The following is a 115,343-nucleotide window of genomic DNA, read 5'->3' on the forward strand; positions in this document are numbered from 1 at the left end:
TGAGATATGAGCACGACCGACGATACCCATAACACGTTATCCACTGGAAAATGTCCTTTCCATCAGGGGGGGCATGACCGAAGCGCTGGTGCAGGGACAGCCAGCCGCGACTGGTGGCCGAATCAACTTCGCGTGGATCTTTTGAACCAGCATTCCAACCGTTCTAACCCGTTGGGTGAAGACTTTGACTACCGCAAAGAGTTTAGCAAGTTAGACTATTCCGCCCTGAAAGGGGACCTCAAGGCGCTGCTGACTGATTCACAACAGTGGTGGCCTGCCGACTGGGGCAGCTATGTCGGTCTGTTTATTCGTATGGCCTGGCACGGGGCTGGAACTTACCGCTCTATTGATGGTCGTGGCGGCGCGGGCCGTGGCCAACAGCGTTTTGCGCCGCTCAACTCCTGGCCGGATAACGTCAGCCTGGATAAGGCGCGTCGTTTGCTGTGGCCGATTAAGCAGAAATATGGCCAGAAAATCTCCTGGGCTGACCTGTTTATTCTGGCAGGGAACGTGGCGCTGGAAAACTCCGGCTTCCGTACTTTCGGTTTTGGCGCCGGGCGTGAAGATGTCTGGGAACCGGATCTGGATGTAAACTGGGGTGATGAAAAAGCCTGGCTGACTCACCGCCATCCTGAGGCGCTGGCGAAAGCGCCATTGGGCGCGACCGAGATGGGGCTCATCTACGTTAACCCGGAGGGGCCGGATCACAGCGGCGAACCACTTTCTGCCGCCGCCGCGATTCGCGCTACCTTTGGCAATATGGGAATGAACGACGAAGAAACCGTGGCGTTGATCGCTGGCGGGCATACCCTCGGTAAAACCCACGGTGCGGCAGCGGCGTCCCACGTAGGTGCCGATCCGGAGGCCGCGCCGATTGAAGCGCAGGGTTTAGGCTGGGCCAGCAGCTACGGTAGCGGCGTTGGCGCGGATGCCATTACCTCCGGGCTGGAAGTGGTCTGGACGCAGACGCCGACCCAGTGGAGCAACTATTTCTTCGAGAACCTGTTCAAATATGAGTGGGTGCAGACCCGTAGCCCCGCTGGTGCTATTCAGTTTGAAGCGGTAGACGCGCCAGAAAGTATTCCGGATCCGTTCGATCCGTCGAAAAAACGTAAGCCCACTATGCTGGTCACTGACCTGACGCTGCGTTTTGATCCGGAGTTCGAGAAAATTTCCCGCCGTTTCCTTAATGATCCGCAGGCCTTTAATGAAGCCTTTGCCCGCGCCTGGTTTAAACTGACGCACAGAGATATGGGGCCGAAAGCGCGTTATATTGGACCGGAAGTGCCGAAAGAAGATCTGATCTGGCAGGACCCGTTGCCGCAACCGCTCTACCAGCCAACGCAGGAAGACATTATTAACCTGAAAGCGGCGATCGCTGCATCCGGGCTTTCTATTAGCGAGATGGTTTCGGTTGCCTGGGCATCCGCGTCTACTTTCCGCGGCGGCGATAAGCGTGGCGGCGCTAACGGCGCGCGTCTGGCATTAGCGCCTCAGCGCGACTGGGATGTCAACGCCGTTGCGGCTCGCGTTCTGCCGGTATTAGAAGAGCTCCAGAAAACGACGAATAAAGCCTCGCTGGCCGATATTATAGTGCTGGCGGGCGTGGTCGGTATCGAGCAGGCGGCCGCTGCTGCGGGTGTCAGCATCAGCGTACCTTTTGCGCCGGGCCGGGTGGATGCGCGTCAGGACCAGACCGACATCGAGATGTTCTCGCTGCTTGAACCGATTGCCGATGGATTCCGTAACTATCGTGCGCGTCTGGATGTGTCGACGACCGAGTCGCTGCTGATTGATAAAGCGCAGCAGTTAACGTTGACTGCGCCGGAAATGACGGTACTGGTTGGCGGGATGCGTGTGCTGGGAACCAACTTTGACGGCAGCCAGAACGGTGTCTTTACCGACAGACCGGGCGTGCTCAGTACTGACTTCTTCGCTAATCTGCTGGATATGCGTTACGAGTGGAAACCGACCGACGAATCTAATGAGCTGTTCGAAGGCCGCGATCGACTGACCGGTGAGGTGAAATACACGGCGACCCGCGCTGATCTGGTGTTTGGTTCCAACTCCGTACTACGCGCGCTGGCGGAAGTGTATGCGTGTAGCGATGCGCATGAGAAGTTTGTGAAGGACTTCGTTGCGGCATGGGTGAAAGTGATGAACCTGGACCGTTTCGATCTGTTGTAATCTTATGCCGGATGACGTCAACGTGTATCCGGCTTACCGCTCCAGATGCCCTTTGGGCAAAAAAATCCCCGCAATTGCGGGGATTTTTCATTGCAAACCGATCTTATTCCCATTCCTGCAAGAAGCGTTGACCGTACTGGTCGGCGACCAGCAGCGCGGCGTACACTTCATCCGGCGTGGCGCCGCCTGGCATGTTATGAATCGTTTCACCTTCTGCGCAGGAGGCTTCTGCGACGGTGCGCATTTTTGCCGGGATATCCTGTTTAATATCCAGTTGCGCCAGCGTAATCGGCAGGCCAACGGAATGGCACAGCGCAGCAACGGTTTCGATCTCTTCGACCGGCGCGTTTTCCAGCACCAGTTGCGTCAGCGTACCGAAAGCGACCTTCTCACCGTGATAATAGTGGTGCGCATCCGGAATCGCCGTTAAACCGTTATGAATGGCGTGCGCTGCGGCCAGACCGCCGCTTTCAAAACCAACCCCGCTAAGATAAGTATTAGCTTCGATGACACGTTCCAGAGCCGGCGTGACGACATGCTGTTCGGCAGCCAACATGGCTTTTTCGCCCTCTTCAATAAGCGTGTTATAGCATAGCTCCGCCAGCGCCAGTGCGGCTTGTGTACACTTGCCGCCCGCCATTGTGGTTGCGCCGCTACGTGAGCAGGCTCGCGCTTCAAACCAGGTTGCCAGCGCATCGCCGATACCGGCTGCCAGCAGACGTGCCGGTGCGCCCGCGACAATTTTGGTATCGACAATGACCATATTCGGGTTATACGGCAGCATCAGATAACGATCAAACTCACCGGTATCGGTATAAATCACCGAGAGTGCGCTGCACGGCGCGTCGGTAGAGGCGATGGTCGGCGCGATAGCGACCGGGACGTTCATAAAGTGCGCCAGCGCTTTGGCGGTATCCAGCGTTTTACCGCCGCCGATACCCAGTACGGCGCCACACTGGATTTTCTCGGCGACGGCGCGCAGCCTGTCGATCTCATTTTGCGAACATTCGCCGCCAAACGGCGCGATTTCCACTGACAAACCGGCATCCGTCAGGCTTTTGCGTAGCGTTTCTTCGGCAAATCCCAGCACGAATTTATCGCCCACAACCAGCCAGCTTTTCGCCATCGGTTTTAAATAATCGCCAAGACGCGCGATGACGTTTGCACCCTGAATATACTTACCTGGTGACTGAATAATGCGATCCATACATTTCTCCCCTACAGGTTCAGATGACCAAATGCGTTTTCCCAGTCTTGCTCAAACTTCGCTATTGCTGACTCTACCGCAGGCGTATTGAGCATTTGTTGCGCTACATCTAAAGGAAGGGTAATCGCCTGGCAACCTGCCAGTAAGCAATCCAGCGCCTGCCGCGGCGTTTTAAAGCTGGCCGCCAGTACCATGCTGTCAGGCACGTGACGTTCCAGTAGCGTTTGCAGCTCCTGAACCATACGAATGCCGTCGCCGCCTTGCGCATCAACGCGGTTGACGTAGGGAGCGACATATTTTGCGCCCGCCAGCGCCGCCAGCAGGCCCTGTGAGGCGCTGTAAACGGCGGTGCCCAGCGTCACGATGCCTTCTTTTTTCAGCAACTTAATCGCCGCGAGACCTTCGGCGGTCACCGGAATTTTAACCACAATGCCGGGGATGGCGTTATTCAGTCGTTTGGCTTCTTCCACCATCCCTTTCGCGTCGCGGCTCATGGTTTGCGCGAATAAAGTGCCTTCTTCGCCGATGGCGTTTTGCAGCCTGGGCAGCACATCCCAGACGGATTCTTTGCTGGCAGCCACAATGCTTGGGTTAGTGGTGACGCCGGCAATCGGGAAAATACGTGCCAGACGTTCGACTTCCGCCACATTGGCGGTATCCAGATAGAGTTCCATCGTCTTTCCTTTAGTGAGCTGGTTGTTGTCAACAGAATAAAGGAGCGCCGCCGGGATGCGCTATGTGACAAATCTGCCAAAAACTGGATAAATGTGATGCACTCAGAAAAGTGTGATGAACTTCACGTGTTGTGCGGTGTCTGGCATATGACGCAGCAATGTACGCCAGGTAAAGGGGCGGGTTTCTGACATTGATATTACAATAATCCAGTAAAAAGGTGTTTTATCTACCGTGTTTGCTTTACTCCGGTGTGGATTTTTTCTTCGTTAGCTGGCTGTGATACTGGCGACGGTATTCCGACGGCGAGCGTTCCGTGTTTTTGCGAAACAGGCGGCAGAAATAGTTACTGTCGACAAAGCCGCAGCGGTGCGCCACCTCTTTGACTTTCAGATCGTAACCCTTGAGTAGCGCTTTGGCATGTTCCAGCCGCGTGTGATTCAGATATTCGTTAAAGCCGATGGCCCCCGTTTTCTGGAACAGGTGCGAGAGGTAGTTTGGCGAGATGTAGAACGCCTGCGCCACCGACTCGCGCGTCAACGGCGCGGCGTAGCGTTCATCAATATACTCCCGGATCGCGTCGAAAAGCGCCTGACTACGCGATGCTGTCTGAATTTGGCTGCCGAGCAGATCGCGGCAATGGCTTAGCAGGCTGGCGACAATCAATCTGGCCGTTTGCTGCTCTTGCGGCTGCATCTGCATTTCATTAAGCGTTTGTAACAGGAAAGAGCCGATACGCGGGCCGCGGCGCGCAACGTGCTGTTTTGTGAGGTTTTGATGCTGCTGACCGTCCCAGTGGACCACGCTGAAACCTAACTGCTGTTTACCAAACAGAATGCTCAGGGTGGTGACGGGCGTTTGCCATCGCGGGATGTTCCAGCCGCCAGCCGGAACGTAGAGGACATCGCAAGGAATGAGCGGGGCGGTAATGCTCATGTCAGTAAGCTCGCCCTCCAGCACAATCTCCAGCCGCGGAAAATCCACCTGGTACGCCAGTTCCGGGGCTGGGCCGCTGGCGCTGGCAAAATAAATCTGGCGCAGCGGCAGCGGGCCGTTGATAAGGCGGGAGAGGAGGTGGCTGACGTCGTGATACATGATAATCCCTTGTCGATCGCAAACAGAGGAAACAGTAACGTTGAAAACCGATGCTCTCAAGAGATTATTGCCGGATGGCGGCGTTTTACGCCTTATCCGGCCTGTGGGAGAGAACAACGCTGGTTATTGATTGCCGACCTGATCGCCATACGGCAACGTATCGTAATCAATCAGCGCGTTTTTCTTATACGGATTGCCAATCCAGCGCGTGGTCTCTTTGAACTGCGGGCTGGTGATGGAACGCGTCGGATCGTAGCCATCATAGGTCAGACCCGCTAAGTCAGACCAGGTGTGGATAAGCTCGGAGCTGCTGTACTTACGATCGACATCCTGCGAGAAGTTTCGTGGATGCGCCGCCTGCCATTTCTCTGACGTCCACAATAAGAACGGCACCGTATACATATGGCGGGTTGGCGAATCTTCGTTTCGTCCCTGCGTCTTATGCGGCGGCGTGTCGTATACCTCTTCACCATGATCGGAGAAGTAGAGCAGGAAACCGTTCGGATCGGTGGCTTTGTAATCCTTAATCAGGCTGGCGACAACGTAATCATTATACAGATTCGCGTTGTCGTAATCGTTATACGATTCCAGTTCGTTACTGCTTAATCCCACCGGAACGTGGTCGGTTTTACCATCAAACTTGCCCTGGTTTTCTGGATAGCGGAACTTGTATTTAATGTGCGTTCCCAGTAGATGCACGATGATAAATTTTTTCGGCGCCGGATCGGCTAAAACGGCTTTAAACGGCGCCAGCACGTTACTGTCATATTCACGAGCGCTTTGGGTACGCTGCTGGTTCATATAGAACTGCTTATCAGTCTGCTTTGAGAACACGGTCAGCATGGTATTCCGCGCCGTCATCGTCTGCTGATTGGTGATCCAGAAGGTTTTATACCCGGCCTGTTTCATCATGTTCATCAGCGATGGCTTCGTCAGGTACCAGTCCGGGTTCTTTTCATCGGCAAACGTCAGCGCCTGTTGCAGGATCTCAATAGTGTAAGGACGCGAGGTCACGACATTATTAAACACCGTCAGATTAGGATCGGTTTTGTGCAATGCGTCCAGTTCCGGCGTGGTTTCGCGTGGATAACCGTACAGACTCATGCGTCCACGCTGAGTCGATTCGCCAATCACCAGTACCAGCGTGCGCGGCGCGTCGCCGGAACTGTCTTTGAAATTAGCCAGTGGCGGTAGGGCATCATTTGCATTGAGTAGTTTATTCAGCGAAGCGAGCTGTAAACGGTACTGATAGTAGCCGGTAATAAATTGCCACGGCGCGGCAGGCTCCATTCGTGACGCCAGGCTATCCAGCGTTTTCTCCATCGATTTATGCTTGATAAAAGTATTCATCGCGATGGGATGCAGTATCAGGCCGTACAGTAGGGCAAACGACACCAGATAACGCCAGGGCGACGGAATATAGACCGGACGCAGACGTGTCCACAGCAAAATCGCTGCTGCCGTATAAGCCAGAGCAACAAGGACAATTTTCAGACTGAAATATTGACTCAAATACTCGCTGGCTTCATTGGCGTTGGTTTCAAACATCACAAACAGCACGCTTTGTGAGAATTCCTGCCCGTAGATCACGTAATAGCTCAGCGCCGCCAGCGAGGCCGCCCAAAGCACGACGCCAATGACAGCAGCGATGATCCGGATGCGGTTTGGAAACAGAAAGACGGGAATCAGCCACAGCGAACTGTACAACAGCGAATCTCGCAGACCGTTTGTCCCGCTGTATCCGGTGAGATAAATAATGGCCTGTAGGAGGGTAGAAAAGAACCAAAAGTAGAGGAGTGCCCAGCCGAGGGCTTTCCAGCTAAACGCAGGCTTAGACTGGAGTAATGTGGATTGCATAATGAGAGCCTGTCTTTAATCGTAGCGCCAAACGTAGCGCCTGAACCTTAAAAAAATCTGAAGCAAACATGGTTTATGCCGCACGTTTTGCTAAGAAAGTTTTACAAATGCATAAAATGCAGACAGGAATATATTGAAAAAACGACGATGATGACAGCAGTATTTCATGCCGCCCTCCGCTTAATCGCAGGAGAGCGGCTTTTTTTTCGTCTTAACCCGTGTTGCGCATACCAGCCGCGACGCCCGCAATCGTGACCATCAGCGCCTGTTCGACGCGAGGATCGGGTGATTTTCCTTGCGCTTCCGTCAGGCGGGAACGATGCAGCAGCTCCGCCTGCAATACGTTTAATGGATCGGTATAAACGTTTCTTAACTGAATAGACTCTGCAATCCACGGTAAGTCGGCCATCAGGTGCGAGTCGTTGGCAATTGCCAGCACCACTTTGATGTCTTCTTCCAGCAGGTCGCGTAGTTCTTTACCCAGCGGCCAGAGTTCTTTTGCTACCAGACGCTGATCGTAATACTCGGCCAGCCACAGGTCGGCTTTTGAAAACACCATTTCCAGCATCCCAAGACGCGTAGAGAAGAATGGCCAGTCGCGACACATCGCTTCCAGTTCGCTTTGCTTGCCATCTTCTACCACTTTTTGCAGGGCGGTGCCCGCGCCCAGCCAGGCCGGTAGCATCAGACGGTTCTGCGTCCAGGCGAAGATCCACGGAATGGCGCGTAGCGATTCGACGCCGCCGGTTGGACGACGTTTCGCCGGACGTGAGCCGAGCGGCAATTTACCCAGTTCCTGCTCCGGCGTTGCCGAGCGAAAGTAGGGCACAAAGTCTTTATTTTCACGCACGTAGCCGCGGTAGGTTTGGCAGGAGATGACGGAAAGCTCATCCATAATATGACGCCAGCCGTCTTTTGGCTCCGGCGGTGGCAGCAGGTTTGCTTCCAGGATCGCGCTGGTGTAGAGCGACAGGCTGCTGACGGTGACTTCAGGCAGACCATATTTGAAGCGGATCATCTCGCCCTGCTCGGTCACGCGTAAACCGCCTTTCAGGCTACCCGGCGGTTGGGAGAGCAACGCCGCGTGGGCTGGCGCGCCGCCACGGCCAATAGAACCGCCGCGACCGTGGAAGAGGGTGAGCTCAATACCGGCTTTTTCGCAGGTTTTGATCAGTGCGTCCTGCGCCTGATACTGCGCCCATGACGCGGCCATTACCCCGGCATCTTTTGCCGAGTCGGAGTAGCCGATCATCACCATCTGTTTTCCCTGAATCAGTCCGCGATACCAGTCGATATTCAGCAACTGGGTCATCACGTCGTCGGCGTTGTTCAGGTCATCCAGCGTTTCAAACAACGGCGCGACTGGCATCGCAAACCCGATGCCCGCTTCTTTTAATAGCAAATGCACTGCCAGCACGTCGGAGGGCGTTTTCGCCATTGAGATCACGTAGGCGGCGATCGAGCCTTTCGGCGCTTCGGCAATCACTTTACAGGTTTCCAGCACTTCGCGGGTATCGTTGCTCGGCTCCCAGTTGCGCGGCAACAATGGCCGTTTGGAATTCAGCTCGCGGATCAGGAAAGCCTGCTTGTCGGCTTCCGACCAGCTTTCGTAGTCACCAATACCAAGGTAGCGGGTGATTTCGCCCAGCGCTTCGGTGTGGCGGGTGCTCTCCTGGCGGATATCAATACGCACCAGCGGTACGCCGAAACACTTCACGCGGCGTAATGTGTCGAGCAACTCGCCGTTGGCGATAATGCCCATACCACAGGCCTGTAGCGACTGGTAGCAGGCGTACAGCGGTTCCCAGAGCTGCTCATTTTGCGTCAACAAACCAGCCGGTTTAGGCAGTTTCTCGCCTTTCAGACGTGCCTCCAGCCAGGACTGGGTCGCCATCAGGCGGGCGCGCAAATTTTTCATCAGATAGCGATACGGTTCAGATGCGCCTTCTTCGCCTACCCGCGCCAGCAGTTCTGGCGTGGCATCGACCATCGACAGTTCTGATACCAGAACCTGAATATCTTTCAGGAACAGATCGGTGGCCTTCCAGCGGCTTAATAAGAGTACGTGGCGGGTGATATCCGCCGTCACGTTTGGGTTGCCGTCACGGTCGCCGCCCATCCAGGAGGTAAAACGTACTGGCACAAAATCTACTGGCAGTTTGTAGCCGAGATTCTCTTCCAGCTGTTCGTTCAGTTCACGCAGATAGTTCGGTACGCCCTGCCACAGGCTGTTTTCTACCACAGCGAAGCCCCATTTGGCTTCATCTACCGGACTTGGACGCTGCTTGCGGATTTCATCTGTATGCCAGGATTGGGCAATCAACTGGCGCAGGCGGCGCATCACCTGGTGGCGCTCATAGTCGGCGATATCAGTATTATCAAGCTGTTTCAGACAGTTGTTGATTTCACCCATCTTGTGAATAAGCGTACGGCGAGTAATTTCCGTCGGGTGTGCGGTCAGCACCAGCTCCAGAGACAGCGACTCTACCGCTTTTTTGATGGTTGCGTCGTTGAGGTCCGGTTGGTTTTTCAGTTTACGCAGGGTGCGGGCAATTACTTCCGGGTTGCTGGCGGCTTCACCTTTTGGCGAAATGCTGTGGTATTGCTCGGCGGTGTTAGCCAGGTTCAGGAACTGACTAAACGCGCGCGCAACCGGCAGTAACTCGTCGTTTGACAAATTTTGCAGCGTGGTGAGCAGTTCCTGGCGATTGGCTTCATTGCCAGCGCGTGAAGACTTGGACAGCTTACGGATTGTTTCTACGCGATCAAGAATGTGCTCTCCCAGCGCATCTTTGATGGTTTCTCCCAGCACCTTGCCGAGCATACTGACATTACTACGCAACGCGGAATATTGTTCGTTCATATTAACCCAGACACCCCATCTTTAATTTATGCGTCCTGTATCTTTCGCACCACAGCGGCGTTGGCTGCGCTCGCCCACCCAGGTCACTTACCTATGTAAGCTCCCTGGGATAGGCTCGCTTGCCGTCTTGCTGTGACACGAAATCTCTCGGACTTAATTTTTCGCCGTCTTTTATAAAGCCACGTAAAACTCGTAACGTCAATTGCTGCGAAATCGCTTCAGCAAACCAATAAATCGCGGCAATTTAGTAAAGTTAATTCGCATCGTGCCAAATAAGAAATGCTTATGAACATGTGGCGTAGAGATGCCGGATGGCGCTGCGCTTATCCTGCCTACAAGACGGGGTAGGTCCGGTAAACATCCCGTCACCGGGCAATATGCATTAATGCCAACAAAAATGATGTACAACCTGGGTGATTAACTCCCGGGTTGGCTTAATAAAACGTGTTTCGAGATATTCATCTGGTTGATGGGCCTGGTTAATTGAGCCGGGTCCGAGCACCAGCGTTGGGCATAACGTCTGAATAAATGGCGCTTCAGTACAGTAATTCACTACGTCGGTTTTCGTACCCAACAGTTTTTCCACGACTTCAACCAGTTGATGGTCCGGCGGGCATTCGTAGCCCGGAATGGGCGGATGCAGCTCCGCGACCGTGAGACGGCCCGGCCAACGTTCGCTTACAGGGGCCAGCGCCTCGTTAAGCAATCCATTAAGGTCATTTAACGTCATGCCCGGCAGTGGACGAATATCCATATGCAGTTCGCAGCAGGCGCAAATCCGGTTTGAGGCATCGCCGCCGTGAATATGGCCCAGATTCAGCGTTGGATACGGAACGGTAAACGCCTCGTAGTGATACCGTTCTTTCAGCGAGTCACGCAGTTGCATGATACGGCCAACCGCATCGTGCATCAGCTCGATGGCGTTAACCCCACGCGCTGGATCGCTGGAGTGGCCAGATTGTCCCAGTACGCGAACGACATTGGAGATATGTCCTTTGTGCGCGCGTACCGGTTGCAGTGACGTCGGTTCACCAATGATTGCGCAGTCCGGACGTAATGCGGTGGTTTCGGAAAAATAACGCGCCCCGGCCATGCTGGTCTCTTCATCGGCAGTCGCCAGAATGTAGAGCGGCTTTTTCAACTGTGTGACGTCAACGTCACGTAGCGCATCCAGAATAAAGGCGAAGAAGCCTTTCATATCAGCGGTGCCCAGACCATAGAGCTTGTTATCGTGCTCAGTTAGCGTAAAGGGATCGCGCGTCCAGCGTCCGTCATCAAAGGGAACCGTGTCAGTGTGACCGGCCAGCAGCAAACCGCCCGCCCCATGTCCGGTGCTGGCCAGCATATTAAATTTGTTTCGTGTTCCTGGAACCGGTTGGACCTCTACGTTGAAACCAAGATCGGTGAACCAACCTGCCAGTAAAGTGATTAAAGACGCATTGCTTTGATCCTGGGATTCTTCGGTTGCGCTTATCGACGGTGTGGCAATCAGAGCGCGGTAAATCTCGATAAATGGCGGTAAAACGTTTTTCATTGTTGACACACCTCAGGTCATGATAGTATCAATATTCATGCATTTATTGTGAATAAAAATACATTAACGTTGAGCATAAAGGAACCCGATGTTGAATACGCTGATTGTGGGCGCTAGCGGTTATGCGGGCGCAGAGCTTGTAAGCTACGTAAATCGCCACCCTCATATGACCATAACCGCTTTGACCGTCTCAGCGCAAAGCAATGATGCAGGAAAGTTGATTTCCGATTTACATCCGCAGTTAAAAGGAATTGTCGACCTGCCATTGCAGCCTATGTCGGATATCCGTGAATTTAGCGCTGGCGTTGATGTGGTGTTTCTGGCGACAGCGCATGAAGTGAGCCATGATTTAGCGCCACAGTTTTTAGAGGCCGGATGCGTCGTATTTGATCTTTCTGGCGCATTTCGGGTGAATGATCGCGCCTTCTATGAAAAATATTACGGCTTTACTCATCAGTATCCTGAACTTCTGGAGCTGGCGGTATACGGTCTGGCGGAGTGGAATACCGATAAACTGAAAGCGGCGAATCTGATTGCGGTTCCGGGTTGTTATCCAACTGCGGCGCAGTTATCGCTAAAACCGCTGATTGACGGTGGGCTTTTGGATCTGACGCAGTGGCCAGTAATTAATGCCACCAGCGGAGTGAGCGGCGCGGGGCGCAAGGCGGCAATGTCGAACAGTTTCTGTGAGGTGAGCTTGCAACCGTATGGCGTGTTTACTCATCGTCATCAGCCGGAAATCGCGATTCATTTGGGCACGGAAGTGATTTTCACCCCACATCTGGGCAATTTTCCGCGTGGGATTCTGGAAACTATCACTTGTCGTCTGAACGTGGGCGTAACACATGCGCAGGTAGCCGACGTGTTGCAAAAAGCCTATGGCGATAAACCTCTGGTGCGCCTGTATGACAAAGGCGTTCCGGCGTTAAAGAACGTCGTCGGGCTGCCGTTCTGCGACATTGGTTTTGCCGTCAAGGGCGAACATCTGATTGTGGTGGCAACCGAAGATAACCTGTTAAAAGGTGCAGCGGCGCAGGCGGTGCAGTGCGCGAATATTCGTTTCAACTTTGCTGAAACGCAGTCTCTTATTTAAGGGTGAAATGATGAATCCATTAATTATCAAGCTGGGTGGCGTATTACTGGATAGCGAAGAGGCTCTGGCGCGTCTTTTTACCGCACTGGTCAACTATCGTGAATCCCATCAGCGTCCGCTGGTGATTGTTCACGGCGGCGGTTGTGTCGTGGATGAGTTGATGAAAGGGCTGAATCTGCCGGTGAAAAAGAAAAACGGTCTGCGCGTGACGCCTGCCGATCAGATTGGCATTATTACCGGCGCGCTGGCGGGAACAGCGAATAAAACCCTGCTGGCGTGGGCGAAGAAACACCATATTACCGCTGTTGGCCTGTTTCTGGGCGATGGTGATAGCGTAAAAGTGACCCAGCTTGATGCGGAATTAGGCCATGTCGGACAGGCGCAGCCGGGGTCGTCAAAGCTGATTAATACGCTGCTGGAAAACGGCTTTTTGCCGGTGGTCAGTTCAATTGGCGTAACCGAAGATGGTCAGTTGATGAACGTCAATGCCGATCAGGCGGCAACGGCGCTGGCGGCGACGCTGGGGGCCGATCTGATCCTGCTTTCTGATGTGAGCGGTATTCTGGACGGTAAAGGCCAGCGTATCGCTGAAATGACTGCCGCGAAAGCGGAACAGCTGATCGACCAGGGCATTATTACCGATGGGATGGTTGTGAAAGTGAATGCGGCTCTGGACGCCGCGCGAGCGTTGGGCCGCCCGGTGGATATCGCTTCCTGGCGTCATGCGGAGCAACTGCCTGCACTGTTTAACGGCACGCCGATTGGCACGCGTATTCTGGCTTAACTATTTGTTCGCCCGATGGCGGCTGCGCCTTATCGGGCCTACGTGAACAGAAATTGTAGGCCGGATAAGCGTAGCGCCATCCGGCAGTGAAATTGGAAGAATTTAAGGAAGCATATTATGGCACTTTGGGGTGGGCGTTTTACGCAGGCGGCTGACCAGCGGTTTAAACAATTCAATGATTCGTTACGTTTCGATTACCGCCTGGCGGAGCAGGATATTGTCGGTTCTGTGGCCTGGTCCAAAGCGTTAGTGACCGTCGGCGTGTTAACCGTTGATGAACAGCACCAACTGGAAGCCGCACTGAATGTATTGCTCGAAGAGGTGCGTGCGAATCCGCAGCAGATTCTGCAAAGCGATGCCGAAGATATCCATAGCTGGGTGGAAAGCAAGCTCATTGATAAGGTCGGACAATTAGGTAAAAAACTGCACACCGGGCGTAGTCGTAACGACCAGGTGGCGACCGATCTGAAGCTGTGGTGTAAAGATACCGTTACCGGGCTACTGGTGGCGAACCGCCAGTTGCAAAGCATGTTGGTGGAAACCGCGCAAGCGAATCAGGATGCGGTAATGCCGGGCTATACCCATCTGCAACGCGCACAGCCGGTCACGTTCGCGCACTGGTGCCTCGCGTATGTCGAAATGCTGGCCCGGGATGAAAGCCGCCTGCAGGACGCGCTAAAACGTCTGGACGTGAGCCCGCTGGGCTGCGGCGCGCTGGCGGGAACGGCCTATGAAATCGACCGTGAACAATTGGCAGGCTGGTTGGGCTTCGCTTCTGCAACCCGCAACAGTCTGGACAGTGTGTCCGATCGTGACCATGTGCTGGAGCTTCTTTCTGATGCGGCTATCGGCATGGTGCATCTGTCACGTTTTGCTGAAGATTTAATTTTCTTTAATTCTGGTGAAGCAGGCTTTGTGGAACTTTCTGATCGTGTTACTTCTGGTTCATCGTTAATGCCGCAGAAAAAAAATCCGGATGCGCTGGAGCTGATTCGCGGTAAATGTGGTCGCGTACAGGGGGCGCTTACCGGCATGATGATGACCTTAAAAGGTCTGCCGCTGGCTTATAACAAGGATATGCAGGAAGACAAAGAAGGGCTGTTCGACGCGCTTGATACCTGGCTTGATTGCCTGCAGATGGCGGTGTTGGTGCTGGACGGTATTCAGGTGAAACGCCCACGCTGTCAGGATGCGGCGCAACAGGGTTACGCCAATGCGACGGAGCTCGCGGATTATCTGGTTGCGAAAGGCGTGCCGTTCCGCGAAGCGCACCATATTGTCGGCGAAGCGGTGGTTGAAGCCATTCGCCAGGGTAAGCCGCTGGAGGCCTTGCCGTTGGTCGATTTACAAAAATTCAGCCGCGTGATTGGCGACGACGTGTATCCGATATTGTCGTTGCAATCGTGCCTGGATAAACGGGCGGCAAAAGGTGGTGTATCACCACAGCAGGTGGCGCAGGCTATCGCCGATGCGAAGGCTCGCCTCACGTTGCAGGCCTGAATAAGCGTAGCGCCATCAGATAATACAGCCTGGCCGAGTGTAAGCAACGCCAGGCTTTTTTATGCAAAAAAAAGCGGACCAGAGGTCCGCAAAAGTTCACGTTGGCTTTAGTTATTTCGGGTTCGAGAGATACCCTCTGAACGGGCGGTAACTTCAAGGGTTAAACGAGAAACCGCGCCGTTTCTGTGATGTATTATTAATCAGAAAGGTTGATAGGGATAATCGTTCGTTGCTATGCTACCTATCGCCATGAACTATCGTGGCGACGGAGGATGAATAATGAATATTCGTGATCTTGAATATCTGGTGGCGTTAGCCGAACATCGCCATTTCCGGCGAGCGGCGGACTCCTGTCACGTTAGCCAGCCAACCCTTAGCGGGCAAATTCGTAAGCTGGAAGATGAGCTGGGCGTTATGCTGCTGGAGCGTACAAGCCGTAAGGTGCTGTTTACCCAGGCGGGTTTACTGCTGGTGGATCAGGCGCGTACCGTGCTGCGTGAGGTCAAAGTGCTCAAGGAGATGGCAAGCCAGCAAGGCGAGACGATGTCTGGTCCATTGCACATTGGTTTAATCCCCACAGTCGGTCCCTATTTGTTGCCGCTTATTATTCCGATGCTGCACCAGTCTTTCCCTAAACTGGAAATGTATCTGCATGAAGCGCAAACTCATCAACTGTTAGCACAACTTGATAGCGGCAAGCTTGACTGCGCTATTCTGGCGCTGGTGAAAGAGAGCGAGGCATTCATCGAAGTGCCGTTGTTTGATGAGCCGATGATGCTGGCCATCTATGAGGATCATCCGTGGGCGAATCGCGATCGGGTGCCGATGTCCGACCTGGCAGGCGAAAAATTGCTGATGCTGGAAGACGGACACTGTCTGCGCGATCAGGCGATGGGGTTCTGTTTCGAAGCGGGTGCGGATGAAGATACCCATTTCCGGGCGACCAGTCTGGAAACGCTGCGTAATATGGTCGCAGCGGGCAGCGGCATTACATTACTCCCCGCGCTGGCCGTGCCGCAAGAGCGTAAGCGTGATGGCGTTGTCTATCTGCCGTGTATTAAGCCGGAACCGCGTCGTACCGTGGGGCTGGTTTATCGTCCGGGCTCGCCGCTGCGTAGCCGCTATGAGCAACTGGCAGAGGCCATCCGGGGCGCAATGGATGGCCATTTCGACAAGGCGTTAAAACAAGCGGTTTAAGCCGTTTAACGCTGCAACCCGATAAGCTTCCGCCATAGTTGGGTAGTTAAAGGTGGTGTTAACAAAGTACTCGATGGTGTTACCACCGCCTTTCTGCTCCATGATCGCCTGGCCGATATGAATAATCTCGGCGGCGCGTTCGCCAAAACAATGAATCCCCAGAATTTCTTTGGTTTCCCGATGAAACAGGATCTTCAGAGTGCCGACGTTCATGCCGACGATTTGCGCTCGTGCCAGATGCTTAAACTGAGCGCGGCCTACTTCGTAAGGCACTTTCATTGCCGTTAACTGCTGCTCGGTTTTGCCGACAGAACTGATTTCCGGAATGGTATAAATCCCGGTGGGGATATCTTCGATAAGATGCGCTGTCGCCTCGCCTTTCACCAGAGCCTGCGCTGCAATACGTCCCTGGTCGTAGGCTGCGGAAGCCAGACTGGGATAGCCAATCACGTCGCCAACCGCATAGACATGCGGCAGGGCTGTCTGATACATGCTATTGACCTTGAGCTGTCCACGGCTGTCTGTTTCCAGACCAATATTCTCCAGCGCCAACGAATCGGTATTACCGGTACGGCCATTAGCATAGAGCAGGCAGTCAGCCTTCAGTTTTTTGCCGGATTTCAGGTGCATGATGACGCCATCATCACAGCCTTCGATTTTCTCATACTCTTCATTGTGGCGAATGACCACGCCGCTATTCCAGAAATGGTAAGAGAGGGAATCGGACATCTCCTGATCAAGAAAGGCCAGCAGGCGATCTCGGGTATTGATCAAATCGACTTTCACATCCATACCGCGGAAGATGGATGCATATTCGCAGCCGATAACGCCGGCGCCATAAATAATGACATGGCGCGGTTCATGATGGAGACTAAGGATCGAGTCGCTGTCATAAATGCGCGGATGCGAGAAATCCACATCATTGGGATGGTAGGGACGTGAACCGCAGGCAATGACAAATTTTTCTGCCGTCAGGGTTTCAACCGTGCCGTCATGACACTCCAGCGCCAGGGTATGTTCGTCGATAAAATGGGCATTGCCCTGCAAGATTTCACAGTGATTACGTTCATAAAACCCTTGCCGCATACGTGTTTGCTGATTAATCACGTTATCGGCATGGTTGAGTATATCGGCGAATGAAGAACGAAGAAGACGGGAGTGGTCGCTATAGAGCGGGTTTTGATTAAATTCGATAATGCGGCTGACGGCGTGGCGAAGGGCTTTGGATGGGATGGTGCCCCAGTGGGTACATCCGCCGCCGACGTTGTGATAACGTTCAATTACCGCGACGCGTGCTCCTTGCTTAACCAGACCCATTGCAGCGCCTTCACCGCCGGGGCCTGACCCTATGACGACTGCATCATAATCCCAGGAATGTGGCATGGTATTACTCACCTGTTTTTATACATAAAATAAACACGATGATAACATTTGCCCAGCTTTAACCCAATTATCGTTGTGCTTTTTTGCGAAGCCAGCGCACAAACTGTCTGTAAACAATCATTCACAATCCAGTGTGAACCCGTTACTTTTATTCTCTGGTATAGTGCCGGATAAGGCATATGGAAGGATTCAGACATTGTGATGGGTGTTAGAGCGCAACAAAAAGAAAAAACCCGGCGTTCGCTGGTGGAAGCCGCGTTCAGTCAACTGAGCGCTGAGCGAAGTTTCGCCAGCCTGAGTTTGCGTGAAGTGGCGCGTGAAGCAGGCATTGCGCCAACGTCGTTTTACCGTCATTTTCGCGATGTCGATGAACTCGGTCTGACGATGGTGGATGAAAGCGGTCTGATGCTGCGTCAGTTGATGCGTCAGGCGCGACAACGTATTGCAAAAGGCGGCAGCGTCATTCGCACGTCGGTCTCCACCTTTATGGAGTTCATTGGTAACAATCCCAACGCCTTCCGTCTGTTGCTGCGTGAGCGCTCTGGTACTTCAGCAGCGTTTCGTGCCGCCGTCGCACGGGAAATTCAGCACTTTATTGCGGAACTTGCCGACTATCTGGAACTCGAAAACCATATGCCGCGCGCGTTTACTGAAGCCCAGGCTGAAGCGATGGTCACCATTGTCTTTAGCGCGGGCGCAGAAGCATTGGATGTTGGCGCTGAACAGCGTCGGCAATTAGAAGAGCGGCTGGTATTGCAACTGCGCATGATTGCGAAAGGGGCGTATTACTGGTATCGCCGTGAGCAAGAGAAAATCGCACATCATTCCGAATAACGTGAAGGACGAGCAATGAAACAGTCAGGTCAAGATAAAGGTACGCTGTTGCTGGCGCTCATCGCTGGCTTATCGATTAATGGCACATTTGCGGCGCTGTTCAGCACTATTGTGCCGTTTTCCGTATTTCCAATTATCTCGCTGGTGCTGACAGTATATTGTCTGCATCAGCGCTACCAAAATCGTACTATGCCGGTAGGTTTGCCGGGGTTGGCCGCCGCCTGTTTTATTCTTGGCGTTTTACTGTATAGCACCGTCGTGCGTGCAGAATACCCGGACATCGGTTCCAACTTCTTCCCGGCGGTGTTGTCGGTGATTCTGGTCTTCTGGATTGGCTTTAAGATGCGTAATCGGAAACAGGAAAGCGTGGAATAATGGTTACAGGCCGGATAAGCGTAGCGCTATTCGGCGATAATGTTGTGGCGTGACTGCCGGATGGCGGCGTAACCGCCGTATCCGGCCTGCATTTTACTTTGCGGTTAACAACACACCGCACTCCATATGATGTGTATACGGAAACTGATCGAACAGCGCCAGGCGAGATACCGTGTGCGTCTGGCTTAACGTTTCCAGGTTTTTGCACAACGTTTCCGGATTGCAGGAAATGTACAGGATACGGGGATAGGCCTGTACCATTTTTTCTGTTTCGCTGTCCAGGCCGCTGCGCGGCGGATCGACAAAAATGGTTTCGCACTGATAGCTTTTCAGATCGATCCCCTGCAGACGGTTAAACTCACGCACACCGTTCATCGCCTGAGTAAACTCTTCCGCCGCCATGCGAATGATCTGCACATTATCAATATGATTAGCAGCAATATTGTACTGTGCAGCCGCGACGGACGGTTTGGCGATTTCGGTTGCCAGTACGCGGTCGAAATTACGCGCCAGCGCTAAAGAAAAATTGCCGTTGCCACAATAAAGCTCCAGCAGATCGCCTGTCGACCCTTTTGTGACATCCAGCGCCCACTCCAGCATCTGAATGTTCATTGCGGCATTGGGCTGGGTAAAGCTATTTTCCACCTGGCGGTAGATCATCTCTCTGCCTGCCACTGGCAGACGCTCGTCGATGTAGTCCTGATCCAGTTCGATTTTTGTTTTGGTGGCCCGGCCAATCAAATGTACGTTCAGCCCTTGCGCGCGCAAAGCGTCGCGCAACGCTGAAGCGGCTTCACGCCACGTTTCGTCCAGCTTTTTATGGTACAGCAATGATACCACCGCCTGGTTGCTGAGGGTGGTAAGGTAATCGATCTGGAACAGCTTATGCCGCAGTACGTGATTATCGCGCACGCCGACAATCATCGCCTTCATTAAAGTATTAATCAGTTGGCTGGCCGCCGGGAAGCTGTCAACACGAATCCGGTTTTTAGTCTGCTGATCAAACATAATGTGGTACAGATCATCGCCATCATGCCACAGGCGAAACTCTGCGCGCATACGATAATGACTGACCGGCGAGCGAAAGACTTCCGGAACCAGGCCAGAAAACGGCGCCATCATACTCTGCAGGCGCGCCACTTTTTCAGCCAGCTGCGCGTCATACTGTTCTGTCGGAAGATGTTCGGGGGTCATATCGCATCCTGAATAATAAAAGTACGCGGGGATTGTAGGGATTGCCCGGTGGATGTCCAGCTATTGATGATTTCAGATTTATGACGCGTGGTCTGGACAGGGGGTTGTTACAGACGGTAGCATCCGAGGGCCGGTTTTATGAGTTACCAGGGAATCCAGTGTAAATCTGGAGCTGACGCGCAGCGGTAAGGAAAGGCGAGATGAGTGCGTAAGCAGACACTGCCGACAGGTGGGAAGTCATCATCTTTTGTTGTTCGACGCAAGAGCAACCCTTCTAAGCCCGAAGACCTGCCGGCTGACGTCGCATCTGGTTTTCATCATCGCGTACTATCGATGAAGCCTGCGGCATCCTTCTTATATTGTGGATGCTTTACAATGATTAAAAACGTTACGCTGCTGACGGCGTTCTCCGTCACGGCTTTTTCCGCTTGGGCGCAGGATACCAGCCCGGATACCCTTGTTGTTACCGCTAACCGTTTTCAGCAGCCGCGTAGTGCGGTTCTGGCTCCCGTAACCATCGTGACGCGCCAGGACATTGAGCGCTGGCAATCAACCTCCGTGAATGACGTTCTGCGCCGTCTGCCCGGCGTCGATATTGCACAGAGCGGCGGCGTTGGACAAAACTCCTCCATTTTTATTCGCGGCACTAACTCCAGCCATGTACTGGTATTGATTGACGGCGTGCGTCTGAATCTAGCGGGCGTAAGCGGGTCCGCTGATCTCAGTCAGTTCCCGGTGTCGCTGGTACAGCGTATTGAATATATCCGCGGTCCACGCTCCGCTATTTATGGTTCCGATGCTATTGGCGGTGTTGTGAATATTATTACGACACGCGATAACCCAGGCACAGCATTAACCGCAGGATGGGGAAGTAATGGCTACCAGAATTACGACATCTCGACGCAACAACAGCTTGGTGAAAACACGCGGGCAACGTTAATCGGAGATTACGAATACACCAAAGGGTTTGACGTCGTAGCGAAAGGCAGCACCGGAATGCAGGCCCAGCCCGATCGGGATGGCTTTTTGAGTAAAACGCTTTACGGCGCGTTAGAGCATAGCTTTTCTGATAGCTGGAGCGGATTTGTGCGGGGGTATGGTTACGACAATCGTACCAACTATGACGCCTATTACTCGCCAGGCTCGCCGTTGATTGATACACGTAAGCTTTATAGCCAAAGCTGGGACGCTGGGTTGCGTTTTAATGGCGAACGCATTCAGTCTCAGCTGGTTTCAAGCTATAGCCACAGTAAAGATTACAACTATGATCCGCATTATGGCCGGTATGATACTTCCGCCACGCTGGATGAGATGAAGCAGTACAATGTTCAGTGGACCAACAGCGTCGTCGTTGGACATGGTAATGTCGGGACGGGCGTGGACTGGCAGAAACAGACTACCACGCCAGGAACTGGCTATGTGCCGGAAGGGTATGACCAACGCAATACCGGCGTTTACCTGACTGGGTTACAGCAGTTGGGCGATTTTACCCTGGAAGCGGCGGCGCGCAGCGATGACAACTCCCAGTTTGGTCGTCATGGTACCTGGCAATCCAGTGCGGGGTGGGAGTTCATCGAAGGCTACCGCTTTATTGCCTCCTATGGAACCTCTTACAAAGCGCCCAATCTGGGTCAACTTTACGGCTATTATGGTAATCCCAACCTGAATCCTGAAAAAAGCAAACAGTGGGAAGGCGCATTTGAAGGGCTCACCGCTGGCGTTAGTTGGCGTATTTCAGGTTACCGTAACGATATTAATGACATGATCGATTATGACGATCATCTGCAAAAATATTACAACGAAGGTAAGGCACGCATTAAAGGCATTGAGGCGACGGCGAATTTCGATACCGGGCCATTAACGCATACGGTGAGTTATGATTACGTTGATGCGCGTAATGCGATTACCGATACGCCATTACCTCGCCGTTCTAAACAGATGGTGAAATATCAACTCGACTGGGAAGTTTACGATTTTGACTGGGGGGTGACGTATCAATACCTGGGCTCCCGATATGATACGGACTTCTCCGCTTACCCATACCGGACGGTGAAAATGGGTGGCGTCAGTTTGTGGGATCTTACCGTTTCATATCCGCTCACCTCACATCTGACAGTTCGTGGTAAAATAGCTAACCTGTTCGACAAAGATTACGAGACAGTTTATGGCTACCAAACTGCAGGACGAGAATATACCTTGTCTGGCAGCTACACCTTCTGAACCACGTCCCACCGTGCTGGTATTTGATTCCGGCGTCGGTGGATTGTCGGTCTATGATGAGATTCGGCGGCTCCTGCCGGATCTCCACTATATATATGCTTTCGATAACGTGGCATTCCCCTATGGGGAAAAGAGCGAAGAGTTTATCGTTGCGCGTGTTGTTGAGATTGTCACGGCGGTACAGCAGCGCTATCCCCTTTCATTAGCAGTGATTGCCTGTAATACCGCCAGCACGGTTTCTCTTCCGGCATTACGTGAGAAGTTTGCCTTCCCAGTGGTGGGGGTCGTACCTGCGATTAAACCTGCTGCACGGCTCACCGTAAACGGCATTGTAGGGCTACTGGCGACGAGAGCGACGGTCAAACGTCCTTATACTCACGAGCTGATTGCGCGCTTCGCTAATGAATGCCAGATAGCCATGTTGGGCTCGGCTGAGCTGGTGGAACAGGCTGAAGCGAAATTACATGGTCATCCAGTCTCGTTGGATGCTCTGCGCCGTATATTGCGTCCGTGGCTGCGAATGCCGGAGCCGCCTGACACGGTCGTTTTGGGCTGTACGCATTTTCCTCTATTACGGGACGAGCTTTTGCAAGTCCTGCCCGAAGGGACGCGTTTAGTGGATTCCGGCGCGGCGATAGCGCGTCGTACGGCCTGGCTGTTGGAACATGAGGCGCCGGATGCGAAATCAACCGATGCCAATATAGCGTATTGCATGGCAATAACGCCGGAGACTGAACAGTTATTACCCGTTTTAGCGCGTTATGGCTTTAGAATGCTCGAAAAACTGGCGGTTTAAGGGGGTTTTGGGTAAATAGTAGACACTCAGAAAATTATTTTAAAATTCCTCTTGTCAGGCGGAAATAACTCCCTATAATGCGCCACCACTGACACGGAACAACGGCACACAGGCCGCCGGGTCAGCGGGGTTCAGACCAGAACCTCACGGAGAAAAGCGAAAACAAACGCTTGACTCTGAAGCGGGAAAGCGTAATATGCACACCCCGCGCCGCTGAGAAAAGCGCAGCGGCACTGCTCTTTAACAATTTATCAGACAATCTGTGTGGGCACTCGAAGATACGGATTCTTAACGTCCTCGGACGAAAAATGAATACCAAGTCTCTGAGTGAACACGTAATTCATTACGAAGTTTAATTCACGAGCATCAAACTTTTAAATTGAAGAGTTTGATCATGGCTCAGATTGAACGCTGGCGGCAGGCCTAACACATGCAAGTCGAACGGTAACAGGAAGCAGCTTGCTGCTTTGCTGACGAGTGGCGGACGGGTGAGTAATGTCTGGGAAACTGCCTGGTGGAGGGGGATAACTACTGGAAACGGTGGCTAATACCGCATAACGTCGCAAGACCAAAGAGGGGGACCTTCGGGCCTCTTGCCATCAGATGTGCCCAGATGGGATTAGCTTGTTGGTGGGGTAACGGCCCACCAAGGCGACGATCCCTAGCTGGTCTGAGAGGATGACCAGCCACACTGGAACTGAGACACGGTCCAGACTCCTACGGGAGGCAGCAGTGGGGAATATTGCACAATGGGCGCAAGCCTGATGCAGCCATGCCGCGTGTATGAAGAAGGCCTTCGGGTTGTAAAGTACTTTCAGCGGGGAGGAAGGCGACAAGGTTAATAACCTTGTTGATTGACGTTACCCGCAGAAGAAGCACCGGCTAACTCCGTGCCAGCAGCCGCGGTAATACGGAGGGTGCAAGCGTTAATCGGAATTACTGGGCGTAAAGCGCACGCAGGCGGTCTGTCAAGTCGGATGTGAAATCCCCGGGCTCAACCTGGGAACTGCATCCGAAACTGGCAGGCTTGAGTCTCGTAGAGGGGGGTAGAATTCCAGGTGTAGCGGTGAAATGCGTAGAGATCTGGAGGAATACCGGTGGCGAAGGCGGCCCCCTGGACGAAGACTGACGCTCAGGTGCGAAAGCGTGGGGAGCAAACAGGATTAGATACCCTGGTAGTCCACGCCGTAAACGATGTCGACTTGGAGGTTGTGCCCTTGAGGCGTGGCTTCCGGAGCTAACGCGTTAAGTCGACCGCCTGGGGAGTACGGCCGCAAGGTTAAAACTCAAATGAATTGACGGGGGCCCGCACAAGCGGTGGAGCATGTGGTTTAATTCGATGCAACGCGAAGAACCTTACCTGGTCTTGACATCCACAGAACCTTGTAGAGATACGAGGGTGCCTTCGGGAACTGTGAGACAGGTGCTGCATGGCTGTCGTCAGCTCGTGTTGTGAAATGTTGGGTTAAGTCCCGCAACGAGCGCAACCCTTATCCTTTGTTGCCAGCGATTAGGTCGGGAACTCAAAGGAGACTGCCAGTGATAAACTGGAGGAAGGTGGGGATGACGTCAAGTCATCATGGCCCTTACGACCAGGGCTACACACGTGCTACAATGGCGCATACAAAGAGAAGCGACCTCGCGAGAGCAAGCGGACCTCATAAAGTGCGTCGTAGTCCGGATTGGAGTCTGCAACTCGACTCCATGAAGTCGGAATCGCTAGTAATCGTGGATCAGAATGCCACGGTGAATACGTTCCCGGGCCTTGTACACACCGCCCGTCACACCATGGGAGTGGGTTGCAAAAGAAGTAGGTAGCTTAACCTTCGGGAGGGCGCTTACCACTTTGTGATTCATGACTGGGGTGAAGTCGTAACAAGGTAACCGTAGGGGAACCTGCGGTTGGATCACCTCCTTACCTGAAAGAAACGGTCTTTGCAGTGCTCACACAGATTGTCTGATGAAAAACGAGCAGTAAAACCTCTACAGGCTTGTAGCTCAGGTGGTTAGAGCGCACCCCTGATAAGGGTGAGGTCGGTGGTTCAAGTCCACTCAGGCCTACCAGATTCGCTCCCGTGCTTTGTTGTGGCAAAGCTCGCATACTTCAGTATGCTTCGCTTCACCACGCCGCGCCCGGAAACGAATCAACGGTAAAGAGGTTCTGACTACACGATGGGGCTATAGCTCAGCTGGGAGAGCGCCTGCTTTGCACGCAGGAGGTCTGCGGTTCGATCCCGCATAGCTCCACCATCTTGTGAGTGTTTACGAAAGAATACTTCAGAGTGTACCTGAAAGGGTTCACTGCGAAGTTTTGCTCTTTAAAAATCTGGATCAAGCTGAAAATTGAAACACAGAACAATTTCGATTGTTCGTGAGTCTCTCAATTATCGCAATCAGAAGAAACCTGTAAAAGGCGATGTGAGCGAAGTGAAGACAAGGCGTACCGCACGCAGCGAGCGCAGTGGACTTAATGTCCATGAGCATCGCGAGTACGGAACAACGCAGTATTCACGACGCGCAACAAGCCGGACAGAAAAGACATCTTCGGGTTGTGAGGTTAAGCGACCAAGCGTACACGGTGGATGCCCTGGCAGTCAGAGGCGATGAAGGACGTGCTAATCTGCGAAAAGCGCCGGCGAGGTGATATGAACCCTTGACCCGGCGATGTCCGAATGGGGAAACCCAGTGTGACTCGTCACACTATCATTAACTGAATCCATAGGTTAATGAGGCGAACCGGGGGAACTGAAACATCTAAGTACCCCGAGGAAAAGAAATCAACCGAGATTCCCCCAGTAGCGGCGAGCGAACGGGGAGGAGCCCAGAGCCTGAATCAGCAGGTGTGTTAGTGGAAGTGTCTGGAAAGGCACGCGATACAGGGTGAGAGCCCCGTACACGAAAATGCACCTGCTGTGAGCTCGATGAGTAGGGCGGGACACGTGGTATCCTGTCTGAATATGGGGGGACCATCCTCCAAGGCTAAATACTCCTGACTGACCGATAGTGAACCAGTACCGTGAGGGAAAGGCGAAAAGAACCCCGGCGAGGGGAGTGAAAAAGAACCTGAAACCGTGTACGTACAAGCAGTGGGAGCCCCACCACTAAGCCAGTGGTGAGTTCCATGACGCATCCTTTGCTGAGGAGAGGGTTAACGGAGCGTAAGCGACGTTCAACCGCAAAAGAAGCAGAGGGGGCTTAGTGGTGGGGTGACTGCGTACCTTTTGTATAATGGGTCAGCGACTTATATTCTGTAGCAAGGTTAACCGAATAGGGGAGCCGGAGGGAAACCGAGTCTTAATTGGGCGTTAAGTTGCAGGGTATAGACCCGAAACCCGGTGATCTAGCCATGGGCAGGTTGAAGGTTGGGTAACACTAACTGGAGGACCGAACCGACTAATGTTGAAAAATTAGCGGATGACCTGTGGCTGGGGGTGAAAGGCCAATCAAACCGGGAGATAGCTGGTTCTCCCCGAAAGCTATTTAGGTAGCGCCTCGTGAACTCATCTCCGGGGGTAGAGCACTGTTTCGGCTAGGGGGCCATCCCGGCTTACCAACCCGATGCAAACTGCGAATACCGGAGAATGTTATCACGGGAGACACACGGCGGGTGCTAACGTCCGTCGTGAAGAGGGAAACAACCCAGACCGCCAGCTAAGGTCCCAAAGTCATGGTTAAGTGGGAAACGATGTGGGAAGGCCCAGACAGCCAGGATGTTGGCTTAGAAGCAGCCATCATTTAAAGAAAGCGTAATAGCTCACTGGTCGAGTCGGCCTGCGCGGAAGATGTAACGGGGCTAAACCATGCACCGAAGCTGCGGCAGCGGCACGCAAGTGTTGTTGGGTAGGGGAGCGTTCTGTAAGCCGTTGAAGGTGTGCTGTGAGGCATGCTGGAGGTATCAGAAGTGCGAATGCTGACATAAGTAACGATAAAGCGGGTGAAAAGCCCGCTCGCCGGAAGACCAAGGGTTCCTGTCCAACGTTAATCGGGGCAGGGTGAGTCGACCCCTAAGGCGAGGCCGAAAGGCGTAGTCGATGGGAAACGGGTTAATATTCCCGTACTTGGTGTTACTGCGAAGGGGGGACGGAGAAGGCTATGTTGGCCGGGCGACGGTTGTCCCGGTTTAAGCGTGTAGGCTGGTTTTCCAGGCAAATCCGGAAAATCAAGGCTGAGGCGTGACGACGAAGCACCACGGTGCTGAAGCAACAAATGCCCTGCTTCCAGGAAAAGCCTCTAAGCGTCAGGTAACATCAAATCGTACCCCAAACCGACACAGGTGGTCAGGTAGAGAATACCAAGGCGCTTGAGAGAACTCGGGTGAAGGAACTAGGCAAAATGGTGCCGTAACTTCGGGAGAAGGCACGCTGACACGTAGGTGAAGCGGTTTACCCGTGGAGCTGAAGTCAGTCGAAGATACCAGCTGGCTGCAACTGTTTATTAAAAACACAGCACTGTGCAAACACGAAAGTGGACGTATACGGTGTGACGCCTGCCCGGTGCCGGAAGGTTAATTGATGGGGTCAGCGGTAACGCGAAGCTCCTGATCGAAGCCCCGGTAAACGGCGGCCGTAACTATAACGGTCCTAAGGTAGCGAAATTCCTTGTCGGGTAAGTTCCGACCTGCACGAATGGCGTAATGATGGCCAGGCTGTCTCCACCCGAGACTCAGTGAAATTGAACTCGCTGTGAAGATGCAGTGTACCCGCGGCAAGACGGAAAGACCCCGTGAACCTTTACTATAGCTTGACACTGAACACTGGTCCTTGATGTGCAGGATAGGTGGGAGGCTTTGAAGCGTGGACGCCAGTCTGCGTGGAGCCGTCCTTGAAATACCACCCTTTAATGGCTGGTGTTCTAACGTGGGCCCCTGACCGGGGTTGCGGACAGTGTCTGGTGGGTAGTTTGACTGGGGCGGTCTCCTCCCAAAGAGTAACGGAGGAGCACGAAGGTTGGCTAATCCTGGTCGGACATCAGGAGGTTAGTGCAATGGCATAAGCCAGCTTGACTGCGAGCGTGACGGCGCGAGCAGGTGCGAAAGCAGGTCATAGTGATCCGGTGGTTCTGAATGGAAGGGCCATCGCTCAACGGATAAAAGGTACTCCGGGGATAACAGGCTGATACCGCCCAAGAGTTCATATCGACGGCGGTGTTTGGCACCTCGATGTCGGCTCATCACATCCTGGGGCTGAAGTAGGTCCCAAGGGTATGGCTGTTCGCCATTTAAAGTGGTACGCGAGCTGGGTTTAGAACGTCGTGAGACAGTTCGGTCCCTATCTGCCGTGGGCGCTGGAAGATTGAGGGGGGCTGCTCCTAGTACGAGAGGACCGGAGTGGACGCATCACTGGTGTTCGGGTTGTCATGCCAATGGCACTGCCCGGTAGCTAAATGCGGAAGAGATAAGTGCTGAAAGCATCTAAGCACGAAACTTGCCCCGAGATGAATCTTCCCTGAGACTTTAAGTCTCCTGAAGGAACGTTGAAGACGACGACGTTGATAGGCCGGGTGTGTAAGCGCAGCGATGCGTTGAGCTAACCGGTACTAATGAACCGTGAGGCTTAACCTTACAACGCCGAAGATGTTTTGGCGGATTGAGATAATTTTCAGCTCAGATTCCGGATTGTAGTACGCAATAATTTGCGCAGCAGCAAGGCGGCAAGCGAAGGAAAGGAAGGAGCATACTGAAGTATGTGACTGACTTTACGAGTGCAGCCAACGCCGCTGATGCGATAAAGTATTGCGTACCGAGCACAAGAATTTGCCTGGCGGCACTAGCGCGGTGGTCCCACCTGACCCCATGCCGAACTCAGAAGTGAAACGCCGTAGCGCCGATGGTAGTGTGGGGTCTCCCCATGCGAGAGTAGGGAACTGCCAGGCATCAGACAAGAAGAAGCCCATCCTGACGGATGGGCTTTTTTGCGTCTGTGGCCTGACAGGACAGCGCCGCAGGCCGGATAAGGCGAGGCCGCCACCCGGCCTGCTGTTCCGTCTACATAACCGCAAGCCTTCCCTACATAGATGCGGTAAACTAAGCCTGATTTTGCATCAGGAAAGCATCTATGAATTTCTCCCTAAAACCCTGGAATACCTTCGGTATCGATCAACGTGCTAACGAGATTGTATGCGCCGAAAACCAACAACAACTTTTGCATGCCTGGCAATCGGCCGCTGCATTACATCACCCGGTATTAATTCTGGGTGAAGGGAGCAATGTTCTCTTCCTGGAGCCTTTTCAGGGGACGGTGATCGTTAACCGTATAAAAGGAATTGAAATTACAGAATCGCCTGAAGCATGGCATTTGCATGTTGGTGCCGGTGAGAACTGGCATCATCTGGTACAGCAAACTCTTGAACAAGGAATGCCTGGTCTGGAAAATCTGGCGCTAATTCCAGGCTGCGTGGGCTCTTCCCCTATTCAGAATATCGGCGCGTATGGTGTAGAGCTCAAACGTGTCTGTGACTATGTCGACGGCGTAGAATTGATGACGGGGAAACCTTTGCGCCTTACCGCAACGGAGTGCCGTTTCGGGTACCGTGACAGTATTTTCAAACATGAATATCAGGATCGGGTAGCTATTGTCGCCGTAGGATTACGCTTACCCAAACAATGGCAACCGGTACTGACCTATGGAGATCTTACACGCTTTGATCCCGCTACCGTCACGCCGCAGCAGATCTATGACGCCGTCTGTCATATGCGCACGACAAAACTGCCCGATCCGAAAGTGAACGGCAACGCCGGCAGTTTTTTTAAAAATCCCGTCGTCGCGACGGAGGTTGCACAAGCATTGCTGGCACAATTCCCGAATGCGCCTCACTATCCCCAGCCCGATGGTTCGGTAAAACTGGCTGCAGGCTGGCTGATTGATCAGTGCCAGCTGAAAGGTACTCAGATCGGCGGAGCGGCCGTGCATCGACATCAGGCGCTGGTCTTGATCAATGCCAGTGAGGCGAAAAGTGAGGATGTTATCAGGCTGGCACACCATGTACGACAGAAAGTCGGCAAGAAATTCAACGTCTGGCTGGAGCCGGAAGTCAGGTTTATTGGGCGGATGGGCGAGGTAAATGCCGTGGAGGTCATTGCATGAAAGATAATACCGTTCCTCTGACGTTGATCTCACTCCTTGCTGACGGAGAGTTTCACTCAGGCGAGCAGTTAGGTGAACAGCTGGGAATGAGCCGTGCGGCAATTAATAAACATATCCAGACACTACGTGACTGGGGCGTAGATGTGTTTACCGTTCCCGGAAAGGGGTATAGCTTACCGGAGCCCATCCAGTTGCTGGATGCCGAACGTATACACAGCCAGTTGGAGGGCGGTAAGGTTGTGGTATTACCTGTTATCGATTCAACGAATCAGTATTTACTTGATCGAATTGGCTCTCTGCACTCCGGCGATGCCTGTGTGGCAGAATACCAGCAGGCAGGGCGTGGTCGTCGTGGGCGTAAATGGTTCTCACCGTTTGGTGCGAACCTGTATCTCTCTATGTACTGGCGTCTGGAGCAGGGACCTGCAGCCGCGATAGGCTTAAGTCTGGTGATTGGGATCGTGATGGCAGAAGTGCTCCGTGAACTGGGCGCTGATAAGGTCCGCGTGAAGTGGCCTAACGATCTCTACCTGCAGGATCGCAAATTGGCCGGGATTCTGGTCGAGTTAACCGGTAAAACGGGTGATGCTGCACAGATAGTGATTGGTGCCGGAATTAACATGGCGATGCGTCGTGTCGAAGAGGGTGTAGTAAACCAGGGATGGATCAACCTACAGGAGGCCGGAATTATGCTCGATCGTAATACGCTGGCCGCGAAGCTGATTCATGAGCTACGAACCGCGCTTGAACTTTTTGAACAGGAAGGGCTTTCTCCATATCTCTCACGCTGGGAAAAGCTGGATAATTTTATTCATCGTCCGGTAAAACTGATTATCGGCGACAAAGAAATATTCGGTATTTCTCGTGGTATTGATGCTCAGGGGGCCTTACTACTTGAACAGGATGGCGTAATTAAACCCTGGATGGGTGGGGAAATATCGTTGCGAAGCGCTGAATAATAAAAAGGGGAGTGGTTGCTCCCCTTTCTTCTGTTATTTTCTTAACCTAACCTGTTCAACCGCATGGTTTGCGCTCTTAGTCATAATCAGGCTAGCGCGCTCTCTTGTGGGTAAAATATTTTGCTTTAGATTCAGCCAGTTAATTTCTTTCCAAAGCGAAGCAGCAGTATTAATTGCCTCTTCTTTAGACAGTTTTGCATAATTGTGAAAATAAGAATCAGGATCGGTAAACGCCCCTTCACGGAATTTCAGGAAGCGATTGATATACCATGTCTGAAGAAGTTCTTCCGGCGCGTCAACGTAAATAGAGAAATCGACAAAATCAGAGACAAATACATGGTGTGGATCATGAGGATAATCCATGCCGCTTTGTAAAACATTTAAACCTTCAAGAATTAATATATCAGGTTGGGCGACGGTTTTATCCCCATCGGGAATAACGTCGTAGATCAAATGTGAATAGACAGGCGCTGTCACGTTCGGTACGCCTGACTTGAGGTCAGAAACAAACTTCACCAGTCGGTGCATATCATACGATTCGGGAAAGCCCTTTTTCTTCATTAACCCACGGTCTTTTAACACCTGATTTGGGTGAAGAAAGCCGTCTGTAGTAATCAATTCAACGCGGCGGTGTTCCGGCCAGCGGCTAAGCAATGCTTGCAGAACGCGTGCAGTCGTGCTTTTACCAACCGCAACGCTGCCCGCGATGCTGATGATATAAGGAATTCGTTGGCCGTTGGTGCCTAAAAATTGTTCCAGAACGGCCTGGCGGCGCAGGTTTGAACTGATGTAAAAATTTAGCAAACGGGAAAGCGGTAAATATATTTCTGCAACTTCTTCCAGCGATAAATCTTCATTAATGCCTTTTAACTGCGCGATCTCATCTTCAGCCAGGGTCATTGGCACAGAATCACGAAGCGCAGCCCACTGACTGCGATCAAACTGTAGGTAAGGCGTCATTAACGATTGCTCTTTTATACTCATAAGCATATTTCTGGCTGCTATTGCTACATCAGTTCAGCGATGAACGGGGCCATCCCTGACATGCAACAGCACGTCACATTAAAGTTAATTTGGACAATGGGCAGGAGGGTAACACCAGATGGGGAGGAATAATAAGAAAAAATCTCGCTGCGAAAGCTATCCCTGAGAAGCAATGTGACGAATATACCAGATACAGAAGATCGCTTTTTATCGACGTAGTGTTAAAACGCTACGCCGTATCCGGACTGGGCAGCCAGCAAAGTGCCGAAAATTTATGCTCTCTTGTTTGAAATTAGCACATTTTTGTCTCTTATAGCGCAAAATGTGAGCGATAGAACATTTTATGCAATTTTTTAGTTGCATGAGCACGCAGGTCTCCATAGAATGCGCGCTACTTGATGCCGACTTAGCTCAGTAGGTAGAGCAACTGACTTGTAATCAGTAGGTCACCAGTTCGATTCCGGTAGTCGGCACCATCAAGTCCGGTGGGGTTCCCGAGCGGCCAAAGGGAGCAGACTGTAAATCTGCCGTCACAGACTTCGAAGGTTCGAATCCTTCCCCCACCACCATTTTCGGCCGCGCGATAGCGCAGCCCGAGACGATAAGTTCGCTTACCGGCTCGAATAAAGAGAGTTTCTCTCGATATTCAGTGCAGAATGAAAATCAGGTAGCCGAGTTCCAGGATGCGGGCATCGTATAATGGCTATTACCTCAGCCTTCCAAGCTGATGATGCGGGTTCGATTCCCGCTGCCCGCTCCAAGATGTGCTGATATAGCTCAGTTGGTAGAGCGCACCCTTGGTAAGGGTGAGGTCGGCAGTTCGAATCTGCCTATCAGCACCACTTCTTTTCTCCTTCCTGTTTTTCTCTTCTGTTTATTAGCATTCAACAAGTCGGGCGTGTTGCCTGGTTGATGTGGTGATATCACCGATTTATCCGTGTCTTAGAGGGACAATCGATGTCTAAAGAAAAGTTTGAACGTACAAAACCGCACGTTAACGTCGGTACTATCGGCCACGTTGACCATGGTAAAACAACGCTGACCGCTGCCATCACTACCGTACTGGCTAAAACCTACGGCGGTGCTGCCCGCGCATTCGACCAGATCGATAACGCGCCGGAAGAAAAAGCGCGTGGTATCACCATCAACACTTCTCACGTTGAATATGACACCCCGACTCGCCACTACGCACACGTAGACTGCCCGGGGCACGCCGACTATGTTAAAAACATGATCACCGGTGCTGCGCAGATGGACGGCGCGATCCTGGTTGTTGCTGCGACTGACGGCCCGATGCCGCAGACCCGTGAGCACATCCTGCTGGGTCGTCAGGTAGGCGTTCCGTACATCATCGTGTTCCTGAACAAATGCGACATGGTTGATGACGAAGAGCTGCTGGAACTGGTAGAAATGGAAGTTCGTGAACTTCTGTCTCAGTACGACTTCCCGGGCGACGACACGCCGATCGTTCGTGGTTCTGCTCTGAAAGCGCTGGAAGGCGACGCAGAGTGGGAAGCGAAAATCATCGAACTGGCTGGCTTCCTGGATTCTTACATTCCGGAACCAGAGCGTGCGATTGACAAGCCGTTCCTGCTGCCGATCGAAGATGTATTCTCCATCTCCGGTCGTGGTACCGTTGTTACCGGTCGTGTAGAACGCGGTATCATCAAAGTGGGCGAAGAAGTTGAAATCGTTGGTATCAAAGAGACGCAGAAGTCTACCTGTACTGGCGTTGAAATGTTCCGCAAACTGCTGGACGAAGGCCGTGCTGGTGAGAACGTTGGTGTTCTGCTGCGTGGTATCAAACGTGAAGAAATCGAACGTGGCCAGGTACTGGCTAAGCCGGGCACCATCAAGCCGCACACCAAGTTCGAATCTGAAGTGTACATTCTGTCCAAAGATGAAGGCGGCCGTCACACTCCGTTCTTCAAAGGCTACCGTCCGCAGTTCTACTTCCGTACGACTGACGTGACTGGCACCATCGAACTGCCGGAAGGCGTAGAGATGGTAATGCCGGGCGACAACATCAAAATGGTTGTTACCCTGATCCACCCGATCGCGATGGACGACGGTCTGCGTTTTGCAATCCGTGAAGGCGGCCGTACCGTTGGCGCAGGCGTTGTAGCTAAAGTTCTCGGCTAATTGCTGATAATATTTGACGCAATGCGCAATAAAAGGGCATCATTTGATGCCCTTTTTGCACGCTTTCACACCAGAACCTGGCTCATCAGTGATTTTATTTGTCATAATCATTGCTGAGACAGGCTCTGTAGAGGGCGTATAATCCGAAAGGCGAATAAGCGTTTCGATTTGGATTGCCTCGCGATTGCGGGGTGAAAATGTTTGTAGAATACTTCTGACAGGTTGGTTTATGAGTGCGAATACCGAAGCTCAAGGGAGCGGGCGCGGCCTGGAAGCGATGAAGTGGATAGTTGTTGCCGTATTGCTGATCGTCGCAATCGTCGGCAACTACCTCTATCGCGACATGATGCTGCCGCTGCGTGCGCTGGCCGTAGTAATTCTGATTGCTGCAGCGGGTGGTGTCGCGCTGTTGACGACAAAAGGTAAAGCAACCGTTGCTTTTGCCCGTGAAGCGAGAACCGAAGTCCGTAAGGTCATTTGGCCAACTCGCCAGGAAACGCTACACACCACGTTGATCGTTGCTGCGGTTACCGCAGTTATGTCACTGATCCTGTGGGGACTGGATGGTATTCTGGTTCGCCTGGTATCCTTTATCACTGGCCTGAGGTTCTGAGATGTCTGAAGCACCTAAAAAGCGCTGGTACGTCGTTCAGGCGTTTTCCGGTTTTGAGGGCCGCGTAGCCACATCGCTACGTGAGCATATCAAATTACACAATATGGAAGAGTTATTTGGCGATGTCATGGTCCCGACCGAAGAAGTGGTCGAAATCCGTGGCGGCCAGCGTCGCAAAAGCGAGCGTAAATTCTTCCCAGGCTACGTGCTGGTTCAGATGGTCATGAACGACGCAAGCTGGCACCTGGTGCGCAGCGTGCCGCGCGTGATGGGCTTTATCGGCGGTACGTCTGACCGTCCGGCGCCGATCAGCGATAAAGAAGTCGATGCAATCATGAACCGCCTGCAGCAGGTTGGCGATAAACCACGGCCGAAAACGTTGTTCGAACCGGGCGAAATGGTTCGTGTTAACGATGGTCCGTTTGCCGACTTTAATGGCGTTGTCGAAGAAGTCGATTACGAGAAGTCTCGCCTGAAAGTGTCTGTTTCTATCTTTGGTCGTGCGACCCCGGTAGAACTGGATTTCAGTCAGGTTGAGAAAGCGTAATACTACGATCAAAAAAGCAGCGATCTAATCGTTGCATGAGGCGCGAAATTGACATACAATTTCGCGCCTTTTGTTTTTATGGGCCATGTGTCCGTAAAGCGATATTTATTACGGGGAGCTTCTCTGAAGCGATATTACCCAATTTGAGGAACTTAGAATGGCTAAGAAAGTACAAGCCTACGTCAAGCTGCAGGTTGCAGCTGGTATGGCGAACCCGAGTCCGCCGGTTGGTCCAGCACTGGGTCAGCAGGGTGTGAACATCATGGAATTCTGTAAGGCGTTCAACGCGAAGACAGATTCTATCGAAAAAGGTCTGCCGATTCCGGTTGTTATCACCGTTTACGCTGACCGTTCTTTCACCTTCGTTACCAAAACGCCTCCGGCAGCTGTTCTGCTGAAGAAAGCGGCTGGTATCAAGTCTGGTTCTGGCAAGCCGAACAAAGACAAAGTAGGTAAAATTTCCCGCGCTCAGCTGCAGGAAATCGCGCAGACCAAAGCTGCCGACATGACTGGTGCCGACATTGAAGCGATGACTCGCTCCATCGAAGGTACTGCACGTTCCATGGGCCTGGTAGTGGAGGACTAAGAAATGGCTAAACTGACCAAGCGTATGCGCGTGATCCGTGAGAAAGTTGATTCAACCAAACAGTATGACATCAACGAAGCTATCTCTCTGCTGAAAGAACTGGCTACCGCTAAGTTTGTAGAAAGCGTCGACGTTGCCGTTAACCTCGGCATTGATGCGCGTAAATCCGATCAGAACGTACGTGGTGCGACTGTACTGCCGCACGGTACTGGCCGTTCCGTTCGCGTAGCCGTATTTACCCAGGGTGCAAACGCTGAAGCTGCTAAAGCTGCTGGCGCTGAACTGGTAGGTATGGAAGATCTGGCTGAACAGATCAAAAAAGGCGAAATGAACTTTGACGTTGTTATTGCTTCTCCGGATGCAATGCGCGTTGTTGGCCAACTGGGTCAGGTTCTGGGTCCGCGTGGCCTGATGCCAAACCCGAAAGTGGGTACTGTAACCCCGAACGTTGCTGAAGCCGTTAAAAATGCTAAAGCCGGTCAGGTTCGTTACCGTAACGACAAAAACGGCATCATCCACACCACCATCGGTAAAGTGGACTTTGACGCTGACAAACTGAAAGAAAACCTGGAAGCTCTGCTGGTTGCGCTGAAAAAAGCAAAACCGAGCCAGGCGAAAGGCGTGTACATCAAGAAAGTTAGCATCTCCACCACCATGGGTGCTGGCGTTGCCGTTGATCAGGCTGGTCTGAGCGCTTCTGCGAACTAAGATTAGTCTTTACGTGGGCGGTGAATTTGTCTACAATTTACCCCCCACGTATTCTGCTGAAATAAGCAGAACACTATGCGAGTCATTCGGATTGCAGCAAAGTAGCAAGTAAGCGAATCGCCAGGAGTGTCGTTCACTACGTGACTGGTGTGAGCGAGAACAGCTAACATAGTGCGGTTCGAAGGGCGAAGACATAGAAAGAATTTGTTCGTTGGAGCCTGGCCTATCCAGGCCTCCGTCGAAGACCGCAGGTGTTTCGTAAGAGACTTAATCCCCTGCGTAGACGGTGACAGAACGCTAAGATTATTTTTAAAGTACTCTTTGGCTTGTTTCTGCTCACCGTATTAAGACGCTCTTCTCGTTGAGATGAGTGAAGTGAGTTCCGGAACTTGAGTTCCGGCAAACATCCAGGAGCAAAGCTAATGGCTTTAAATCTTCAAGACAAACAAGCGATTGTTGCTGAAGTCAGCGAAGTAGCCAAAGGCGCGCTGTCTGCAGTAGTTGCGGATTCCCGTGGCGTCACTGTAGATAAAATGACTGAACTGCGTAAAGCAGGTCGTGAAGCTGGCGTTTACATGCGTGTTGTTCGTAACACCCTGCTGCGCCGCGTCGTTGAAGGTACTCAGTTCGAGTGCCTGAAAGACACGTTTGTTGGTCCGACCCTGATTGCATACTCTATGGAACACCCGGGCGCTGCTGCTCGTCTGTTCAAAGAGTTCGCGAAAGCGAATGCAAAATTTGAGGTCAAAGCCGCTGCCTTTGAAGGTGAGCTGATCCCGGCGTCTCAGATCGACCGCCTGGCAACTCTGCCGACCTACGAAGAAGCAATTGCACGCCTGATGGCAACCATGAAAGAAGCTTCGGCTGGCAAACTGGTTCGCACACTGGCTGCTGTACGCGATGCGAAAGAAGCTGCGTAATCGCAGTTATCTTTATCAAGCATTTGCTTACGTATAAACTTATTCTGATATTCAGGAACAATTTAAATGTCTATCACTAAAGATCAAATCATTGAAGCAGTTGCCGCTATGTCCGTCATGGACGTTGTAGAACTGATCACTGCAATGGAAGAAAAATTCGGTGTTTCCGCTGCTGCTGCTGTCGCTGTAGCTGGCGCAGGCGCTGCTGCTGAAGCTGCTGAAGAAAAAACTGAATTCGACGTAATTCTGAAAGCTGCTGGCGCTAACAAAGTTGCTGTTATCAAAGCAGTACGTGGCGCAACTGGTCTGGGCCTGAAAGAAGCTAAAGACCTGGTAGAATCTGCTCCGGCCGCTCTGAAAGAAGGCGTGAGCAAAGATGACGCTGAAGCACTGAAAAAATCTCTGGAAGAAGCTGGCGCTGAAGTTGAAGTTAAATAAGCCAACCCTTCCGGTTGCAGCCTGAGAAATCAGGCTGATGGCTGGTGACTTTTTAGTCACCAGCCTTTTTGCGCTGTAAGGCGCCAGTAGCGTTTCACACTGTTTGACTACTGCTGTGCCTTTCAATGCTTGTTTCTATCGACGACTTAATATACTGCGACAGAGCGTTCGCTCTGTGTAAATCGCAATGAAATGGTTTAAGCGTGATAGCAACAGGCATTGCGGAAAGTATCCATTTTCCGGTCAACAAAATAGTGTTGCACAAACTGTCCGCTCAATGGACAGATGGGTCGACTTGTCAGCGAGCTGAGGAACCCTATGGTTTACTCCTATACCGAGAAAAAACGTATTCGTAAGGATTTTGGTAAACGTCCACAAGTTCTGGATGTGCCTTATCTCCTTTCTATCCAGCTTGACTCGTTTCAGAAGTTTATCGAGCAAGATCCTGAAGGGCAGTATGGTCTGGAAGCCGCCTTCCGTTCCGTATTCCCGATTCAGAGCTACAGCGGTAATTCCGAGCTGCAATACGTCAGCTACCGTCTTGGCGAACCGGTGTTTGACGTTCAGGAATGTCAGATCCGTGGCGTGACCTACTCCGCACCGCTGCGCGTCAAGCTGCGTCTGGTGATCTACGAGCGCGAAGCGCCGGAAGGCACCGTTAAAGACATTAAAGAACAAGAAGTCTACATGGGCGAAATTCCGCTCATGACTGACAACGGTACCTTTGTTATCAACGGTACTGAGCGTGTTATCGTTTCTCAGCTGCACCGTAGTCCTGGCGTCTTCTTTGACTCCGACAAAGGTAAAACCCACTCTTCGGGTAAAGTGCTGTATAACGCGCGTATCATCCCTTACCGTGGTTCCTGGCTGGACTTCGAATTCGATCCGAAGGATAACCTGTTCGTACGTATCGACCGTCGCCGTAAACTGCCTGCGACCATTATTCTGCGTGCGCTGAACTACACCACTGAACAGATCCTTGACCTGTTCTTTGAAAAAGTCGTTTTCGAAATCCGCGACAACAAGTTGCAGATGGAGCTGATTCCAGAACGTCTGCGTGGCGAAACCGCATCGTTCGATATCGAAGCCAACGGCAAAGTGTACGTTGAAAAAGGCCGTCGTATTACCGCGCGCCATATTCGCCAACTGGAAAAAGATGATATCAAACATATCGAAGTTCCGGTTGAGTACATCGCGGGTAAAGTCGCGTCTAAAGACTACGTTGACGAGTCTACTGGCGAGCTGATCTGTGCAGCGAACATGGAGCTGAGTCTGGATCTGCTGGCTAAGCTGAGCCAGGCCGGTCACAAGCGTATCGAAACGCTGTTCACCAACGATCTGGACCACGGCCCGTATATTTCTGAAACGATTCGTGTCGACCCCACTAACGATCGCCTGAGCGCGCTGGTAGAAATCTACCGCATGATGCGTCCGGGTGAGCCGCCGACTCGTGAAGCGGCTGAAAGCCTGTTTGAGAATCTGTTCTTCTCTGAAGACCGCTACGATCTGTCTGCGGTTGGTCGTATGAAGTTCAACCGTTCTCTGCTGCGTGACGAAATCGAGGGTTCCGGCATACTGAGCAAAGACGACATCATTGATGTCATGAAAAAGCTCATCGATATCCGTAACGGTAAAGGCGAAGTGGACGATATCGACCACCTCGGCAACCGTCGTATTCGTTCCGTTGGCGAAATGGCGGAAAACCAGTTCCGCGTTGGCCTGGTCCGTGTAGAGCGTGCGGTGAAAGAGCGTCTGTCTCTGGGCGATCTGGATACCCTGATGCCTCAGGATATGATCAACGCCAAGCCGATTTCCGCCGCAGTGAAAGAGTTCTTCGGCTCCAGCCAGCTGTCTCAGTTTATGGACCAGAACAACCCGCTGTCTGAGATTACGCACAAACGTCGTATCTCCGCACTCGGTCCAGGCGGTCTGACCCGTGAACGCGCAGGCTTTGAAGTTCGAGACGTACACCCGACGCACTACGGTCGCGTATGTCCTATCGAAACGCCTGAAGGTCCGAACATCGGTCTGATTAACTCCCTGTCAGTGTATGCACAGACCAACGAATATGGCTTCCTTGAGACGCCGTACCGTCGTGTTGTTGATGGCGTGGTCACTGATGAAATTCATTACCTGTCTGCTATCGAAGAAGGCAACTACGTCATCGCTCAGGCGAACTCCAACCTGGATGACGAAGGCCACTTTGTAGAAGATCTGGTAACCTGCCGTAGCAAAGGCGAGTCCAGCTTGTTCAGCCGCGATCAGGTTGACTACATGGACGTTTCCACCCAGCAGGTGGTATCCGTCGGTGCGTCCCTGATCCCGTTCCTGGAACACGATGACGCCAACCGTGCATTGATGGGTGCGAACATGCAACGTCAGGCGGTTCCGACTCTGCGCGCTGATAAGCCGCTGGTTGGTACCGGTATGGAACGTGCTGTTGCTGTTGACTCCGGTGTAACTGCGGTAGCTAAACGTGGCGGTACTGTTCAGTATGTGGATGCATCCCGTATCGTTATCAAAGTTAACGAAGACGAGATGTACCCGGGCGAAGCAGGTATCGACATCTACAACCTGACCAAATACACCCGTTCTAACCAGAACACCTGTATCAACCAGATGCCATGCGTATCTCTGGGTGAGCCAGTTGAGCGCGGCGACGTGCTGGCAGACGGTCCGTCTACTGATCTTGGTGAACTGGCGCTGGGTCAGAACATGCGCGTAGCGTTCATGCCGTGGAACGGTTACAACTTCGAAGACTCCATCCTCGTGTCCGAGCGTGTTGTCCAGGAAGACCGTTTCACTACTATCCACATTCAGGAACTGGCGTGTGTGTCCCGTGATACTAAGCTGGGGCCGGAAGAGATCACCGCTGACATCCCGAACGTGGGTGAAGCTGCGCTCTCCAAACTGGATGAATCCGGTATCGTATACATCGGTGCGGAAGTGACCGGTGGCGATATTCTGGTCGGTAAGGTTACGCCGAAAGGTGAAACCCAACTGACACCGGAAGAGAAGCTGCTGCGTGCGATCTTCGGTGAGAAAGCCTCTGACGTTAAAGACTCTTCTCTGCGCGTACCAAACGGTGTTTCCGGTACGGTTATCGACGTTCAGGTCTTTACCCGCGATGGCGTAGAAAAAGACAAGCGTGCGCTGGAAATCGAAGAAATGCAGCTCAAGCAGGCGAAGAAAGACCTGTCTGAAGAGTTGCAGATCCTTGAGGCGGGCCTGTTTAGCCGTATTCGTGCGGTGCTGGTTTCCGGTGGCGTTGAAGCTGAGAAGCTTGACAAACTGCCACGCGATCGCTGGCTGGAACTCGGTCTGACCGACGAAGAGAAACAAAATCAGCTGGAACAACTGGCTGAGCAGTATGACGAACTGAAACACGAGTTCGAGAAAAAACTCGAAGCGAAACGCCGTAAAATCACTCAGGGCGACGATCTGGCACCGGGCGTGCTGAAGATTGTTAAGGTATATCTGGCGGTTAAACGCCGTATCCAGCCTGGTGACAAGATGGCGGGCCGTCATGGTAACAAGGGTGTAATTTCTAAGATCAACCCGATCGAAGATATGCCTTACGATGAAAACGGTACGCCCGTAGACATCGTACTGAACCCGCTGGGCGTACCGTCTCGTATGAACATCGGTCAGATTCTGGAAACCCACCTGGGTATGGCTGCGAAAGGTATTGGCGACAAGATTAATGCCATGCTGAAACAGCAGCAAGAAGTCGCAAAACTGCGCGAATTCATCCAGCGTGCTTACGATCTGGGCGCCGACGTTCGTCAGAAAGTCGACCTGAGCACCTTCAGTGATGAAGAAGTGCTGCGTCTGGCAGAAAACCTGCGCAAAGGTATGCCAATCGCAACGCCAGTGTTCGACGGTGCGAAAGAGGCGGAAATTAAAGAGCTGCTGAAACTGGGCGACCTGCCGACCTCCGGTCAGATCACCCTGTTCGATGGCCGTACCGGTGAACAGTTCGAGCGTCCGGTAACCGTAGGTTACATGTATATGCTGAAACTGAACCACCTGGTCGACGATAAGATGCACGCTCGTTCCACCGGTTCTTACAGCCTGGTTACTCAGCAGCCGCTGGGTGGTAAGGCGCAGTTCGGTGGTCAGCGCTTCGGGGAGATGGAAGTGTGGGCGCTGGAAGCTTACGGCGCCGCCTACACCCTGCAAGAAATGCTCACCGTTAAGTCTGATGACGTCAACGGTCGTACCAAGATGTATAAGAACATCGTGGACGGCAACCATCAGATGGAACCGGGTATGCCGGAATCCTTCAACGTACTGTTGAAAGAGATCCGCTCGCTGGGCATCAACATCGAACTGGAAGACGAGTAATTCTCGCTCAAACAGGTCACTGCTGCCGGGGTAAAACCCGGCAGCGGAATGTGCTAACTCCGACGGGAGCAAATCCGTGAAAGACTTATTAAAGTTTCTGAAAGCGCAAACTAAAACCGAAGAGTTTGATGCGATCAAAATTGCTCTGGCTTCGCCAGACATGATCCGTTCATGGTCTTTCGGTGAAGTTAAAAAGCCGGAAACCATCAACTACCGTACGTTCAAACCTGAGCGTGACGGCCTTTTCTGCGCCCGTATCTTTGGGCCGGTAAAAGACTACGAGTGCCTGTGCGGTAAGTACAAGCGCCTGAAACATCGTGGTGTGATCTGCGAGAAGTGCGGCGTTGAAGTGACCCAGACTAAAGTACGCCGTGAGCGTATGGGCCACATCGAGCTGGCGTCCCCGACCGCTCACATTTGGTTCCTGAAATCGCTGCCGTCCCGTATCGGTCTGCTGCTCGATATGCCGCTGCGCGATATCGAACGCGTGCTGTACTTCGAATCCTATGTGGTTATTGAAGGCGGTATGACTAACCTGGAACGCCAACAGATCCTGACGGAAGAGCAGTATCTGGATGCGCTGGAAGAGTTCGGTGACGAATTCGACGCGAAGATGGGTGCGGAAGCTATTCAGGCCCTGCTGAAGAGCATGGATCTGGAGCAAGAGTGTGAAACTCTGCGCGAAGAGCTGAACGAAACCAACTCCGAAACCAAGCGTAAGAAGCTGACCAAGCGTATCAAACTGCTGGAAGCATTCGTCCAGTCTGGCAACAAGCCGGAGTGGATGATCCTGACCGTTCTGCCGGTTCTGCCGCCAGATCTGCGTCCGCTGGTGCCGCTGGATGGTGGTCGTTTCGCAACGTCTGATCTGAACGATCTGTATCGTCGCGTCATCAACCGTAACAACCGTCTGAAACGTCTGCTGGATCTGGCTGCGCCGGACATCATCGTACGCAACGAAAAACGTATGCTGCAGGAAGCGGTTGACGCTCTGCTGGATAACGGTCGTCGTGGACGTGCGATCACCGGTTCTAACAAGCGTCCGCTGAAATCTTTGGCCGATATGATCAAAGGTAAACAGGGTCGTTTCCGTCAGAACCTGCTCGGTAAGCGTGTTGACTATTCTGGCCGTTCTGTTATCACCGTAGGTCCATACCTTAGGTTGCATCAGTGCGGTCTGCCGAAGAAAATGGCGCTGGAGCTGTTCAAACCGTTCATCTACGGCAAGCTGGAGCTGCGTGGTCTTGCTACCACCATCAAAGCCGCGAAGAAAATGGTTGAGCGCGAAGAAGCTGTCGTTTGGGATATCCTCGACGAAGTTATCCGCGAACACCCGGTACTGCTGAACCGTGCACCAACCCTGCACCGTCTGGGTATCCAGGCCTTTGAACCGGTACTGATCGAAGGTAAAGCTATCCAGCTGCACCCGCTGGTTTGTGCGGCCTATAACGCCGACTTCGATGGTGACCAGATGGCTGTTCACGTACCGCTGACGCTGGAAGCCCAGCTGGAAGCGCGTGCGCTGATGATGTCTACTAACAACATCCTGTCTCCGGCGAACGGCGAACCTATCATCGTTCCGTCTCAGGACGTGGTACTGGGTCTGTACTACATGACCCGTGACTGTGTTAACGCCAAAGGCGAAGGCATGGTGCTGACTGGCCCGAAAGAAGCTGAGCGTATTTATCGCGCAGGTCTGGCCTCTCTGCATGCGCGCGTTAAAGTGCGTATCACCGAATATGAAAAAGATGAAAACGGCGAATTCGTAGCGAAAACCAGCCTGAAAGACACGACCGTTGGCCGTGCCATTCTGTGGATGATCGTACCGAAAGGTCTGCCTTTCTCCATCGTCAACCAGGCGCTGGGTAAGAAGGCTATCTCCAAAATGCTGAACACTTGCTACCGTATTCTGGGTCTGAAACCGACCGTTATTTTTGCGGACCAGACGATGTACACCGGCTTTGCTTATGCAGCGCGTTCAGGTGCATCCGTTGGTATTGATGACATGGTCATCCCGGAGAAAAAACACGAGATCATCTCTGAGGCAGAAGCCGAAGTTGCTGAGATCCAGGAACAGTTCCAGTCCGGTCTGGTAACAGCGGGCGAACGCTATAACAAAGTTATCGATATCTGGGCTGCGGCGAACGATCGTGTATCCAAAGCGATGATGGATAACCTGCAAACTGAAACCGTGATTAACCGTGACGGCCAGGAAGAGCAGCAGGTTTCCTTCAACAGCATCTACATGATGGCCGACTCCGGTGCGCGTGGTTCTGCAGCACAGATTCGTCAGCTGGCCGGTATGCGTGGTCTGATGGCGAAGCCAGATGGCTCCATCATCGAAACGCCAATCACCGCGAACTTCCGTGAAGGTCTGAACGTACTCCAGTACTTCATCTCCACGCACGGTGCGCGTAAAGGTCTGGCGGATACCGCACTGAAAACCGCGAACTCCGGTTACCTGACTCGTCGTCTGGTTGACGTGGCACAGGATCTGGTCGTTACTGAAGACGACTGCGGTACGCACGAAGGTATCCTGATGACGCCGGTTATCGAGGGTGGCGACGTGAAAGAGCCGCTGCGCGACCGCGTACTGGGTCGTGTGACGGCGGAAGATGTGCTGAAGCCGGGTACGGCGGACATTCTGGTTCCACGCAACACGTTGCTGCACGAGCAGTGGTGTGACCTGCTGGAAGCGAACTCCGTTGACGCCGTGAAAGTGCGTTCCGTTGTATCCTGTGACACCGACTTTGGTGTGTGTGCGCACTGCTATGGTCGTGACCTGGCGCGTGGCCACATCATCAATAAAGGTGAGGCTATCGGGGTTATCGCGGCGCAGTCCATCGGTGAACCCGGTACACAGCTGACGATGCGTACGTTCCACATCGGTGGTGCGGCATCGCGTGCGGCTGCTGAATCCAGCATCCAGGTGAAAAACAAAGGTAGCATCAAGCTCAGCAACGTGAAGTCGGTTGTGAACTCCAGCGGTAAACTGGTTATCACTTCCCGTAACACTGAACTGAAACTGATCGACGAATTTGGCCGTACCAAAGAAAGTTATAAAGTGCCTTACGGTGCCGTTATGGCAAAAGGTGATGGCGAACAGGTTGCCGGCGGTGAAACCGTTGCAAACTGGGATCCGCACACCATGCCGGTTATTACTGAAGTCAGTGGCTTCATCCGCTTTACCGACATGATCGACGGCCAGACCATTACTCGTCAGACCGACGAACTGACCGGTCTGTCTTCTCTGGTAGTTCTGGATTCTGCTGAACGTACTACCGGTGGTAAAGACCTGCGTCCGGCGCTGAAAGTCGTTGATGCTCAGGGTAACGATGTTCTGATCCCGGGCACCGATATGCCTGCGCAGTACTTCCTGCCGGGTAAAGCGATTGTTCAGCTGGAAGATGGCGTACAGATCAGTTCAGGTGACACCCTGGCGCGTATTCCGCAGGAATCCGGCGGTACCAAGGATATCACCGGTGGTCTGCCGCGCGTTGCGGATCTGTTCGAAGCGCGTCGTCCGAAAGAACCAGCAATCCTGGCGGAAATCGCAGGTATCGTTTCCTTCGGTAAAGAGACCAAAGGGAAGCGTCGTCTGGTGATCACCCCGGTAGACGGTAGCGATCCGTACGAAGAGATGATTCCGAAATGGCGTCAGCTCAACGTGTTCGAAGGTGAACGTGTAGAACGTGGTGATGTGATTTCCGACGGCCCGGAAGCGCCGCACGACATCCTGCGTCTGCGTGGCGTACATGCTGTAACGCGTTACATCGTTAACGAAGTCCAGGACGTATACCGTCTGCAGGGCGTTAAGATTAACGATAAACACATTGAAGTTATCGTTCGTCAGATGCTGCGTAAAGCCACCATCGAAAGTGCAGGTAGCTCCGACTTCCTGGAAGGCGAGCAGGTGGAATACTCCCGCGTCAAGATCGCTAACCGCGAACTGGAAGCGAACGGCAAAGTGGGGGCAACCTTCTCCCGCGATCTGCTGGGTATTACTAAAGCGTCTTTGGCAACCGAATCGTTCATCTCTGCCGCATCGTTCCAGGAGACCACTCGTGTCCTGACCGAAGCAGCGGTAGCAGGGAAACGCGACGAACTGCGCGGCCTGAAAGAGAACGTTATCGTAGGTCGTCTGATCCCGGCGGGTACGGGTTATGCGTACCATCAGGATCGTATGCGCCGCCGTGCCGCGGGCGAGCAGCCAGCAGCACCACAGGTCACTGCAGAAGATGCATCTGCAAGCCTGGCCGAACTGCTGAACGCAGGTCTGGGTGGTTCAGACAACGATTAATCGTTGCAGACGTAACTAAAAACCCGCTTCGGCGGGTTTTTTTATGCCTTATCACATCCGGCAGCCGTAAGCCTGGCCTGAATATTGATGAGGGCAGGGCGAAAATGAGGAAGAAACCTTTCGCCCTGGTCAGCTTCCGTTGCTGACCGCTACACCATAAAAAAACGGGAGACTGGTAACAATCTCCCGTTTTGGTTTTTACGTCGCGTCACGAAAAAAAACGACGCAATTACAGAATCCTACACGCCGCCTGCGAGTCGCGCCCCAAAAAACTATCCCAGTCTTTCCACACAGGTTGTAAACCCTGCGCGGCCAGCGCTTCGGCTACCGCCTCCGGTCGCCGATCATCGTGAGGGGAAAACTGTTCCAGTTCAGGATGATTATCCGCATAGCCGCCCGGCTGGGTTTTCGAGAAAGCGCTAACGTTGTTAATGGCCAGCGGGATCACATGGTCACGGAACCAGGGAGATTCTCGAGTAGAGAGCGATAGCTCAATTTCTGGCGCCAGCAAACGAAACGCGCAAATGGTTTGTACCAGTTGGCGCTCGTCCATGATCGATGCAGGCTCAATGCCGCCAGTGCACGGTCGTAGGCGGGGAAAGGAAACAGAGTAACGGCTTTGCCAGTAGTGTTTTTGCAGCCATAGCAAATGTTCCGCCACCATATAACAATCCACCCGCCAGCTGTCCGATAAACCAATCAGCGCGCCAAGACCAATCTTGTCGATACCGGCACGACCCAGTCTGTCGGGGGTTTCCAGTCGCCAGAAAAAGTCCTGTTTCTTGCCTTTCAGATGGTGTCGGGCATAAATGGCCTGCTGATAGGTTTCCTGATAGACCATGACGCCGTCCAGACCGAGCGCTCTCAGTTCAGCATAGTCCTCCTGTGAAAGTGGCTGTACTTCCATCTGTAGTGAAGCGAACTGGCGGCGAATCGCCGGAAGATGGCGGCGAAAATAGTCCATCCCTACTTTGTGTTGATGCTCTCCGGTCACCAGCAAAAGATGCTCAAATCCCAGCGCGCGAATGGCTTTACACTCACGTGAGATCGCATTTTCATCCAGCGTCTTGCGCTTGATACGGTTACTCATCGAGAACCCACAGTAGGTACAGTCGTTAGCACATAAATTGGAAAGATAAAGCGGGACGTAAAAGCTGACCGTATTGCCAAAGCGCTGACGCGTAAGATGCTGTGCTCGCTGTGCCAGTGGTTCCAGATACTCAGCGGCGGCAGGCGAAAGAAGCGCCATCATATCATCACGATCCAACTGGGCGGCATTGAGCGCCCGTTCAACGTCGTCGGGCGTTTTGCTGTTAATACGCAGACGGAGCTCCTCCCAGTCTAACTGCTGCCAGCGGTCGGTAAACGTTTTCATGCTAACGCCTCCAGAAAGCCGGTAAGCGGGCTGGTGGCGCAGGCGTTCGTACTACGATTTCCCGGTACGGCTTTGCGCGCCATGAGACCGGCTTCGACCGCCAGACGAAATGCGTGTGCCATCTTCACCGGATCGTTAGCAACGGCAATGGCCGTGTTGACCAGCACGGCGTCGGCACCCATCTCCAGCGCCTGCGCCGCATGGCTAGGCACGCCAATACCGGCATCGACCACCACCGGTACGGTGGCCTGCTGGATGATAATCTCCAGCATGGCTTTGGTTTTCAGCCCCTGATTAGAGCCGATAGGCGCGCCGAGCGGCATCACTGCCGCACAACCAACTTCTTCCAGCCGTTTGCACAGCACCGGGTCCGCGCCGCAGTAAGGCAGCACCACAAAGCCTTGCTTCACCAGCGCTTCGGCGGCTTTCAGCGTTTCAATCGGGTCCGGCAGCAGCCAGCGGGCATCGGGGTGAATTTCGAGCTTCAGCCAGTTTGTCCCCAGCGCCTCACGCGCCAGTTGGGCGGCAAAGATTGCTTCCTCGGCGGTTTTTGCCCCCGAGGTGTTGGGTAGCAGCGTGACGCCAGCTTCCACCAGCGGTGTCAGGATTGCATCGTTTGGTTTACGTAAATCTACACGCTTCATCGCCAGTGTCACCAGTTGGCTGCCGGAAGCACGAATGGCATCAACCATCAGTTGTGAAGAGGCGAATTTTCCGGTGCCGGTGAACAGGTGAGACTCAAACGTTTTGTCCGCAATACGTAACATATCAACCTCCCGCAATAACCTGAAAAAGCAGGATCTGGTCGTCTTCCTGCACGATAAGCCGTCCCCATTGTTCACGAGGTACAATCTGCTGATTTAACGCCAACGCGACGCCGGGTTTCTGCTGATTAAGTTGCGTAAGCAGGTCGGTGAGAGTCAGCCCTTCGGTACACTGCATGGGCTCATCATTAAAAAGTATGTGCATGCTGGCCTCCACAGACCGGGCAGTTTTCGGCGCGGCGTAATGCCAGACTGCGCCACTGGCTGGTTTTGCCGTCGAACAGACGTAGCTCGCCTCCGGGTACCGGCATATCGCTTAGCAGTTTGATGGCTTCTAAGGCCTGCAACGTTCCCATGACGCCAACCACCGGGCCAACGATGCCAGCGGTACGGCAATTCCGCTCCGGCTCTGCTTCCTCCGGCCACAGACAGCGATAGCAGCCTTGCTTCCACGGCGGGGTAAGAACCATCAGCTGGCCACCAAAGCCAACGGCGCTGGCGGTGATAAGGGGGGTATTGTGCGTCACGCAGGCAGCGTTGATTTCCTGACGCGTCGCCATGTTGTCGGTACAATCCAGTACTACATCAGCCTGGGCAACGGCATGGTGCAGCGCCTCGCCGGTCAACCTTTGTTGTAAGGCGATAATATCGATATCGGGATTCAGACGTGATAAACGACGCTGCGTGACCTGAGATTTAGGCCGTGCAATATCATCCGTGGTGAACAGGATCTGTCTTTGCAGGTTGCTCAGATGTACCTCATCATCATCGGCGAGCACCAGCGTACCGATACCGGCACCCGCCAGATATAGCGCGGCAGGTGAGCCTAACCCCCCTAGTCCGACAAGCAGTACCCGACGGGATAACAGTTTTTGCTGTCCCTCAATGGCGATATCGCTAAGCAGGATCTGTCGGCTATAGCGCATGAAATCGCGGTCATTCATCGCCAACCCCCACAATTTTCAGGAGTCGCTGCGTTGCAGTCCGCCAGTCTTCGGCCCCGGTGATAGCGCTGACCACCGCGATACTACCGACGCCGGTTTCCAGCACCGCAGGCGCGCGTTGCAGGCTGATGCCGCCAATGGCAACAGTTGGGTAATCCGCCAGCCGCTCGATGTGACGAGCAAGCTGTTCCAGCCCCTGCGGAGCGGAAGGCATCTGCTTGGTTTGCGTTGGGAAGACGTGCCCCAGTGCGATATAGGAAGGGCGGGTGGCGAGCGCGACGTCTATCTCCATATCATCGTGCGTCGATACGCCAAGGCGTAGGCCCGCCGCTCGTATCGCCTGTAAATCGGTGGTTTCGAGATCTTCCTGACCCAGATGCACGCCGTAAGCGTTGTGTTTTATCGCCAGTCGCCAGTAATCGTTGATAAACAGACGGGCGCTGTAATGACGTCCCAGCGCAATGGCTGCGACCACATCCGCTTCTACCTCTTCATCACGCTTATCTTTGATGCGCAGCTGAAGGGTGCGCACGCCAGCCGCCAGCAGGCGTTCAATCCACACCAGGCTGTCGACCACCGGATACAGGCCTAAGTGGAAAGGAACCGGAGGAAAGTCAGGCTGATACATCACGCGTCCTCCCGCTTCAGATAGATTTCACCGCCTTTGGCGCGAAAGTTTTCCGACATATCGGCCATCCCGATCTCAATGGTTTGCGCAGCGGCGTAGTCGCGTACTTCCTGGCTGATTTTCATGGAGCAGAATTTCGGCCCGCACATGGAGCAGAAATGGGCGACCTTACCGGACTCCTGCGGCAGGGTTTCGTCGTGATACGCGCGGGCGGTGAATGGGTCGAGCGCCAGGTTAAACTGATCTTCCCAACGGAACTCAAAGCGGGCCTTCGACATGGCGTTATCGCGAATTTGCGCGCCCGGATGCCCTTTCGCCAGATCCGCCGCATGAGCGGCAATCTTGTAAGTGACTAGCCCTTGTTTGACATCCTCTTTATTCGGCAGGCCAAGATGCTCTTTCGGCGTGACGTAGCACAGCATCGCACAGCCAAACCAGCCGATCATTGCGGCACCAATACCGGAGGTAAAGTGGTCATACCCCGGAGCGATATCGGTAGTTAGCGGCCCTAAGGTGTAGAATGGCGCTTCATGACAGTGCTCGAGTTCTTCGGTCATGTTGCGGCGAATCATCTGCATTGGCACGTGACCCGGGCCTTCAATCATCACCTGTACATCGTATTCCCAGGCAATTCTGGTTAGCTCGCCCAGCGTATGCAGTTCAGCAAACTGCGCCTCGTCGTTGGCGTCCTGAATCGAGCCCGGTCTTAGCCCGTCACCCAGCGAGAGCGAAACGTCATAGGCGGCGCAGATTTCGCAGATCTCGCGGAAATGTTGGTAGAGGAAGTTTTCCTGATGATGGGAGAGGCACCATTTCGCCATGATTGAACCGCCGCGCGAAACAATACCGGTCAGGCGTTTGGCGGTCATCGGCACGTAGCGCAGCAGCACGCCAGCGTGAATGGTAAAATAGTCCACACCCTGTTCAGCCTGCTCCAGCAGCGTATCGCGGAAGGCTTCCCAGGTGAGATCTTCGGCGATCCCATTGACCTTCTCCAGTGCCTGGTAGATCGGTACGGTGCCGATCGGTACCGGGCTGTTACGCAGGATCCACTCACGGGTTTCGTGAATATAGCGACCGGTGGAGAGATCCATCACTGTATCAGCGCCCCAACGTGTAGACCATACCAGTTTCTCTACCTCTTCTTCGATGGAGGAGGAGACGGCAGAGTTGCCGATGTTGGCGTTCACCTTCACCAGGAAGTTGCGGCCAATAATCATCGGCTCGGATTCAGGATGGTTGATGTTAGCGGGAATAATCGCGCGGCCCGCAGCGACTTCGTCGCGGACGAATTGCGGGGTGATATTTTCCGGCAGACGAGCGCCAAATCCCTCACCCGGATGCTGATGGCGCAGCACTTCACTGCGAATACGCTCGCGGCCCATGTTTTCACGGATGGCGATAAACTCCATCTCGGGGGTGATAATCCCCTGACGGGCGTAATGTAACTGGGTCACACGGTGTCCAGCTTTGGCGCGTTTTGGCGTTAACAGGCCGCTAAAGCGTAGTGCATCCAGGCCATCATCCGCCAGACGCTCTTTAGTATAGGCGGAGCTGCGAGTGCGCAATTGTTCGCAGTCATTACGTGCATCAATCCACGGCTGCCGCAGTTTCGCCAGGCCTTGCTGGACGTTAATTGCGATCTCAGGGTCGCCATAGGGTCCTGATGTGTCATACACCGGGATCGGCTCGTTATCTTCATACTGCGGATTGTTTTTCGTTCCGCCCGTTAACGTCGGGCTTAGCTGGATTTCTCGCATCGGAACGCGAATATCCGATCGTGAACCGGTAATATATATGCGTCTGGAATTCGGAAAGGCGGTGCCTTTCAGCGTATCGATAAAGTGTTGGGCATGTTTGCGCTGCTCGCGGCGGTTCAGTTTTGTTGTAGACATAGCTCATTCCAAAAAATAAGGACGTGGCTTGTCAGACGACGGATGGAGTAATGGATGTGCGCCGCCTGTAAAGGCAGCGGCATAAAGCAGAATTACTCTTGTTCCCTTCGCAGGTATTAACCTGATCAGGTTCCGCGGATCCCGAATTAACGGTCTCAGCCCTTTCCACTTCATCCTTCGCGCTGCTTCTTTGTTGGCTTCGTCCGCTCACGCCTATCACTGACTTATGTAAGTGACTGGCGATTCACTGACCTGCCGCCTTGATGCATCACAAATACTTTGTGGAAATCAGGCACTCCGACAAGATAACTTCCCCTCCGTAGAGGGGACATTTGTAACCTACCTGTTAATAGTACAGAACTCAAGCGGGACGTTTTACCCTGGTGCCATCGTGCATCGCGTCAAATACCAGCATAATCAGCTTATCTTCCAGCACAAAGCGGGCTTCCAGCGCCTCGCCGATGTCTGACAGTGCCTGCTGAAATTCAAAACAGTTATCGTGATCGATAGCGGTTTCCAGGCTGGAGTCGTAATAATTCATGATGCGCTGCGTGTTATCTTCCAGCAGCGGCCAGATTTTTGCCGCATGTAAAAGCTGACCGTTTCCTTCCAATTTATGGAGAATACGTTCATAAATACTGAAGTGTCCGGCAGAAAGGTAATCGACCAGGCTCTGACAAAAATCATCCAGCGCTTTTTCATTCAGCCGCATGTACGATTCTTTGCCAGGCTTAATGCCAACCAGATTGTAGTAAGCCACGAGCAGATGCTTACGTACATGTAGCCAGCGATCGACCAGTTTGTTGCTTCCGCCAACGCGCTCCGTCAAATTTTCCAGCTGGTTTAGCATGATTGTCTCCGCAAGTTAGATAAAGGCTGCTCGCCATAAATGTAAAAATAATGTTAACAACATGCCAGTGAAGCAAAGGTAGTGCAAGAGCTATGGATCGTATAATTGAAAAATTAGATCACGGTTGGTGGATCGTCAGCCATGAACAAAAATTATGGTTGCCGTATGGGGAATTACCACACGGGCTGGCGGCAAATTTTGATCTTGTGGGGCAGCGCGCACTCCGGATTGGCGAATGGCAAGGCGACCCCGTTTGGCTGGTATTACAACATCGACGCCATGATATGGGGTCGTTACGTCAGGTACTCGATCAGGATGCCGGCCTTTTTCAACTGGCGGGACGTGGTGTACAACTGGCGGAGTTTTACCGATCGCATAAATTTTGCGGCTATTGCGGGCACCCTATGCAGCCGGGCAAAACCGAATGGGCGATGCTGTGTAGCCACTGCCGCGAGCGTTACTACCCGCAAATTGCGCCCTGTATTATCGTCGCTATTCGCCGCGAAGACACCATCCTGCTTGCTCAGCATGTTCGTCATCGTAACGGCGTTCACACCGTTCTGGCCGGTTTTGTCGAGGTGGGCGAAACCTTAGAGCAGGCGGTGGCGCGCGAAGTGATGGAAGAGAGCGGGATTAAAATAAAGAACCTGCGCTATATCACCTCGCAGCCGTGGCCATTCCCGCAATCGCTGATGACCGCCTTTATGGCCGAGTATGGTAGCGGCGAGATAGTTATCGACCCGAAAGAGCTATTAGAGGCGAACTGGTATCGTTACGATGATTTACCGTTACTGCCGCCGCCTGGCACCGTTGCGCGTCGACTGATCGAAGATACGGTAGCAATGTGTCGGGCTGAATATGAATGACATGTTAAACTAGCGGCCTGACGCAATAAGGAACTGCAAAAATGACCGAATTAAAGAACGATCGTTATCTGCGTGCGCTGCTGCGCCAGCCCGTTGATGTTACCCCGGTATGGATGATGCGCCAGGCGGGCCGTTATCTACCGGAATATAAGGCTACTCGCGCGCAGGCGGGCGACTTTATGTCGCTGTGCAAAAATGCGGAGCTGGCTTGCGAAGTCACTCTCCAGCCGCTGCGCCGCTATCCGCTTGATGCCGCGATCCTCTTTTCGGACATTTTGACCGTACCGGATGCGATGGGCCTGGGCCTCTATTTCGAGGCGGGTGAAGGCCCGCGCTTTACCGCGCCCGTCGCCAATAAAGCTGATGTTGACCGTCTGCCTGTTCCCGATCCGGAAGATGAGCTGGGTTATGTAATGAACGCTGTGCGGACCATCCGCCGCGAGTTGAAGGGCGAGGTGCCACTGATCGGTTTCTCCGGCAGCCCATGGACGCTGGCGACCTACATGGTTGAAGGCGGCAGCAGCAAAGCGTTTACAGTGATTAAAAAGATGATGTATGCCGAGCCGCAGACGCTACATGCGTTGCTTGATAAGTTGGCGAAAAGCGTCACGCTGTACCTCAACGCGCAAATCAAAGCGGGCGCGCAGGCGGTGATGATTTTTGATACCTGGGGCGGCGTGCTGACCGGGCGCGATTACCAGCAATTCTCACTGTACTATATGCACAAAATCATTGATGGTCTGCTGCGTGAAAACGAAGGCCGCCGTGTGCCGGTTACGTTGTTCACCAAAGGCGGCGGTCAGTGGCTGGAAGCGATGGCGGAAACCGGCTGCGATGCGCTGGGCCTGGACTGGACAATCGATATTGCCGATGCGCGCCGCCGTGTGGGCCATAAGGTTGCTCTGCAAGGCAATATGGATCCATCCATGCTGTATGCGCCGCCAGCGCGTATCGAAGAAGAAGTAGCGACTATACTTTCTGGTTTCGGTCAGGGAGAAGGGCACGTCTTCAACCTTGGACACGGTATCCATCAGGATGTTCCGCCGGAACATGCTGGCGCGTTTGTGGAGGCGGTGCACCGGCTGTCTGCCCAGTATCATCGATAAGGAGTCAGTATGGATCTTGCGTCACTACGCGCTCAACAGATAGAACTTGCATCATCGGTTTGCCGCACGGATCAATTTGAAAAGGATCCGCCGGCGCTGATCGGGGGGGCAGACGTCGGGTTTGAACAGGGTGGAGAAGTGACGCGCGCGGCGATGGTATTGCTGAAATACCCGTCGCTTGAGTTGGTCGAATATAAGGTGGCGCGTATTGCCACCACCATGCCGTATATCCCCGGTTTTCTCTCTTTTCGTGAATATCCTGCTCTGCTGGCGGCGTGGGAACAGCTCTCGCAAAAGCCTGACTTACTGTTTGTTGATGGTCATGGCATTTCACACCCGCGTCGGCTCGGCGTCGCCAGTCATTTTGGCCTGCTGGTGGATGTGCCGACTATTGGCGTGGCGAAAAAGCGTCTGTGCGGTAAGTTTGCGCCGCTGTCCGCTGAACCGGGCGCGCTGGCACCTTTAATGGATAAAGGCGAACAACTGGCATGGGTATGGCGCAGCAAGGCACGCTGTAATCCTCTGTTTGTGGCGACGGGGCACCGGGTCAGCACTGACAGCGCGCTGGCGTGGGTGCAACGTTGTATGAAAGGCTATCGTTTACCGGAGCCAACGCGCTGGGCTGATGCCGTCGCTTCCGGACGTCCGGCATTTGTTCGTTGGCAAGAAATTCAGCGCTGATTCAGGTAAACTGCCGCTAATTTCCGATTTGAGATTCCATCATGTTACAAAACCCGATTCATCTGCGTCTGGAGCGGCTGGAAAGCTGGCAGCATGTTACCTTTATGGCCTGCTTGTGCGAACGCATGTACCCGAACTACGCCATGTTCTGTAAACAGACAGCATTTGGCGATGGACAGATTTATCGCCGTATCCTCGATCTAATCTGGGAAACGCTGACGGTGAAAGACGCGAAGGTGAATTTTGACAGCCAGCTGGAGAAGTTTGAAGAGGCCATTCCGTCTGCCGATGATTACGATTTATATGGCGTTTATCCGGCGATCGATGCTTGTGTTGCATTAAGCGAATTAATGCATTCTCGTCTCAGTGGCGAAACGCTGGAACATGCCATTGAGGTCAGTAAGACTTCCATTACCACGGTGGCGATGTTGGAAATGACTCAGGCTGGTCGGGAAATGACCGATGAGGAGCTCAAAACGAACCCGGCAGTCGAACAGGAATGGGATATTCAGTGGGAAATATTCCGACTTTTAGCGGAATGCGAAGAACGTGATATTGAACTGATAAAAGGGCTCAGGGCAGACCTGCGCGAGGCTGGCGAGAGCAATATCGGTATAAATTTTCAGCAATGACACCAGAAAACGTGATTTAACGCCTGATTTGTCGTGCCATAAGGCTTCCCTTCTGCCCCCCGTCTGGTCTACATTTGGGAGGCGAAAAAAAGTGGCTATCGGTGCGTGTATGCAGGAGAGTGCTTTTCTGGCATTTCCGTCGCACTCGATGCTTAGCAAGCGATAAACACATTGTAAGGATAACTTATGAACAAGACTCAACTGATTGATGTAATTGCAGACAAAGCAGAACTGTCTAAAACCCAGGCTAAAGCTGCTCTGGAATCCACTCTGGCTGCTATTACTGAGTCTCTGAAAGAAGGCGATGCTGTACAACTGGTTGGTTTCGGTACCTTCAAAGTGAACCACCGTGCTGAGCGCACTGGCCGCAACCCGCAGACCGGTAAAGAAATCAAAATCGCCGCCGCTAACGTACCGGCATTTGTTTCTGGTAAAGCTCTGAAAGACGCAGTTAAGTAAGACGCGTAGCTGTGAACAGTTTTATCGAAGGGGCTCGTCAGCCCCTTTTGTCTGTCTGGCGTCGTACGCTTCTGCTTTTGGGCGCGCTGTTGCTGACCGCCTGCAGTCATGATGCTTCACCGCCACCGTTTACCGCCAGTGGTTTTGCCGACAACCAGGGCGCAGTGCGTATCTGGCGTAAAGATACGAACGATGAAGTCCATCTGCTTTCCGTTTTTAGTCCGTGGCGTAACGGTAGTACTACCACCAGTGAATATCGCTGGCAGGGTGATACGCTTTCGCTTATTGAACTCAATATTTACAGCAAACTACCAGAACATATTCGCGCACGTTTTGATGCTCGCGGCGAACTCAGTTTTATGCAGCGTGAAGTCGGGGGACAGAAACAGCAGCTTTCCAACGATCAAATTGCGTTGTATCGCTATCGCGCCGAACAGATCCGTCAAACCAGCGACGCATTGCGCCTGGGACGGGTTATATTACGCCAGGGACGCTGGCACGCCGACCATACGGTTACAACCTGCGAAGGCGAAACGCTAAAGCCGGATCTGGACTCATGGGCCATAAGCCATATTGAGCGCCGCCAGAACCGCTCATCAGTAGAGGTGAGTGTGGCATGGCTGGAAGCGCCCGAAGGGTCACAACTTTTACTGGTCGCCAATGAAGACTTTTGTCACTGGCAACCAAAAGAGAAAACATTTTAGCACCGGATAAGACACTAATGCGTCTTATCCGGCCAGGGGCGTTCATTTGTAGGTCTGATAAGCGTGGTCGTTATCAGGCATTACGTCTTTACCAGTGCCCCATTCCCCTATGACCGCCGCGCCCGCCACAATCGCCGTAGCCCATACCTGCGCCGCGTGGTATGCCAGCCTGCGCCATGGCGACATCCCGTTTCACGCGTTGTTCATCCAGCTTCAGACTTAATGATTCCATCTCTTTGGCAACGGCATTGATTTTTGTGGTATCTGGCGAACTGGCGGTCAACAGCGCGTTGTACTCATAACGTTTGGATATCAGTTGCTGGCGTAATGCGCTGGTCTGCGTATAGTAATCATCATAAATCTTTTGCGCGGTCGCCTGCTGTTCTGTCGTTAACGGACTGCCTCCCTGTTGCCACATGCCGTCATTATTGCCCCAGTGATGTCCGGCAAAGGCGCCGCCGGAACTCAGAGCCAAAAGAGAGAGGGCGATTAGCGCGATACCTGATTTAGTGTTCCGTTTCATTTTGCGTTCTCCTGTTGCTCATCTTATCCTCTTTCTTGCATCTTCCGTGCCAGGTATTCATTCCCGGCCAGGCGGCGTCCTGACTTGTTTATAGCTGCAAAAAGTGAGTAAAAATGACTCGCGCAATCTGCCCGTTGAGTCATTTTTACCCGCCCTTCCAGCAGGTTGTGCTGAAACACGCGGCTATGTGCCGCGAAAAATGGCATGATTACTGCTTACAAGGAAAAGAAAATACGGACAGGGAGAGGTGGTGAATTTTATGCGATTACATAAGGATGCCGCTGCAACATGGCTGAGTTGGTTACTACCGATAGCTATCTTCATTCTGGTAGGACTGTTTTCCATTATGGTCATTCGTGACTATGGCCGCGAGAGCGCCGCTGCCAGGCAAACACTGTTGGAAAAAGGAAATGTACTCATTCGCGCTCTGGAGTCCGGTACGCGAGTAGGCATGGGAATGCGGATGCATCACGCGCAGCAACAGACACTACTGGAAGAGATGGCGGGCCAGCCCGGCGTATTGTGGTTCGCTGTGACGGATGCGCAAGGCATTATCATTATCCATAGTAACCCTGGCATGGTAGGTCAGCCGCTTTATTCCGCGTCTGAAATGCATCAACTCAATCCCGGATCGCAAGAACGCTGGCGGCGCGTAGAATTTACGACCAATGGTAAGCTGATGCCAGCGCTGGAGATTTACCGCCAGTTCCAGCCGCTTTTCGGTATGAGAGGCCATGGTATGGCGGGATACGGAAGCGCACACTGCGCCAGCGACGATGAACCTGCGCAGCAAACTATTTTTATTGCCTTTGATGCCAGCGATCTGGTCGCGACCCAGGCAAGGGAGTGGCGTAACACGCTAATTGTCCTGTCGGCTTTAGCGGCGGTGCTGCTGGCAACGTTACTGGCGTTTTTTTGGCATCAGCGCTATCAGCGTTCGCACAAAGAGTTACTTGATGCGATGAAGCGTAAAGAAAAACTGGTAGCAATGGGGCATCTGGCGGCGGGGGTCGCTCATGAAATTCGTAATCCGCTTTCATCCATCAAAGGGCTGGCGAAATACTTTGCCGAGCGCACGCCTGCTGGCGGCGAGTCGCATGAACTGGCGCAAGTGATGGCTAAAGAGGCTGATCGCCTGAATCGGGTGGTAAGCGAATTGCTTGAACTGGTCAAGCCCGCGCATCTGGCACGCCAGTCGGTCAATCTCAATGATATTATTACCCACTCCCTGAATCTGGTAAGCCAGGATGCGCACAGTAGAGAGATTCAGCTGAGATTCACCGCTAATGAGACGCTCCCCTGCATTCAGGCTGACCCGGATCGGCTAACTCAGGTATTGCTGAATTTATATCTGAATGCTATTCACGCGATTGGGCGCCAGGGAACAATTACCGTAGAGGCGAACGAAAGCGGGGCTGACCGCGTTATCATCACCGTTACCGATAGCGGGAAAGGCATCGCGCCGGATCAGTTGGAGGCGATTTTTACGCCTTACTTTACGACGAAAGCGGACGGAACTGGTCTTGGGCTGGCGGTGGTGCAAAATATCATCGAACAGCATGGCGGCGGGATTAAGGTGAAGAGTACTGAGGGGAAAGGCGCAGTCTTTACTCTCTGGTTACCCGTTAACGCGAGACAACAGGACTAACAAGGATGACACGCGGAAAAATCGATATTCTGGTTGTAGATGATGATGTAAGCCACTGCACGATTTTACAGGCGTTGCTTCGGGGCTGGGGCTATAACGTTACGCTGGCCTACAGTGGACGTGATGCGCTGGCTCAGGTCCGCGAGCAGGTCTTTGATCTGATACTGTGCGACGTACGCATGGCGGAGATGGACGGTATTGCCACGCTGAAAGAGATCAAGCTCCTTAACCCGGCTATCCCAATTTTAATCATGACGGCATTTTCCAGTGTGGAAACCGCGGTAGAGGCGCTCAAGGCAGGGGCGCTGGATTACTTAATTAAACCGCTGGATTTTGACAGCTTACAGGAGACTCTGAAAAACGCACTGGCGCATACGCGAGATGCCGCCGTTGAGCTACCGTCGTTGCCAGCCGCGCAGTTTGGTATGGTGGGGAAAAGTCCGGCGATGCAGCAGTTACTCAATGAGATTGCGATGGTGGCGCCTTCCGATGCAACCGTGTTGATTCACGGTGAATCCGGGACCGGCAAAGAGCTGGTGGTGAGAGCGCTTCATATCAGCAGTGCCCGGCGCAATAAACCGCTGGTGACGCTTAACTGCGCGGCGCTGAACGAGTCATTGCTGGAGTCCGAACTGTTTGGCCATGAGAAAGGGGCGTTTACCGGTGCGGATAAACGGCGGGAAGGGCGCTTTGTGGAGGCGGACGGCGGGACGCTATTTCTTGACGAAATCGGTGATATCTCGCCGCTGATGCAGGTGCGCCTGCTACGTGCGATTCAGGAGCGGGAGGTCCAGCGGGTTGGCAGCAATCAGACAATCTCCGTCGATGTACGGCTGCTCGCCGCCACGCATCGCGATCTGGCGCAGGAGGTTCAGGCCGGGCGTTTTCGTCAGGATCTGTACTATCGCCTGAATGTGGTGGCCATTGAAATACCGCCTTTACGCCAGCGCCGGGAAGATATTCCACTCCTGGCCGAGCATTTTTTACGTCAATTTGCCGGACGTAATCGGAAAGCGGTGAAAGGCTTTACTCCGCAGGCGATGGATCTGTTAATTCACTACGACTGGCCGGGCAATATTCGCGAGCTGGAAAACGCTATCGAACGGGCGGTGGTCTTGTTAACGGGCGAGTACATTTCCGAGCGTGAGCTTCCTCTGTCTATCGCCGCAACGCCGATAAAAACGGAATATGATGGGCCAATTCAGCCGCTGGTGGATGTGGAAAAAGAGGTGATTCTGGCGGCGCTGGAAAAAACGGGCGGCAATAAAACGGAAGCCGCCCGCCAGTTAGGGATTACGCGTAAAACGCTACTGGCGAAACTGTCTCGCTAGTTTTGCTCGCGTTCAATAGCACGCCAGCCGATATCCTTACGGCAGAAACAATCATCCCAGTGGATATTGGCCATTAAAGAATAAGCGCGTTTTTGCGCCTCGGCCACGGTGTGACCCAGCGCGGTGGCGCACAGTACACGGCCACCGCTGGTAACCACCTGCTCGTTATCCGTCAGTTGGGTTCCCGCATGGAACACCTTGCCGTCCGCCGCGTCTTCCAGCGGCAGGCCATGGATCACATCGCCGGTACGGTAATCGCCTGGATATCCTCCCGCCGCCATAACCACGCCAAGCGACGCGCGTTCATCCCACTCGGACGTCTTCTCATCCAGTTTACCTTCACTGGCTGCCAGGCAAAGATCCACCAGATCCGATTTCATGCGCAGCATGATCGGCTGGGTTTCCGGATCGCCAAAGCGACAGTTGAATTCGATGACCTTCGGATTGCCTTGTTTGTCGATCATCAGGCCCGCGTACAGGAAGCCAGTATAGGTGTTACCTTCCGCTGCCATGCCTTTCACGGTTGGCCAAATGATGCGTTCCATGGTGCGCTGATGAACGTCATCAGTGACGACCGGAGCCGGGGAATAAGCGCCCATACCGCCGGTATTCAGGCCGGTATCGCCATCGCCTACGCGTTTGTGGTCCTGGCTGGTGGCCATTGGCAGAACGTGCTCGCCGTCGACCATTACGATAAAGCTTGCTTCTTCGCCGTCGAGGAACTCTTCAATCACGATGCGGTGGCCCGCATCGCCAAAGGCATTACCCGCCAGCATATCCTGCACGGCGGCTTCCGCTTCTTCGAGCGTCATCGCCACGATAACGCCTTTACCGGCTGCCAGACCGTCAGCTTTGATAACGATCGGCGCGCCTTTCTCACGCAGATAAGCCAGCGCAGGCTCAATCTCGGTAAAGTTTTGGTACTCTGCGGTCGGGATGTTATGCCGCGCCAGGAAATCTTTGGTAAATGCTTTAGAGCCTTCGAGCTGTGCTGCGCCCCGCGTCGGGCCAAATATTTTCAGGCCAGCCGCGCGAAAAGCATCCACCACGCCATTCACCAGCGGCGCTTCCGGGCCGACAATGGTCAGATCGATCTTTTCATTCTGCGCAAAGCTCAGCAGCGCCGGAATGTCCGTTACCCCAATCGCGACGTTTTGCAGCCCCGGCTCCAGCGCGGTACCGGCGTTGCCTGGCGCCACGAAGACAGTTTCTACTTTTGGCGACTGCGCCGCTTTCCACGCCAGTGCGTGCTCGCGCCCGCCGTTACCGATCACTAATACTTTCATCTGTAGCTCCATTAATGGCGGAAGTGACGCATACCAGTGAAGATCATCGCGATACCATGTTCATCAGCGGCGTCAATGACTTCATCATCACGGATAGAACCGCCAGGCTGGATCACGCAGCTCACGCCTACCGCAGCAGCGGCATCAATGCCATCGCGGAACGGGAAGAAGGCGTCGGAGGCCATCGCGGAACCTTTCACTTCCAGCCCCTCATCACCGGCTTTAATGCCCGCGATTTTGGCAGAGTACACGCGGCTCATCTGGCCTGCGCCTATGCCGATGGTCATGTTCTCTTTGGCATACACAATGGCGTTGGATTTCACAAACTTTGCCACTTTCCAGCAGAACAGCGCATCGCGCAGCTCCTGTTCGGTAGGTTGGCGTTTGGAAACCACGCGCAGTTCAGCTTCGCTCACCATACCCAGATCCCTGTCCTGAACCAGCAGGCCGCCGTTAACGCGTTTGAAGTCCAGGCCTGGCACGCGGCTTGCCCACTGGCCGCAGGTCAGAACACGGACGTTCTGCTTGGCAGCGGTAATTTTCAGCGCTTCTTCGCTTGCGGATGGGGCGATGATCACTTCGACAAACTGGCGGGAGATGATGGCCTGCGCGGTTTCGGCATCCAGCTCGCGGTTGAAGGCGATAATGCCGCCGAACGCGGAAGTCGGATCGGTTTTATAGGCGCGATCGTAAGCGTCGAGAATAGAGGTACTTACCGCCACGCCGCACGGGTTAGCGTGCTTGACGATTACGCAGGCTGGCTCGTTGAACTCTTTCACACACTCCAGCGCCGCGTCGGTATCAGCGATGTTGTTGTAGGAAAGCGCTTTGCCCTGCACCTGCTGTGCGGTGGCAACGGACGCTTCTTTTACATTTTCTTCTATATAGAAAGCAGCCTGCTGGTGGCTGTTCTCGCCGTAGCGCATATCCTGCTTCTTAATGAAGTTCAGGTTCAGCGTACGCGGGAAGCGACCGGCGGCGTCTTTGCTTTCGCCGTGGTAAGCCGGAACCATGCTGCCGAAGTAGTTGGCAATCATGCTGTCGTAGGCGGCGGTGTGTTCGAATGCCTTGATGGCGAGATCGAAACGGGTGTCGAGGGTCAGAGAACCTTCGTTAGCGTCCATCTCTTTAATAATGGCGTCGTAGTCGCTGCTCTTCACCACGATGGCGACGTCTTTATGGTTCTTCGCGGCGGAGCGAACCATCGTTGGGCCGCCGATATCGATGTTCTCTACCGCATCTTCCAGCGAGCAGCCTTCGCGCGCCACGGTCTCGGCGAACGGATACAGGTTAACGACAACCATATCGATAGGGGCAATGTGATGCTGTTCCATAATAGCATCGTCCTGGCCGCGACGACCGAGGATGCCGCCGTGGACTTTTGGATGCAGGGTCTTTACGCGTCCATCCATCATTTCCGGGAAACCGGTGTAATCGGAAACTTCAGTCACCGCCAGGCCTTTTTCTGCTAACAGGCGGGCGGTGCCCCCCGTAGACAACAGCTCCACACCGCGTGCGGAAAGTGCCTGGGCGAATTCGATGATACCGGCCTTGTCAGAAACACTGAGCAAAGCGCGGCGGACTGGACGACGTTGTTGCATGGTAAATCCCCTGGATTCGACAATTACAGAGAGCGTTAGCTGAATTTTTCGTAAAAAACTCAGCTAACGCCCCTTATGGGGCATTCTCATTTTGCGGCGACATTGTAACGAAAACGTTTGCGCAACGCTCGCGAATTTTTCTTTTAAAATACCGGTCCCGCTTTTATCCCTGAAAGATCGTTTGCAGAGTGAGAAGATCCAGGAAATGAACACGCATTTTGTGGATAAGTCTGTGTGTAAATGGGTATAACTAAGGGTTTTGCTGGGGAATGCAGCAAACAGTCATTTTTCTGCAATTTTTCTATTGCGGTCAGCAGAGAACTCCCTATAATGCGCCTCCATCGACACGGCGGATGTGAATCACTTCACACAAACAGCCGGCCGGTTGAAGAGAAAAATCCTGAAATTCAGGGTTGACTCTGAAAGAGGAAAGCGTAATATACGCCACCTCGCGACGGTGAGCTGAAAGCCGCGTCGCAACTGCTCTTTAACAATTTATCAGACAATCTGTGTGGGCACTCGAAGATACGGATTCTTAACGTCGCAAGACGAAAAATGAATACCAAGTCTCAAGAGTGAACACGTAATTCATTACGAAGTTTAATTCATTGAGCATCAAACTTTTAAATTGAAGAGTTTGATCATGGCTCAGATTGAACGCTGGCGGCAGGCCTAACACATGCAAGTCGAACGGTAACAGGAAGCAGCTTGCTGCTTTGCTGACGAGTGGCGGACGGGTGAGTAATGTCTGGGAAACTGCCTGGTGGAGGGGGATAACTACTGGAAACGGTGGCTAATACCGCATAACGTCGCAAGACCAAAGAGGGGGACCTTCGGGCCTCTTGCCACCAGATGTGCCCAGATGGGATTAGCTTGTTGGTGGGGTAACGGCCCACCAAGGCGACGATCCCTAGCTGGTCTGAGAGGATGACCAGCCACACTGGAACTGAGACACGGTCCAGACTCCTACGGGAGGCAGCAGTGGGGAATATTGCACAATGGGCGCAAGCCTGATGCAGCCATGCCGCGTGTATGAAGAAGGCCTTCGGGTTGTAAAGTACTTTCAGCGGGGAGGAAGGCGACAAGGTTAATAACCTTGTCGATTGACGTTACCCGCAGAAGAAGCACCGGCTAACTCCGTGCCAGCAGCCGCGGTAATACGGAGGGTGCAAGCGTTAATCGGAATTACTGGGCGTAAAGCGCACGCAGGCGGTCTGTCAAGTCGGATGTGAAATCCCCGGGCTCAACCTGGGAACTGCATCCGAAACTGGCAGGCTTGAGTCTCGTAGAGGGGGGTAGAATTCCAGGTGTAGCGGTGAAATGCGTAGAGATCTGGAGGAATACCGGTGGCGAAGGCGGCCCCCTGGACGAAGACTGACGCTCAGGTGCGAAAGCGTGGGGAGCAAACAGGATTAGATACCCTGGTAGTCCACGCCGTAAACGATGTCGACTTGGAGGTTGTGCCCTTGAGGCGTGGCTTCCGGAGCTAACGCGTTAAGTCGACCGCCTGGGGAGTACGGCCGCAAGGTTAAAACTCAAATGAATTGACGGGGGCCCGCACAAGCGGTGGAGCATGTGGTTTAATTCGATGCAACGCGAAGAACCTTACCTGGTCTTGACATCCACAGAACCTTGTAGAGATACGAGGGTGCCTTCGGGAACTGTGAGACAGGTGCTGCATGGCTGTCGTCAGCTCGTGTTGTGAAATGTTGGGTTAAGTCCCGCAACGAGCGCAACCCTTATCCTTTGTTGCCAGCGATTAGGTCGGGAACTCAAAGGAGACTGCCAGTGATAAACTGGAGGAAGGTGGGGATGACGTCAAGTCATCATGGCCCTTACGACCAGGGCTACACACGTGCTACAATGGCGCATACAAAGAGAAGCGACCTCGCGAGAGCAAGCGGACCTCATAAAGTGCGTCGTAGTCCGGATTGGAGTCTGCAACTCGACTCCATGAAGTCGGAATCGCTAGTAATCGTGGATCAGAATGCCACGGTGAATACGTTCCCGGGCCTTGTACACACCGCCCGTCACACCATGGGAGTGGGTTGCAAAAGAAGTAGGTAGCTTAACCTTCGGGAGGGCGCTTACCACTTTGTGATTCATGACTGGGGTGAAGTCGTAACAAGGTAACCGTAGGGGAACCTGCGGTTGGATCACCTCCTTACCTGAAAGAAACGGTCTTTGCAGTGCTCACACAGATTGTCTGATGAAAAGTAAAAAGCAAGGCGTCTTGCGATTGAGACTTCAGTGTCCCCTTCGTCTAGAGGCCCAGGACACCGCCCTTTCACGGCGGTAACAGGGGTTCGAATCCCCTAGGGGACGCCAGCGTTCGAACTGATGAGGTCAAACCTCCCAGGGGACGCCACTTGCTGGTTTGTGAGTGAAAGTCACCGGCCTTAATATCTCAAAACTGGCTTACGAGTCACGTTTGAGATATTTGCTCTTTAAAAATCTGGATCAAGCTGAAAATTGAAACAATGAACAGGCAACTGTTCATGAGTCTCTCAATTATCGCAATCTGAAGAGAAACATCTTCGGGTTGTGAGGTTAAGCGACCAAGCGTACACGGTGGATGCCCTGGCAGTCAGAGGCGATGAAGGACGTGCTAATCTGCGAAAAGCGCCGGCGAGGTGATATGAACCCTTGACCCGGCGATGTCCGAATGGGGAAACCCAGTGTGACTCGTCACACTATCATTAACTGAATCCATAGGTTAATGAGGCGAACCGGGGGAACTGAAACATCTAAGTACCCCGAGGAAAAGAAATCAACCGAGATTCCCCCAGTAGCGGCGAGCGAACGGGGAGGAGCCCAGAGCCTGAATCAGCAGGTGTGTTAGTGGAAGTGTCTGGAAAGGCACGCGATACAGGGTGAGAGCCCCGTACACGAAAATGCACCTGCTGTGAGCTCGATGAGTAGGGCGGGACACGTGGTATCCTGTCTGAATATGGGGGGACCATCCTCCAAGGCTAAATACTCCTGACTGACCGATAGTGAACCAGTACCGTGAGGGAAAGGCGAAAAGAACCCCGGCGAGGGGAGTGAAAAAGAACCTGAAACCGTGTACGTACAAGCAGTGGGAGCACAGGTTTACCTGTGTGACTGCGTACCTTTTGTATAATGGGTCAGCGACTTATATTCTGTAGCAAGGTTAACCGAATAGGGGAGCCGGAGGGAAACCGAGTCTTAACCGGGCGTTAAGTTGCAGGGTATAGACCCGAAACCCGGTGATCTAGCCATGGGCAGGTTGAAGGTTGGGTAACACTAACTGGAGGACCGAACCGACTAATGTTGAAAAATTAGCGGATGACCTGTGGCTGGGGGTGAAAGGCCAATCAAACCGGGAGATAGCTGGTTCTCCCCGAAAGCTATTTAGGTAGCGCCTCGTGAACTCATCTCCGGGGGTAGAGCACTGTTTCGGCTAGGGGGCCATCCCGGCTTACCAACCCGATGCAAACTGCGAATACCGGAGAATGTTATCACGGGAGACACACGGCGGGTGCTAACGTCCGTCGTGAAGAGGGAAACAACCCAGACCGCCAGCTAAGGTCCCAAAGTCATGGTTAAGTGGGAAACGATGTGGGAAGGCCCAGACAGCCAGGATGTTGGCTTAGAAGCAGCCATCATTTAAAGAAAGCGTAATAGCTCACTGGTCGAGTCGGCCTGCGCGGAAGATGTAACGGGGCTAAACCATGCACCGAAGCTGCGGCAGCGGCACGCAAGTGTTGTTGGGTAGGGGAGCGTTCTGTAAGCCGTTGAAGGTGTGCTGTGAGGCATGCTGGAGGTATCAGAAGTGCGAATGCTGACATAAGTAACGATAAAGCGGGTGAAAAGCCCGCTCGCCGGAAGACCAAGGGTTCCTGTCCAACGTTAATCGGGGCAGGGTGAGTCGACCCCTAAGGCGAGGCCGAAAGGCGTAGTCGATGGGAAACGGGTTAATATTCCCGTACTTGGTGTTACTGCGAAGGGGGGACGGAGAAGGCTATGTTGGCCGGGCGACGGTTGTCCCGGTTTAAGCGTGTAGGCTGGTTTTCCAGGCAAATCCGGAAAATCAAGGCTGAGGCGTGACGACGAGGCACCACGGTGCTGAAGCAACAAATGCCCTGCTTCCAGGAAAAGCCTCTAAGCGTCAGGTAACATCAAATCGTACCCCAAACCGACACAGGTGGTCAGGTAGAGAATACCAAGGCGCTTGAGAGAACTCGGGTGAAGGAACTAGGCAAAATGGTGCCGTAACTTCGGGAGAAGGCACGCTGACATGTAGGTGAAGCGGTTTACCCGTGGAGCTGAAGTCAGTCGAAGATACCAGCTGGCTGCAACTGTTTATTAAAAACACAGCACTGTGCAAACACGAAAGTGGACGTATACGGTGTGACGCCTGCCCGGTGCCGGAAGGTTAATTGATGGGGTCAGCGCAAGCGAAGCTCCTGATCGAAGCCCCGGTAAACGGCGGCCGTAACTATAACGGTCCTAAGGTAGCGAAATTCCTTGTCGGGTAAGTTCCGACCTGCACGAATGGCGTAATGATGGCCAGGCTGTCTCCACCCGAGACTCAGTGAAATTGAACTCGCTGTGAAGATGCAGTGTACCCGCGGCAAGACGGAAAGACCCCGTGAACCTTTACTATAGCTTGACACTGAACACTGGTCCTTGATGTGCAGGATAGGTGGGAGGCTTTGAAGCGTGGACGCCAGTCTGCGTGGAGCCGTCCTTGAAATACCACCCTTTAATGGCTGGTGTTCTAACGTGGGCCCCTGACCGGGGTTGCGGACAGTGTCTGGTGGGTAGTTTGACTGGGGCGGTCTCCTCCCAAAGAGTAACGGAGGAGCACGAAGGTTGGCTAATCCTGGTCGGACATCAGGAGGTTAGTGCAATGGCATAAGCCAGCTTGACTGCGAGCGTGACGGCGCGAGCAGGTGCGAAAGCAGGTCATAGTGATCCGGTGGTTCTGAATGGAAGGGCCATCGCTCAACGGATAAAAGGTACTCCGGGGATAACAGGCTGATACCGCCCAAGAGTTCATATCGACGGCGGTGTTTGGCACCTCGATGTCGGCTCATCACATCCTGGGGCTGAAGTAGGTCCCAAGGGTATGGCTGTTCGCCATTTAAAGTGGTACGCGAGCTGGGTTTAGAACGTCGTGAGACAGTTCGGTCCCTATCTGCCGTGGGCGCTGGAAGATTGAGGGGGGCTGCTCCTAGTACGAGAGGACCGGAGTGGACGCATCACTGGTGTTCGGGTTGTCATGCCAATGGCACTGCCCGGTAGCTAAATGCGGAAGAGATAAGTGCTGAAAGCATCTAAGCACGAAACTTGCCCCGAGATGAATCTTCCCTGAGACTTTAAGTCTCCTGAAGGAACGTTGAAGACGACGACGTTGATAGGCCGGGTGTGTAAGCGCAGCGATGCGTTGAGCTAACCGGTACTAATGAACCGTGAGGCTTAACCTTACAACGCCGAAGATGTTTTGGCGGATTGAGAAGACGAACAATTTTCAGCTCAGATTCCGGATTGTAGTACGCAATAATTTGCGCAGCAGCAAGGCGGCAAGCGAAGGAAAGGAAGGAGCATACTGAAGTATGTGACTGACTTTACGAGTGCAGCCAACGCCGCTGATGCGATAAAGTATTGCGTACCGAGCACAAGAATTTGCCTGGCGGCACTAGCGCGGTGGTCCCACCTGACCCCATGCCGAACTCAGAAGTGAAACGCCGTAGCGCCGATGGTAGTGTGGGGTCTCCCCATGCGAGAGTAGGGAACTGCCAGGCATCAGACAAGAAGAAGCCCATCCTGACGGATGGGCTTTTTTGCGTCTGTGGCCTGACAGGACAGCGCCGCAGACCGGATAAGGCGAGGCCGCCTCCCGGTGGTGCCGGGAAGATACAGTCAGACCGCCTAATGGCGTTACGCTTATCAGTCCTATATCCACTGGACCTTATCTGGCCTACGGTAGAGCGCCATCACTTAAGGGTGGACTAAATTCAACAATGGATAAGGTTTTCCAAGATCGTCGACTTCTGAACGCCCCGTCACTTTGAACCCCATTTTCTGATAAAAACCCACAGCCTGATCATTCTGCTCATTAACATTAGTCGTCAAATGAGGTGCCAGCGATAGGGCATGCTTTACCAGCATCTTGCCGACGCCCTGACCGCGAGCGTCAGGATCAACAAACAGAGCATCCATATGCTCACCGGTAAGCAACATAAACCCGACCGGGTCGTCCTGTTCTGTTACTGCTACCCATAGCGGCGCTTCAGGTAAAAATGAACGGACCAGTTCTTCGAGCTCAAGACGATACGCTTTTGATAGAAAATTGTGTGTGGCATCGACGGAGCGACACCAGATCGCAATCAGTTTTTCTCCTTCATCTTGTCGTGACCGACGGATGCTAATAACCATATCTTCTCCTTTTCGTTATGCTTATATTCTAATGCAAATAACGTCTTGAAACTTTCTCACCTTTGTCTGCCAGGCTCGACATTAATGAATTTTCTCGGTATCTTCAGCTATCTGGATGTCTAAACGTTTAAACGTATGTTGTGAGGTTATCAGGTTATGCCGATTCGAGTGCTGGATGAGCTACCCGCCGTCAATTTCTTGCGTGAGGAAAATGTCTTTGTCATGACGACATCTCGTGCTTCTGGCCAGGAAATTCGTCCGTTGAAGGTACTTATCCTTAATCTGATGCCAAAGAAAATCGAAACTGAGAATCAGTTTCTCCGTTTGCTGTCTAACTCCCCACTGCAGGTTGATATTCAGCTATTGCGCATTGATGCTCGCGAATCGCGCAATACCCCCGCAGAGCATCTGAACAACTTCTACTGTAACTTTGACGAGATTTGCGATCAAAACTTTGATGGGCTTATTGTCACTGGCGCCCCGCTTGGCCTGGTAGAATTTAATGATGTCGCCTACTGGCCGCAAATCAGGCAGGTGCTGGAATGGGCAAAAGATCACGTTACCTCAACGCTATTTGTCTGTTGGGCGGTACAGGCGGCTCTCAATATCCTCTATGGTATTCCCAAACAAACCCGTACCGATAAACTTTCTGGCGTCTATGAACATCATATCCTTCAGCCGCACGCGTTGCTGACCCGTGGCTTTGATGATTCTTTCCTTGCGCCTCATTCGCGCTATGCGGACTTTCCGGCGGCTCTGATACGCGACTATACCGATCTTGAAATTCTGGCAGAGACGGAAGAGGGCGATGCTTATCTGTTTGCCAGTAAAGATAAGCGTATTGCCTTTGTGACCGGGCATCCTGAATATGATGCGCATACTTTGGCAAGCGAATATTTCCGTGATGTGGAAGCAGGGCTGTGCCCGGAGGTGCCGTATAACTACTTCCCGCAAAACGATCCGCGAAACAAACCGCAGGCCACCTGGCGTAGTCATGGCAATCTGCTGTTTACGAACTGGCTCAACTATTACGTTTACCAGATCACACCGTATGATCTACGTCACATGAATCCAACCTTAGATTAATCTTCTGACACTAACGATCCTTAAGCGTTTCAGCATGTTGAATCAGGCACCTTCGGGGGCCTTTTTTATTTCCGAAACACGCCTCACCAAGTGAAAAAACTTTATATTTATTGTTATCAACGAGTTGCGTAATTATATATTTAAAAATGGAAATTGTTTTTGATTTTGAAATTTAATTGAGTAGTCTTAGTTGTGCTGAACGAAAAGTACACAACGATCCTTCGTTCGCATTGGGGATGTAATCTGATCAATGACGAGGAGCTTTACGATGAATCAACAGGCAACGACAACTGATGCGTTAATCTTTACCAGGCCGCAAGGTGAGCTGGAGAAGCAGGTTCTGACTGCTGAAGCGGTAGAATTTCTGACGGAGCTGGTCACGCGCTTTGCGCCTAAACGTAATAAACTCCTTGCCGCCCGCATTCAACAGCAGCGGGACATCGATAATGGTAGATTGCCTGATTTTATTTCGGAAACTGCTTCCATTCGTAATGGCAACTGGACGATTCGCGGCATTCCTGAGGACTTACAGGATCGTCGGGTGGAGATTACCGGCCCGGTTGAACGGAAAATGGTAATTAATGCGCTCAATGCAAACGTAAAAGTCTTTATGGCCGATTTTGAAGATTCGCTGGCACCGGACTGGAACAAAGTCATTGACGGACAAATCAACCTGCGTGATGCAGTAAACGGCACCATTAGCTATACCAACGAAGCCGGAAAAATTTACCAGTTGAAACCCGATCCGGCGGTACTGATTTGCCGCGTTCGCGGCCTGCATCTACCGGAAAAACATGTCACCTGGCGCGGTGAGGCTATTCCCGGTAGTTTGTTTGATTTTGCGCTCTACTTTTTCCACAACTACAAAAGCTTGCTGGCGAAAGGTAGCGGTCCATATTTCTATCTGCCGAAAACGCAGTCCTGGCAGGAAGCAGCCTGGTGGAGCGAAGTCTTCAGCTATGCCGAAGACCGCTTCAACCTGCCGCGCGGCACGATCAAAGCCACGCTGTTAATTGAAACGCTGCCCGCCGTGTTCCAGATGGACGAGATCTTGCACGCCCTGCGCGATCATATTGTGGGTCTGAACTGTGGTCGCTGGGATTACATCTTCAGCTATATCAAGACATTGAAAAACTATCCGGATCGCGTCCTGCCGGACCGGCAGGTGGTAACGATGGACAAACCGTTTCTTAGTGCCTACTCACGCCTGCTGATCAAAACCTGCCATAAACGTGGTGCTTTTGCGATGGGCGGCATGGCAGCCTTTATTCCGAGCAAAGACGCAGAACGCAACGCCCAGGTACTGAACAAAGTGAAGGCGGATAAATCCCTGGAAGCGAATAACGGTCATGACGGTACGTGGATTGCGCATCCCGGACTGGCGGATACTGCGATGGCTGTCTTTAACGAGGTGCTGGGTAACAACAGGAACCAACTGTTCGTCACACGCGATGAAGATGCGCCGATTACTGCTGAGCAGCTACTGGAACCGTGTGAAGGCGAACGTACAGAAGCCGGAATGCGCGCCAACATTCGTGTGGCAGTACAGTACATTGAAGCATGGATCTCCGGCAATGGCTGTGTACCGATTTACGGTCTGATGGAAGATGCCGCGACGGCGGAAATCTCACGAACCTCTATTTGGCAGTGGATTCACCATGAGAAAACACTGAGCAACGGTAAGCCAGTGACTAAAGCGCTGTTCCGCGACATGCTGGCGGAAGAGATGCGGGTAATTCAGGACGAACTGGGCGAGCACCGCTACAGTAGCGGGCGCTTCGACGATGCCGCGCGCCTGATGGAACAGATCACCACCTCTGACGAGTTAATTGATTTCCTGACCTTGCCAGGCTACCGCCTGCTGGCATAAATGCCCAGGCTATTTTGTTCGCCATTTTGGCCCGGGGCAGTGCTCAAAATCCTCACGTACTATAAGTACGCTCCGGTTTTTGCGCGGCTTCCCGTGCCCAAACTGCCTTCACCAATAACGCCTGGGAAGCCAGGCAATAATATGGAGCATCTGCACATGAAAACCCGTACACAACAAATCGAAGAATTACAGAAAGAATGGACCCAACCGCGCTGGGAAGGCATTACCCGCCCGTATAGCGCGGAGGATGTGGTGAAGTTACGTGGCTCGGTCAACCCGGAATGCACGCTGGCGCAGCTCGGTGCCGCTAAAATGTGGCGTCTGCTGCACGGTGAAGCCAAAAAAGGATATGTTAACAGCCTCGGCGCGCTGACCGGCGGTCAGGCGCTACAGCAGGCGAAAGCCGGTATTGAAGCAGTATATCTGTCAGGCTGGCAGGTAGCGGCGGATGCCAACCTCGCCTCCAGCATGTACCCGGATCAATCGTTGTACCCGGCGAACTCTGTACCGGCGGTGGTGGATCGGATCAACAATACGTTCCGTCGTGCGGATCAGATCCAGTGGTCCAGCGGCATTGAGCCGAACGATCCGCGTTATGTGGATTACTTCCTGCCGATCGTCGCTGATGCCGAAGCGGGTTTTGGCGGCGTGCTGAACGCCTTCGAACTGATGAAATCGATGATTGAGGCCGGTGCAGCGGCGGTACACTTCGAAGATCAGCTTGCGTCGGTGAAAAAATGCGGACACATGGGTGGTAAAGTGCTGGTGCCAACGCAGGAAGCCATTCAGAAGCTGGTTGCCGCGCGTCTGGCAGCCGATGTGATGGGCGTCCCGACGCTGTTGGTGGCCCGTACTGATGCCGATGCAGCGGATCTGATTACTTCTGATTGCGACCCATACGACAGTGACTTTATCACTGGAGAGCGTACCAGTGAGGGCTTTTACCGTACCCAGGCAGGTATTGAGCAGGCGATCAGCCGTGGCCTGGCGTATGCGCCGTATGCCGACCTGGTGTGGTGTGAAACCTCCACGCCGGATCTGACGTTGGCACAACGCTTTGCCGATGCTATTCACGCGAAATATCCAGGCAAATTGTTGGCCTACAACTGCTCACCGTCGTTTAACTGGCAGAAGAATCTGGATGATAAAACCATTGCCAGCTTCCAGCAGCAGTTGTCGGATATGGGGTACAAGTATCAGTTTATCACCCTGGCTGGCATTCACAGCATGTGGTTCAACATGTTTGACCTGGCGCACGCGTATGCCCAGGGCGAGGGGATGAAGCACTACGTTGAGAAAGTCCAGCAGCCAGAGTTCGCGGCTGGGAAAGAAGGCTACACCTTCGTCTCTCACCAACAGGAAGTCGGAACGGGTTACTTTGATAAGGTGACTACCATTATTCAGGGCGGCGCCTCTTCCGTCACCGCACTGACCGGTTCGACCGAAGAATCACAGTTCTGATCAATGCTGATGCCCGGTGGCGCTGCACTTACCGGGCCTACAAATCGTAGGCCGGATAAGGCGGTAGCCGCTATCCGGCAACATCCGCTTTGCATGAGGGAAGGCGATGCCGCGTGGCCTGGAATTACTGATTGCACAAACCATTCTGCAAGGCTTTGATGCGCAGTATGGGCGATTTCTTGAAGTGACCTCCGGCGCGCAGCAGCGTTTTGAACAGGCCGACTGGCACGCCGTCCAGCAGGCGATGAAAAGCCGTATCCACCTCTACGATCATCATGTCGGTCTGGTAGTGGAGCAATTACGCTGTATTACCGATGGTAAAAGTACTGATGCGGATTTTTTATTACGCGTCAAAGAACATTACACCCGTTTGTTGCCGGATTACCCGCGCTTCGAGATTGCGGAGAGCTTTTTTAACTCCGTCTATTGCCGGTTATTTGACCACCGCTCATTAACGCCTGAGCGGTTATTTATTTTCAGCTCACAGCCGGAGCGGCGTTTCCGTACCATTCCGCGTCCGCTGGCAAAAGACTTCTTTCCTGAACAGGGCTGGGAACCGTTATTGGTGCGGATACTTAGCGACCTCCCGTTACGTCTGCCCTGGCAAAATAAAAGCCGTGATATTCATTATATCATCGCTCATCTGACGGAAACTTTTGGCGCGGAGGGGCTGCCTCGCTGTCATTTGCAGGTGACGAACGAATTGTTTTATCGTAACAAGGCTGCCTGGCTGGTGGGCAAATTCATCACCCCAGACGGTACGCTGCCATTTTTATTACCGATTCATCGTACCGATGAAGGCGAGCTGTTTGTTGATACCTGCCTGACAACTACCGCCGAAGCCAGCATTGTGTTTGGCTTTGCCCGCTCTTATTTTATGGTGTACGCGCCTCTGCCTGCCGCCCTGGTTGAATGGCTGCGTGAAATTCTGCCTGGTAAAACTACCGCCGAGCTCTATATGGCGATTGGCTGCCAGAAACATGCCAAAACCGAAAGCTACCGCGAATATTTAGGTTATCTGGCTAACAGTGATGAAAAATTTATTGAGGCTCCCGGTATCCGCGGCATGGTGATGCTGGTATTTACCCTACCGGGATTCGATCGGGTATTTAAAATCATCAAAGATAAGTTCGCGCCGCAAAAAGAGGTATCTGCCGCCCACGTTCGCGCCTGCTATCAGCTGGTTAAAGAACACGATCGCGTCGGACGTATGGCGGATACCCAGGAGTTTGAGAATTTTGTGTTAGATAAACAGCGAATCGATCCGGCGTTAATGGCGCTTTTGCAGCAAGAAGCGCCTGAGAAAATTACCGATCTTGGGGAACAAATTGCCATTCGTCATCTCTATATTGAACGCCGGATGGTACCGCTCAATATCTGGCTTGAGCAAGCTGAAGGACAGCAGTTACGGGACGCGATTGAGGAGTACGGTAATGCGATTCGTCAGCTCGCCGCTGCCAATATTTTCCCCGGCGATATGCTGTTTAAAAACTTTGGTGTCACTCGTCATGGGCGCGTAGTGTTCTACGACTACGATGAAATTTGCTATATGACGGAGGTGCATTTTCGCGACATTCCGCCAGCACGTTACCCGGAAGATGAGCTGGCCTGCGAACCGTGGTACAGCGTTTCGCCGGGCGACGTCTTCCCGGAGGAGTTCCGGCACTGGCTGTGCGCCGACCCGCGTATCGGGCCGCTGTTTGAGGAGATGCACGCCGATCTGTTTCGCGCCGATTACTGGCGCGGCCTGCAGACACGCATCAAAAACGGTCACGTAGAAGATGTTTATGCCTATCGCCGCCGCCAGCGTTTTAGCGTGCGCTACGGTGCGATCTCGACTACGGTAAACTCTTCGTAAACCAACTCCATTTCCGGGGACCAATTACCTTCGCGCTCAAAAAAAGCGCGGTGCGCCGCTTGCCAGTACGTCAGGCTGAGATCCCCTTCGCCTTCCAGTGCGGCGAGATCGGCACTCATCTCGTTAAAGCGGATCAACCTGAGCGACAGCGTGCGTATGACGCATACGGCGTCGCCTGCGCCGTTGAGCACAATGTGATATGCTCCAGGTGTGACGGGGGGCTGCTCTTTCTGATAGCTGGCCAGTGAACTGCAGGTGCCGCGCTTTTTACCGGCGACCACCAACGCCGCCAGTTCGTCGGCCAACGCCGGCGAATCACCGAAAGACCAGCATAAAGACTGTGGGTATTTCTCCTGCCAGTATAATTTCAGACTGCTCATGTCAGCGAAGCCCACCGTATGCCAGCGTCACCTCTTTCGCCGCTTTAATTACCATCGCGCCGAACTCGGTGACGCGATCGTCGGTAATGCGTGAGCACGGCCCGGAAATAGAGATGGCCGCAAAGGGTTCTCGATGCTCGTCATAGATACACGATGCCACGCAACGCAGGCCGAGCGCATGTTCTTCGTCGTCAAAGGAGTAGCCGCGCTTGCGTGTCTGAGCAAGGTCATCTTTCAGATGGAAAGGCGATACCAGCGTCGCGTGGGTATAAGCGTGTAGCCCCTTGCGGTGCAGCAAGCTGGTGACCTGTTCCTCGCTGAGCTGCGATAAAAACGCCTTGCCCGCCCCGGACGCATGCATCGGCAGTTTACCGCCAATCGGCGCGGACATGCGCATCAACTGGGTACACTGAACCTGGTCAATAATAATCGCCTGATGATCGCTTTGGTCCAATACCGCCAGATTGACCGTCTCGCCGGAATCTTCCATCAGTTGACGTAAGATGGGATGCACAATCGCCAGCAGATTACGGCTTTGCAAAAAGCTACTGCCGACGATAAATGCGTGCGCGCCGATCGCCCAGTGACCCAGGTCGCCGACCTGACGGACAAAGCCCTGCTGCTGCATGGTGGTCAGGAGCCGATGAGTGGTGGAATTAGGTAACCCTGCCTGCTGAGCCAGTTCGGTCAGCGCTACGCTGCCGTTGGATTCCGCAATCCACTCCAGCAATTTCAGACCACGGGTTAAAGACTGAACCTGTCCGGCTGCGGGCGCAGTGGCAGCGGCGGGTTTTCTACCGCGTTTCGCGGGAACGGGGGCAACCATGGCAGACTCCTTTTCTGTATCGTGGAAATCATTTTCGTTTTATTCAATTATAATGCAAGAGTTCCTGTACTGATCGGATGAGTGATGCTGATAGCGCTTCGCTTATCCGGTCTATGCTAAAACTTGTTTGTAGATCGGATAAGGCGTTTGCGCCGCCATCCGACAAAATGAACGCGCAGAAAACCAGCAAGCTGAACATGTCTCATGTTGCCCGTTGTTTGCTTTTCCGCCATTAAGGTTTGTGCGAGTATGGTCCGTTGAGTGTTTTCGGTCTGGTTGAGCGTTGTCGGGAGCAAGTGTGAGCAGCAAAGTTGAGCAACTTCGTGCGCAGTTAAATGAACGTATTCTGGTTTTGGACGGTGGTATGGGTACCATGATCCAGAGCTATCGTCTTAGCGAGCAGGACTTTCGCGGCGAGCGCTTCGCCGACTGGCCCTGTGATCTGAAAGGTAACAACGACCTGTTGGTGCTCAGCAAGCCAGAGGTGATTGCGGCTATCCATAATGCTTACTTTGAAGCCGGCGCGGATATTATTGAAACTAACACTTTCAACTCCACGACTATTGCCATGGCGGATTACCAGATGGAATCGCTGTCGGCAGAAATCAACTTTGCAGCCGCGAAGCTGGCCCGGGCCTGTGCTGATGAGTGGACAGCGCGCACGCCGGATAAGCCGCGCTATGTGGCGGGTGTGCTCGGGCCAACAAACCGTACGGCCTCCATCTCGCCGGACGTCAACGATCCGGCGTACCGGAATATCACTTTCGATCAGCTGGTGGCCGCCTACCGTGAATCCACCAAAGCGCTGGTGGAAGGCGGCAGCGACCTTATCCTGATCGAAACGGTCTTCGATACACTCAATGCAAAAGCCGCTATTTTTGCGGTAAAAGCCGAGTTCGAGGCGCTGGGCGTCGAACTGCCGATCATGATCTCCGGCACCATCACCGATGCGTCTGGCCGCACGCTTTCCGGCCAGACTACCGAAGCCTTTTATAACTCCCTGCGCCATGCCGACGCACTGACCTTCGGTCTGAACTGTGCGCTGGGGCCGGATGAGCTGCGTCAGTACGTTCAGGAACTGTCGCGGATTGCCGAATGCTATGTTACCGCGCACCCGAACGCCGGGCTGCCTAACGCTTTTGGGGAGTATGATCTGGACGCCGATACCATGGCGAAACAGATTCGCGAATGGGCGCAGGCCGGTTTTCTCAATATCGTCGGCGGCTGCTGCGGCACCACGCCGCAACATATCGCCGCCATGAGCCGCGCAGTCGAAGGTCTGCCGCCGCGCAAGCTGCCGGATATCCCGGTCGCCTGCCGCCTTTCCGGCCTGGAACCGCTGAACATTGGCGATGACAGCCTGTTTGTTAACGTTGGCGAACGTACCAACGTCACCGGCTCGGCCAAATTTAAACGGTTGATCAAAGAAGAGAAATACAGCGAAGCGCTGGACGTCGCTCGCCAGCAGGTAGAAAGCGGCGCGCAGATTATCGATATCAATATGGATGAGGGGATGCTCGACGCCGAAGCGGCGATGGTGCGCTTCCTCAACCTGATCGCCGGTGAGCCGGACATTGCCCGCGTACCGATCATGATCGACTCCTCGAAATGGGAAGTTATCGAAAAAGGGCTGAAGTGCATTCAGGGTAAAGGCATCGTTAACTCCATCTCGATGAAAGAGGGCGTGGAGGCCTTTATTCATCATGCGAAGTTGCTGCGTCGCTACGGTGCAGCTGTGGTAGTGATGGCCTTTGATGAGCAGGGCCAGGCCGATACCCGCGCGCGTAAAATCGAGATTTGCCGTCGGGCGTACAGGATCTTAACCGAAGAGGTGGGTTTCCCGCCGGAAGACATCATCTTCGATCCGAACATCTTTGCCGTGGCGACGGGTATTGAGGAACACAACAACTACGCGCAGGACTTTATCGGTGCCTGCGAAGATATTAAACGCGAGCTGCCGCACGCGCTGATTTCCGGTGGTGTCTCCAACGTGTCGTTCTCGTTCCGTGGTAACGATCCGGTGCGTGAGGCCATTCACGCCGTGTTCCTGTACTACGCGATTCGTAACGGTATGGATATGGGGATCGTCAACGCCGGGCAACTGGCCATTTATGACGATCTGCCTGCCGGGTTGCGCGACGCGGTGGAGGATGTGATTCTCAACCGCCGCGATGACGCTACCGAACGACTGCTGGATCTTGCTGAGCAGTATCGCGGCAGTAAGGCCGATGATTCGACGAATGCTCAGCAGGCAGAGTGGCGTAGCTGGGCGGTCAATAAGCGTCTTGAATACTCGTTGGTGAAAGGGATTACCGAGTTTATTGAGCAGGATACCGAAGAAGCCCGCCAGCAGGCCGCTCGCCCGATAGAGGTGATTGAAGGCCCGCTGATGGACGGTATGAACGTGGTCGGCGACCTGTTTGGCGAAGGCAAAATGTTCCTGCCGCAGGTAGTGAAATCCGCGCGCGTGATGAAGCAGGCGGTAGCGTATCTTGAGCCGTTTATTGAAGCCAGCAAAGAGCAGGGCTCCAGCAACGGTAAAATGGTGATCGCCACCGTGAAGGGCGACGTACATGACATCGGCAAAAATATTGTCGGCGTGGTGTTGCAGTGTAATAACTACGAAATTATCGATCTTGGCGTAATGGTGCCCGCAGAGAAAATCCTTAAAACCGCCAAAGAGGTCAATGCGGATTTGATCGGCCTTTCAGGGCTGATAACCCCGTCGCTCGATGAAATGGTGAACGTGGCGAAAGAGATGGAGCGCCAGGGCTTTACCATTCCGCTGCTGATTGGCGGCGCGACCACCTCTAAAGCGCATACGGCAGTGAAAATCGAGCAGAACTACAGCGGTCCGACGGTTTATGTGCAGAACGCCTCGCGCACCGTTGGCGTGGTGGCCGCATTGTTGTCTGCCACCCAGCGCGATGATTTTGTTGCCCGTACCCGTAAAGAGTATGACACCGTGCGCATTCAGCACGCCCGTAAGAAGCCGCGCACCCCGCCAGTGACGCTGGAAGCGGCGCGTGATAACGATCTGGCGTTTGACTGGGCCAGCTACACGCCGCCCGTCGCGCATCGTTTGGGTGTACAGGAGGTTGAAGTCAGCATCGAAACGCTGCGTAACTATATCGACTGGACGCCCTTCTTTATGACCTGGTCACTGGCGGGGAAATATCCGCGCATTCTGGAAGATGACGTGGTGGGCGCTGAGGCGCAGCGTCTGTTTAAAGACGCCAACGACATGTTGGATAAACTTAGCGCCGAACGCACGCTGAATCCGCGTGGTGTGGTGGGCTTATTCCCGGCTAACCGTGTAGGTGACGACATCGAAATTTATCGCGATGAAACGCGAACCCACGTGCTGGCGGTGAGTCATCACCTGCGCCAGCAGACGGAAAAAGTCGGTTTCGCTAACTACTGCCTGTCCGATTTTGTGGCGCCGAAACTGTCCGGAAAAGCGGATTATATTGGGGCTTTCGCGGTGACCGGTGGCCTGGAGGAAGATGCGCTGGCAGAGGCGTTTGAAGCGCAGCATGATGATTACAACAAGATCATGGTGAAAGCGATTGCTGATCGGCTGGCGGAAGCCTTTGCGGAGTACCTGCATGAGCGTGTACGTAAGGTTTACTGGGGGTATGCGCCGAACGAGAGCCTCAGTAACGCAGAATTAATCCGCGAAAACTATCAGGGGATACGTCCGGCGCCGGGTTATCCAGCCTGCCCGGAGCACACCGAAAAAGGTACTATCTGGCAGTTGCTGGAGGTGGAAAAACACACCGGGATGAAACTCACCGAATCTTACGCCATGTGGCCAGGCGCGTCGGTATCCGGCTGGTACTTCAGCCATCCTGATAGTAAATACTTCGCGGTGGCGCAAATTCAGCGCGATCAAGTTACAGATTACGCCTTCCGTAAGGGAATGCGCGTTGAAGAGGTGGAGCGCTGGCTGGCACCTAACCTGGGTTACGACGCGGATTAATTTCTGAAACCGTCACTTTTCCTTACAACATGCAAGGCACTCATTGGGTGCCTTGTCTCTTTCTTACAATTAACCCCTTATACTGAGTGAAGACGGCGCGGTGTTGCTTGTCGGTACAGATTGTACTTATTGTAGGCGCTGATAAGCGCAGCGCCATCAGGCAGATCGGCAATGCATGCGTCGTCCCAACGAATTTCAGGAAAACGTATAACGATAAGGAGAACCTGACGCCGTGTTAACTTTGCTTCATTTACTTTCTGCCGTTGCTCTGTTGGTATGGGGAACACATATCGTGCGTACTGGCGTAATGCGCGTGTTTGGTGCGCGTTTGCGCACTGTCCTCAGCCGCAGCGTAGAAAAGAAACCGCTCGCCTTTTGTGCGGGTATCGGTGTGACTGCGTTGGTACAAAGCAGTAACGCCACCACCTTATTGGTAACATCGTTTGTCGCCCAGGATCTTGTCGCCCTGACGCCCGCCCTGGTGATTGTGCTGGGCGCCGACGTGGGAACCGCGCTGATGGCGCGTATACTCACCTTCGATTTATCCTGGCTGTCACCGCTGCTGATATTTATCGGCGTGATTTTCTTCCTTGGGCGTAAACAATCCCGGGCGGGACAACTTGGTCGCGTTGGTATCGGGCTTGGCCTGATTCTACTTGCGCTGGAGCTGATTGTGCAGGCGGTGACGCCGATCACTCAGGCTAATGGCGTCCAGGTGATTTTCGCGTCTCTGACGGGCGACATCATGCTGGATGCGTTAATTGGCGCAATGTTCGCCATTATCAGTTATTCCAGTCTGGCGGCAGTACTGCTGACAGCCACCCTGACGGCGGCGGGCATTATTTCGTTCCCGGTCGCGTTGTGTCTGGTTATCGGTGCCAATCTGGGATCGGGACTGCTGGCGATGCTCAATAACAGCGCCGCCAATGCTGCCGCGCGTCGCGTAGCGCTCGGTAGCCTGTTGTTCAAATTGATTGGCAGCCTGATCATCCTGCCGTTTGTTCATCCACTGGCGAATCTGATGGATGAATTGCCGTTACCGAAGTCAGAGCTGGTGATCTATTTCCACGTCTTTTACAACCTGGTGCGTTGTCTGGCGATGGTGCCCTTTGCCGAGCCGATGGCGCGTTTTTGTAAACGGATTATTCGTGATGAGCCTGAACTGGATACCCATCTGAAGCCGAAACATCTTGATGTCAGCGCGCTGGATACACCAACGCTGGCGCTGGCCAATGCTGCCCGTGAGGTGTTGCGCATTGGCGATGCGATGGAACAGATGATGGAAGGGCTAAAAAAAGTTATGCATGGCGAGCCGCGTGAAGAGAAAGCGCTGCGCAAGCTGGCGGATGACGTTAATGTCCTTTACACCGCGATTAAGCTTTATCTGGCGCGAATGCCAAAAGACGAGCTGGCGGCGGAGGAGTCCCGTCGTTGGGCGGAGATTATCGAAATGGCCCTGAACCTCGAACAGGCGTCGGATATTATTGAGCGAATGGGCAGCGAGATTGCTGACAAGTCGCTGGCGGCGCGGCGGGCGTTTTCAGAAGAAGGATTGAAAGAGCTGGATGCGCTTTACGATCAGTTGCTCAGTAATCTGCAACTGGCGATGTCGGTCTTTTTCTCCGGCGATGTCACCAGCGCCCGCCGGTTGCGTCGTAGTAAGCATCGTTTCCGTATTCTTAATCGCCGGTATTCACATGCGCATGTTGATCGTCTGCATCAGCAGAATGTGCAAAGCATTGAGACCAGTTCGCTCCATTTAGGGCTTCTGGGCGATATGAAGCGTCTTAACTCACTGTTCTGTTCGGTCGCCTATAGCGTACTGGAACAGCCGGATCAGGATGAGGAACGTGGCGATTATTGAGTGTCACGGAACGGTAGACCGGATAAGGCGTTGAACGCGTTATCCGGCAATAGGTTGTGCGTAGATCCGCCCGATGGCGCGACGCTTATCAGGTCTACCTGGGGCCGGTGATTACGCCAACTATGTGTTTATCACTTAGAACCGATGCCCGGCCTCCAGCGCAACCGCGTCTTCACCTGCTTTAAAGATGTACGTGGTGTTCGGGCCACCGAGAACCGCCTGGCCTTTGCTCACCTGAATCCAGTTGCCTTCCGGCAAACCAATTACTGTCAGTGCCGGCGAGACCACCAGCAGCTCGCGAATACGCTGCTCGCGGGTCTCGCCCTTATGACCTTCCGGCAAGGCATTAGTGAAGTGTGGATTAATTTGCAGCGGGAACAGATCAAGCGCGTCGAAACCGTTTGGATCGACGATCGGCATATCATTGGTGGTGCGGATAGTCGGACAGGCAAGATTGGCGCCTGCGCTCCAGCCAATGTATAGCGCGCCGCGTTTTACCACATCTGCCATCGGTGCCAACAAGCCGCGTTCACGTGATTCTTTCAGGAGCTGAAACGTGTTTCCGCCACCAACAATAATGATTTCCGCTTTCTCAATCGCCGCAAGCGGATCGACAACGCGATGAATCCCTGTGACGTTTATCCCTAATGGCGCAAGCACCTCTGCGGTTTTGTCTGCGTACTCATCCCAGGTTTGCGTAACGCCAGCAAAGGGAATAAACACCGCCGAGCGTCGACCATTCAACTGATTCGCTATCAGCGGCAGCGCGTGTTCCATCCAGGCTTTACCCGGCAGAGTTGAATTACTCAATAAAAGCAGTTCCATCATTTCTCCACGTCATCAAAAAATTACACTTTGTGCATAATCTAGCACTGGTAGCGTAACGTCTTACTGATGTGGCGCATAATGCGCGGCGGGTTATATGACCCTGTCTCGCCTGGCCAACATTTATCGTCCAGACTTAAACCAAAGGCATAGTCTGCGCAGGCGTTGTGCTTTACACTGCGCGCTGCAAAAATGCGTCGATAAAGAGTTAATCAGGTGGTAATGGCGATGAACGGAACGATCACAACATGGTTTAAAGATAAAGGTTTTGGATTTATCAAAGATGAAAATGGCGACAACCGTTACTTTCATGTGATTAAAGTCGCTAACCCGGATCTGATTAAAAAAGATGCGGCGGTTACTTTTGAACCGACCACTAACAGCAAAGGTTTGTCTGCGTATGCGGTGAAGGTGATCCCGGAAAGTAAATACATTTATATTGCCGGCGAGCGTCTGAAGCTGGCATCCATTAAGTCCTACCTTGTTTACAGCGAAGAAGTGCCGGTAGAAACGCGCATTGATAAAGAAAATACGGTGCTGTCGGTGGGCGTGCTGATGAACAGCATTCGGCCAAAAACAGCCGTTAAACCTGGTGAAATGCGTTCGTTGAAAAAGCTGGCTATCACCACTTTTCAGGGCACGACCTTAATTTTCTCGGAAGATGAAATCGATATTGATGCCACCGTGAAGCTGCTCAAAGTATAATTTCCCCACTATTCAACGGACTTAGAAACGAAAATGACTAAACTTACCCTACAAGAGCAACTGCTCAAGGCCGGGCTGGTAAACAGCAAAAAGATGGCCAAAGTACAAAGAACGGCGAAAAAATCGCGCGTGCAGGCGCGGGAGGCCAGAGCAGCAGTCGAAGAGAATAAAAAAGCGCAGCTTGAGCGCGATAAGCAGCTCAGCGAACAGCAAAAGCAGGCTGCTTTGTCAAAAGAATACAAAGCGCAGGTCAAACAGCTCATCGAGATGAACCGCATCGTGGTAGCTAAGGGCGATATCGGTTTTAACTTCACGGATAACAATCTCATCAAAAGAATCGACGTCGATAAGCTGACGCAAACGCAGTTGATTAATGGTCGTCTGGCGATTGCGCGTTTAGCGAATGAGAAAACCGGCGAGCATGAATATGCGATCATCCCCGCGAGCGTGGCCGACAAAATTGCCCAGCGAGACGCGGACAGCATTGTTTTAAACAGCGCATTGAGCCAGGAAGAGCAGGACGAAGACGATCCGTACGCTGATTTTAAAGTCCCTGACGATTTAATGTGGTAATAGGCATTACCGATGCGCTTTTGTAAGAAAATTTTTTCAGAGAACAACTATGCTGCCCGACTCATCTACCCGACTCAATAAATACATCAGTGAAAGCGGAATCTGCTCGCGTCGCGAGGCGGATCGCTTTATCGAACAAGGCAACGTTTTTATCAACGGCAAACGCGCCACGATTGGCGATCAGGTGAAGCTGGGCGACGTGGTGAAAGTTAACGGGCGGTTGATTGAGCCGCGAGAAGCGGATGATTTAGTGCTGATTGCGCTGAATAAACCGGTGGGTATCGTCAGTACCACGGAAGATGGTGAGCGCGATAACATCGTTGATTTCGTCAATCACAGTAAGCGTATCTTCCCGATTGGCCGACTGGATAAAGACTCTCAGGGACTGATCCTTTTAACCAATCACGGCGATCTGGTGAATAAAATTCTGCGTGCCGGTAACGATCACGAAAAAGAGTATCTGGTAACGGTGGATAAACCCATTACGGATGATTTTATTCGCGGTATGGGCGCTGGCGTGCCGATTCTCGGTACCGTCACTAAAAAATGTAAGGTGAAGAAAGAAGCGCCGTTTGTCTTTCGCATCACCCTGGTGCAGGGCTTAAACCGTCAGATCCGCCGTATGTGCGAGCATTTTGGCTACGAGGTTACAAAGCTGGAACGTACGCGCATTATGAACATCAGCCTGAGCGGGATTCCACTGGGCGAGTGGCGCGATCTGACGGATGATGAGCTGATCGATCTGTTTAAATTAATTGAGAACTCTTCTTCTGAAGCCAAACCAAAGGCGAAAGCGAAGCCGAAAACGGCAGGTATTAAGCGCCCGGTGGTGAAGATCGAAAAGAGCAATGAAAAACCTGCCCGACCGGCGGCGAACGGAAAACGTTTCACCGCGCCAGGGCGTAAAAAGAAAGGGCGTTAACGTCTGCCGCGTGTCGGCGTATTCGCCGACCAGGAGAATGACGCTTCCGTATCGGGTTTATAGGCCTGCTTTTTCTTCAACTGGCGGGCTTTTTTTGCCTCTGCTTCACGCAGCGCCATCAGCTTGTCGATGTACTCCTTTTTCACGCTATTGGTCTCAGAATTGGTCAGCGGACGACCATGCGCAATACGGGCGCGGTCCAGCAAGGTTTTGAGTTCCCGCTGTTCGCGTTCGGTCATCTCTTTTTGGGTAATGCGGGGGAGTGCCATACGGGTGCCCTCAGTTAGCCGATGCATTTAGTCTACGGCAATACGCAACGGGCGGATAGCGTGTAGGCCAGGTAAGCTTGCGCCACCCGGCAATATTTTAATTTTCCTTTACCGTTTCGCCCGTTTTTACCACAATCGGCTTTCCGGACCAGTATCCCGCCAGGAGTGACCCCGAGAGGTTATGCCATACCGAGAACAGTGCGCCAGGCAGGGCAGCGAGCGGACCAAAGTAGATTTTACCCAACGCAGCCGCCAGACCTGAGTTTTGCATCCCCACTTCAATTGCCAGCGTACGGCAGGTGGATTCATCAAAGCCGAACAAGCGTCCGCCCCAGTAACCGCCAAGCAGACCAAGCGTGTTGTGCAGGATAACCGCGATGATCACCATTACGCCGACAGAGGCGATATGCGAGGCGGAACCCGCCACCACCGCGCTGATGATAGCCAGAATGCACACCATTGAGAATGCCGGCAGATAAGGCTCTATCGCCTTCACCACGCGGGGGAAAAGATGATGAACCACCAGCCCCAGGGCTATCGGAATGACGACAATCTGCAGAATGCTCAATAGCATCCCCATCACATCGACCTGAATATCCGCATCGACATACAGTCGCGTCAGTAGCGGCGTGGCTACCACTCCCACCAGTGTGGAGACGGAAGAAATGGTGACTGAAAGCGCGACATCTCCTTTCGCTAAATAGATCATCACGTTAGACGCTGTACCGCTGGCTACGCTACCAACCAGCACCATCCCGGCGGAGAGTTCCGGCGGCATTTTAAACAGCAGCGCCAGTAGCCAGGCCGCGAGCGGCATCACCAAATAATGCAGGAATATCCCTGCGGCGACCGGGGCAGGGCGAGAGAGTACGCGTTTAAAGTCGTTGAGCGTAAGATGGACGCCCATACCGAACATAATCAACATCAATAGCGTGGTTACCCACGGACCGACAGGGGTAAAGGCGGATGGCGTGTAGTACGCGATAACAGAGAGCAGCAGCGCCCATAGCGGGAACAGCCGGGTAATGACGGCGAGCATGTTGTTTTCCTTGCAAGTATGTTGTGTTTGCTTGTTATAAACGGTCAAGATCGAGCCAGACCATAGCTATTGTTTATCGCGTGAAGGGGGATTATTCAAACAAATTATGCTCATGATCCGCGGGTTAGGTATTTGTATCGCCATCCGGCCAGGCACTGCCCGATGGCGTATACGCCAGTGTGGTGTCAGGACGATTATTCGAACAGGTTATGATGCAGTTTTTGCACCACCTGTTCGGCGTCCTCTCCTGGCACGAGGAAGCACAAATTGTGACTGGAGGCACCGTAACAAATCATGCGGATATTGAACGGTTCCAGTACGCCGAATACTTCTTTGCCGACGCCGCAGGCTTTTGACAGGTTGTTGCCAATCAGCGCGACCAGCGCCAGCCCTTCTTCTACTTCCACCCGACACAGTGCGGAGAGTTCCATCAATAAGGACTGTGTCAGCAATGTATCGCCCGTGGAGGTGGAGCCGGTAGTATCCAACGTCAGTGCGATACTGACTTCCGAAGTGGTGATCAAATCCACCGAAATATTATGCCGCGCCAGAATACCGAACACTTCCGCGAGAAACCCACGCGAGTGCAGCATATTCAGGCTGTGCAGCGTCAATAGTGTTTGATTGCGGCGTAGCGCCAGCGCGCGGAACAGCGGCGGGTTTGGGGTTTTATTGCATACCAGCGTACCGCCCGCTTGCGGATTTTTACTGGAGCCAACAAAGACCGGGATATCGCTTCGTACGGCAGGCAGCAGGGTAGCCGGGTGAAGCACTTTTGCGCCGAAGGTCGCCATCTCCGCCGCTTCTGCAAAAGCGATTTCATTGATCCGCTGCGCAACTGGCACCACGCGCGGGTCGGTGGTGTAAATACCCGGTACATCCGTCCAGATATCAACCCGCGCGGCATGGAGCGCCTCAGCCAGCAATGCTGCCGTATAGTCGCTGCCGCCGCGTCCTAACGTTGTGGTACGGCCTTTGCCTTCACTACCGATAAAGCCCTGGGTGATCACCAGCCCCTCATTCAGACGCGGGACTAACTGCTGTGCGGCCAGCTCCGCAAGCAGTGTGACGTCCGGTTCCGCACGACCAAAGCGATCGTTGGTTCGCATCACTTTGCGGACGTCGAACCACTGAGCCTGCACGTCACGTTCGCGCAGGAGTTCAACAAACAGCAGGGTAGACATGAGCTCGCCGTGACTGACCAGTTCATCGGTCAACGCCGCTGATGTCGCCAGCGATGCCGCCTCTGCCAGAATCGTGATATTTTCCAGCAGGCGTTCGATCTCTTCGCGAATGACATTTGGATGACGCAGACGCTCAAGGATATCGAACTGGATTTTACGAATGGCGTCGAGCTTCACGAAGCGTTCTTCGGGTTCCAGCCCTTCGGCCAGCGCCACCAGCAGGTTTGTGATACCAGCAGAAGCGGAAAGCACGACTAAACGAACCTTCGTGTTGGAAAGCACTACATCGGCGCTACGGTTCATGGCGTCAAAATCAGCAACGCTGGTGCCGCCAAATTTGGAAACAATAATCTCTGTCATATTGACCTCGTGTCAGGAAATGAAAAACGCGACCATGGCACAAGGGCAGAACAGAAACCGGTGCAGGCGCAAATGCAAGTGACGTATTTATAAATAAAAGTTGTGGCCTGGACTGTCAACGTCGGGATTATGCGGATTTTTTATGCTGAGTTTAGGCTCAGTAACAGCGCTTATAACAACGATACCCGTCATACTTCGAATGGCAGGTATGTTGGCGACGTTCACTCACCCCGGCCACAGAGTGAGCTATGTTCCCGGGGGCTCACTTGCTTGCCGGGTTACTTGCCCTGCTGGGCCAACGCAAACGCGGTTCAGGGCACAAGTGCCTTGTCCTGCACTCCAAATTATTTAGGGTATATACTTTTTATCCTCATTCGGCAGTGCCTGGGGCAACGGCACTAAAACAATCACACTTTTCTGTGACTGGCGTTACAATCGATTCCAGTCACAATTCTCAAATCAGAAGAGTATTGCTAATGAAAAACATCAATCCAACGCAGACTTCTGCCTGGCAGGCGCTCCAGAAACATTACGATGAAATGAAAGATGTCACGATCGCTGAGCTTTTTGCGAAAGATAGCGACCGTTTTGCGAAGTTTTCCGCAACTTTTGACGATCTGATGCTGGTGGATTTCTCCAAAAACCGCATCACCGAAGAGACGCTGGCAAAACTACAGGATCTGGCGAAAGAGACCGATCTGGCTGGCGCTATCAAATCAATGTTCTCCGGTGAGAAGATCAACCGCACCGAAGATCGCGCGGTGCTACACGTTGCGCTGCGGAACCGTAGCAATACCCCAATTCTGGTTGATGGTAAAGACGTGATGCCAGAAGTGAATGCCGTACTGGAGAAGATGAAAACGTTCTCTGAAGCGATTATCTCCGGTAGCTGGAAAGGTTACACCGGCAAAGCGATTACCGACGTGGTGAACATCGGTATCGGCGGCTCTGACCTTGGTCCGTTCATGGTGACTGAAGCGCTGCGCCCGTACAAAAACCATCTGAATATGCACTTTGTTTCGAACGTAGATGGGACTCACATCGCCGAAGTGCTGAAAAAAGTGAACCCGGAAACGACTCTGTTCCTGGTGGCGTCCAAAACCTTTACCACTCAGGAAACGATGACTAACGCCCACAGCGCGCGCGACTGGTTCCTGAAAACCGCAGGCGATGAAAAACACGTCGCGAAACATTTTGCCGCGCTTTCGACGAACGCCAAAGCGGTGGGCGAATTTGGTATCGACACGGCTAATATGTTTGAGTTCTGGGACTGGGTAGGTGGCCGTTACTCACTGTGGTCTGCCATCGGTCTGTCTATCATTCTATCCGTTGGCTTCGACAATTTTGTTGAGCTACTCTCCGGCGCGCACGCGATGGACAAGCACTTCTCTACGACCCCGGCGGAGAAAAACCTGCCCGTTCTGCTGGCATTGATCGGTATCTGGTACAACAACTTCTTCGGCGCGGAAACCGAAGCCATTCTGCCGTACGACCAGTATATGCACCGTTTTGCCGCCTACTTCCAGCAAGGCAATATGGAGTCCAACGGCAAATACGTTGATCGTAACGGTAATGCCGTGGATTACCAGACGGGCCCCATCATCTGGGGCGAGCCGGGTACTAACGGTCAGCATGCGTTTTATCAACTCATTCATCAGGGCACCAAAATGGTTCCTTGCGACTTTATCGCCCCGGCGATCACCCATAACCCGCTATCCGATCATCATCAGAAGCTGCTGTCTAACTTCTTTGCGCAAACCGAAGCGCTGGCGTTCGGTAAATCCCGCGAAGTGGTTGAGCAGGAATATCGTGATCAGGGTAAAGATCCAGCGCAGCTTGAGCATGTTATTCCATTCAAAGTGTTTGAAGGCAACCGTCCCACTAACTCCATTTTACTGCGCGAAATTACACCGTTCAGCCTGGGAGCGCTGATTGCGCTGTATGAGCACAAAATCTTTACTCAGGGCGCGATCCTGAACATCTTCACCTTTGACCAGTGGGGCGTTGAGTTGGGTAAACAGCTGGCGAACCGCATTCTGCCGGAGCTGGGTGATGATAAAGAAATCAGCAGCCACGATAGTTCCACTAACGGCTTGATTAACCGTTATAAATCCTGGCGCGCCTGAAGGGATAGGCTCTAAGTTGCTGGCGACGCCATCCGGCAATAACGAAGTAAAAAAGCCGATATTATTATCGGCTTTTTTATCAGAATTTTTATTTTCATCTAAATACTTAATTGAGCTTAATCCTAAATTAATTCACTCAATGGGAACGTGTTTCTTATATTTTCAGACTTTACGGATATTGAATTTTCATTTATATATTTTAACTAGCTGATTTTTATAATTAATTTTTTCATATTATAATAAATAATCTCTCCATTTCTAATTATCCTAAATTCCCGGGATGAATAATTTGCACTGTTCGGCTTGTGTATACTCGGTAGCGCCCGAAATTCTTTCGGGTAAATCTCCATTCATGCAATGAAGGGAAATTATGATGAAAAAAGTACTGTATGGCCTTTTGGCCATATCCGCGCTTGCGGTGACCTCCGTCTCGGCGGCCCCTGTTCAGGTAGGGGAAGCGGCAGGCACGGCGGCGACATCGGTGTCGGCGGGAAGCTCCTCCGCGACCAGTGTTAGCACCGTAAGTTCGGCGGTGGGCGTCGCGTTAGCGGCAACCGGCGGTGGCGATGGTTCCAATACCGGGACCACAACCACCACGACCACCCGTACCCAGTAGCATTGGTACGTTTAATTCTAACCACACTTCGGTGTGGTTATTTTGCCCCTCTGGAGAAGCGTCGTGAAACGACCCGCACTCATTCTGGTTTGCCTGCTATTACAGGCGTGTTCCGCCACCACTCAAGGTCTGGGAAATTCATTGTGGGAGAGTTTGTTCGGTACGCCTGGCGTACAGCTCACGGATGACGATATTCAAAATATGCCTTATGCCAGCCAGTACATGCAGCTTAACGGCGGTCCTCAACTCTTTGTGGTACTCGCCTTCTCAGAAAACGGGCAACAGAAATGGGTGACACAGGACGGTGCGACGATCGTGACGCAGCATGGCCGTCTGGTCAAAACCCTGTTCGGCAGCGACAACCTGATTGATGTGAATAATCTGGCGGCTGATCCGCTGGCAAAACCTCAGCAAATCATCGATGGCGCAAGCTGGACCCGCACGATGGGCTGGACTGAGCATAAACAGGTGCGTTACGCCACTGCTCGTTCCGTTTTCACATGGGGCGGTAGCGATCGCGTCAACGTGGGCCGGGATGAAACCGCCGTGCGGGTGCTTAATGAGGAAGTGACGACCAGTCGCGCACGCTGGCATAACCGATACTGGATTGATAGCGAAGGAAAAATTCGCCAGTCGGAGCAATATCTGGGGGCGAATTATTTTCCGGTGAGAACCACGCTGATTAAGGCGGCGAAATCATGATTAAAAGGACGATAACCGCGCTGATGTTGGCCCTTGTCGCATCATCCACCTCTGCCAGCAGTACGGTAACAGTATTTATCCACGGTAATAGCGAGCCTCGGACACTGACTGGCGCAGAGCGCCTGCTTGATGTTGTAGGTCAGCCGCGCCTGGCGACGAGCTGGTGGCCAGCGGCGGTGATAGGTGAGGAACAGGCGACCATGACGGCGCGCCGCCAGCAGCAGGAACTTCTGGCGCGTTTGGCGGCGCTCAGCTCTGGGGAAGAGGGCGATGCGGCGGCGGCGATAAACGCCCTGCGACAGCAAATTCAGGCGTTAAAGGTGACGGGCAGGCAATTCGTGCGTCTTGATCCTGATGTGGTTCGTGTCAGTGAACGCGGCAATCCGCCGATGCAAGGTCACTATTCGCTTTGGGTCGGGCCGCAACCTACACAGATTTCGCTCTTCGGCTTGATTAGCCAGCCGGGCAACCGGTCGTTTGTGCCCGGACGAAGTGTCGCCAGCTATCTTGAAGGCCAACGCTTGCTCAGTGGCGCGGATCGTAGCTATGCCTGGGTGATTTATCCTGATGGACGCACCCAAAAAGCGCCGGTGGCTTACTGGAATAAGCGCCATGTGGAGCCTATGCCCGGCAGCATTATTTTTGTCGGCTTTGCCGATTCCATCTGGAGCCGTTCGCCGGAGCCGATGAATGCCGACATTCTTCATACCCTGACGCAGCGGATACCGGAATAATGAAAAAAACACATCTGCTCAGCTTTCTGGCGCTGGGCATAAGCGCGGCCTGTCATGCAGAAACGTACCCGGCCCCCATTGGGCCTTCTCAATCTGACTTTGGCGGCGTGGGATTGTTGCAAACGCCGACGGCGCGGATGGCGCGCGAAGGAGAGATGAGTCTCAACTATCGCGATAACGATCAGTATCGGTACTACTCGGCTTCTGTTCAGCTTTTCCCGTGGCTGGAAACTACGTTGCGCTATACCGATGTCCGTACGAAGAAATACAGCAGCGTGGAGTCCTTCTCCGGTGACCAGACTTACAAAGATAAAGCGTTTGATGTGAAACTGCGATTATGGGAAGAAAGTTACTGGATGCCGCAGGTGGCGGTCGGCGCGCGCGATATCGGCGGTACCGGCCTGTTTGATGCGGAATATATTGTGGCAAACAAAGCGTGGGGGCCGTTTGACTTCTCATTAGGTCTCGGCTGGGGCTACCTTGGCACCAGCGGCAATGTGTCTAATCCCTTCTGTTCGTATAGTAATAAATTCTGTACGCGCGACAATAGCTACAAACAGGCAGGATCTGTTGACGGTAGTGATATGTTCCACGGTCCGGCCTCGCTGTTTGGCGGTGTGGAATATCAGACGCCCTGGCAGCCGCTGCGCCTGAAACTGGAGTATGAGGGCAATAATTATCAGCAGGACTTTGCCGGCAAGCTGGAACAAAAGAGCAAGTTTAACGTCGGCGCCATTTATCGCGTCACCGATTGGGCCGACGTTAACCTCAGCTACGAGCGCGGCAATACATTGATGTTTGGTGTGACGTTACGCGCTAATTTCAACGAGTTACGCCCCTCGTACAACGACAATTCACGTCCGCAATACCGGCCGCAACCGCAGGATGCCATCTTGCAACATTCAGTGGTGGCGAACCAGCTCACCTTGCTGAAATACAACGCAGGTTTTGCAGATCCGAAAATTCAGGTCAAAGGTGATACGCTATACGTTACGGGAGAGCAAGTGAAATACCGGGATTCACGCGAGGGGATCATGCGCGCCAACCGGATCGTGATGAACGATCTTCCTGAAGGGATCCGTACGATCCGCGTGACGGAAAACCGTCTTAATTTGCCGCAGGTGACGACCGAAACTGATGTTGCCAGCCTGAAACGGCATCTGGAAGGTGAACCGCTGGGACATGAAACGCCACTGGCACAAAAACGCCTGGAGCCGATCGTGCCGGAGAGCACCGAGCAGGGCTGGTATATCGACAAGTCGCGCTTTGCTTTTCATCTCGATCCGGTCCTGAACCAGTCAGTAGGCGGGCCGGAAAACTTCTACATGTATCAACTGGGCGTGATGGGGACTGCAGATCTGTGGGTAACGGATCATTTGCTCACTACCGGCAGTGTGTTTGCCAATATCGCCAACAATTACGATAAGTTTAATTACACCAACCCGCCACAGGATTCACATCTGCCGCGGGTACGTACGCATGTTCGTGAGTATGTGCAAAATGATGTCTATGTGAATAACCTGCAGGCTAACTACCTTCAGTATTTTGGCAATGGCTTTTACGGGCAGGTTTATGGCGGCTATCTGGAAACCATGTTTGGCGGTGCCGGGGCGGAAGTACTGTACCGTCCGGTAGACAGTAATTGGGCGTTTGGTCTGGACGCTAACTATGTAAAACAGCGTGACTGGCGTAGCGCGCAGGACATGATGACGTTCACCGATTATAGCGTTAAAACCGGACATCTGACCGCTTACTGGACGCCGTCGTTCGCTCAGGATGTGCTGGTGAAAGCCAGCGTAGGTCAGTATCTCGCAGGTGATAAAGGCGGTACGCTGGAGATCGCCAAACGCTTCGACAGTGGTGTCGTTGTCGGCGGTTATGCGACGATTACCGACGCGTCGCCGGACGAATATGGAGAAGGGGACTTTACTAAAGGTGTGTACGTATCCGTGCCGCTGGATCTCTTCTCATCTGGGCCAACCCGCAGCCGTGCGGCGATTGGCTGGACACCGTTGACGCGTGACGGCGGGCAGCAACTGGGCCGTAAGTTTGGCCTGTATGATATGACCAGTGACAGGAACGTCAATTTCCGTTAAGGAACTCAGGTCGGATAAGGCGTGTGTGGCGCCCTCCGGCAAATCCTCTTATTGAACAAAATATAAACATAAACAAAAAATATAGATGTTCGTCACATTTGTGCGTTATACAGAAACCTCGCTACAGAGAAAGAGGGGCTGTTATGATGCTGTTGTCACGCTCACGTCTTGAGTTCATCGCCACCATTTTACAAAACGTACTGAATTTAGGGCTACTGGTTCTCGGCCTGATCCTGGCCGTGTTTCTCGGTAAAGAAACGTTTCATCTGGCGGACGCACTATTTGTACCTGAGCAGGCCAGTAAATATGAACTGGTGGAAGGGCTGGTGATCTACTTTCTCTATTTCGAATTTATTGCGCTGATTGTGAAGTACTTTAAGTCTGGCTTTCACTTCCCGCTGCGCTATTTCGTGTATATTGGCATCACGGCGATTGTGCGCCTGATCATCGTCGATCATAAAACGCCAATGGACGTCTTACTCTATTCGGCGGCGATCCTACTGTTGGTGATTACCTTGTGGTTATGTAATTCGAATCGGTTAAGACGAGAATAGACGTCGCCACACCGTAACGGAAGTACGGCATGGCGATAAATTAACTTATTACAGGGCGACTTTTGGCGTTTTCTTTCCTGTAGACGCCCATAACTCCTCAAGTTCCTCCAGCGTTTTGCTTTTGGTTTCCGGTACAAATTTCCACATAAATAGCGCCGCCAACACACCCATCACACCATAAATCCAGTAGGAAAAACCGTTGTGAAAATGGGCGACCAGCCATGAGTTTTTATCCATCATGGGGAAGGTCCAGGAGACAAAGTAATTCGCCAGCCATTGCGCGGCGACAGCAATCGCCAGCGCTTTACCGCGAATCGCGTTAGGGAAGATTTCTGCCAACAGCACCCAGCACACCGGACCCCAGGACATGGCGAACGCGGCGACGTAGAACAGCATTGATAACAGCGCCACGATGCCTGGCGCCTGAGTATAAAAGGCGGTGCCGAGACTAAACATCCCCAGCGCCATACCCAACGCGCCGATAATTTGCAGCGGCTTACGACCAAACTTATCGACCGTCATGATGGCCAGCACGGTAAAGCTCAGGTTAATGACGCCGACAATGATCGTCTGTAACAATGCGACATCGGTACTGGCCCCCAACGTTTTAAATACCTCCGGCGCGTAATACAGGACCACGTTAATCCCAACAAATTGCTGAAAGACGGACAGCATGACGCCAATCGCAATCACGCCTGCGCCAAACATCAGCAGGCGTCCGCCTGTTTTGCGGCCATTCTCCAGCGAATGGGTGATTTCCTGCATCGCCTGGGTTGCCTGTGAGGTGCCCATAATTTTGCGCAGGATGCCTTCCGCTTGTTCATTTCTGCCGCGCGCCATTAGCCAACGTGGGCTTTCCGGTACGGTATAGAGCAGCAGTAAAAAGAGCAGCGCCGGAATACATTCTGAGGCAAACATATATCGCCAGCCATCCGTATTCAACCACACAGCGTCGCCGGATCTGGCAATAAAATAGTTCACGCAATAAACCAGCAGTTGTCCAAAAATAATGGCGAACTGGTTAAATGAGACTAACTTGCCACGGATATGGGCAGGGGCTAGCTCCGCGATATACATCGGAGAGAGCATTGAGGCTAATCCGACGCCAATACCGCCGATAATTCGATAAATAACAAATTCCGGAACATAACCGGCTAAATAGACGGGAACGGTATTATCCGGGTTGATGGTGGTAAAACCTAATTCGGGCCAGGCGGAGCCGACACCGGAAATAAAGAAAAGCAGGGCAGCGATTTTTAAGGAATCGCGACGACCAAAACGGTTACTGCAGTAACCGCCAATGGCGCCTCCGATGATACAGCCAATCAGCGCGCTGGCAACGCAAAAACCAAGTAACGAGTTAGCGGCGGATTCACTTAACTGCTGTGGAGCGACAAAAACCGTATTTAGAGACTCGACGGTACCGGAAATAACCGCGGTATCATAGCCGAATAATAACCCTCCTAATGTTGCGACTAATGTAATCGAAAAAATATAGCGGGAATTATATTGGGTATTCATCCAGACCTGCCTTAAATGATGCAGCTATTTTGTCAGTGTGGATGATGGTGGTTTCAACGGGCAGGGAAGACAATTATCATTTTTTACATTACCGTTACGTTATATCTTTTCTGTGATCTTAATTCTGTTTAATTCGCTAAAAATGAACCGAATGATATATTTTCCGTGATAAAAAGCACAAAAGAAAATAATCATAACGGCATTGTCAAATAACATAAAGCCAGTTATTGTCCGTGACGGATAAAAAAAGGCGCTCCAAAGAGCGCCGAAATACGACCATAGTGGGGATAACATAAGTTGACGACAGTGGCATTGCCCGTTTCCGGGCAGGTATAACAAAGGTTAGCCTTTCACCCCCCCTGCCGTCAGGCCGTTGACCAGCCAGCGCTGCGCCAACAGGAATACCAGGGTGATGGGAATGGCGGAAAGTACGGCCGCGGCGGCAAAGTCGCCCCACAAGTAGTTTTGCGGGTTGAGATATTGCTGCATACCTACGGCCAACGTGTAGCTGTCTACATCGCGCAGTAACAGTGACGCGACCGGAACTTCGGTAATCGCTGCGATGAAAGACAGAATAAACACGACTGCGAGAATCGGTACTGAGAGCGGCAATAGTACCAGGCGGAATGCCTGCCACGGCGTCGCGCCATCCAGTGCCGCCGCCTCTTCCAGCGAGCTGTCAATCGTTTCGAAGTAGCCTTTAATCGTCCAGACATGTAGCGCGATACCGCCAAGATAGGCGAAGATCACACCCCCATGCGTGTTCAGGCCAATAAAGGGGATGTATTGTCCCAGCCGGTCAAATAACGCATACAGCGCTACCAGCGACAGTACCGCCGGGAACATCTGGAAAATCAGCATTCCTTTGAGCAGCGTCGCTTTGCCTGGGAAACGCATACGCGCAAAGGCATAGGCGCAGGTGGTGGAGAGCGCCACAATACCGATGGCGGTAATACCGGCGATTTTCACCGAGTTCCACAGCCATAACAGCACCGGGAAAGGTGGCGGCATTACTCGGCCATCCGCATGTTCTACACTAAAGCCCAGCGCAAGCCGCCAGTGCTCCCAGGAAATTTTTTCCGGAATCAGGCTGCCGGTGGCGAAGTTCCCTTCACGCAATGAGATGGCGATGACCATCAGCAGCGGGAACATGATCGCCGCGATGAAAATCAGTAGCCCCAGGTGTGTGATAAAGAGACGCAATTTTTGCGATTTGGGTTGTACCATAGCCATTATTGTTCTCTCCCTTAATCAAACTTCATGCGTGTGGCTTTCAGGTTCACGATGGCCAGAGCCCCTACCAGCAGGAAGATCAGGGTGGCGATAGCCGCCGCCAGACCGAAGTCCTGACCGCCGCCGCCTTCAAAGGCAATGCGGTAGGTGTAGCTGACAAGCAGGTCGGTATAGCCGGCTGGGGTGGTGGTGCCGAGACGGTCTGGCCCGCCGTTGGTCAACAGTTGTATCAGAACGAAGTTGTTAAAGTTAAAGGCGAAGCTGGCGATCATCAGCGGAGTCAGTGGCTTAATCAGCAGCGGCAGCGTAATTTTGAAGAAGTTCTGAAATGGACCGGCGCCATCCATTGCCGACGCTTCATACAGATCGTCGGGTATCGCTTTCAGTAATCCCATACACAGAATCATCATGTAGGGGTAGCCCAGCCAGGTATTAACGATGATCACCATCGCCCGCGCGGTATTCGGGTCGCTGAACCAGGCGGGCTTCACGCCGAATAAAGCGCTCAGCATCATGTTGATTTCACCAAAGCTCTGGTTGAACAGCCCTTTGAAAATCAGGATTGAGATAAACGACGGTACGGCGTAGGGCAGAATCAGCAGTACGCGGTAGATAGCTTTACCTTTCAGTGCCTCCCACTGTACGAGACATGCCAATACCATGCCTACCGCCACGGTGAGTACCACGGTAAGGACAGAGAAGACCACCGTCCAGACGAAGATGGCGAAAAAGGGCTTCTGGATACCTTCATCGGTAAAGACGCGGGTGAAGTTTTTCGCGCCGATAGTAACGGTATAACCGGGACTGAGTTTTTCGTCGCCCCAGCTTCCGTCTGCGTTGATAGACTGATAGTAACCGATATCGTTATTAGGCCGGTATTTCACGCCACTCTGGTTATTGGTGAGCAGACCGTCATCAGCCAGTGTATACAGCGGGCGGGTACCGGAAAACTGACGCAGTGAGCTCATAATCACTTTGCTGTCGTCCGGCAGAACGGCGGTCAGTTGGTTCAGCGCCAGGCGGTTCTGGGTGATAATACGCAGATTGGCGCGTTCGCCGCCCGGCAGGGCATCGCTTTCCTGCAACTGTAGTTTTTGTTCGCCGCCAAAGGTAAATGCGTCAGACAAATAATGTTTGCCGGTTTCGCCGTCGGTCAGGGCCAGTTGCCACTTGTCATCAGTCGGATACAAACCGAAGGTATACGTTTTGCCAGCCTGATAAGAACGGTCCATCAGCACCTGTTGGGCGCGTTCAAAGGTAAGCTGGTTGGTGCTACTGTAGTTGGTAAAAGCAATGGCGATAGTGCAAACCAGCGGGAAGAGTACAAACAGTCCCATTCCGGCGAGGCCTGGGTAAACGTAGCGCCAGGCATAGGTTTTACGATTCGCGAAAATATAGAGGCCAGCAGAGCTTAAAATCAGCGTCATGATGGCGAACAAATACTCCCCTTGTGCGTACATTAAAACTACAAGGTAACCCACCAGCAGGCCCAGCAGACCTATCGCTGACCATTTCAGCGCGTCGCTTTGCCACCAATGTTTCTTTTTAATGACATCCATGGGGATCTTCCTCTTTACGCTTTATCCTTCGCACTACCTCTTTGTTGGCTGCGGAAGCTCACCCCAGTCACTTACTTATGTAAGCTCCTGAGGATTTGCCTCCTTGCCGCCTCGATGTAGCGCGAATGATTTCGCGTAACAACGTATTCAATAAACCTGATTCCCTAAAAAATAAGGGAAACCGTATTACTTGGTGATACGACCTTGTGCATCTTTCAGCGCAGCATCTACAGTCTGACGACCGCTGGCGGCGTTGATGACGGCTGTACGCACCGCATACCAGAAGGCAGACATCTGCGGAATGTTCGGCATGATTTCGCCTTTTTGGGCGTTATCCATGGTCGCGGCGATACGTGGATCTTTCGCTAATTGCTCCTGGAAGGATTTCAGCGCTACGGCGCCCAGCGGTTTATCTTTGTTCACCGCACTCAGTCCCTGATCGGTCAGCAGATAGTTTTCGAGGAACTCTTTCGCCAGTTCCTTGTTCGGGCTGGCGGCATTGATTCCCGCGCTCAGCACGCCGACGAACGGTTTCGACGGTTTGCCTTTGAAGGTCGGCAGCAGGGTCACACCGTAGTTCACTTTGCTCTTATCAATATTTGACCATGCCCACGGGCCGTTAATAGTCATTGCCGTCTCGCCTTTATTAAAGGCGGCTTCGGCGATGGAGTAGTCGGTATCGGCGTTCATGTTTTTGTTTTTGATCATATCGACCAGGAAGGTCAGACCGGCTTTCGCACCAGCGCTGTCGACGCCAACATCTTTCACATCGTACTTGCCGTTCTCAAATTTGAACGCGTACCCGCCATCAGCGGCGATTAATGGCCAGGTAAAATACGGTTCTTGCAGGTTGAACATCAGCGCTGATTTCCCTTTCGCTTTCAGTTGCTTATCCAGCGCAGGAATTTCTTCCCAGGTTTTTGGCGGGTTCGGGACGAGATCTTTATTGTAAATCAGGGAGAGAGCTTCAACGGCGATGGGGTAGGCGATCAGCTTGCCGTTATAACGTACTGCATCCCAGGTGAACGGATAGAGTTTGTCCTGAAACGCTTTATCCGGAGTGACCTCCGCCAGCAGACCAGACTGCGCGTAGCCGCCAAAACGGTCGTGCGCCCAGAAGATAATGTCAGGACCGTCGCCGGTGGCTGCAACCTGCGGAAATTTCTCTTCCAGCTTGTCCGGATGCTCAACGGTGACTTTAATACCGGTGTCTTGCTCAAATTTTTTACCGACCTCGGCCAGACCGTTATAGCCCTTGTCGCCGTTGATCCAGATAACCAGTTTACCTTCTTCAATTTTGGCGAGAGCCGGGGCGGAAATCATCATCGTCGTAAGTGCGGATAATGCGAGGATGCCTACGCCAGTTTTAATCTTCATATCTCCCATCCTTTTTGGTGATGTACACAGAGGTGGTTTAACGCTCTCTAGTTTCTTTATACGACAACCTCTTTCCATCCTCCCTACCCCTACGCCCCACCCATCCTTTATGTGATCTGTGTTACATAAATGTGAGTAATGCGTACTGGCGCACACAAAAACACGCCGATTTTTGCGGACGACATCACGAAATTCCTTTTCTGTCCGCGTCTGTGGTCTCAGGCGCTGTGTCCTCATCCTCCCGCCTCCTCCCCCATAAAAAAGCCGGGGGGCGGAGGATTTATGCCAGCCAGGGATCGCGCATAGTCAGGCCATCATGAATGTTGCTGTCAATGACAGGTTGTAACGAAGGGAGAAGGGCATGGCGAGCGTACAGCTACGAAATGTAACGAAAGCCTGGGGTGACGTGGTGGTATCGAAAGATATCAACCTCGATATCCATGACGGGGAATTCGTGGTGTTTGTGGGACCGTCAGGCTGTGGTAAATCGACCTTACTGCGAATGATCGCCGGACTTGAAACCATTACCCGTGGGGATTTGTTTATTGGGGAAACCCGCATGAATGATATCCCGCCCGCTGAGCGCGGCGTGGGCATGGTATTCCAGTCTTATGCGCTCTATCCCCACCTCTCCGTTGCAGAAAACATGTCTTTTGGTCTTAAGCTGGCAGGCGCGAAAAAAGAGGTAATGAATCAACGCGTCAACCAGGTGGCGGAAGTGCTGCAACTGGCGCATTTGCTGGAACGTAAGCCGAAGGCACTTTCCGGTGGTCAGCGTCAGCGTGTGGCGATTGGCCGTACGCTGGTGGCGGAGCCACGTGTGTTCCTGCTGGACGAACCGCTCTCTAACCTCGACGCCGCACTGCGCGTGCAAATGCGCATTGAAATCTCCCGTCTGCATAAACGTCTGCGGCGCACAATGATTTACGTCACTCATGATCAGGTCGAAGCGATGACTTTGGCCGACAAAATCGTGGTGCTGGACGCCGGTCGCGTCGCTCAGGTCGGTAAGCCGCTGGAGTTGTATCACTATCCGGCGGATCGCTTTGTCGCGGGCTTTATCGGTTCGCCGAAGATGAACTTTCTGCCGGTGAAAGTGACCGCTACCGCGATTGACCAGGTCCAGGTTGAACTGCCGAATCGCCAGCAAATTTGGCTGCCGGTTGAAAGCCGTGATGTTCAGGTCGGTGCCAACATGTCTTTAGGCATTCGTCCGGAACACTTACTACCGAGCGATATCGCCGATGTCACCCTGGAAGGTGAAGTCCAGGTTGTCGAGCAATTAGGTCACGAAACACAAATTCATATCCAGATCCCCGCCATCCGTCAAAACCTGGTTTATCGCCAGAACGACGTGGTGTTGGTAGAAGAGGGCGCCACATTCGCTATCGGCCTGCCGCCAGAGCGTTGTCATCTGTTCCGTGAAGATGGCAGCGCATGTCGTCGACTGCATCAAGAGCCGGGCGTTTAAGGCCTCCATTAAAAAAGAAAACGCACAACCCTCCAGGTGGTATTGAGACGACTTCAAGGGTGACGCGTTTAAAGAAAAGCAATGATCTCAGGAGATAGAATGATGATTACTCTGCGCAAACTTCCTCTGGCGGTTGCTGTCGCTGCGGGCGTCATGTCCGCTCAGGCAATGGCTGTCGATTTTCACGGTTACGCCCGTTCCGGTATTGGCTGGACGGGAAGCGGCGGTGAACAACAATGTTTCCAGGTGACCGGTGCACAAAGTAAATACCGTCTCGGTAACGAATGTGAAACCTATGCGGAACTGAAACTGGGTCAGGAAGTGTGGAAAGAGGGCGATAAGAGCTTCTATTTCGACACCAACGTCGCCTATTCTGTCGCACAGCAGAACGACTGGGAATCGACCGATCCTGCCTTCCGCGAAGCAAACGTGCAGGGGAAAAACCTGATTGAATGGCTGCCGGGTTCCACTATCTGGGCCGGTAAACGCTTCTATCAGCGTCACGACGTACACATGATCGACTTCTACTACTGGGATATTTCTGGTCCTGGCGCGGGTATTGAAAATATCGATTTGGGCTTTGGTAAGCTTTCACTGGCGGCGACCCGCTCTCAGGAAGCGGGCGGTTCTTACACCTTCAGCAGCCAAAATATTTACGATACTTCTAAAGATACCGCGAACGATGTTTTCGATGTCCGTTTAGCAGGCTTGCAGACCAACCCGGATGGCGTGCTGGAACTGGGCGTTGACTATGGTCGGGCGAATAAGAGCGACGGCTACAGCTATGTTGATGGCGCAACTAAAGACGGCTGGATGTTCACCGCGGAACATACCCAAAGCATGTTGAAAGGCTACAACAAGTTTGTCCTTCAGTATGCGACTGACGCGATGACCACGCAGGGTAAAGGCGGGGCGCAGGGTACCTATGGGTATGCCTATGATACAAAAGACGCTGACGGTAATGTCATCCACCACGTTGACGACTACGTCAATAATAACGGCAAACTATGGCGCGTGCTGGATCACGGCGCGATTTCGCTGGGCGATCGTTGGGATCTGATGTACGTCGGTATGTTCCAGAAACAAGACCTGGACAATAAACTCGGTACCGATTGGTGGACTGTAGGCGTACGTCCGATGTTCAAATGGACGCCAATCATGAGTACCCTGCTGGAAGTGGGTTATGACAACGTGAAATCTCAGCAGACTGGCGATCATAACAACCAATACAAAATCACCCTGGCGCAACAGTGGCAGGCAGGCGACAGCATCTGGTCGCGCCCGGCTATCCGTGTGTTTGCGACTTATGCGAAGTGGGATGAGAAATGGGGTTATATCAAAGATGGTGATAAAACCTTGCGTTATGCCGCCGCAAGCAACAGCGGTATCAATACCACCAGCCGTGGCGATAGCGATGAGTGGACCTTCGGCGCCCAGATGGAAATCTGGTGGTAATACGACGGTCATCTGATGTAACGAGGGGCGCAAGCCCCTCTAAAGCGTAAGATCTGATGATGTCTGTAGGCCGGATAAAACGTTAACCGTCATCCGGTACTGTGCCTGGGTTGGCGCGCTATTGCCTGGCTACCGCTGAACCCACCTTATTGAGGTGATAATAATGAAAATGAAGAAAAGTCTCATCGCCCTCTGTTTAACCACAGGGTTGTTCGCCAGCGCGCCGGGTATCAGCCTGGCAGAAGTGAACTATGTACCGCAAAATACCAGTGCAGCGCCCGCTATTCCCGCTGCTGCGCTACAGCAATTAACCTGGACGCCCGTCGACCAGTCAAAAACACAGTCTACCCAACTTGCGACCAGCGGTCAGCGGCTTGATGTTGCCGGCATCACCGGCCCGGTCGCTGCCTGGAGCGTTCCGGCAAATATCGGCGAGCTAACGCTAACGCTTTCCAGCGAAGTCAATAAGCAAGCCAGCGTTTTTGCGCCAAACGTGTTGATTCTTGACCAAAATATGACGCCTTCGGCGTTCTTCCCCAGCAGTTACTTTACTTATCAGCAGCCGGGCGTCATGAGCGCAGACCGGTTGGAAGGCGTGATGCGTCTGACGCCTGCGCTGGGGCAACAAAAACTCTATGTTTTGGTATTTACGACCGAAAAAGATCTTCAGCAAACCACTACGCTGCTCGATCCGGCAAAAGCCTATGCCAAAGGCGTCGGTAACTCTGTCCCGGATATTCCCGATCCGGTAGCCCGTCATACCACTGACGGACTGTTGAAACTGAAGGTGAAAACTAACAGTAGTTCCAGCGTACTGGTTGGCCCGCTGTTTGGCTCGTCCGGTACGGGGCCGGTAACGGTCGGAAATACCGCGGCGCCGGTCGCTGCGCCAGCGCCTGTTGCGCCAAAGAAAAGCGAACCGATGTTGAACGATACGGAAAGCTACTTTAATAAAGCGATTAAGGATGCCGTAGCGAAAGGCGACGTCGATAAAGCGCTGAAACTGCTTGATGAGGCCGAACGTCTGGGCTCGACATCTGCCCGTTCCACTTTTATCAGCAGTGTAAAAGGCAAGGGGTAATTGTGTCCCCACATTGCTGATTTTGCAGCAACTGGTGCGTCTCCTGGCGCACCTTTTTTATCATTTCATGCGAATTGTTACTTTTTTGTTGCGCAACAGATCACTTAATTGTGTTTGCGCCCCCCGTAATGTCTTTTCTGAGATACAATGACTTTAGGTTATGAATCGGAGAGTAAGGCATGTCACACCCTGCGTTAACGCAACTGCGTGCGCTGCGCTATTTTGACGCAATTCCTGCGCTTGAACCCCCTTTGCTGGACTGGCTATTGCTGGAAGATTCCATGACCAAACGTTTTGAGCAGCTGGGAAAACAGGTAAGCGTGACGCTAATTCGGGAAGGGTTTGTCGGTCAAAGTGAGGTTGAGGAAGCGCTCAGTCTATTGCCATCCGAATCCCGCTACTGGTTACGCGAAATCCTCCTTTGCGCGGATGGCGAACCCTGGCTTGCCGGGCGTACCGTCGTTCCGGAATCCACGCTGTGCGGACCTGAGCAGGTCTTACAACATCTGGGAAAAACCCCGCTTGGACGTTATCTATTTACATCATCGATGCTGACCCGCGATTTTATTGAAATTGGACGCGATGCAACGCTTTGGGGGCGACGCTCTCGCTTGCGGTTGAGCGGAAAGCCGCTCTTGCTCACTGAGCTTTTTTTACCTGCATCGCCGCTGTACTAAGAGGAAGATAAAAATGGAGTGGAGTCTGACGCAGAGTAAGCTGCTGGCGTTTCACCGTTTGATGCGTACAGATAAGCCTATTGGCGCGTTGCTGCTGCTCTGGCCGACGCTTTGGGCGCTGTGGGTGGCAACGCCGGGTATGCCTCAACTGTGGATTTTAGCGGTTTTTGTCGCCGGCGTATGGTTAATGCGCGCGGCGGGCTGCGTGGTGAACGACTATGCCGATCGCAAGTTTGACGGTCATGTAAAACGTACCGCCAACCGACCCTTACCCAGCGGCGCCGTGACAGAGAAAGAAGCGCGTAATTTGTTTATCGTGCTGGTGCTGCTTGCGTTTCTGCTGGTGCTGACGTTGAACACTATGACGATCCTGCTCTCCGTAGCAGCACTGGCGCTGGCCTGGGTTTATCCCTTTATGAAACGTTATACCCACCTGCCGCAGGTGGTGCTGGGCGCCGCCTTTGGCTGGTCAATCCCCATGGCATTCGCCGCAGTGAGCGAATCAACACCGCTGAGTTGCTGGTTGATGTTCCTCGCCAATATTCTCTGGGCCGTCGCCTACGACACACAATATGCGATGGTCGACAGAGATGACGATATCAAGATTGGCATTAAATCGACGGCGATTCTGTTTGGCCGTTATGACAAACTGATTATCGGGATTTTACAGCTTGGCGTACTGGCGTTAATGGCCCTGATCGGCGGGTTGAATGGTCTGGGAGGGGGATATTACTGGTCTGTGCTGGTGGCAGGAGCGTTGTTTGCATACCAGCAAAAACTGATTGCGAGCCGGGAGCGCGAAGCTTGCTTCAAAGCCTTTATGAACAATAACTATGTTGGCCTGGTGCTGTTTTTAGGGCTGGCGATGAGTTACTGGCACTTCTGATGTCATGCCGGGTGGCGGCGACGCCTTACCCGGCCTACAAACCCAAAATTTTCAATACGTCATATCAGTCGCCCGATAAGCCTGCGCTATCGGGCATTTCCGGCGTTGGCTTATTCGCCCTGCGTCGCGCTCTCAATAGTCAGGCGTACATCGGAGGTAATCAGATCGGCAAGCATCTGATATATCTTCATCGTTTCTGCCGGTTCGGCATCGCCCGTATCGCTGATATAGCCCTCATCCCGTAGCGTCAGCACTAACGAACTGAACACCGCCTTGTCGAAAAACTCCGGCGCGTTAATACCGTGCAGGACTGACAGACGTTGCGCCACGGTACGGCTTTCTTTCTCCAGCGTACTGCGGTTGATGGACGGATTGGCGCTCAACAGCCAGAACGTAATGGCATAACGCTGTAGCGTTTCGCGTGCGCCCGCCGCCAGCAGTTGCAGCGTACGTGAATGCGCCGGGTTGATATGCAGTTCGTCGTCCTGCACAGTAATCAGCCCCTGACGCTGCATTTCACTGGCCAGCGCGTCAATCACCGCGGCTAACTCCTCGCGCTCCCAGCGCAGGAACAACTCCGCTTTTAACATCGGATAGAGCGCTTCAACATGCTGCTGTAGCGCATCACGCGAAATGCGGCGATGCTGGGTGATAATCGCCGCCATCAGCGAAGGCATAATCAACATATGCGCAATGTTGTTGCGATAATAGGTCATCAACACTGCCTGCTCGCGTGGCAGAATGATGATATCGCCAATGGTGTCTTTCTCAACCTCAAACTTATTCATCTGCAACGCATGATCAATGAGTTCGCCCGCGCTGGCGGCAGGAACGGTCGAGTCCGTGGAGTAAGGCACATTGCGCATCAGATCGAGATAACAATTTAGCTGCTCGGTGAGCTGTTCGCGGGTGAGCGAACGCTGGCGCGATGCCAGTAGCGCGGTACAGCACAGGTTCATCGCGTTTGCTGCGCCAGCGTTGTTAATACGTACCATCAGTTCAGCAGCGATACCGTTTACCGTCGGCGTTAGCCAGGCGGGACGGATGGCCTCTATAGGGTCAATAGATTCACGCCATTCCGGTACATGCTGATTCAGGTACGTCATGAGCGGCATCGGTTCGCCAAAGTTAACGTAGCCCTGACCCAGATTGCGCAGTTTGCTCAGACCGCGCAGCATCTGCGGCAGACTCTCTTTCTCTTTTGTCGCGCCGCGCAATTCTTTGGCGTACGTTCCCACCTCCATCACGTGTTCGTAGCCGATATAAATAGGCACTAACGTAATTGGGCGGGTACCGCCGCGCAGCATCGCCTGGATGGTCATCGACAGCGTGCCGGTTTTCGGATCGAGCAAACGTCCGGTACGCGAACGCCCCCCTTCCACAAAATATTCTACAGAATATCCACGGCTGAATAACTCGCCCAGATATTCGCGAAAGACGGTGGAATAGAGTTTATTGCCCTTGAAAGTACGGCGAATAAAGAACGCGCCAAGACGGCGGAAAATCGGCCCGGCTGGCCAGAAATTAAGGTTGATACCGGCGGCAATGTGCGGCGGAACCAGCCCCTGATGGTACAACACATACGAGAGAAGCAAATAGTCCATGTGGCTGCGATGACAGGGCACATAAACGATTTCATGCCCGTCGTGCGCCAGTTGGCGTACGCGCTCGGCGTTATGAACGTTAATCCCCTGGTAAAGCCGATTCCAGGTAAAGCCCAGAATTCTGTCGGTCAAACGAATCATCTCGTAAGAGAAGTTCGCGGCGATCTCCTCCATCAGTGCAATGGCGTTTTGCTGCGCTTTTTCGTGAGAAATTTTCTTACTGCGCGCCTCATCTTCCACCGCGCGAGCGATAGCTTTCGACGCCAGCAGTTTGTTAAACAGGTCCTGACGGGCGGGCAGGCGAGGGCCAACTGCCGCCAGGCGCTGACGGGCGAAGTGCATACGCGCTACACGCGCCAGTTTCTGGGCGATGATTTTATCGGTACCGTGTTCATCAGCCATGCGACGCAACGAGACGGAGGGCGAGAATCGGACAAAGCTATCGCGCCCCAGCCAGGAGATGGCAAAAAATTTCTGTACGCCGTTCAACATACGTAAAGGCGGGTTCACTTCCCCCTTTTCACGACCCGGTGCGCGGCCAAACATCACGGAAACGGGCACCATCTGTAAATCCAAAGCCGGATTACTGCGATGCAGATCGAGATAGTCGTGAAAAAGCTTCACCGACTCTTCTTTTGGCGTGTAATACGTAAAAACACGCGGCCCGCCATGGATAAATACATAGCGAGGCAGTAGCGCGCCGTCGATCTCCAGCGGCTCCAGCGGATCAGGAAGATCGTGCGCCAGACATTGGGCGCGCAGCGTCAGTAAGTCCGCTTTTGAGTTGTATGGCAAGACATACATAATGGGACGAGAAGTATCGAGTCCCAATTCCTGAGCGGGTTCCGCCGGAATAGACTTGCTTTTTACCAGTACGCTTAATGGTAAATTCAGTAATTTGTAGTAAATTCGTGGCCAGCCGGACATAAACGATGTAAAGCCTCTGGTTAATAATGCAAATGCGCTGCAAGGATATCAGAAAGTTTAGCGAATTTCTGTTGTATCCCGTCATACTTCGCGCTCTATAACGGCAGCCCGAATCGTGCAGGGCGGCCGTATAATGTCATTGACGTTAATAATGTAAAAAGGTTCTTTTGATGGCCAATAATACCACTGGATTCACCAGAATTATCAAAGCGGCAGGGTATTCCTGGAAAGGATTTCGCGCCGCATGGACTCACGAAGCCGCGTTTCGCCAGGAAAGCCTGGCGGTATTGCTGGGCGTCATTATTGCCTGTTGGCTGGATGTGGATGCCATTACCCGCGTGTTATTGATAGGTTCCCTGGTACTTATCATGATCGTTGAAATCCTCAACAGTGCGATAGAAGCCGTCGTTGACCGCATCGGTTCTGACTATCACGAACTTTCCGGGCGGGCGAAAGATATGGGGTCGGCTGCGGTGCTGCTGTCTATTTTCGTTGCCCTGATGACCTGGGGCATTCTGTTATGGTCACATTTTCGATAAAGGTTCCAAATTTTATAAATCTCTTGTTTTTTGCGCGGTTTGTGGTTCCAAAATCACCTTCAACTGTATATACTCACAGCATGACTGTATATACACCCAGGGGGCGGAATGAAAGCGTTAACGGCCAGGCAGCAAGAGGTGTTTGATCTCATTCGGGATCACATCAGCCAGACAGGTATGCCACCGACGCGTGCGGAAATCGCGCAGCGTTTGGGGTTCCGTTCCCCAAACGCGGCGGAAGAACATCTTAAAGCGTTGGCGCGCAAAGGGGTGCTTGAAATCGTTTCCGGCGCTTCTCGAGGTATCCGTCTGTTACAGGAAGAAGAAGAGGGGTTACCACTTGTTGGGCGCGTAGCGGCGGGTGAGCCACTGCTGGCGCAGCAACACATTGAAGGCCATTACCAGGTTGATCCTTCTTTGTTCAAACCCAGCGCGGATTTCCTGTTGCGCGTAAGCGGCATGTCGATGAAAGACATTGGCATTATGGATGGCGATTTACTGGCAGTACATAAAACGCAGGATGTTCGCAACGGGCAGGTGGTTGTGGCTCGCATTGATGATGAAGTCACCGTAAAACGCTTGAAAAAACAGGGTAATAAAGTAGAACTTCTGCCGGAAAACAGTGAGTTTACACCGATAGTGGTGGATTTGCGCGAACAAAGCTTCACCATTGAAGGATTGGCGGTCGGTGTCATTCGCAACGGCGAATGGCTGTAATCTCTTCTTACTCTCCTTGTATGTGCCCATCCGGCAGCCCTGCAGCCTGATGGCGCTACGCTTATCAGGCCTGCGGGAAACCGATTCCCGAGGGTGAAGGTTTTGTAGGCCGGATAAGGCGTTTATGCCGCTATGTGGTAGGGCGCATGTTTTGTTTAACTCCTTGTCAGGCCAGTCTTCATGCCGTTTTTTACCTCCTCTGATAAAGCGCTTTGGCGTCTCGCGTTGCCAATGATTTTTTCTAATATCACCGTTCCCTTGTTGGGGCTGGTTGATACGGCAGTGATTGGTCATCTGGACAGCCCGGTTTATCTGGGCGGCGTGGCGGTAGGGGCGACCGCCACCAGTTTTCTTTTCATGCTGTTGCTGTTTCTGCGAATGAGCACCACCGGGTTAACGGCCCAGGCATTTGGCGCTAAAAACCCGCGAGCCTTAGCTCGGGCATTGATTCAGCCGTTGTTGCTGGCGCTGGGCGCAGGTGTATTGATTGCGCTCTTTCGCACGCCGCTTATTGATGTAGCTTTACATATTGTTGGTGGGAACGAGGCTGTTCTGGTGCAGGCGAGACGCTTCCTTGAAATTCGTTGGTTAAGCGCTCCCGCGTCTCTGGCGAATCTGGTGCTGCTCGGTTGGTTGTTAGGCGTTCAGTATGCGCGGGCTCCTGTTATCTTGTTAGTCGTGGGAAATATCCTCAACATTGTGCTCGATCTGTGGCTGGTGATGGGGCTTCATATGAACGTGCAGGGGGCCGCTCTGGCGACGGTTATCGCAGAATATGCCACGCTACTGATCGGCTTAATGATGGTGCGTAAAGTTCTCCATCTCCGCGGTGTGTCGCTGGAGATGCTAAAACATGCATGGCGCGGTAACGTACGCCGTCTTTTGGCGCTTAATCGCGATATCATGCTGCGCTCGTTGCTCCTTCAGCTCTGTTTTGGCGCGATCACGGTGTTAGGCGCGCGGCAGGGCAGCGATATTATCGCGGTAAATGCGGTACTGATGACCCTACTTACCTTTACGGCCTATGCGCTGGACGGTTTTGCTTATGCGGTGGAAGCGCACTCTGGCCAGGCTTACGGCGCGCGTGACGGCAGCAAGTTACTGGACGTCTGGCGGGCGGCGTGTCGTCAGTCAGGGGTTGTTGCCCTGCTGTTTTCCATGGTCTATGCCCTGGCAGGCGAACATATTGTCGCGTTATTGACCTCGTTACCGCAAATACAACTGCTGGCTGATCGATACCTTATCTGGCAGGTGGTATTACCGTTAACAGGCGTATGGTGCTATCTTCTGGATGGCATGTTTATTGGCGCGACGCGCGCCGCCGAAATGCGCAATAGCATGGCGGTTGCCGCGGCGGGATTTGCGCTGACGCTACTCGCCTTGCCATTCCTGGGAAATCACGGCTTATGGCTGGCATTAACCGTTTTTCTGGCGCTTCGCGGCCTGTCACTGGCTTTTATCTGGCGTCGCCACTGGCGCGATGGTACATGGTTTGCCAGAGGGTGACGGTTAAAAATTCTGAATATAAAACCGCTGGCCGAATTCCTGTCTACAATTACTATCACGTCCAGCAGAAATTGCAGAGCATTTGGGCGAATAACACTTGCTATTCTTAACCGAATGATGAGGACAAGATGATGAATAAAGACGAAGCCGGCGGTAACTGGAAACAGTTTAAAGGTAAAATGAAAGAACAATGGGGTAAGCTGACCGATGACGATATGACCGTTATCGAAGGTAAACGTGACCAGCTGGTAGGTAAAATCCAGGAACGTTACGGTTACCAGAAAGATCAGGCGGAAAAAGAGGTTGTTGACTGGGAAACCCGTAACAACTATCGCTGGTAATGCGTTTCCCCCGCCTGGAGGACAAGGATGTGCCTCCCACTGTTTGCACAGGAATTCGGGTGGCACCCTCTTTCATTGCCGCCCGTTTTCCGTTCTGGCTAACGCGGTTTTTTCTTAATTAAAACAGAATGATCGTGACCGCACTCACCTTGGTGGCGACACGCTTCCACTTCAACACACGCCGGGCACAGACCATGCGCCTCAATCACATTATGCCGTAGCGCAAATCCCATTTTTGCTGCCAGCGTATGCATAATGTCTTCTACGCCTTCGGCACACTCTTCTTTCACCCCGCCGCAACGATCGCAAATAAACATTGCTGAGCTGTGAGTAGGTTGATCGAACAGGTGGCAGAGAACATAACTGTTGGTGGACTCCACTTTATGGACAAAACCCTGTTCAAGCAAAAAATCCAGCGCTCGGTAGATAGTGGGCGGTTTGGCCTGCGGTTCTGTTTCACGCAGCAGGTCGAGCAGATCATACGCGCTGATCGCGCCCTGTTGCAGACTCATCAGGCGCAGCACTTCGAGGCGCTGGGGCGTCAGGCGCACGTTGCGCTGCGCACAGAGTTTTTCGGCTTGCGCCAGTAACTCTTGCGTTTTGGTCTTTTCCATTTGGCACCTCGAATAGCATGAAAGTTTAATCTGCTACTTTACCACGATCTGCTTAAAACTCTGAAATTCCCCTGCCACGATATATCGCCTGCTACGCTTTCCCCGGCCAGCATTCTCATCTATACATAATGAGGATCGATATGATAACAACAGGCTTTAACGTCGCTATTTCACAGCAATAGTTCACCTCCGTCCTGCTAAGCATGGCGAAGGAGTTAATTTACCTGATAATAAGATGGGCTAACTGTGAATAAAAACCTCAAACTTTCAGTGATGACTATTGCAGCCTCGTTTTTTATGGCAAAGCAGACGAGCGCCGCCAATACCTGGGCTGAAGCGCGTAACGATGCAATGGGCGGGACGGGGGTTGCGTCTGCGCATTATGGCAGTGGCGTGTTGCTAAACCCGGCATTGCTGGCAAAAGCCAAACCGGAAGACAACATCACTGTTGTTCTTCCCGCGGTCGGCGTACAAATCACGGATAAAGATAACCTCCAGGATGAAATAAATGATATCAGCGACAAAATTAATTACTACGATCATGTGGTCGATAGCCTGACGCCAGGGCAAATTTTACTTCATCCGAGGGGGGTATTGAATCAATTTCAGGGGGCTGCGCGCGATTTGGCCGATGAACTGGAATATCTCAACGGGAAAACCGCCCGCGCCAATGCTGGCGCCGGGGTGGCAGTGAGTATTCCGGGACAAACGCTTTCCGTCGCGTTTATTGCAAAAGGTTACGCGCATGGGCGTGTGAGCTCGTCTATTGATCAGAACGATATTCAGTATCTGCGCAATATCCAGCGTAATGAAAGTATCGCGCTTCGTGAAGCAGGACGCGCGGCATTACTGGGGACTGACGAAATAACAAAACATTTAAACTCTACCGCGTCAGGACGAGTCGCGATTGTTTCTGATTATGGTATTGCGGTGGCGAAGCAATGGGTGGTAGGGGATGTGCCTGTTTCTATTGGCGTTACGCCGAAATTACAAAAAACCTGGCTCTATAACTACACCACATCAATATATCACTATGACAGCAGTGACTGGAACAGTAGTCGCTACCGTAACGACGATACCGGCTTCAACATCGATGCGGGGCTTGCCGCTGATTTTGGCGAAAACTGGACGCTGGGTCTGAGTGGGCAAAATTTGGTATCGCGCGACATTGACACGAAAGAGATTTATATCACCAATGGAATATCGGGAGAAACCACTCACTACAAAGATACGTACCAAATTCGCCCCCTGGTCACGGCGGGTATTGCGTGGCATAACGAGGTGCTGACCGTAAGCGCTGATGGCGATCTGACGGAAACGAAAGGATTTAAGAGCGAAGACAATTCCCGGTATGTTGGTGTTGGCGCTGAAGTCCGGCCGCTAGCGTGGTTGGCGGTGCGTGCAGGATATCGTGCGGATGTGAAAAATAACGATAGCAATGTGTTTACTGGTGGTCTGGGCTTTGCGCCCTATAACCGTGTACATCTCGATTTAATGGGGCTGTACGGTGAAGATGAAACCTGGGGCGCAGGCGCACAGCTTACAATGACATTCTGAGGCGTTTTCACCGGAGGCAGTACGCCTCCGGTTATACTATCGTGGCGCGTCTCTACGTGTCTCCCTTACCAAAACCGCAGGGGAGAGGGGCTACGACCCGGGCGCGATTATTGATACTGAAATATTATAAA

87 protein-coding genes, 7 tRNA genes, 6 rRNA genes and 1 riboswitch are annotated in these 115,343 nt (G+C 52.9%); of the genes, 67 read left to right on the forward strand and 33 right to left on the reverse strand.

Translation table 11 applies throughout. The features are described from left to right. Window positions 1-6: 6 nt before the first annotated feature. Window positions 7-2,187 (forward strand): catalase/peroxidase HPI, encoded by a 2,181-nt coding sequence (gene katG / locus SBG_RS18810; protein WP_000108118.1) that lies wholly within the window; start codon window positions 7-9, stop codon window positions 2,185-2,187. A 103-nt stretch (window positions 2,188-2,290) separates the two neighbouring features. Here the strand turns inward: katG and gldA are convergent, their stop codons facing one another. The 6 genes from gldA to argE all read right to left on the reverse strand — a co-directional run bounded on the left by gldA (window position 2,291) and on the right by argE (window position 11,415). Further along, on the reverse strand, window positions 2,291-3,394 hold the full coding sequence (gene gldA, locus SBG_RS18815; RefSeq protein WP_000374021.1) for a bifunctional L-1,2-propanediol dehydrogenase/glycerol dehydrogenase: 1,104 nt from the start codon (window positions 3,392-3,394) through the stop codon (window positions 2,291-2,293). An 11-nt stretch (window positions 3,395-3,405) separates the two neighbouring features. Further along, window positions 3,406-4,068: a fructose-6-phosphate aldolase gene (fsa, locus tag SBG_RS18820; protein ID WP_000424873.1), complete on the reverse strand. Its 663-nt coding sequence runs from the start codon at window positions 4,066-4,068 to the stop codon at window positions 3,406-3,408. A gap of 241 nt (window positions 4,069-4,309) precedes the next feature. After that, window positions 4,310-5,161 carry a helix-turn-helix transcriptional regulator gene (locus SBG_RS18825; RefSeq protein ID WP_000274602.1) on the reverse strand — a complete coding sequence of 284 codons (852 nt, stop codon included), beginning with the start codon at window positions 5,159-5,161 and terminating at the stop codon, window positions 4,310-4,312. Window positions 5,162-5,284: 123 nt separating this feature from the next. Then, window positions 5,285-7,018: a phosphoethanolamine transferase CptA gene (locus tag SBG_RS18830; RefSeq protein WP_001192082.1), complete on the reverse strand. Its 1,734-nt coding sequence runs from the start codon at window positions 7,016-7,018 to the stop codon at window positions 5,285-5,287. A gap of 211 nt (window positions 7,019-7,229) precedes the next feature. Beyond that, window positions 7,230-9,881, reverse strand: coding sequence for a phosphoenolpyruvate carboxylase (ppc, locus tag SBG_RS18835; protein ID WP_001005552.1), 2,652 nt, complete (start codon window positions 9,879-9,881; stop codon window positions 7,230-7,232). Between the two features lie 382 nt (window positions 9,882-10,263). After that, entirely contained in the window at window positions 10,264-11,415 is a 1,152-nt protein-coding gene (gene argE / locus SBG_RS18840; protein ID WP_000800212.1) for an acetylornithine deacetylase, read from the reverse strand. Window positions 11,416-11,503: 88 nt separating this feature from the next. Here argE and argC point away from each other — a divergent pair, with 88 nt between their 5' ends. From argC to oxyR, 4 genes are all read left to right on the forward strand, one after another. Then, window positions 11,504-12,508 (forward strand): N-acetyl-gamma-glutamyl-phosphate reductase, encoded by a 1,005-nt coding sequence (gene argC, locus SBG_RS18845; RefSeq protein ID WP_000935326.1) that lies wholly within the window; start codon window positions 11,504-11,506, stop codon window positions 12,506-12,508. Between the two features lie 7 nt (window positions 12,509-12,515). After that, window positions 12,516-13,292 (forward strand): acetylglutamate kinase, encoded by a 777-nt coding sequence (argB, locus tag SBG_RS18850; protein ID WP_085928848.1) that lies wholly within the window; start codon window positions 12,516-12,518, stop codon window positions 13,290-13,292. Between the two features lie 117 nt (window positions 13,293-13,409). Continuing rightward, a complete protein-coding gene (gene argH / locus SBG_RS18855; protein WP_001240114.1) occupies window positions 13,410-14,792 on the forward strand; it encodes an argininosuccinate lyase in 1,383 nt (460 codons plus the stop codon). A 279-nt stretch (window positions 14,793-15,071) separates the two neighbouring features. Then, a complete protein-coding gene (gene oxyR / locus SBG_RS18860; protein WP_001025922.1) occupies window positions 15,072-15,989 on the forward strand; it encodes a DNA-binding transcriptional regulator OxyR in 918 nt (305 codons plus the stop codon). On the opposite strand, the gene sthA is transcribed toward oxyR, so the two are convergent. Continuing rightward, window positions 15,972-17,372, reverse strand: coding sequence for a Si-specific NAD(P)(+) transhydrogenase (gene sthA, locus SBG_RS18865; protein WP_001120789.1), 1,401 nt, complete (start codon window positions 17,370-17,372; stop codon window positions 15,972-15,974). The genes oxyR and sthA overlap by 18 nt on opposite strands. A 198-nt stretch (window positions 17,373-17,570) precedes the next feature. Here sthA and fabR point away from each other — a divergent pair, with 198 nt between their 5' ends. Both fabR and SBG_RS18875 read left to right on the forward strand, forming a co-directional pair. Further along, window positions 17,571-18,206 carry an HTH-type transcriptional repressor FabR gene (fabR, locus tag SBG_RS18870; RefSeq protein WP_000971961.1) on the forward strand — a complete coding sequence of 212 codons (636 nt, stop codon included), beginning with the start codon at window positions 17,571-17,573 and terminating at the stop codon, window positions 18,204-18,206. 15 nt (window positions 18,207-18,221) lie between these two features. Beyond that, window positions 18,222-18,581: a YijD family membrane protein gene (locus SBG_RS18875; RefSeq protein ID WP_000813840.1), complete on the forward strand. Its 360-nt coding sequence runs from the start codon at window positions 18,222-18,224 to the stop codon at window positions 18,579-18,581. Window positions 18,582-18,674: 93 nt separating this feature from the next. On the opposite strand, the gene trmA is transcribed toward SBG_RS18875, so the two are convergent. After that, window positions 18,675-19,775 (reverse strand): tRNA (uridine(54)-C5)-methyltransferase TrmA, encoded by a 1,101-nt coding sequence (trmA, locus tag SBG_RS18880; protein WP_000186963.1) that lies wholly within the window; start codon window positions 19,773-19,775, stop codon window positions 18,675-18,677. A gap of 114 nt (window positions 19,776-19,889) precedes the next feature. Beyond that, window positions 19,890-20,085, forward strand: a riboswitch (cobalamin riboswitch). 65 nt (window positions 20,086-20,150) lie between these two features. Here trmA and btuB point away from each other — a divergent pair. The 9 genes from btuB to birA all read left to right on the forward strand — a co-directional run bounded on the left by btuB (window position 20,151) and on the right by birA (window position 30,832). Continuing rightward, window positions 20,151-21,995 (forward strand): TonB-dependent vitamin B12 receptor BtuB, encoded by a 1,845-nt coding sequence (btuB, locus tag SBG_RS18885; protein ID WP_000594828.1) that lies wholly within the window; start codon window positions 20,151-20,153, stop codon window positions 21,993-21,995. Beyond that, window positions 21,940-22,791, forward strand: a complete 852-nt coding sequence (gene murI, locus SBG_RS18890; protein ID WP_000201796.1) for a glutamate racemase — start codon at window positions 21,940-21,942, stop codon at window positions 22,789-22,791. The genes btuB and murI overlap by 56 nt, the downstream gene beginning before the upstream one ends. A 376-nt stretch (window positions 22,792-23,167) precedes the next feature. Then, a 16S ribosomal RNA gene (locus SBG_RS18895) occupies window positions 23,168-24,709 on the forward strand. A gap of 69 nt (window positions 24,710-24,778) precedes the next feature. Further along, window positions 24,779-24,855, forward strand: a tRNA-Ile gene (locus SBG_RS18900). A 110-nt stretch (window positions 24,856-24,965) separates the two neighbouring features. After that, window positions 24,966-25,041: transfer RNA gene (locus tag SBG_RS18905), tRNA-Ala, on the forward strand. A gap of 305 nt (window positions 25,042-25,346) precedes the next feature. Next, window positions 25,347-28,351 (forward strand): 23S ribosomal RNA (locus SBG_RS18910). Between the two features lie 195 nt (window positions 28,352-28,546). Continuing rightward, a 5S ribosomal RNA gene (gene rrf / locus SBG_RS18915) occupies window positions 28,547-28,662 on the forward strand. Together the 16S, 23S and 5S rRNA genes with 2 tRNA genes alongside form the textbook arrangement of a ribosomal RNA operon. A gap of 182 nt (window positions 28,663-28,844) precedes the next feature. Beyond that, a complete protein-coding gene (gene murB, locus SBG_RS18920; protein WP_001011710.1) occupies window positions 28,845-29,873 on the forward strand; it encodes a UDP-N-acetylmuramate dehydrogenase in 1,029 nt (342 codons plus the stop codon). Then, on the forward strand, window positions 29,870-30,832 hold the full coding sequence (gene birA / locus SBG_RS18925) for a bifunctional biotin--[acetyl-CoA-carboxylase] ligase/biotin operon repressor BirA (protein ID WP_000654645.1): 963 nt from the start codon (window positions 29,870-29,872) through the stop codon (window positions 30,830-30,832). Before murB ends, birA begins: the two co-directional genes overlap by 4 nt. 33 nt (window positions 30,833-30,865) lie before the next feature. On the opposite strand, the gene coaA is transcribed toward birA, so the two are convergent. Further along, on the reverse strand, window positions 30,866-31,816 hold the full coding sequence (gene coaA, locus SBG_RS18930) for a type I pantothenate kinase (protein ID WP_000023066.1): 951 nt from the start codon (window positions 31,814-31,816) through the stop codon (window positions 30,866-30,868). A gap of 207 nt (window positions 31,817-32,023) precedes the next feature. After that, entirely contained in the window at window positions 32,024-32,197 is a 174-nt protein-coding gene (locus tag SBG_RS18935) for a hypothetical protein (protein ID WP_038393466.1), read from the reverse strand. A gap of 19 nt (window positions 32,198-32,216) precedes the next feature. Between SBG_RS18935 and SBG_RS18940 the strand changes: the two genes are divergently transcribed. The 13 genes from SBG_RS18940 (at window position 32,217) to rpoC (ending at window position 46,417) form a co-directional block, all read left to right on the forward strand. Beyond that, window positions 32,217-32,292: transfer RNA gene (locus tag SBG_RS18940), tRNA-Thr, on the forward strand. 8 nt (window positions 32,293-32,300) lie between these two features. Continuing rightward, window positions 32,301-32,385 (forward strand) — tRNA-Tyr (locus tag SBG_RS18945). 116 nt (window positions 32,386-32,501) lie between these two features. Further along, a tRNA-Gly gene (locus tag SBG_RS18950) sits at window positions 32,502-32,576 on the forward strand. A 6-nt stretch (window positions 32,577-32,582) separates the two neighbouring features. Beyond that, window positions 32,583-32,658: transfer RNA gene (locus tag SBG_RS18955), tRNA-Thr, on the forward strand. Between the two features lie 115 nt (window positions 32,659-32,773). Beyond that, window positions 32,774-33,958 carry an elongation factor Tu gene (tuf, locus tag SBG_RS18960; protein ID WP_000031748.1) on the forward strand — a complete coding sequence of 395 codons (1,185 nt, stop codon included), beginning with the start codon at window positions 32,774-32,776 and terminating at the stop codon, window positions 33,956-33,958. A 229-nt stretch (window positions 33,959-34,187) separates the two neighbouring features. Further along, window positions 34,188-34,571, forward strand: coding sequence for a preprotein translocase subunit SecE (gene secE, locus SBG_RS18965; protein ID WP_001275693.1), 384 nt, complete (start codon window positions 34,188-34,190; stop codon window positions 34,569-34,571). Window position 34,572: 1 nt separating this feature from the next. Beyond that, window positions 34,573-35,118 (forward strand): transcription termination/antitermination protein NusG, encoded by a 546-nt coding sequence (nusG, locus tag SBG_RS18970; RefSeq protein ID WP_001287519.1) that lies wholly within the window; start codon window positions 34,573-34,575, stop codon window positions 35,116-35,118. 157 nt (window positions 35,119-35,275) lie between these two features. Then, a complete protein-coding gene (rplK, locus tag SBG_RS18975) occupies window positions 35,276-35,704 on the forward strand; it encodes a 50S ribosomal protein L11 (RefSeq protein WP_001085926.1) in 429 nt (142 codons plus the stop codon). A 3-nt stretch (window positions 35,705-35,707) separates the two neighbouring features. Continuing rightward, entirely contained in the window at window positions 35,708-36,412 is a 705-nt protein-coding gene (rplA, locus tag SBG_RS18980; RefSeq protein WP_001096692.1) for a 50S ribosomal protein L1, read from the forward strand. A 422-nt stretch (window positions 36,413-36,834) separates the two neighbouring features. Then, window positions 36,835-37,332, forward strand: coding sequence for a 50S ribosomal protein L10 (rplJ, locus tag SBG_RS18985; RefSeq protein WP_001207203.1), 498 nt, complete (start codon window positions 36,835-36,837; stop codon window positions 37,330-37,332). 66 nt (window positions 37,333-37,398) lie between these two features. After that, window positions 37,399-37,770, forward strand: coding sequence for a 50S ribosomal protein L7/L12 (gene rplL / locus SBG_RS18990; protein ID WP_000028881.1), 372 nt, complete (start codon window positions 37,399-37,401; stop codon window positions 37,768-37,770). 318 nt (window positions 37,771-38,088) lie between these two features. Then, window positions 38,089-42,117 carry a DNA-directed RNA polymerase subunit beta gene (gene rpoB / locus SBG_RS18995; RefSeq protein ID WP_000263100.1) on the forward strand — a complete coding sequence of 1,343 codons (4,029 nt, stop codon included), beginning with the start codon at window positions 38,089-38,091 and terminating at the stop codon, window positions 42,115-42,117. A gap of 76 nt (window positions 42,118-42,193) precedes the next feature. Then, complete coding sequence (gene rpoC, locus SBG_RS19000; protein ID WP_000653969.1) at window positions 42,194-46,417, forward strand: DNA-directed RNA polymerase subunit beta'; 4,224 nt, start codon at window positions 42,194-42,196, stop codon at window positions 46,415-46,417. 229 nt (window positions 46,418-46,646) lie between these two features. On the opposite strand, the gene thiH is transcribed toward rpoC, so the two are convergent. From thiH to SBG_RS19035, 7 genes are all read right to left on the reverse strand, one after another. Beyond that, the gene (gene thiH, locus SBG_RS19005) at window positions 46,647-47,792 is read right to left on the reverse strand and encodes a 2-iminoacetate synthase ThiH (RefSeq protein WP_000847560.1); all 1,146 of its coding nucleotides are present in this window, start codon (window positions 47,790-47,792) and stop codon (window positions 46,647-46,649) included. After that, a complete protein-coding gene (gene thiG, locus SBG_RS19010) occupies window positions 47,789-48,559 on the reverse strand; it encodes a thiazole synthase (RefSeq protein WP_000944123.1) in 771 nt (256 codons plus the stop codon). The genes thiH and thiG overlap by 4 nt, the downstream gene beginning before the upstream one ends. A gap of 1 nt (window position 48,560) precedes the next feature. Then, window positions 48,561-48,761 (reverse strand): sulfur carrier protein ThiS, encoded by a 201-nt coding sequence (gene thiS / locus SBG_RS19015; RefSeq protein WP_000547782.1) that lies wholly within the window; start codon window positions 48,759-48,761, stop codon window positions 48,561-48,563. Next, complete coding sequence (gene thiF, locus SBG_RS19020) at window positions 48,745-49,500, reverse strand: thiazole biosynthesis adenylyltransferase ThiF (protein ID WP_000999782.1); 756 nt, start codon at window positions 49,498-49,500, stop codon at window positions 48,745-48,747. The genes thiS and thiF overlap by 17 nt, the downstream gene beginning before the upstream one ends. Beyond that, entirely contained in the window at window positions 49,493-50,128 is a 636-nt protein-coding gene (gene thiE / locus SBG_RS19025) for a thiamine phosphate synthase (RefSeq protein ID WP_000284583.1), read from the reverse strand. The genes thiF and thiE overlap by 8 nt, the downstream gene beginning before the upstream one ends. Next, the gene (gene thiC, locus SBG_RS19030; protein ID WP_000108284.1) at window positions 50,128-52,023 is read right to left on the reverse strand and encodes a phosphomethylpyrimidine synthase ThiC; all 1,896 of its coding nucleotides are present in this window, start codon (window positions 52,021-52,023) and stop codon (window positions 50,128-50,130) included. The genes thiE and thiC overlap by 1 nt, the downstream gene beginning before the upstream one ends. A gap of 361 nt (window positions 52,024-52,384) precedes the next feature. After that, window positions 52,385-52,873 carry an Rsd/AlgQ family anti-sigma factor gene (locus SBG_RS19035; RefSeq protein WP_000934320.1) on the reverse strand — a complete coding sequence of 163 codons (489 nt, stop codon included), beginning with the start codon at window positions 52,871-52,873 and terminating at the stop codon, window positions 52,385-52,387. A 92-nt stretch (window positions 52,874-52,965) separates the two neighbouring features. On the opposite strand from SBG_RS19035, the gene nudC reads away from it, so the two are divergent. From nudC to SBG_RS19065, 6 genes are all read left to right on the forward strand, one after another. Continuing rightward, window positions 52,966-53,739 (forward strand): NAD(+) diphosphatase, encoded by a 774-nt coding sequence (nudC, locus tag SBG_RS19040; protein ID WP_000373925.1) that lies wholly within the window; start codon window positions 52,966-52,968, stop codon window positions 53,737-53,739. A gap of 41 nt (window positions 53,740-53,780) precedes the next feature. Further along, a complete protein-coding gene (gene hemE / locus SBG_RS19045) occupies window positions 53,781-54,845 on the forward strand; it encodes a uroporphyrinogen decarboxylase (protein WP_000137627.1) in 1,065 nt (354 codons plus the stop codon). Between the two features lie 9 nt (window positions 54,846-54,854). Beyond that, the gene (nfi, locus tag SBG_RS19050) at window positions 54,855-55,526 is read left to right on the forward strand and encodes a deoxyribonuclease V (protein WP_000362370.1); all 672 of its coding nucleotides are present in this window, start codon (window positions 54,855-54,857) and stop codon (window positions 55,524-55,526) included. A 41-nt stretch (window positions 55,527-55,567) separates the two neighbouring features. After that, the gene (locus tag SBG_RS19055) at window positions 55,568-56,158 is read left to right on the forward strand and encodes a YjaG family protein (RefSeq protein ID WP_000940087.1); all 591 of its coding nucleotides are present in this window, start codon (window positions 55,568-55,570) and stop codon (window positions 56,156-56,158) included. Between the two features lie 186 nt (window positions 56,159-56,344). After that, window positions 56,345-56,617 (forward strand): nucleoid-associated protein HU-alpha, encoded by a 273-nt coding sequence (gene hupA / locus SBG_RS19060; protein ID WP_001044509.1) that lies wholly within the window; start codon window positions 56,345-56,347, stop codon window positions 56,615-56,617. Window positions 56,618-56,628: 11 nt separating this feature from the next. Continuing rightward, on the forward strand, window positions 56,629-57,321 hold the full coding sequence (locus SBG_RS19065) for a DUF1481 domain-containing protein (RefSeq protein ID WP_001083936.1): 693 nt from the start codon (window positions 56,629-56,631) through the stop codon (window positions 57,319-57,321). Between the two features lie 88 nt (window positions 57,322-57,409). On the opposite strand, the gene zraP is transcribed toward SBG_RS19065, so the two are convergent. Continuing rightward, the gene (gene zraP / locus SBG_RS19070) at window positions 57,410-57,844 is read right to left on the reverse strand and encodes a zinc resistance sensor/chaperone ZraP (protein ID WP_000828224.1); all 435 of its coding nucleotides are present in this window, start codon (window positions 57,842-57,844) and stop codon (window positions 57,410-57,412) included. Between the two features lie 250 nt (window positions 57,845-58,094). On the opposite strand from zraP, the gene zraS reads away from it, so the two are divergent. Together zraS and zraR are read left to right on the forward strand one after the other, a co-directional pair. Next, entirely contained in the window at window positions 58,095-59,492 is a 1,398-nt protein-coding gene (gene zraS / locus SBG_RS19075; protein ID WP_001010285.1) for a two-component system sensor histidine kinase ZraS, read from the forward strand. 5 nt (window positions 59,493-59,497) lie between these two features. After that, the gene (zraR, locus tag SBG_RS19080; protein WP_000196679.1) at window positions 59,498-60,823 is read left to right on the forward strand and encodes a sigma-54-dependent response regulator transcription factor ZraR; all 1,326 of its coding nucleotides are present in this window, start codon (window positions 59,498-59,500) and stop codon (window positions 60,821-60,823) included. Here zraR and purD read toward each other — a convergent pair. Together purD and purH are read right to left on the reverse strand one after the other, a co-directional pair. Then, window positions 60,820-62,109 (reverse strand): phosphoribosylamine--glycine ligase, encoded by a 1,290-nt coding sequence (purD, locus tag SBG_RS19085; protein ID WP_000866759.1) that lies wholly within the window; start codon window positions 62,107-62,109, stop codon window positions 60,820-60,822. The two genes, zraR and purD, sit on opposite strands and share 4 nt — an antisense overlap. Before the next feature lie 11 nt (window positions 62,110-62,120). Then, entirely contained in the window at window positions 62,121-63,710 is a 1,590-nt protein-coding gene (gene purH, locus SBG_RS19090; protein WP_001187489.1) for a bifunctional phosphoribosylaminoimidazolecarboxamide formyltransferase/IMP cyclohydrolase, read from the reverse strand. 625 nt (window positions 63,711-64,335) lie between these two features. Here purH and SBG_RS19095 point away from each other — a divergent pair. The 4 genes from SBG_RS19095 to rrf (SBG_RS19110) all read left to right on the forward strand — a co-directional run bounded on the left by SBG_RS19095 (window position 64,336) and on the right by rrf (SBG_RS19110) (window position 69,481). Further along, a 16S ribosomal RNA gene (locus SBG_RS19095) occupies window positions 64,336-65,877 on the forward strand. Window positions 65,878-65,962: 85 nt separating this feature from the next. Then, window positions 65,963-66,038 (forward strand) — tRNA-Glu (locus SBG_RS19100). A gap of 220 nt (window positions 66,039-66,258) precedes the next feature. Further along, window positions 66,259-69,163: ribosomal RNA gene (locus SBG_RS19105) — 23S ribosomal RNA — on the forward strand. A 202-nt stretch (window positions 69,164-69,365) separates the two neighbouring features. Further along, window positions 69,366-69,481, forward strand: a 5S ribosomal RNA gene (gene rrf / locus SBG_RS19110). A gap of 196 nt (window positions 69,482-69,677) precedes the next feature. Here the strand turns inward: rrf (SBG_RS19110) and SBG_RS19115 are convergent. Next, a complete protein-coding gene (locus tag SBG_RS19115; RefSeq protein ID WP_000237012.1) occupies window positions 69,678-70,115 on the reverse strand; it encodes an acetyltransferase in 438 nt (145 codons plus the stop codon). 156 nt (window positions 70,116-70,271) lie between these two features. Here SBG_RS19115 and metA point away from each other — a divergent pair, with 156 nt between their 5' ends. The 4 genes from metA (at window position 70,272) to aceK (ending at window position 76,390) form a co-directional block, all read left to right on the forward strand. Continuing rightward, window positions 70,272-71,201, forward strand: coding sequence for a homoserine O-succinyltransferase MetA (gene metA, locus SBG_RS19120; protein ID WP_001122769.1), 930 nt, complete (start codon window positions 70,272-70,274; stop codon window positions 71,199-71,201). Window positions 71,202-71,469: 268 nt separating this feature from the next. Continuing rightward, window positions 71,470-73,071, forward strand: coding sequence for a malate synthase A (gene aceB / locus SBG_RS19125; RefSeq protein ID WP_001075630.1), 1,602 nt, complete (start codon window positions 71,470-71,472; stop codon window positions 73,069-73,071). 156 nt (window positions 73,072-73,227) lie between these two features. Beyond that, entirely contained in the window at window positions 73,228-74,532 is a 1,305-nt protein-coding gene (aceA, locus tag SBG_RS19130; protein ID WP_015703090.1) for an isocitrate lyase, read from the forward strand. Window positions 74,533-74,638: 106 nt separating this feature from the next. Beyond that, entirely contained in the window at window positions 74,639-76,390 is a 1,752-nt protein-coding gene (gene aceK / locus SBG_RS19135) for a bifunctional isocitrate dehydrogenase kinase/phosphatase (protein ID WP_001137279.1), read from the forward strand. Here the strand turns inward: aceK and SBG_RS19140 are convergent. Then, window positions 76,354-76,761 carry an ASCH domain-containing protein gene (locus SBG_RS19140; RefSeq protein WP_077909631.1) on the reverse strand — a complete coding sequence of 136 codons (408 nt, stop codon included), beginning with the start codon at window positions 76,759-76,761 and terminating at the stop codon, window positions 76,354-76,356. The two genes, aceK and SBG_RS19140, sit on opposite strands and share 37 nt — an antisense overlap. Window positions 76,762-76,771: 10 nt before the next feature. Further along, window positions 76,772-77,596, reverse strand: coding sequence for a glyoxylate bypass operon transcriptional repressor IclR (gene iclR, locus SBG_RS19145; protein WP_000226426.1), 825 nt, complete (start codon window positions 77,594-77,596; stop codon window positions 76,772-76,774). 298 nt (window positions 77,597-77,894) lie between these two features. On the opposite strand from iclR, the gene metH reads away from it, so the two are divergent. Next, entirely contained in the window at window positions 77,895-81,578 is a 3,684-nt protein-coding gene (metH, locus tag SBG_RS19150; protein WP_000096074.1) for a methionine synthase, read from the forward strand. 232 nt (window positions 81,579-81,810) lie between these two features. Next, window positions 81,811-83,442: a Na/Pi cotransporter family protein gene (locus SBG_RS19155; RefSeq protein WP_000956806.1), complete on the forward strand. Its 1,632-nt coding sequence runs from the start codon at window positions 81,811-81,813 to the stop codon at window positions 83,440-83,442. Between the two features lie 135 nt (window positions 83,443-83,577). Here SBG_RS19155 and pepE read toward each other — a convergent pair whose 3' ends face one another. After that, complete coding sequence (gene pepE, locus SBG_RS19160) at window positions 83,578-84,267, reverse strand: dipeptidase PepE (protein ID WP_000421801.1); 690 nt, start codon at window positions 84,265-84,267, stop codon at window positions 83,578-83,580. A gap of 222 nt (window positions 84,268-84,489) precedes the next feature. On the opposite strand from pepE, the gene SBG_RS19165 reads away from it, so the two are divergent. From SBG_RS19165 to rluF, 3 genes are read left to right on the forward strand one after another with little or no spacing between them, the layout of a single operon-like run. After that, window positions 84,490-84,972, forward strand: a complete 483-nt coding sequence (locus SBG_RS19165; protein ID WP_001251236.1) for a cold-shock protein — start codon at window positions 84,490-84,492, stop codon at window positions 84,970-84,972. A gap of 33 nt (window positions 84,973-85,005) precedes the next feature. Further along, window positions 85,006-85,545: a DUF2058 domain-containing protein gene (locus SBG_RS19170; RefSeq protein ID WP_000164233.1), complete on the forward strand. Its 540-nt coding sequence runs from the start codon at window positions 85,006-85,008 to the stop codon at window positions 85,543-85,545. Window positions 85,546-85,594: 49 nt separating this feature from the next. Further along, window positions 85,595-86,467, forward strand: a complete 873-nt coding sequence (gene rluF, locus SBG_RS19175; protein WP_000936342.1) for a 23S rRNA pseudouridine(2604) synthase RluF — start codon at window positions 85,595-85,597, stop codon at window positions 86,465-86,467. Here rluF and SBG_RS19180 read toward each other — a convergent pair. The 3 genes from SBG_RS19180 to lysC form a co-directional block, all read right to left on the reverse strand. Further along, the gene (locus SBG_RS19180; protein ID WP_001207628.1) at window positions 86,464-86,736 is read right to left on the reverse strand and encodes a DUF3811 domain-containing protein; all 273 of its coding nucleotides are present in this window, start codon (window positions 86,734-86,736) and stop codon (window positions 86,464-86,466) included. The two genes, rluF and SBG_RS19180, sit on opposite strands and share 4 nt — an antisense overlap. 97 nt (window positions 86,737-86,833) lie before the next feature. Beyond that, window positions 86,834-87,775, reverse strand: a complete 942-nt coding sequence (gene panS, locus SBG_RS19185) for a ketopantoate/pantoate/pantothenate transporter PanS (RefSeq protein WP_000881653.1) — start codon at window positions 87,773-87,775, stop codon at window positions 86,834-86,836. Between the two features lie 194 nt (window positions 87,776-87,969). After that, window positions 87,970-89,319 (reverse strand): lysine-sensitive aspartokinase 3, encoded by a 1,350-nt coding sequence (gene lysC, locus SBG_RS19190; RefSeq protein WP_000136004.1) that lies wholly within the window; start codon window positions 89,317-89,319, stop codon window positions 87,970-87,972. Between the two features lie 476 nt (window positions 89,320-89,795). On the opposite strand from lysC, the gene pgi reads away from it, so the two are divergent. The 6 genes from pgi to psiE all read left to right on the forward strand — a co-directional run bounded on the left by pgi (window position 89,796) and on the right by psiE (window position 96,147). Further along, window positions 89,796-91,445, forward strand: a complete 1,650-nt coding sequence (gene pgi, locus SBG_RS19195) for a glucose-6-phosphate isomerase (RefSeq protein WP_000790023.1) — start codon at window positions 89,796-89,798, stop codon at window positions 91,443-91,445. Window positions 91,446-91,818: 373 nt separating this feature from the next. After that, the gene (gene yjbE, locus SBG_RS19200) at window positions 91,819-92,061 is read left to right on the forward strand and encodes an exopolysaccharide production protein YjbE (RefSeq protein WP_038393487.1); all 243 of its coding nucleotides are present in this window, start codon (window positions 91,819-91,821) and stop codon (window positions 92,059-92,061) included. 63 nt (window positions 92,062-92,124) lie between these two features. Next, window positions 92,125-92,763 carry a YjbF family lipoprotein gene (locus SBG_RS19205; RefSeq protein WP_000828339.1) on the forward strand — a complete coding sequence of 213 codons (639 nt, stop codon included), beginning with the start codon at window positions 92,125-92,127 and terminating at the stop codon, window positions 92,761-92,763. Then, window positions 92,760-93,497, forward strand: a complete 738-nt coding sequence (locus SBG_RS19210; RefSeq protein WP_000596072.1) for a capsule biosynthesis GfcC family protein — start codon at window positions 92,760-92,762, stop codon at window positions 93,495-93,497. Before SBG_RS19205 ends, SBG_RS19210 begins: the two co-directional genes overlap by 4 nt. After that, the gene (locus SBG_RS19215) at window positions 93,497-95,593 is read left to right on the forward strand and encodes a YjbH domain-containing protein (protein ID WP_000750781.1); all 2,097 of its coding nucleotides are present in this window, start codon (window positions 93,497-93,499) and stop codon (window positions 95,591-95,593) included. Before SBG_RS19210 ends, SBG_RS19215 begins: the two co-directional genes overlap by 1 nt. 143 nt (window positions 95,594-95,736) lie before the next feature. Further along, window positions 95,737-96,147, forward strand: a complete 411-nt coding sequence (gene psiE / locus SBG_RS19220) for a phosphate-starvation-inducible protein PsiE (RefSeq protein WP_000979336.1) — start codon at window positions 95,737-95,739, stop codon at window positions 96,145-96,147. Between the two features lie 48 nt (window positions 96,148-96,195). Here the strand turns inward: psiE and xylE are convergent, their stop codons facing one another. From xylE to malE, 4 genes are all read right to left on the reverse strand, one after another. Continuing rightward, window positions 96,196-97,668 (reverse strand): D-xylose transporter XylE, encoded by a 1,473-nt coding sequence (gene xylE, locus SBG_RS19225; protein ID WP_001097249.1) that lies wholly within the window; start codon window positions 97,666-97,668, stop codon window positions 96,196-96,198. A gap of 342 nt (window positions 97,669-98,010) precedes the next feature. After that, window positions 98,011-98,901, reverse strand: a complete 891-nt coding sequence (gene malG, locus SBG_RS19230; protein ID WP_001252082.1) for a maltose ABC transporter permease MalG — start codon at window positions 98,899-98,901, stop codon at window positions 98,011-98,013. 14 nt (window positions 98,902-98,915) lie between these two features. Beyond that, window positions 98,916-100,460, reverse strand: a complete 1,545-nt coding sequence (gene malF, locus SBG_RS19235; protein ID WP_000382557.1) for a maltose ABC transporter permease MalF — start codon at window positions 100,458-100,460, stop codon at window positions 98,916-98,918. A 186-nt stretch (window positions 100,461-100,646) separates the two neighbouring features. Beyond that, window positions 100,647-101,837: a maltose/maltodextrin ABC transporter substrate-binding protein MalE gene (gene malE / locus SBG_RS19240; RefSeq protein WP_000695418.1), complete on the reverse strand. Its 1,191-nt coding sequence runs from the start codon at window positions 101,835-101,837 to the stop codon at window positions 100,647-100,649. Window positions 101,838-102,198: 361 nt separating this feature from the next. On the opposite strand from malE, the gene malK reads away from it, so the two are divergent. The 5 genes from malK to ubiA all read left to right on the forward strand — a co-directional run bounded on the left by malK (window position 102,199) and on the right by ubiA (window position 107,407). Next, window positions 102,199-103,308, forward strand: coding sequence for a maltose/maltodextrin ABC transporter ATP-binding protein MalK (malK, locus tag SBG_RS19245; RefSeq protein ID WP_000179170.1), 1,110 nt, complete (start codon window positions 102,199-102,201; stop codon window positions 103,306-103,308). Window positions 103,309-103,407: 99 nt separating this feature from the next. Next, window positions 103,408-104,763: a maltoporin gene (locus SBG_RS19250; RefSeq protein WP_000973676.1), complete on the forward strand. Its 1,356-nt coding sequence runs from the start codon at window positions 103,408-103,410 to the stop codon at window positions 104,761-104,763. Between the two features lie 163 nt (window positions 104,764-104,926). After that, window positions 104,927-105,844: a maltose operon protein MalM gene (malM, locus tag SBG_RS19255; protein ID WP_000782488.1), complete on the forward strand. Its 918-nt coding sequence runs from the start codon at window positions 104,927-104,929 to the stop codon at window positions 105,842-105,844. Window positions 105,845-106,023: 179 nt separating this feature from the next. Next, the gene (gene ubiC, locus SBG_RS19260) at window positions 106,024-106,521 is read left to right on the forward strand and encodes a chorismate lyase (RefSeq protein WP_000019222.1); all 498 of its coding nucleotides are present in this window, start codon (window positions 106,024-106,026) and stop codon (window positions 106,519-106,521) included. A gap of 13 nt (window positions 106,522-106,534) precedes the next feature. Beyond that, window positions 106,535-107,407, forward strand: coding sequence for a 4-hydroxybenzoate octaprenyltransferase (ubiA, locus tag SBG_RS19265; RefSeq protein WP_000455242.1), 873 nt, complete (start codon window positions 106,535-106,537; stop codon window positions 107,405-107,407). 110 nt (window positions 107,408-107,517) lie between these two features. Here the strand turns inward: ubiA and plsB are convergent, their stop codons facing one another. Beyond that, window positions 107,518-109,938 (reverse strand): glycerol-3-phosphate 1-O-acyltransferase PlsB, encoded by a 2,421-nt coding sequence (plsB, locus tag SBG_RS19270; protein WP_000017370.1) that lies wholly within the window; start codon window positions 109,936-109,938, stop codon window positions 107,518-107,520. Between the two features lie 170 nt (window positions 109,939-110,108). Here plsB and SBG_RS19275 point away from each other — a divergent pair, with 170 nt between their 5' ends. From SBG_RS19275 to SBG_RS19295, 5 genes are all read left to right on the forward strand, one after another. Then, window positions 110,109-110,477 carry a diacylglycerol kinase gene (locus SBG_RS19275; protein WP_000002901.1) on the forward strand — a complete coding sequence of 123 codons (369 nt, stop codon included), beginning with the start codon at window positions 110,109-110,111 and terminating at the stop codon, window positions 110,475-110,477. Between the two features lie 108 nt (window positions 110,478-110,585). Beyond that, entirely contained in the window at window positions 110,586-111,194 is a 609-nt protein-coding gene (lexA, locus tag SBG_RS19280) for a transcriptional repressor LexA (RefSeq protein ID WP_000646081.1), read from the forward strand. Between the two features lie 180 nt (window positions 111,195-111,374). Then, window positions 111,375-112,700 carry an MATE family efflux transporter DinF gene (gene dinF, locus SBG_RS19285; protein ID WP_001115783.1) on the forward strand — a complete coding sequence of 442 codons (1,326 nt, stop codon included), beginning with the start codon at window positions 111,375-111,377 and terminating at the stop codon, window positions 112,698-112,700. Next, window positions 112,697-112,810 carry a hypothetical protein gene (locus SBG_RS19290; protein ID WP_077909632.1) on the forward strand — a complete coding sequence of 38 codons (114 nt, stop codon included), beginning with the start codon at window positions 112,697-112,699 and terminating at the stop codon, window positions 112,808-112,810. Before dinF ends, SBG_RS19290 begins: the two co-directional genes overlap by 4 nt. A 21-nt stretch (window positions 112,811-112,831) precedes the next feature. Then, complete coding sequence (locus tag SBG_RS19295; RefSeq protein ID WP_001030592.1) at window positions 112,832-113,041, forward strand: CsbD family protein; 210 nt, start codon at window positions 112,832-112,834, stop codon at window positions 113,039-113,041. Window positions 113,042-113,139: 98 nt separating this feature from the next. Here the strand turns inward: SBG_RS19295 and zur are convergent, their stop codons facing one another. Further along, a complete protein-coding gene (gene zur, locus SBG_RS19300; RefSeq protein ID WP_000416084.1) occupies window positions 113,140-113,655 on the reverse strand; it encodes a zinc uptake transcriptional repressor Zur in 516 nt (171 codons plus the stop codon). Window positions 113,656-113,901: 246 nt separating this feature from the next. Between zur and traF the strand changes: the two genes are divergently transcribed. After that, window positions 113,902-115,212 (forward strand): conjugal transfer protein TraF, encoded by a 1,311-nt coding sequence (traF, locus tag SBG_RS19305; protein WP_001038996.1) that lies wholly within the window; start codon window positions 113,902-113,904, stop codon window positions 115,210-115,212. Window positions 115,213-115,343 lie beyond the last annotated feature (131 nt).

The sequence above is a fragment of the Salmonella bongori NCTC 12419 genome, assembly GCF_000252995.1.
In the GTDB taxonomy this organism is placed as follows: domain Bacteria; phylum Pseudomonadota; class Gammaproteobacteria; order Enterobacterales; family Enterobacteriaceae; genus Salmonella; species Salmonella bongori.

Excerpts from the sequence above, each read along its gene's own strand:
- sthA (WP_001120789.1), bottom strand. The coding sequence starts at position 17,372 with ATGCCACATTCCTGGGATTATGATGCAGTCGTCATAGGGTCAGGCCCC.
- lexA (WP_000646081.1), top strand. The coding sequence starts at position 110,586 with ATGAAAGCGTTAACGGCCAGGCAGCAAGAGGTGTTTGATCTCATTCGG.
- ubiA (WP_000455242.1), top strand. The coding sequence starts at position 106,535 with ATGGAGTGGAGTCTGACGCAGAGTAAGCTGCTGGCGTTTCACCGTTTG.
- SBG_RS19115 (WP_000237012.1), bottom strand. The coding sequence starts at position 70,115 with ATGGTTATTAGCATCCGTCGGTCACGACAAGATGAAGGAGAAAAACTG.
- btuB (WP_000594828.1), top strand. The coding sequence starts at position 20,151 with ATGATTAAAAACGTTACGCTGCTGACGGCGTTCTCCGTCACGGCTTTT.
- SBG_RS19250 (WP_000973676.1), top strand. The coding sequence starts at position 103,408 with ATGATGATTACTCTGCGCAAACTTCCTCTGGCGGTTGCTGTCGCTGCG.
- SBG_RS19295 (WP_001030592.1), top strand. The coding sequence starts at position 112,832 with ATGAATAAAGACGAAGCCGGCGGTAACTGGAAACAGTTTAAAGGTAAA.
- hupA (WP_001044509.1), top strand. The coding sequence starts at position 56,345 with ATGAACAAGACTCAACTGATTGATGTAATTGCAGACAAAGCAGAACTG.
- dinF (WP_001115783.1), top strand. The coding sequence starts at position 111,375 with ATGCCGTTTTTTACCTCCTCTGATAAAGCGCTTTGGCGTCTCGCGTTG.
- thiF (WP_000999782.1), bottom strand. The coding sequence starts at position 49,500 with ATGAATGACCGCGATTTCATGCGCTATAGCCGACAGATCCTGCTTAGC.
- zur (WP_000416084.1), bottom strand. The coding sequence starts at position 113,655 with ATGGAAAAGACCAAAACGCAAGAGTTACTGGCGCAAGCCGAAAAACTC.
- aceB (WP_001075630.1), top strand. The coding sequence starts at position 71,470 with ATGAATCAACAGGCAACGACAACTGATGCGTTAATCTTTACCAGGCCG.
- gldA (WP_000374021.1), bottom strand. The coding sequence starts at position 3,394 with ATGGATCGCATTATTCAGTCACCAGGTAAGTATATTCAGGGTGCAAAC.
- SBG_RS19165 (WP_001251236.1), top strand. The coding sequence starts at position 84,490 with ATGGCGATGAACGGAACGATCACAACATGGTTTAAAGATAAAGGTTTT.
- SBG_RS19055 (WP_000940087.1), top strand. The coding sequence starts at position 55,568 with ATGTTACAAAACCCGATTCATCTGCGTCTGGAGCGGCTGGAAAGCTGG.
- aceA (WP_015703090.1), top strand. The coding sequence starts at position 73,228 with ATGAAAACCCGTACACAACAAATCGAAGAATTACAGAAAGAATGGACC.
- argC (WP_000935326.1), top strand. The coding sequence starts at position 11,504 with ATGTTGAATACGCTGATTGTGGGCGCTAGCGGTTATGCGGGCGCAGAG.
- thiH (WP_000847560.1), bottom strand. The coding sequence starts at position 47,792 with ATGAAAACGTTTACCGACCGCTGGCAGCAGTTAGACTGGGAGGAGCTC.
- coaA (WP_000023066.1), bottom strand. The coding sequence starts at position 31,816 with ATGAGTATAAAAGAGCAATCGTTAATGACGCCTTACCTACAGTTTGAT.
- pepE (WP_000421801.1), bottom strand. The coding sequence starts at position 84,267 with ATGGAACTGCTTTTATTGAGTAATTCAACTCTGCCGGGTAAAGCCTGG.
- iclR (WP_000226426.1), bottom strand. The coding sequence starts at position 77,596 with ATGGTTGCCCCCGTTCCCGCGAAACGCGGTAGAAAACCCGCCGCTGCC.
- SBG_RS18830 (WP_001192082.1), bottom strand. The coding sequence starts at position 7,018 with ATGCAATCCACATTACTCCAGTCTAAGCCTGCGTTTAGCTGGAAAGCC.
- xylE (WP_001097249.1), bottom strand. The coding sequence starts at position 97,668 with ATGAATACCCAATATAATTCCCGCTATATTTTTTCGATTACATTAGTC.
- fsa (WP_000424873.1), bottom strand. The coding sequence starts at position 4,068 with ATGGAACTCTATCTGGATACCGCCAATGTGGCGGAAGTCGAACGTCTG.
- rluF (WP_000936342.1), top strand. The coding sequence starts at position 85,595 with ATGCTGCCCGACTCATCTACCCGACTCAATAAATACATCAGTGAAAGC.
- lysC (WP_000136004.1), bottom strand. The coding sequence starts at position 89,319 with ATGACAGAGATTATTGTTTCCAAATTTGGCGGCACCAGCGTTGCTGAT.
- SBG_RS19275 (WP_000002901.1), top strand. The coding sequence starts at position 110,109 with ATGGCCAATAATACCACTGGATTCACCAGAATTATCAAAGCGGCAGGG.
- malM (WP_000782488.1), top strand. The coding sequence starts at position 104,927 with ATGAAAATGAAGAAAAGTCTCATCGCCCTCTGTTTAACCACAGGGTTG.
- metA (WP_001122769.1), top strand. The coding sequence starts at position 70,272 with ATGCCGATTCGAGTGCTGGATGAGCTACCCGCCGTCAATTTCTTGCGT.
- birA (WP_000654645.1), top strand. The coding sequence starts at position 29,870 with ATGAAAGATAATACCGTTCCTCTGACGTTGATCTCACTCCTTGCTGAC.
- thiC (WP_000108284.1), bottom strand. The coding sequence starts at position 52,023 with ATGTCTACAACAAAACTGAACCGCCGCGAGCAGCGCAAACATGCCCAA.
- argH (WP_001240114.1), top strand. The coding sequence starts at position 13,410 with ATGGCACTTTGGGGTGGGCGTTTTACGCAGGCGGCTGACCAGCGGTTT.
- pgi (WP_000790023.1), top strand. The coding sequence starts at position 89,796 with ATGAAAAACATCAATCCAACGCAGACTTCTGCCTGGCAGGCGCTCCAG.
- SBG_RS19035 (WP_000934320.1), bottom strand. The coding sequence starts at position 52,873 with ATGCTAAACCAGCTGGAAAATTTGACGGAGCGCGTTGGCGGAAGCAAC.
- nfi (WP_000362370.1), top strand. The coding sequence starts at position 54,855 with ATGGATCTTGCGTCACTACGCGCTCAACAGATAGAACTTGCATCATCG.
- nudC (WP_000373925.1), top strand. The coding sequence starts at position 52,966 with ATGGATCGTATAATTGAAAAATTAGATCACGGTTGGTGGATCGTCAGC.
- thiS (WP_000547782.1), bottom strand. The coding sequence starts at position 48,761 with ATGCACATACTTTTTAATGATGAGCCCATGCAGTGTACCGAAGGGCTG.
- murI (WP_000201796.1), top strand. The coding sequence starts at position 21,940 with ATGGCTACCAAACTGCAGGACGAGAATATACCTTGTCTGGCAGCTACA.
- SBG_RS18875 (WP_000813840.1), top strand. The coding sequence starts at position 18,222 with ATGAAACAGTCAGGTCAAGATAAAGGTACGCTGTTGCTGGCGCTCATC.
- SBG_RS19215 (WP_000750781.1), top strand. The coding sequence starts at position 93,497 with ATGAAAAAAACACATCTGCTCAGCTTTCTGGCGCTGGGCATAAGCGCG.
- SBG_RS19180 (WP_001207628.1), bottom strand. The coding sequence starts at position 86,736 with ATGGCACTCCCCCGCATTACCCAAAAAGAGATGACCGAACGCGAACAG.
- malG (WP_001252082.1), bottom strand. The coding sequence starts at position 98,901 with ATGGCTATGGTACAACCCAAATCGCAAAAATTGCGTCTCTTTATCACA.
- katG (WP_000108118.1), top strand. The coding sequence starts at position 7 with ATGAGCACGACCGACGATACCCATAACACGTTATCCACTGGAAAATGT.
- malF (WP_000382557.1), bottom strand. The coding sequence starts at position 100,460 with ATGGATGTCATTAAAAAGAAACATTGGTGGCAAAGCGACGCGCTGAAA.
- tuf (WP_000031748.1), top strand. The coding sequence starts at position 32,774 with ATGTCTAAAGAAAAGTTTGAACGTACAAAACCGCACGTTAACGTCGGT.
- ubiC (WP_000019222.1), top strand. The coding sequence starts at position 106,024 with ATGTCACACCCTGCGTTAACGCAACTGCGTGCGCTGCGCTATTTTGAC.
- SBG_RS19170 (WP_000164233.1), top strand. The coding sequence starts at position 85,006 with ATGACTAAACTTACCCTACAAGAGCAACTGCTCAAGGCCGGGCTGGTA.
- murB (WP_001011710.1), top strand. The coding sequence starts at position 28,845 with ATGAATTTCTCCCTAAAACCCTGGAATACCTTCGGTATCGATCAACGT.
- zraR (WP_000196679.1), top strand. The coding sequence starts at position 59,498 with ATGACACGCGGAAAAATCGATATTCTGGTTGTAGATGATGATGTAAGC.
- argE (WP_000800212.1), bottom strand. The coding sequence starts at position 11,415 with ATGAAAAACGTTTTACCGCCATTTATCGAGATTTACCGCGCTCTGATT.
- secE (WP_001275693.1), top strand. The coding sequence starts at position 34,188 with ATGAGTGCGAATACCGAAGCTCAAGGGAGCGGGCGCGGCCTGGAAGCG.
- psiE (WP_000979336.1), top strand. The coding sequence starts at position 95,737 with ATGATGCTGTTGTCACGCTCACGTCTTGAGTTCATCGCCACCATTTTA.
- ppc (WP_001005552.1), bottom strand. The coding sequence starts at position 9,881 with ATGAACGAACAATATTCCGCGTTGCGTAGTAATGTCAGTATGCTCGGC.
- SBG_RS18825 (WP_000274602.1), bottom strand. The coding sequence starts at position 5,161 with ATGTATCACGACGTCAGCCACCTCCTCTCCCGCCTTATCAACGGCCCG.
- thiG (WP_000944123.1), bottom strand. The coding sequence starts at position 48,559 with ATGTTACGTATTGCGGACAAAACGTTTGAGTCTCACCTGTTCACCGGC.
- panS (WP_000881653.1), bottom strand. The coding sequence starts at position 87,775 with ATGCTCGCCGTCATTACCCGGCTGTTCCCGCTATGGGCGCTGCTGCTC.
- oxyR (WP_001025922.1), top strand. The coding sequence starts at position 15,072 with ATGAATATTCGTGATCTTGAATATCTGGTGGCGTTAGCCGAACATCGC.
- malK (WP_000179170.1), top strand. The coding sequence starts at position 102,199 with ATGGCGAGCGTACAGCTACGAAATGTAACGAAAGCCTGGGGTGACGTG.
- purH (WP_001187489.1), bottom strand. The coding sequence starts at position 63,710 with ATGCAACAACGTCGTCCAGTCCGCCGCGCTTTGCTCAGTGTTTCTGAC.
- nusG (WP_001287519.1), top strand. The coding sequence starts at position 34,573 with ATGTCTGAAGCACCTAAAAAGCGCTGGTACGTCGTTCAGGCGTTTTCC.
- malE (WP_000695418.1), bottom strand. The coding sequence starts at position 101,837 with ATGAAGATTAAAACTGGCGTAGGCATCCTCGCATTATCCGCACTTACG.
- SBG_RS19210 (WP_000596072.1), top strand. The coding sequence starts at position 92,760 with ATGATTAAAAGGACGATAACCGCGCTGATGTTGGCCCTTGTCGCATCA.
- rplA (WP_001096692.1), top strand. The coding sequence starts at position 35,708 with ATGGCTAAACTGACCAAGCGTATGCGCGTGATCCGTGAGAAAGTTGAT.
- SBG_RS18935 (WP_038393466.1), bottom strand. The coding sequence starts at position 32,197 with ATGGAGACCTGCGTGCTCATGCAACTAAAAAATTGCATAAAATGTTCT.
- yjbE (WP_038393487.1), top strand. The coding sequence starts at position 91,819 with ATGAAAAAAGTACTGTATGGCCTTTTGGCCATATCCGCGCTTGCGGTG.
- rplK (WP_001085926.1), top strand. The coding sequence starts at position 35,276 with ATGGCTAAGAAAGTACAAGCCTACGTCAAGCTGCAGGTTGCAGCTGGT.
- zraP (WP_000828224.1), bottom strand. The coding sequence starts at position 57,844 with ATGAAACGGAACACTAAATCAGGTATCGCGCTAATCGCCCTCTCTCTT.
- plsB (WP_000017370.1), bottom strand. The coding sequence starts at position 109,938 with ATGTCCGGCTGGCCACGAATTTACTACAAATTACTGAATTTACCATTA.
- rpoB (WP_000263100.1), top strand. The coding sequence starts at position 38,089 with ATGGTTTACTCCTATACCGAGAAAAAACGTATTCGTAAGGATTTTGGT.
- rplL (WP_000028881.1), top strand. The coding sequence starts at position 37,399 with ATGTCTATCACTAAAGATCAAATCATTGAAGCAGTTGCCGCTATGTCC.
- purD (WP_000866759.1), bottom strand. The coding sequence starts at position 62,109 with ATGAAAGTATTAGTGATCGGTAACGGCGGGCGCGAGCACGCACTGGCG.
- thiE (WP_000284583.1), bottom strand. The coding sequence starts at position 50,128 with ATGTATCAGCCTGACTTTCCTCCGGTTCCTTTCCACTTAGGCCTGTAT.
- aceK (WP_001137279.1), top strand. The coding sequence starts at position 74,639 with ATGCCGCGTGGCCTGGAATTACTGATTGCACAAACCATTCTGCAAGGC.
- hemE (WP_000137627.1), top strand. The coding sequence starts at position 53,781 with ATGACCGAATTAAAGAACGATCGTTATCTGCGTGCGCTGCTGCGCCAG.
- trmA (WP_000186963.1), bottom strand. The coding sequence starts at position 19,775 with ATGACCCCCGAACATCTTCCGACAGAACAGTATGACGCGCAGCTGGCT.
- argB (WP_085928848.1), top strand. The coding sequence starts at position 12,516 with ATGATGAATCCATTAATTATCAAGCTGGGTGGCGTATTACTGGATAGC.
- rplJ (WP_001207203.1), top strand. The coding sequence starts at position 36,835 with ATGGCTTTAAATCTTCAAGACAAACAAGCGATTGTTGCTGAAGTCAGC.